104 protein-coding genes and 1 tRNA gene (1 of these 105 only partly in view) are annotated in these 112,872 nt (G+C 67.3%); 47 read left to right on the top strand and 58 right to left on the bottom strand.

The features are described 5' to 3' along the window. The 5 genes from C4N9_RS14020 to C4N9_RS14000 form a co-directional block, all read right to left on the bottom strand. Window positions 1-768, bottom strand: the 5' portion of a protein-coding gene (locus C4N9_RS14020; RefSeq protein ID WP_109533964.1) for a fumarylacetoacetate hydrolase family protein. 93 nt of this gene lie to the left of the window's left edge; only the first 768 of its 861 coding nucleotides appear in the window; the start codon lies at window positions 766-768; the stop codon falls past the left edge of the window. 105 nt (window positions 769-873) lie between these two features. Continuing rightward, window positions 874-1,854 (bottom strand): 3,4-dihydroxyphenylacetate 2,3-dioxygenase, encoded by a 981-nt coding sequence (gene hpaD / locus C4N9_RS14015; RefSeq protein ID WP_109533963.1) that lies wholly within the window; start codon window positions 1,852-1,854, stop codon window positions 874-876. Between the two features lie 10 nt (window positions 1,855-1,864). After that, window positions 1,865-2,716: a 3,4-dihydroxyphenylacetate 2,3-dioxygenase gene (gene hpaD, locus C4N9_RS14010; protein WP_109533962.1), complete on the bottom strand. Its 852-nt coding sequence runs from the start codon at window positions 2,714-2,716 to the stop codon at window positions 1,865-1,867. A gap of 16 nt (window positions 2,717-2,732) precedes the next feature. Next, window positions 2,733-4,241 (bottom strand): 5-carboxymethyl-2-hydroxymuconate semialdehyde dehydrogenase, encoded by a 1,509-nt coding sequence (hpaE, locus tag C4N9_RS14005; RefSeq protein ID WP_109533961.1) that lies wholly within the window; start codon window positions 4,239-4,241, stop codon window positions 2,733-2,735. Beyond that, window positions 4,238-4,633, bottom strand: a complete 396-nt coding sequence (locus tag C4N9_RS14000) for a 5-carboxymethyl-2-hydroxymuconate Delta-isomerase (protein WP_109533960.1) — start codon at window positions 4,631-4,633, stop codon at window positions 4,238-4,240. Before C4N9_RS14000 ends, hpaE begins: the two co-directional genes overlap by 4 nt. Before the next feature lie 146 nt (window positions 4,634-4,779). Here C4N9_RS14000 and hpaR point away from each other — a divergent pair, with 146 nt between their 5' ends. The 4 genes from hpaR to recR all read left to right on the top strand — a co-directional run bounded on the left by hpaR (window position 4,780) and on the right by recR (window position 8,100). Further along, entirely contained in the window at window positions 4,780-5,223 is a 444-nt protein-coding gene (gene hpaR, locus C4N9_RS13995) for a homoprotocatechuate degradation operon regulator HpaR (RefSeq protein ID WP_109533959.1), read from the top strand. Window positions 5,224-5,314: 91 nt separating this feature from the next. Then, complete coding sequence (locus C4N9_RS13990) at window positions 5,315-7,066, top strand: DNA polymerase III subunit gamma/tau (protein ID WP_109533958.1); 1,752 nt, start codon at window positions 5,315-5,317, stop codon at window positions 7,064-7,066. A gap of 76 nt (window positions 7,067-7,142) precedes the next feature. Further along, window positions 7,143-7,499 carry a YbaB/EbfC family nucleoid-associated protein gene (locus C4N9_RS13985; protein WP_109533957.1) on the top strand — a complete coding sequence of 119 codons (357 nt, stop codon included), beginning with the start codon at window positions 7,143-7,145 and terminating at the stop codon, window positions 7,497-7,499. 1 nt (window position 7,500) lies between these two features. Continuing rightward, window positions 7,501-8,100, top strand: coding sequence for a recombination mediator RecR (gene recR / locus C4N9_RS13980; RefSeq protein ID WP_109533956.1), 600 nt, complete (start codon window positions 7,501-7,503; stop codon window positions 8,098-8,100). A gap of 249 nt (window positions 8,101-8,349) precedes the next feature. Here recR and pgeF read toward each other — a convergent pair whose 3' ends face one another. Genes pgeF through lgt form a run of 3 tightly spaced genes read right to left on the bottom strand, consistent with a single transcriptional unit; the run spans window position 8,350 to window position 11,077 of the window. After that, on the bottom strand, window positions 8,350-9,102 hold the full coding sequence (gene pgeF / locus C4N9_RS13975) for a peptidoglycan editing factor PgeF (protein WP_109533955.1): 753 nt from the start codon (window positions 9,100-9,102) through the stop codon (window positions 8,350-8,352). Continuing rightward, window positions 9,099-10,184, bottom strand: a complete 1,086-nt coding sequence (locus C4N9_RS13970; protein WP_109534075.1) for a class I SAM-dependent methyltransferase — start codon at window positions 10,182-10,184, stop codon at window positions 9,099-9,101. The genes pgeF and C4N9_RS13970 overlap by 4 nt, the downstream gene beginning before the upstream one ends. After that, entirely contained in the window at window positions 10,181-11,077 is an 897-nt protein-coding gene (gene lgt / locus C4N9_RS13965; protein WP_109533954.1) for a prolipoprotein diacylglyceryl transferase, read from the bottom strand. The genes C4N9_RS13970 and lgt overlap by 4 nt, the downstream gene beginning before the upstream one ends. A gap of 158 nt (window positions 11,078-11,235) precedes the next feature. Between lgt and C4N9_RS13960 the strand changes: the two genes are divergently transcribed. Both C4N9_RS13960 and C4N9_RS13955 read left to right on the top strand, forming a co-directional pair. Continuing rightward, complete coding sequence (locus C4N9_RS13960) at window positions 11,236-11,484, top strand: accessory factor UbiK family protein (RefSeq protein WP_109533953.1); 249 nt, start codon at window positions 11,236-11,238, stop codon at window positions 11,482-11,484. A 98-nt stretch (window positions 11,485-11,582) separates the two neighbouring features. Then, on the top strand, window positions 11,583-11,957 hold the full coding sequence (locus tag C4N9_RS13955; RefSeq protein WP_109533952.1) for a diacylglycerol kinase: 375 nt from the start codon (window positions 11,583-11,585) through the stop codon (window positions 11,955-11,957). An 18-nt stretch (window positions 11,958-11,975) separates the two neighbouring features. Here the strand turns inward: C4N9_RS13955 and C4N9_RS13950 are convergent, their stop codons facing one another. Next, on the bottom strand, window positions 11,976-12,746 hold the full coding sequence (locus C4N9_RS13950) for a zinc-ribbon domain-containing protein (protein ID WP_168192236.1): 771 nt from the start codon (window positions 12,744-12,746) through the stop codon (window positions 11,976-11,978). A 134-nt stretch (window positions 12,747-12,880) separates the two neighbouring features. Between C4N9_RS13950 and C4N9_RS13945 the strand changes: the two genes are divergently transcribed. From C4N9_RS13945 to C4N9_RS13925, 5 genes are read left to right on the top strand one after another with little or no spacing between them, the layout of a single operon-like run. After that, window positions 12,881-13,552, top strand: coding sequence for a cell division ATP-binding protein FtsE (locus C4N9_RS13945; protein WP_109533950.1), 672 nt, complete (start codon window positions 12,881-12,883; stop codon window positions 13,550-13,552). Window positions 13,553-13,572: 20 nt separating this feature from the next. Further along, window positions 13,573-14,469 (top strand): cell division protein FtsX, encoded by an 897-nt coding sequence (locus C4N9_RS13940; protein WP_109534074.1) that lies wholly within the window; start codon window positions 13,573-13,575, stop codon window positions 14,467-14,469. Next, window positions 14,469-15,206, top strand: a complete 738-nt coding sequence (locus tag C4N9_RS13935; protein WP_109533949.1) for a lysophospholipid acyltransferase family protein — start codon at window positions 14,469-14,471, stop codon at window positions 15,204-15,206. The genes C4N9_RS13940 and C4N9_RS13935 overlap by 1 nt, the downstream gene beginning before the upstream one ends. Window position 15,207: 1 nt before the next feature. Beyond that, a complete protein-coding gene (locus C4N9_RS13930; protein WP_109533948.1) occupies window positions 15,208-15,540 on the top strand; it encodes a TfoX/Sxy family protein in 333 nt (110 codons plus the stop codon). Between the two features lie 44 nt (window positions 15,541-15,584). After that, window positions 15,585-16,187, top strand: coding sequence for a pyridoxamine 5'-phosphate oxidase family protein (locus C4N9_RS13925; protein ID WP_109533947.1), 603 nt, complete (start codon window positions 15,585-15,587; stop codon window positions 16,185-16,187). A gap of 15 nt (window positions 16,188-16,202) precedes the next feature. Here the strand turns inward: C4N9_RS13925 and C4N9_RS13920 are convergent, their stop codons facing one another. Together C4N9_RS13920 and C4N9_RS13915 are read right to left on the bottom strand one after the other, a co-directional pair. Then, window positions 16,203-16,688 carry a GNAT family N-acetyltransferase gene (locus C4N9_RS13920; protein ID WP_109533946.1) on the bottom strand — a complete coding sequence of 162 codons (486 nt, stop codon included), beginning with the start codon at window positions 16,686-16,688 and terminating at the stop codon, window positions 16,203-16,205. Then, window positions 16,685-17,644, bottom strand: a complete 960-nt coding sequence (locus C4N9_RS13915) for an acetyl-CoA carboxylase carboxyltransferase subunit alpha (protein WP_109533945.1) — start codon at window positions 17,642-17,644, stop codon at window positions 16,685-16,687. Before C4N9_RS13915 ends, C4N9_RS13920 begins: the two co-directional genes overlap by 4 nt. A gap of 174 nt (window positions 17,645-17,818) precedes the next feature. On the opposite strand from C4N9_RS13915, the gene C4N9_RS13910 reads away from it, so the two are divergent. From C4N9_RS13910 to ptsP, 4 genes are all read left to right on the top strand, one after another. Next, window positions 17,819-18,262: a DUF1178 family protein gene (locus tag C4N9_RS13910; protein ID WP_109533944.1), complete on the top strand. Its 444-nt coding sequence runs from the start codon at window positions 17,819-17,821 to the stop codon at window positions 18,260-18,262. A gap of 166 nt (window positions 18,263-18,428) precedes the next feature. Next, the gene (locus C4N9_RS13905; RefSeq protein WP_146195169.1) at window positions 18,429-18,875 is read left to right on the top strand and encodes a hypothetical protein; all 447 of its coding nucleotides are present in this window, start codon (window positions 18,429-18,431) and stop codon (window positions 18,873-18,875) included. Between the two features lie 141 nt (window positions 18,876-19,016). Further along, the gene (locus C4N9_RS13900) at window positions 19,017-20,279 is read left to right on the top strand and encodes an aspartate kinase (RefSeq protein WP_109534073.1); all 1,263 of its coding nucleotides are present in this window, start codon (window positions 19,017-19,019) and stop codon (window positions 20,277-20,279) included. Between the two features lie 159 nt (window positions 20,280-20,438). Continuing rightward, window positions 20,439-22,688, top strand: a complete 2,250-nt coding sequence (ptsP, locus tag C4N9_RS13895; RefSeq protein WP_109533942.1) for a phosphoenolpyruvate--protein phosphotransferase — start codon at window positions 20,439-20,441, stop codon at window positions 22,686-22,688. A gap of 94 nt (window positions 22,689-22,782) precedes the next feature. Here ptsP and C4N9_RS13890 read toward each other — a convergent pair whose 3' ends face one another. Then, window positions 22,783-23,274 carry a GNAT family N-acetyltransferase gene (locus tag C4N9_RS13890; RefSeq protein WP_109533941.1) on the bottom strand — a complete coding sequence of 164 codons (492 nt, stop codon included), beginning with the start codon at window positions 23,272-23,274 and terminating at the stop codon, window positions 22,783-22,785. Window positions 23,275-23,408: 134 nt separating this feature from the next. Here C4N9_RS13890 and C4N9_RS13885 point away from each other — a divergent pair, with 134 nt between their 5' ends. Beyond that, window positions 23,409-24,017, top strand: a complete 609-nt coding sequence (locus tag C4N9_RS13885) for a flavin reductase family protein (RefSeq protein ID WP_109533940.1) — start codon at window positions 23,409-23,411, stop codon at window positions 24,015-24,017. 225 nt (window positions 24,018-24,242) lie between these two features. Here C4N9_RS13885 and C4N9_RS13880 read toward each other — a convergent pair whose 3' ends face one another. The 11 genes from C4N9_RS13880 to coxB form a co-directional block, all read right to left on the bottom strand. After that, window positions 24,243-25,655, bottom strand: a complete 1,413-nt coding sequence (locus C4N9_RS13880; protein WP_109533939.1) for an FAD-binding oxidoreductase — start codon at window positions 25,653-25,655, stop codon at window positions 24,243-24,245. Between the two features lie 2 nt (window positions 25,656-25,657). Further along, window positions 25,658-26,182: a DUF1697 domain-containing protein gene (locus C4N9_RS13875; protein ID WP_168192235.1), complete on the bottom strand. Its 525-nt coding sequence runs from the start codon at window positions 26,180-26,182 to the stop codon at window positions 25,658-25,660. Then, window positions 26,172-26,756: a GNAT family N-acetyltransferase gene (locus C4N9_RS13870; protein ID WP_109534072.1), complete on the bottom strand. Its 585-nt coding sequence runs from the start codon at window positions 26,754-26,756 to the stop codon at window positions 26,172-26,174. Before C4N9_RS13870 ends, C4N9_RS13875 begins: the two co-directional genes overlap by 11 nt. 11 nt (window positions 26,757-26,767) lie before the next feature. After that, window positions 26,768-28,027: a M16 family metallopeptidase gene (locus C4N9_RS13865; RefSeq protein ID WP_109533937.1), complete on the bottom strand. Its 1,260-nt coding sequence runs from the start codon at window positions 28,025-28,027 to the stop codon at window positions 26,768-26,770. After that, on the bottom strand, window positions 28,027-29,415 hold the full coding sequence (gene thrC, locus C4N9_RS13860; RefSeq protein ID WP_109533936.1) for a threonine synthase: 1,389 nt from the start codon (window positions 29,413-29,415) through the stop codon (window positions 28,027-28,029). The genes C4N9_RS13865 and thrC overlap by 1 nt, the downstream gene beginning before the upstream one ends. Before the next feature lie 10 nt (window positions 29,416-29,425). Further along, the gene (locus tag C4N9_RS13855; protein ID WP_168192234.1) at window positions 29,426-30,106 is read right to left on the bottom strand and encodes an SURF1 family protein; all 681 of its coding nucleotides are present in this window, start codon (window positions 30,104-30,106) and stop codon (window positions 29,426-29,428) included. Window positions 30,107-30,179: 73 nt separating this feature from the next. Continuing rightward, the gene (locus C4N9_RS13850; protein WP_109533934.1) at window positions 30,180-30,989 is read right to left on the bottom strand and encodes a cytochrome c oxidase subunit 3; all 810 of its coding nucleotides are present in this window, start codon (window positions 30,987-30,989) and stop codon (window positions 30,180-30,182) included. 88 nt (window positions 30,990-31,077) lie between these two features. Further along, window positions 31,078-31,659 carry a cytochrome c oxidase assembly protein gene (locus C4N9_RS13845; protein ID WP_109533933.1) on the bottom strand — a complete coding sequence of 194 codons (582 nt, stop codon included), beginning with the start codon at window positions 31,657-31,659 and terminating at the stop codon, window positions 31,078-31,080. After that, window positions 31,656-31,859: a hypothetical protein gene (locus tag C4N9_RS13840; RefSeq protein ID WP_109533932.1), complete on the bottom strand. Its 204-nt coding sequence runs from the start codon at window positions 31,857-31,859 to the stop codon at window positions 31,656-31,658. Before C4N9_RS13840 ends, C4N9_RS13845 begins: the two co-directional genes overlap by 4 nt. Beyond that, window positions 31,850-32,821 (bottom strand): heme o synthase, encoded by a 972-nt coding sequence (cyoE, locus tag C4N9_RS13835; RefSeq protein WP_109533931.1) that lies wholly within the window; start codon window positions 32,819-32,821, stop codon window positions 31,850-31,852. Before cyoE ends, C4N9_RS13840 begins: the two co-directional genes overlap by 10 nt. An 84-nt stretch (window positions 32,822-32,905) precedes the next feature. Further along, on the bottom strand, window positions 32,906-33,742 hold the full coding sequence (gene coxB, locus C4N9_RS13830; RefSeq protein WP_109534071.1) for a cytochrome c oxidase subunit II: 837 nt from the start codon (window positions 33,740-33,742) through the stop codon (window positions 32,906-32,908). A 292-nt stretch (window positions 33,743-34,034) separates the two neighbouring features. Between coxB and tldD the strand changes: the two genes are divergently transcribed. The 3 genes from tldD to topA all read left to right on the top strand — a co-directional run bounded on the left by tldD (window position 34,035) and on the right by topA (window position 41,187). Continuing rightward, window positions 34,035-35,477: a metalloprotease TldD gene (gene tldD, locus C4N9_RS13825; protein ID WP_109533930.1), complete on the top strand. Its 1,443-nt coding sequence runs from the start codon at window positions 34,035-34,037 to the stop codon at window positions 35,475-35,477. Window positions 35,478-35,690: 213 nt separating this feature from the next. Further along, a complete protein-coding gene (dprA, locus tag C4N9_RS13820; protein WP_109533929.1) occupies window positions 35,691-36,902 on the top strand; it encodes a DNA-processing protein DprA in 1,212 nt (403 codons plus the stop codon). A 1,669-nt stretch (window positions 36,903-38,571) separates the two neighbouring features. Then, entirely contained in the window at window positions 38,572-41,187 is a 2,616-nt protein-coding gene (topA, locus tag C4N9_RS13815; RefSeq protein ID WP_109533928.1) for a type I DNA topoisomerase, read from the top strand. A 45-nt stretch (window positions 41,188-41,232) separates the two neighbouring features. On the opposite strand, the gene C4N9_RS13810 is transcribed toward topA, so the two are convergent. Together C4N9_RS13810 and C4N9_RS13805 are read right to left on the bottom strand one after the other, a co-directional pair. Next, a complete protein-coding gene (locus C4N9_RS13810; RefSeq protein ID WP_210404040.1) occupies window positions 41,233-42,123 on the bottom strand; it encodes an MBL fold metallo-hydrolase in 891 nt (296 codons plus the stop codon). Window positions 42,124-42,198: 75 nt separating this feature from the next. Then, window positions 42,199-44,064, bottom strand: a complete 1,866-nt coding sequence (locus C4N9_RS13805) for a phospholipase D-like domain-containing protein (protein WP_109533926.1) — start codon at window positions 44,062-44,064, stop codon at window positions 42,199-42,201. A gap of 131 nt (window positions 44,065-44,195) precedes the next feature. Between C4N9_RS13805 and C4N9_RS13800 the strand changes: the two genes are divergently transcribed. The 5 genes from C4N9_RS13800 to C4N9_RS13780 are packed head-to-tail and all read left to right on the top strand — an operon-like array spanning window position 44,196 to window position 47,702. Continuing rightward, the gene (locus C4N9_RS13800; RefSeq protein WP_109533925.1) at window positions 44,196-44,906 is read left to right on the top strand and encodes a CoA transferase subunit A; all 711 of its coding nucleotides are present in this window, start codon (window positions 44,196-44,198) and stop codon (window positions 44,904-44,906) included. Then, on the top strand, window positions 44,903-45,955 hold the full coding sequence (locus C4N9_RS13795; protein ID WP_109533924.1) for a GSCFA domain-containing protein: 1,053 nt from the start codon (window positions 44,903-44,905) through the stop codon (window positions 45,953-45,955). The genes C4N9_RS13800 and C4N9_RS13795 overlap by 4 nt, the downstream gene beginning before the upstream one ends. Beyond that, a complete protein-coding gene (locus C4N9_RS13790; RefSeq protein WP_109533923.1) occupies window positions 45,952-46,788 on the top strand; it encodes a hypothetical protein in 837 nt (278 codons plus the stop codon). The genes C4N9_RS13795 and C4N9_RS13790 overlap by 4 nt, the downstream gene beginning before the upstream one ends. A 4-nt stretch (window positions 46,789-46,792) precedes the next feature. Then, complete coding sequence (locus C4N9_RS13785) at window positions 46,793-47,419, top strand: CoA transferase subunit B (RefSeq protein WP_109533922.1); 627 nt, start codon at window positions 46,793-46,795, stop codon at window positions 47,417-47,419. A gap of 46 nt (window positions 47,420-47,465) precedes the next feature. Next, window positions 47,466-47,702: a GNAT family N-acetyltransferase gene (locus C4N9_RS13780; protein ID WP_109534070.1), complete on the top strand. Its 237-nt coding sequence runs from the start codon at window positions 47,466-47,468 to the stop codon at window positions 47,700-47,702. 222 nt (window positions 47,703-47,924) lie between these two features. Here C4N9_RS13780 and ilvD read toward each other — a convergent pair whose 3' ends face one another. Next, window positions 47,925-49,766, bottom strand: a complete 1,842-nt coding sequence (gene ilvD / locus C4N9_RS13775; protein ID WP_109533921.1) for a dihydroxy-acid dehydratase — start codon at window positions 49,764-49,766, stop codon at window positions 47,925-47,927. A gap of 244 nt (window positions 49,767-50,010) precedes the next feature. Here ilvD and tpiA point away from each other — a divergent pair, with 244 nt between their 5' ends. Then, window positions 50,011-50,736, top strand: coding sequence for a triose-phosphate isomerase (gene tpiA / locus C4N9_RS13770; protein ID WP_210404045.1), 726 nt, complete (start codon window positions 50,011-50,013; stop codon window positions 50,734-50,736). Between the two features lie 129 nt (window positions 50,737-50,865). On the opposite strand, the gene C4N9_RS13765 is transcribed toward tpiA, so the two are convergent. Continuing rightward, window positions 50,866-52,041, bottom strand: a complete 1,176-nt coding sequence (locus C4N9_RS13765) for a M20 aminoacylase family protein (protein ID WP_109533919.1) — start codon at window positions 52,039-52,041, stop codon at window positions 50,866-50,868. A gap of 66 nt (window positions 52,042-52,107) precedes the next feature. Between C4N9_RS13765 and mazG the strand changes: the two genes are divergently transcribed. Both mazG and mnmH read left to right on the top strand, forming a co-directional pair. Beyond that, window positions 52,108-52,920 (top strand): nucleoside triphosphate pyrophosphohydrolase, encoded by an 813-nt coding sequence (gene mazG / locus C4N9_RS13760; protein WP_109533918.1) that lies wholly within the window; start codon window positions 52,108-52,110, stop codon window positions 52,918-52,920. A 39-nt stretch (window positions 52,921-52,959) separates the two neighbouring features. Beyond that, on the top strand, window positions 52,960-54,030 hold the full coding sequence (mnmH, locus tag C4N9_RS13755) for a tRNA 2-selenouridine(34) synthase MnmH (protein WP_109533917.1): 1,071 nt from the start codon (window positions 52,960-52,962) through the stop codon (window positions 54,028-54,030). A 67-nt stretch (window positions 54,031-54,097) separates the two neighbouring features. On the opposite strand, the gene hemC is transcribed toward mnmH, so the two are convergent. Further along, complete coding sequence (hemC, locus tag C4N9_RS13750; protein ID WP_109533916.1) at window positions 54,098-55,057, bottom strand: hydroxymethylbilane synthase; 960 nt, start codon at window positions 55,055-55,057, stop codon at window positions 54,098-54,100. Window positions 55,058-55,183: 126 nt separating this feature from the next. Between hemC and C4N9_RS21935 the strand changes: the two genes are divergently transcribed. Beyond that, on the top strand, window positions 55,184-55,330 hold the full coding sequence (locus C4N9_RS21935) for a hypothetical protein (RefSeq protein WP_168192233.1): 147 nt from the start codon (window positions 55,184-55,186) through the stop codon (window positions 55,328-55,330). A 159-nt stretch (window positions 55,331-55,489) separates the two neighbouring features. Next, a complete protein-coding gene (locus C4N9_RS13745; RefSeq protein WP_168192232.1) occupies window positions 55,490-56,425 on the top strand; it encodes a class I SAM-dependent methyltransferase in 936 nt (311 codons plus the stop codon). 74 nt (window positions 56,426-56,499) lie between these two features. Here C4N9_RS13745 and C4N9_RS22135 read toward each other — a convergent pair whose 3' ends face one another. Together C4N9_RS22135 and C4N9_RS13735 are read right to left on the bottom strand one after the other, a co-directional pair. Beyond that, on the bottom strand, window positions 56,500-58,641 hold the full coding sequence (locus C4N9_RS22135; protein ID WP_245902562.1) for a D-alanyl-D-alanine carboxypeptidase family protein: 2,142 nt from the start codon (window positions 58,639-58,641) through the stop codon (window positions 56,500-56,502). A 178-nt stretch (window positions 58,642-58,819) separates the two neighbouring features. Further along, complete coding sequence (locus C4N9_RS13735) at window positions 58,820-59,515, bottom strand: HAD family hydrolase (RefSeq protein WP_109533914.1); 696 nt, start codon at window positions 59,513-59,515, stop codon at window positions 58,820-58,822. 90 nt (window positions 59,516-59,605) lie between these two features. Between C4N9_RS13735 and clpS the strand changes: the two genes are divergently transcribed. Genes clpS through C4N9_RS13720 form a run of 3 tightly spaced genes read left to right on the top strand, consistent with a single transcriptional unit; the run spans window position 59,606 to window position 61,846 of the window. Then, window positions 59,606-59,950: an ATP-dependent Clp protease adapter ClpS gene (gene clpS / locus C4N9_RS13730; RefSeq protein WP_109533913.1), complete on the top strand. Its 345-nt coding sequence runs from the start codon at window positions 59,606-59,608 to the stop codon at window positions 59,948-59,950. A 25-nt stretch (window positions 59,951-59,975) separates the two neighbouring features. Beyond that, a complete protein-coding gene (locus C4N9_RS13725) occupies window positions 59,976-61,043 on the top strand; it encodes a class I SAM-dependent methyltransferase (protein WP_109533912.1) in 1,068 nt (355 codons plus the stop codon). Continuing rightward, complete coding sequence (locus C4N9_RS13720; RefSeq protein ID WP_109533911.1) at window positions 61,040-61,846, top strand: SDR family NAD(P)-dependent oxidoreductase; 807 nt, start codon at window positions 61,040-61,042, stop codon at window positions 61,844-61,846. Before C4N9_RS13725 ends, C4N9_RS13720 begins: the two co-directional genes overlap by 4 nt. A 1-nt stretch (window position 61,847) precedes the next feature. Here the strand turns inward: C4N9_RS13720 and C4N9_RS13715 are convergent, their stop codons facing one another. Beyond that, window positions 61,848-62,555 carry an arylesterase gene (locus C4N9_RS13715; protein WP_109534068.1) on the bottom strand — a complete coding sequence of 236 codons (708 nt, stop codon included), beginning with the start codon at window positions 62,553-62,555 and terminating at the stop codon, window positions 61,848-61,850. Here C4N9_RS13715 and C4N9_RS13710 point away from each other — a divergent pair. Beyond that, window positions 62,554-63,285 (top strand): ABC transporter ATP-binding protein, encoded by a 732-nt coding sequence (locus C4N9_RS13710; RefSeq protein ID WP_425440801.1) that lies wholly within the window; start codon window positions 62,554-62,556, stop codon window positions 63,283-63,285. The two genes, C4N9_RS13715 and C4N9_RS13710, sit on opposite strands and share 2 nt — an antisense overlap. Continuing rightward, on the top strand, window positions 63,282-65,801 hold the full coding sequence (locus C4N9_RS13705) for an ABC transporter permease (RefSeq protein ID WP_109533910.1): 2,520 nt from the start codon (window positions 63,282-63,284) through the stop codon (window positions 65,799-65,801). Before C4N9_RS13710 ends, C4N9_RS13705 begins: the two co-directional genes overlap by 4 nt. 3 nt (window positions 65,802-65,804) lie before the next feature. Here C4N9_RS13705 and C4N9_RS13700 read toward each other — a convergent pair whose 3' ends face one another. Both C4N9_RS13700 and C4N9_RS13695 read right to left on the bottom strand, forming a co-directional pair. Beyond that, window positions 65,805-66,623, bottom strand: a complete 819-nt coding sequence (locus tag C4N9_RS13700; RefSeq protein ID WP_109534067.1) for a sulfite exporter TauE/SafE family protein — start codon at window positions 66,621-66,623, stop codon at window positions 65,805-65,807. Then, on the bottom strand, window positions 66,616-67,041 hold the full coding sequence (locus tag C4N9_RS13695) for a SufE family protein (protein WP_109533909.1): 426 nt from the start codon (window positions 67,039-67,041) through the stop codon (window positions 66,616-66,618). Before C4N9_RS13695 ends, C4N9_RS13700 begins: the two co-directional genes overlap by 8 nt. A gap of 185 nt (window positions 67,042-67,226) precedes the next feature. On the opposite strand from C4N9_RS13695, the gene C4N9_RS13690 reads away from it, so the two are divergent. Then, window positions 67,227-67,697: a hypothetical protein gene (locus C4N9_RS13690; RefSeq protein WP_109533908.1), complete on the top strand. Its 471-nt coding sequence runs from the start codon at window positions 67,227-67,229 to the stop codon at window positions 67,695-67,697. 131 nt (window positions 67,698-67,828) lie between these two features. Here the strand turns inward: C4N9_RS13690 and C4N9_RS13685 are convergent, their stop codons facing one another. Genes C4N9_RS13685 through C4N9_RS13665 form a run of 5 tightly spaced genes read right to left on the bottom strand, consistent with a single transcriptional unit; the run spans window position 67,829 to window position 73,576 of the window. Beyond that, window positions 67,829-69,064: a Tm-1-like ATP-binding domain-containing protein gene (locus tag C4N9_RS13685; RefSeq protein WP_245902561.1), complete on the bottom strand. Its 1,236-nt coding sequence runs from the start codon at window positions 69,062-69,064 to the stop codon at window positions 67,829-67,831. Continuing rightward, window positions 69,061-70,545, bottom strand: a complete 1,485-nt coding sequence (locus C4N9_RS13680) for an aldehyde dehydrogenase (RefSeq protein ID WP_109533906.1) — start codon at window positions 70,543-70,545, stop codon at window positions 69,061-69,063. Before C4N9_RS13680 ends, C4N9_RS13685 begins: the two co-directional genes overlap by 4 nt. Continuing rightward, window positions 70,526-72,022 carry a tripartite tricarboxylate transporter permease gene (locus tag C4N9_RS13675; RefSeq protein ID WP_109533905.1) on the bottom strand — a complete coding sequence of 499 codons (1,497 nt, stop codon included), beginning with the start codon at window positions 72,020-72,022 and terminating at the stop codon, window positions 70,526-70,528. The genes C4N9_RS13680 and C4N9_RS13675 overlap by 20 nt, the downstream gene beginning before the upstream one ends. Before the next feature lie 12 nt (window positions 72,023-72,034). Continuing rightward, window positions 72,035-72,583 (bottom strand): tripartite tricarboxylate transporter TctB family protein, encoded by a 549-nt coding sequence (locus tag C4N9_RS13670; RefSeq protein WP_109533904.1) that lies wholly within the window; start codon window positions 72,581-72,583, stop codon window positions 72,035-72,037. 54 nt (window positions 72,584-72,637) lie between these two features. Continuing rightward, window positions 72,638-73,576 carry a tripartite tricarboxylate transporter substrate-binding protein gene (locus tag C4N9_RS13665; protein WP_109533903.1) on the bottom strand — a complete coding sequence of 313 codons (939 nt, stop codon included), beginning with the start codon at window positions 73,574-73,576 and terminating at the stop codon, window positions 72,638-72,640. A 156-nt stretch (window positions 73,577-73,732) separates the two neighbouring features. On the opposite strand from C4N9_RS13665, the gene C4N9_RS13660 reads away from it, so the two are divergent. Next, on the top strand, window positions 73,733-74,503 hold the full coding sequence (locus tag C4N9_RS13660) for an IclR family transcriptional regulator (RefSeq protein ID WP_109533902.1): 771 nt from the start codon (window positions 73,733-73,735) through the stop codon (window positions 74,501-74,503). 11 nt (window positions 74,504-74,514) lie between these two features. Next, window positions 74,515-75,870 (top strand): aspartate aminotransferase family protein, encoded by a 1,356-nt coding sequence (locus tag C4N9_RS13655; RefSeq protein ID WP_109533901.1) that lies wholly within the window; start codon window positions 74,515-74,517, stop codon window positions 75,868-75,870. Between the two features lie 193 nt (window positions 75,871-76,063). Here C4N9_RS13655 and lpdA read toward each other — a convergent pair whose 3' ends face one another. From lpdA to sucC, 8 genes are all read right to left on the bottom strand, one after another. Beyond that, window positions 76,064-77,452, bottom strand: coding sequence for a dihydrolipoyl dehydrogenase (gene lpdA, locus C4N9_RS13650; RefSeq protein ID WP_109533900.1), 1,389 nt, complete (start codon window positions 77,450-77,452; stop codon window positions 76,064-76,066). Between the two features lie 49 nt (window positions 77,453-77,501). Further along, on the bottom strand, window positions 77,502-77,891 hold the full coding sequence (locus C4N9_RS13645; RefSeq protein ID WP_109534066.1) for an MAPEG family protein: 390 nt from the start codon (window positions 77,889-77,891) through the stop codon (window positions 77,502-77,504). Between the two features lie 8 nt (window positions 77,892-77,899). Next, complete coding sequence (locus tag C4N9_RS13640) at window positions 77,900-78,304, bottom strand: MAPEG family protein (protein ID WP_245902560.1); 405 nt, start codon at window positions 78,302-78,304, stop codon at window positions 77,900-77,902. After that, on the bottom strand, window positions 78,301-78,843 hold the full coding sequence (locus tag C4N9_RS13635) for a L,D-transpeptidase family protein (RefSeq protein ID WP_109533899.1): 543 nt from the start codon (window positions 78,841-78,843) through the stop codon (window positions 78,301-78,303). The genes C4N9_RS13640 and C4N9_RS13635 overlap by 4 nt, the downstream gene beginning before the upstream one ends. Window positions 78,844-78,920: 77 nt before the next feature. Beyond that, complete coding sequence (gene odhB, locus C4N9_RS13630; RefSeq protein ID WP_109533898.1) at window positions 78,921-80,183, bottom strand: 2-oxoglutarate dehydrogenase complex dihydrolipoyllysine-residue succinyltransferase; 1,263 nt, start codon at window positions 80,181-80,183, stop codon at window positions 78,921-78,923. A gap of 4 nt (window positions 80,184-80,187) precedes the next feature. Beyond that, window positions 80,188-83,151 (bottom strand): 2-oxoglutarate dehydrogenase E1 component, encoded by a 2,964-nt coding sequence (locus C4N9_RS13625; RefSeq protein WP_109533897.1) that lies wholly within the window; start codon window positions 83,149-83,151, stop codon window positions 80,188-80,190. A gap of 419 nt (window positions 83,152-83,570) precedes the next feature. Next, on the bottom strand, window positions 83,571-84,455 hold the full coding sequence (gene sucD / locus C4N9_RS13620; RefSeq protein ID WP_109533896.1) for a succinate--CoA ligase subunit alpha: 885 nt from the start codon (window positions 84,453-84,455) through the stop codon (window positions 83,571-83,573). 4 nt (window positions 84,456-84,459) lie between these two features. Then, a complete protein-coding gene (gene sucC, locus C4N9_RS13615; protein ID WP_109533895.1) occupies window positions 84,460-85,653 on the bottom strand; it encodes an ADP-forming succinate--CoA ligase subunit beta in 1,194 nt (397 codons plus the stop codon). A gap of 225 nt (window positions 85,654-85,878) precedes the next feature. On the opposite strand from sucC, the gene C4N9_RS13610 reads away from it, so the two are divergent. Then, window positions 85,879-87,126, top strand: coding sequence for an MFS transporter (locus C4N9_RS13610; RefSeq protein WP_109533894.1), 1,248 nt, complete (start codon window positions 85,879-85,881; stop codon window positions 87,124-87,126). On the opposite strand, the gene purN is transcribed toward C4N9_RS13610, so the two are convergent. The 3 genes from purN to C4N9_RS13595 all read right to left on the bottom strand — a co-directional run bounded on the left by purN (window position 87,116) and on the right by C4N9_RS13595 (window position 90,299). Beyond that, window positions 87,116-87,703: a phosphoribosylglycinamide formyltransferase gene (gene purN, locus C4N9_RS13605; RefSeq protein WP_109533893.1), complete on the bottom strand. Its 588-nt coding sequence runs from the start codon at window positions 87,701-87,703 to the stop codon at window positions 87,116-87,118. The genes C4N9_RS13610 and purN overlap by 11 nt on opposite strands. Beyond that, window positions 87,700-88,743, bottom strand: a complete 1,044-nt coding sequence (purM, locus tag C4N9_RS13600; protein WP_109533892.1) for a phosphoribosylformylglycinamidine cyclo-ligase — start codon at window positions 88,741-88,743, stop codon at window positions 87,700-87,702. Before purM ends, purN begins: the two co-directional genes overlap by 4 nt. Before the next feature lie 92 nt (window positions 88,744-88,835). Next, window positions 88,836-90,299, bottom strand: coding sequence for a peptidoglycan-binding domain-containing protein (locus C4N9_RS13595; RefSeq protein ID WP_109533891.1), 1,464 nt, complete (start codon window positions 90,297-90,299; stop codon window positions 88,836-88,838). Between the two features lie 196 nt (window positions 90,300-90,495). Between C4N9_RS13595 and C4N9_RS13590 the strand changes: the two genes are divergently transcribed. The 5 genes from C4N9_RS13590 to C4N9_RS13570 all read left to right on the top strand — a co-directional run bounded on the left by C4N9_RS13590 (window position 90,496) and on the right by C4N9_RS13570 (window position 98,418). After that, window positions 90,496-90,571, top strand: a tRNA-Ile gene (locus C4N9_RS13590). Between the two features lie 375 nt (window positions 90,572-90,946). Further along, entirely contained in the window at window positions 90,947-93,193 is a 2,247-nt protein-coding gene (locus C4N9_RS13585) for an acyl-CoA dehydrogenase (RefSeq protein WP_109533890.1), read from the top strand. Continuing rightward, window positions 93,190-94,473 (top strand): acetyl-CoA C-acetyltransferase, encoded by a 1,284-nt coding sequence (locus tag C4N9_RS13580; protein ID WP_109533889.1) that lies wholly within the window; start codon window positions 93,190-93,192, stop codon window positions 94,471-94,473. Before C4N9_RS13585 ends, C4N9_RS13580 begins: the two co-directional genes overlap by 4 nt. Further along, window positions 94,470-96,539 carry a 3-hydroxyacyl-CoA dehydrogenase NAD-binding domain-containing protein gene (locus tag C4N9_RS13575; RefSeq protein WP_109533888.1) on the top strand — a complete coding sequence of 690 codons (2,070 nt, stop codon included), beginning with the start codon at window positions 94,470-94,472 and terminating at the stop codon, window positions 96,537-96,539. Before C4N9_RS13580 ends, C4N9_RS13575 begins: the two co-directional genes overlap by 4 nt. Then, complete coding sequence (locus C4N9_RS13570) at window positions 96,532-98,418, top strand: acetyl-CoA hydrolase/transferase C-terminal domain-containing protein (RefSeq protein ID WP_245902559.1); 1,887 nt, start codon at window positions 96,532-96,534, stop codon at window positions 98,416-98,418. The genes C4N9_RS13575 and C4N9_RS13570 overlap by 8 nt, the downstream gene beginning before the upstream one ends. Before the next feature lie 4 nt (window positions 98,419-98,422). Here C4N9_RS13570 and C4N9_RS13565 read toward each other — a convergent pair whose 3' ends face one another. Genes C4N9_RS13565 through C4N9_RS13535 form a run of 7 tightly spaced genes read right to left on the bottom strand, consistent with a single transcriptional unit; the run spans window position 98,423 to window position 105,580 of the window. Then, on the bottom strand, window positions 98,423-99,469 hold the full coding sequence (locus C4N9_RS13565) for a phosphotriesterase family protein (RefSeq protein ID WP_109533886.1): 1,047 nt from the start codon (window positions 99,467-99,469) through the stop codon (window positions 98,423-98,425). Further along, window positions 99,466-100,377 (bottom strand): CobW family GTP-binding protein, encoded by a 912-nt coding sequence (locus C4N9_RS13560; protein WP_109533885.1) that lies wholly within the window; start codon window positions 100,375-100,377, stop codon window positions 99,466-99,468. Before C4N9_RS13560 ends, C4N9_RS13565 begins: the two co-directional genes overlap by 4 nt. Further along, window positions 100,374-101,885, bottom strand: a complete 1,512-nt coding sequence (locus C4N9_RS13555) for an amidohydrolase family protein (RefSeq protein WP_210404039.1) — start codon at window positions 101,883-101,885, stop codon at window positions 100,374-100,376. Before C4N9_RS13555 ends, C4N9_RS13560 begins: the two co-directional genes overlap by 4 nt. Continuing rightward, window positions 101,882-103,183, bottom strand: a complete 1,302-nt coding sequence (locus C4N9_RS13550; protein WP_109533884.1) for an aspartate aminotransferase family protein — start codon at window positions 103,181-103,183, stop codon at window positions 101,882-101,884. The genes C4N9_RS13555 and C4N9_RS13550 overlap by 4 nt, the downstream gene beginning before the upstream one ends. Continuing rightward, window positions 103,180-104,427 (bottom strand): NAD(P)/FAD-dependent oxidoreductase, encoded by a 1,248-nt coding sequence (locus tag C4N9_RS13545; RefSeq protein WP_109533883.1) that lies wholly within the window; start codon window positions 104,425-104,427, stop codon window positions 103,180-103,182. Before C4N9_RS13545 ends, C4N9_RS13550 begins: the two co-directional genes overlap by 4 nt. Window positions 104,428-104,472: 45 nt before the next feature. Further along, entirely contained in the window at window positions 104,473-104,817 is a 345-nt protein-coding gene (locus C4N9_RS13540) for a RidA family protein (RefSeq protein ID WP_109533882.1), read from the bottom strand. A gap of 16 nt (window positions 104,818-104,833) precedes the next feature. Further along, a complete protein-coding gene (locus C4N9_RS13535) occupies window positions 104,834-105,580 on the bottom strand; it encodes a TetR/AcrR family transcriptional regulator (protein ID WP_109534063.1) in 747 nt (248 codons plus the stop codon). Between the two features lie 168 nt (window positions 105,581-105,748). Here C4N9_RS13535 and C4N9_RS13530 point away from each other — a divergent pair, with 168 nt between their 5' ends. From C4N9_RS13530 to C4N9_RS13520, 3 genes are read left to right on the top strand one after another with little or no spacing between them, the layout of a single operon-like run. Continuing rightward, complete coding sequence (locus tag C4N9_RS13530) at window positions 105,749-107,035, top strand: TRAP transporter large permease (protein WP_109533881.1); 1,287 nt, start codon at window positions 105,749-105,751, stop codon at window positions 107,033-107,035. 10 nt (window positions 107,036-107,045) lie between these two features. After that, complete coding sequence (locus C4N9_RS13525; protein ID WP_109533880.1) at window positions 107,046-107,612, top strand: TRAP transporter small permease; 567 nt, start codon at window positions 107,046-107,048, stop codon at window positions 107,610-107,612. Between the two features lie 3 nt (window positions 107,613-107,615). Further along, window positions 107,616-108,617, top strand: coding sequence for a TRAP transporter substrate-binding protein (locus tag C4N9_RS13520; protein ID WP_109533879.1), 1,002 nt, complete (start codon window positions 107,616-107,618; stop codon window positions 108,615-108,617). A gap of 146 nt (window positions 108,618-108,763) precedes the next feature. Here the strand turns inward: C4N9_RS13520 and C4N9_RS13515 are convergent, their stop codons facing one another. Further along, the gene (locus C4N9_RS13515) at window positions 108,764-110,269 is read right to left on the bottom strand and encodes an amidase (RefSeq protein WP_109534062.1); all 1,506 of its coding nucleotides are present in this window, start codon (window positions 110,267-110,269) and stop codon (window positions 108,764-108,766) included. 42 nt (window positions 110,270-110,311) lie between these two features. Further along, a complete protein-coding gene (locus tag C4N9_RS13510; RefSeq protein ID WP_109533878.1) occupies window positions 110,312-111,829 on the bottom strand; it encodes a malonate--CoA ligase in 1,518 nt (505 codons plus the stop codon). A gap of 203 nt (window positions 111,830-112,032) precedes the next feature. Between C4N9_RS13510 and C4N9_RS13505 the strand changes: the two genes are divergently transcribed. After that, on the top strand, window positions 112,033-112,710 hold the full coding sequence (locus tag C4N9_RS13505) for a GntR family transcriptional regulator (RefSeq protein WP_109533877.1): 678 nt from the start codon (window positions 112,033-112,035) through the stop codon (window positions 112,708-112,710). Window positions 112,711-112,872 lie beyond the last annotated feature (162 nt).

Raw genomic sequence — 112,872 nt, 5'->3', positions numbered from 1 at the left:
CCGCGCGCCCGCGCCGGTGGGGGTGCCGGTGACGATCATGTCGCCGGGCTCGAGCGTGGTGAAGGTCGAGATATAGGCGATCTCCTCGCGAACGGGGAACATCATCCGGCTCAGCACATCGTCCTGCCGCACCTCGCCATTCACCCGTGTGACGATCCGCGCCTCGTCCAGCTGCGCGGAATCCTCGAACGGCACCAGCCACGGGCCGATCGCGCCTGATCTGTCCCAGTTCTTGCCCTGCGTGACGTTGAACTTCGCATGCCGCACCCAGTCGCGGATCGTACCCTCGTTGCACAGCGTCAGCGCGGCGATATGGTCATAGGCATCCTCCGCCGCGATCCGCCGTCCGCCCCTCCCGATCACCACCACGACTTCGCCCTCGTAATCCAGCGTATGGTTCTCGGGCGGGCGCACCAGCGGCTGGCCGTGCCCCGTGAAGCTCGAGGCGAAGCGGGGGAACAGCGACATGTATTTCGGCTGCGCCGAGCCGTCCTTGTACTCGGCGTTGCGGTCGGGAAAATTCACCCCCACGCACAGGATCTTCCCGGGATCGGGCACCGGGATCGCATAGGTGAAATCGCCCTCTCGATGCGTCACCGCCCGTCCCGTGCCCGCCGCAACCAGCTCGCCCAGCGCGCCCGCTTCGATCACGGCCTTCAGCGTCGGCCAGTGCGGAAAATCGTCCGACAGGGCCACGAAACCGCCCTCGACCACCAAACCGTAGTGCTGGCGACCCGCGGCCTCCACTGTCGCGATCCGTGCTGTCATCTTTGTTCTCCAAATATCCGGGGGGGGATTTTCAAGGGGGGCAGACAGCCCCCCTTGAAGCGGGGGTGCGGGGGCGGCAGCCCCCGCCGCTTCGCGCGAAGGCCCTCAGGGCGCCACGATCGGCTGCGCTTTCAGCACCGAGGCCGTCAATGCCGCGCCCTCGAAAACCGATCCTTCCTCGAACCACGAGCGCGGCGCCGGCGCGCCCCAGAGCGTCTGGCGCTGCGGGTCCTTCAGATCCCACTTGATCGGCTCCAGATCCGGGTCGACCGTCATGTAATCCGAACAATAGATCTCGATCCGGTGCCCGTCGGGGTCGCGGACATAGAGGAAGAACGCGTTCGAAATCCCGTGCCGGCCCGGTCCGCGTTCGATATTGCCGACATAGCCGGTGGTCGCCATCAGATCCAGAAGGTCGATGATGTTCAGGGGCGTCGGCACCCAGAAAGCCGTGTGGTGCAGCCGGGGGCCGGTGCCGTTGGTGAAAGCCACGTCATGCACGCCGCCCTTGCGGTGCATCCAGGCGGCCCAGCACTTTCCGGTTTCCGCATCCTCGGTATATTCGGTCACCCGGAAGCCGATCGAATTGTAGAACGCGACCGAAGCGTCGACATCCGACGAGAACATGTTGAAATGGTCGATCCGGAGCGGCTTCACCCCCCGGTAGAGTTTGTATTGCTGGTGGATCGGCGGCAGGCGGTCCATGCGGCAATAGAATTCCAGCGGAATGCCGAACGGGTCGCGGGTGCGGAAGGCGCGGCCGATGAAGGGACGCTCGACCCAGTCCACGCCCAGCCCCTGCGCGTCGAACCACGCCGCCGCCTTGTCGAGTTCCTGCTCGTCGAAGACCTTGAAGCCCAGACCGCCGACATAGGCGGTGTCGGATTGCACCAGCGCGATGCAATGGTGGCCGCGTTCTTCCATCGCGCGCAGGTAGATGGTCGTGTCGTCCTCGTCCGTGACCTGCAGGCCCAGCGTGTCGACATAGAAGGCGCGGGACGCCGCAAGATCGGTCACGCCGTATTCCACATGGCTCAGGCGGACGATGTTGAAGGGCGGGTAGAGATTGGGTTCGGGGATCGGCATCGGGAACTCCTCAGACCGGGAAAATCACGTTGACCTGTCCGGTGCCGGACGAGGGGAAATAGGGCGTCACGATCTCGCACCGGCCGGTATAATCGTCCCAGCCCAGCGCGCCGTACAGCATCGCCGTGTCATGCATCGCGCCCTCGCCCGAGCAATGATGCGCGTAATCGCCCAGCATTTTCAGGAAGGTCGCATGGTCGCCGCGCTGCCACATCTCCAGCACCATCAGATCCACCTGCCGGTTGAATTCCGAGCTGATGGTGAAAGTGCCGTTATTGGGCGCGTATTCCTTGTTCGACCAGATCTTGTGGCTGAGCGAGCCCGAGGCGACCAGCATCACGCGGCTGTCGCTGTCCTCGATCGCCTTGCGGATCGCCTGCCCCAGCACCCGGCTTTCGTCATGGCCATGCACCGTGCAGAAGGCGGCGACCGAGACGACCTTCATGTCGTGTTCGCGCGCCATGAAGCTCATCGGCACCAGCGTGCCGTATTCCAGATCCAGGCTGTCGAGGTGATGGGCCAGCGTGAAGACGCCCATATCCGTCGCGGCCTTGGCGATGGCGTCGCCCAGTTCCGGATTGCCCCGGTGGGAATAGGGCATGTCGCGGATGAATTGCGGAAATTCCGACGAGGTCAGCAGCCCTTCGAAGCGGTCATTGGCGTTGACGTGGAAGCCCGCATTGACCAGCCAATGCGTGTCGCAGATCACCACCGTATCGACCTCCAGCGCCTTGGCGCGGCGGGCGATTTCCAGATGACCGTCGATGGCCGCCTGTCGCTTGCCCTTGATGGGACCCTCCTGTTCCGACATCTGCAAGGTCGGCACATGGGTCATCTTGGCGGCGAGAACCAGCTCTCCCATTCTTCCCCCTCCCCGCTCAGGCGCCCAGGCGCTGGATCTTGTGGCTTCCCAGCGCGAAGGACGTGTTCTTCGTCTCCATGTAGAAATCGAACGACCAGTCGCCCCCGTCGCGCCCCACGCCCGAGGCCTTGACGCCACCGAACGGCGTCGGCAGGTGGCGGACATTTTCGGAGTTCACCCAGATCATGCCCGCTTCCAGCTTGTCGCTGAAATTGAGCGCACGGGTCAGGTCGTTGGTCCACAGATAGCCCGACAGGCCATATGCCACGTCATTGGCGATATCGAGCGCCTCGGCCTCGTCCTTGAAGGTGATCGAGGTCAGGAAGGGGCCGAACACCTCTTCCTGCGCGATGCGCATGTTGCGGGTGGCGTCCGTGAACAGCGTGGGTTTCACGAACCACCCCTCCTCGCCCGCGCGCGCGCCGCCGGCCCGGCAGGTGGCGCCTTCGGATTTGCCGATCTCGACATAGGACATGACCTTGTCGTAATGCACCTTGTGGATGAGCGGCCCCACCTCGGTCGCAGGATCCAGCGGATGGCCGACCCGGATGTTCCGGACCCGCGCTTCCAGCTTGTCGTGGAACTCGGCGGCGATGCTTTCCTGCACCAGAAGCCGCGAGGACGAGGTGCAGCGCTCGCCGTTGAGCGAATAGATCATGAAGATCACCGCATCCAGCGCGCGCTCCAGGTCGGCATCTTCGAACACGATCACCGGGTTCTTGCCGCCCAGCTCGAAATGCACGCGTTTCAGCGTGTCGGCGCCCTGTTTCATGATCATCGAGCCGGTTTTCGACTCGCCCACGAAGGCGATGGCCTTGATGTCGGGATGCTCGGTCAGCGCGCGGCCCGCATCCTCGCCGAACCCGTTCACAAGGTTCAAGACGCCGTCGGGCAGCCCCGCCTCGCGGCAGATTTCCGACAAGAGCCGCGCCGTCAGCGGGCTGAACTCGGCCGGTTTGTGCACCACCGTGCAGCCCGCGGCCAGCGCCGGCGCGATTTTCCACGTCGACAGCATGAAGGGCGTGTTCCAAGGCGTGATGACGCCCACGGGGCCGATCGGGTGGCGCGCGGTGACGTTCATCTGACCGGGCGCGAACAGCGTCTGGCCGTCGCGCGCGGTCGGGGCCTGATCGGCGAAGAAGCGGAAATTCTCGGCCGCGCGCAAAGCCGCCTTGGACATGAAGCGCCAGGCCTGCCCGGTATCCCAGCATTCGCACAGCGCGATTTCCTCGGCGCGGTCGACGATGGCATCCGCGACGCGGTGCAGGATCTTCTTGCGCTCCTTGCCATCCATCGCGGCCCAGGCCGGAAACGCCGCCTTCGCAGCCTTCGCGGCAGCGTCCACGTCTTCGGCAGTCGAGCGCGAGACGCTGCAGATCAGGCTGTCATCCACCGGCGAGCGGGTCTCGAACGCGCCGCCCGATCCGGGGATATCCTGACCGTTGATCAGGTTGACGATGCCGCTGTCGCGGAACCGGGCGAGATGGGTGTCGAGCTGGGCGAGACGGGTGGCGAGATCACTCATGCTTGCATGTCCTTCGGCAGGAAACGGCGGATGGAGCTGGATTTGGGGCTCAGCTCGGGGTCGATGTCGCGCATTTCCAGCGAGAGCATCAGCGAGTTCCGGGCAAGATCGTCGGCGCAATAGGCTTCGAGCGCCGCGAACAGATGGTTGGTCGCCCTGAGCTTGTCCTCGGGGCTGCGGCCGCCGCGCAGGCGGACTGAGATGTCGATGAAGGCGTGTTTCGGGTCGCCGTCGGCGATCAGGACATGATCGGCGGCAAAGGCGCGCACCCGGATGCCCGCAGGCGGAAAGACCCCGGTCTCGACCGCCGCATCGCGCAGCACGACCAGAAGACCCGGCATGTCGAGCCGCTCTTCCAGATTGCGCGAATACTGGATCTGCAGATGTGGCAAGGCTCCCCCCTCTCCGATTAATTGCTTTGTTAAGGGTTTTGCGCGGGAATGTCAATTGCCGATTCACCGGGCGTCCCCGGCGCCCCTGCCGGCGTGGCCCAAGCAAAGCGCTTGCCTAGCCCGCGATGTTCGGCCACTGCTTGTCCATGAGCAAGACTTCCCTCCGCACGACCTCCCGCTCGCTGCCGATCGCCTTGCTGCGGGCGCGCGAGACCGTCATGGGCCCCGTCCGCGAAATGCTCGCCGACAGCGGGATCAACGAGCAGAAATGGCGGGTCCTGCGGGTGCTGGACGAATCCGGCCCACTGGATCAGAGCCTGCTGGCCGAGAAAAGCTGCCTGCAACTGCCCTCGCTGACCCGGATCCTGCGCGCGATGGAGGAGCAGGGCCTTGTGACCCGCGCCATGGACCCGGCCGACCGCCGCCGCTCGATCGTGAGCATCTCGGAGGCCGGGCATACCGTGATCCAGGACCGCGCCGACGCCAATCGCAGACTGTTCGACCGGCTGGAAGCGGCCTATGGCAAAGAGCGGATGGAGACGCTGCTCGACATGCTCGAAGACCTCAACAACACCGATTTCCGCGGCTGACGGACGCGATGCGCCGATTGCCCGCAGAAGATGGGTGGAACTCGGGCGCCGGGATGCCTAGTGTCTGGGCGACACCAGCCCCCGGAATTCGATGAGTCAGACCTACCAGGTTCTCGCCCGCAAGTACCGCCCGGAAACCTTTGCCGACCTGATCGGGCAAGAGGCGATGGTGCGCACGCTGAAAAACGCCTTCGCGGCCGACCGCATCCACCATGCCTTCGTGATGACCGGCATTCGCGGCACCGGCAAGACGACGACCGCGCGGATCATCGCCAAGGGGCTGAACTGCGTGGGTCCGGACGGCAACGGCGGCCCCACGACCGAGCCCTGCGGCGTCTGCGAGCCCTGCCGCGCGATCACCGAGGGGCGGCATGTCGACGTGATGGAGATGGACGCCGCCAGCCGCACGGGCGTGGGCGACATCCGCGAGATCATCGATTCCGTGGCCTACCGGGCGGCCAGTGCGCGCTACAAGATCTACATCATCGACGAGGTGCACATGCTCTCGAACAGCGCGTTCAACGCGCTGCTCAAGACACTGGAAGAGCCGCCCGCGCATGTGAAATTCATCTTCGCCACGACCGAAATCCGCAAGGTGCCCGTCACCGTGCTGTCGCGCTGCCAGCGCTTCGACCTGCGGCGGATCGAACCCGAGGTGATGATCGCCCATCTGCAAAAGATCGCCGGCAAGGAAAACGCGCAGGTCGCGGACGAGGCGCTGGCGCTGATCGCGCGCGCCGCCGAAGGCTCGGTGCGCGACGCGATGAGCCTGCTCGATCAGGCGATCAGCCACGGCGCGGGCGAAACCGGCGCCGATCAGGTGCGCGCGATGCTGGGCCTGGCCGACCGGGGACGTGTGATGGACCTGTTCGAGGCGGTGATGCGCGGCGACGCGGCGGGCGCGCTGGAAGAGCTGGCGGCGCAATATGCCGACGGCGCCGATCCGGTCGCCGTGCTGCGCGACCTGGCCGAGATCACGCATTGGGTGAGCATCATCAAGGTCACGCCCGGCGCGGCCGAGGATCCGACCGTCAGTCCCGACGAGCGCCAGCGCGGCAGTGATCTGGCCGGGCGGCTGGATCTGCGGATCCTTGCGCGGATGTGGCAGATGCTGCTGAAATCGCTGGAAGAGGTGGCGATGGCGCCAAACGCGATGATGGCCGCCGAAATGGCGATCATCCGCATGACGCATGTCGCCGACCTGCCCACCCCCGACGAGCTGATCAAGCGCCTGCAGGACAGCCCGCCGCCGCCCTCTCCGGGCGGCGGGGGCAGCGGTGGCGCAGCCGCGCCGGGCATGGGCGGCGGCGCGCAGGCCATGGGACGCGGCGCCCCGATGCGCGGCGGCGGTGGTGGTGTTGGTGGCGGCGGAGGAGGTGCGCAGGCGGCGCTGGCCGGGCAGGTCAACGCGCTGGCGCAGTATGCGACCTTCGACAGCGTCGTGACCCTGATCCGCGAGCGGCGTGACATCCGGCTGCTGACCGAGGTCGAGACCTGCCTGCGGCTGGTGCGGTATTCGCCCGGGCGAATCGAGTTCGAACCCACCGACAACGCCGCCCCCGATTTCGCCGCGCGGCTGGCCGGACGTTTGCAGAACTGGACCGGCGCGCGCTGGGGCGTGTCGATCGCGCAGGGCGGCGGGCAGACCATCGCCGAGGTGCAGGCGGCCGAAGAAGCTGCCCGCAACGCGCAGGCGATGGAGGACCCGCTGGTCAAGGCGATTTTCGACGCCTTCCCGGGCGCCAGAATCACCGCCTTCCGGGCGCCGGCCGAGACCGTGCAGGACGTCGCCGAAAGCGCCCTGCAAGAGGTCGAGGACGAATGGGATCCGTTCGAGGACTGAGCGCCCTCGCCTTGCGGGTCGCGGGGCCGGTGCCTACATGGTCACCAACACGGAACACGGACCACGGGAGCAGATCATGCTGAAGGGATTGGGCGGCCTCGGTGGCTTGGGCGATATGTCCAAGATGATGAAGGCCGCACAGGAAATGCAGGACAAGATGGCGGAGCTGCAGACCCGTCTGGACGACACGATCGTCGACGGGGAATCCGGCGCCGGGCTGGTGCGCGCCACGGCGAATGCCAAGGGCGTGCTGAAAAGCCTGTCCATCGACCCGTCGATCTTTTCCGCCGACGACAAGGAAGTGGTCGAGGACCTGATCCTTGCCGCGATCAAGGATGTTCAGTCCCGCGCGCAAGAGCGCACCAAGTGGGAGATGGGCAATCTGGCCGAATCGATGGGCCTGCCGCGCGACATGAACCTGCCGGGGATGTGACGTGGCGAAAGCGCCGGGCGAGATCGAGGCGCTGATCGCGCTCATGTCGCGGCTGCCCGGGCTTGGCCCCCGCAGCGCCCGGCGCGCCGTGCTCGCCATGCTGAAAAAGCGCGGGCTGGTAATGGAACCGCTGGCGCAGGCGCTGACTCGCGTGGCGCAGAGTGCGCGCGATTGCCAGGTCTGCGGCAATATCTCGGATCACGACATATGCCCGATCTGCGCCGACGAGGCGCGCGCGACCGGCATTGTCTGCGTGGTCGAGGATGTGAGCGATCTATGGGCGATGGAGCGCGCGGGCGGCTTCAAGGGGCGCTACCACGTTCTGGGCGGGACACTGTCAGCCTTGGAATCGGTGGGGCCCGAAACCCTGCGCATTCCGGCGCTCGAGGAACGGATCGGCGCCGAGGGGATCAGCGAGGTGATCCTCGCGCTCAATGCCACGGTCGAGGGCCAGACCACCGCGCATTACATCGCCGAAACGCTCGCGCCCACCGGCGTCTCGGTCAGCGCGCTGGCGCGGGGCCTGCCGATGGGGGGCGAGCTGGATTATCTCGATGACGGGACGATTGCCGCGGCGCTCGCCGCGCGGCGGCAGCTCTGATCAGGCATAGTCCGCGTCGTATTGCCGGACCCTCAGCCGCCGCGTCGGAACCAGATGCCGGGGCTTCGCCCAGGGAAGCGGAAACCGCGCCGCAGCGCTTTCGGTGACGACCCATTGGGCCCAGCGCGACCTTGCCATCGAGAATGTCCTTGCCTGCCGGCGCGCTTTGGCGCCTTTCCCCGACAGACTGACCCCGAAATGAGGCTAAAACGCGGCAAAGAGCGGGATTCTTTCCGATCAGGAAACGGATCAGAGCCGGATGGCCGAAATCAGCCGCCCGTAATCGGCTTGCTTCTGATGCACCGACCGGCGGTAGGAATAGAATTGCTCGGGGCTGGAATAGGTGCAGTGGCGGCTCCAGCTGGCGGCACCGATGCCAGCATCGCGCAGCCGTTTCAGCCCGAAGCCCGGCAGGTCGAACAGGTAGCGGTCGCCGTCGCCATTGGCAAAGAACCATTCCGAGTCAGGGTCTTCGGCCAGGAAGGCGTCCAGAAATTCCGGCCCGACCTCATAGGCGCGCTGGCTGATGCACGGCCCGATCACCGCAGCGGTTTCGCTCCGGTCGCCGCCCAGATCCTCGATCGCATCGAGCGTCGCCTCAAGGATGCCGCCCAGCGCCCCCTTCCAGCCCGCATGGACCGCGCCGACGATCCCGGCCGAGGGATCGTGCAGCAGGACCGGCATGCAATCGGCGGTCAGGATCGACAGCGCGAGGCCCGGCACATCGGTGACCATCGCATCGCCCTCGCCCTGCTCGCCCAGTCCGGTGACCGTCACGACCTTGGCCGAATGCACCTGCCGCACGCCGACCAGCGCCTCGGGCGGAACGGCCATCGCGGCGGCAACGCGGGCGCGGTTGATCGCCACCACCTCGCGCTGATCGGTCGAACCGCCGCCGCAATTCAGCCCGGCAAACACCCCCGACGACGCCCCGCCCCGGCGCGTGAAAAAGCCGTGGCGGACGTCCGAGAGGTCGTCAGATGTCAGGATTTCCAATGTCATCCGTCATCCTTGGCTGCGGAACGGGCGGCGAAACCGGGTGGAAAAGGGGCACCATCAGGCACCAACGCAAGCGCTTTGAACAACGTTCCCATTTCCTCGGCATGGGTCAAGCGGCGAAACGCGGCGATATGCGCGTCGAGCGCCGCACCGTCGAGCGATTGCGCCAGCCGCGCCGCGCGCGCCTCGATCCCCAGAGCGGCCAGCAGCACCCCCTGCGGCATCAGCGCGCTGGCGCTCAGAGGAACGGCAAACCGCGCAAGGGCTTCGAAATCGACATGCGCGGTCAGGTCGGCCTGCCCCGGACGGGCGAAGGGATCGGCATAGGCGTGGTTCTCAAGCGCCTGGAACGTGTCCCCTTTCGAGCGCCAGTTGCCGTAATCCACGATCAGCGCCGCGCCGCCCTGGCGGGCGACGCGGCCCGCGACGGCCTCGATCGCCGGGCGGGCGGCGGGGCAGGTTTCTACGATATCGCCGTCCCGCGTGTCGATCAGGCGATGCTGCAACTCGGCCAGGGGCGCGCGCGGCGACAGGCCGGGGACAAGGGCGTCACCTTGCAGGCCCACGACGACCTCGCGCCAGCCGTCGCCGTCGCGGCGAAACTGGCGAATCGGCAGGGCGTCGAAGAACTCGTTGGCCACGAACCAGGTCGGCGCCTCGGGCAGCGCATCGAGGCTTTCCAGCCAGTCGACCGGCGCCCCCGTCAGCCGCTCGGCCTGGGCCTTGCGCAGGACGGGGGAGGCCTCGATCAGCCGGATCGTCACGCGGTCGTGGAAGCCCGGCACGCCCCGGGTGGCGCGCCAGATATCGGCCATCAGCGTGCCCCGGCCCGGACCGGCCTCGGCCAGAACGGCGCGCGGGGCGCCTTGGTCGAGCCAGCTTTGCGCCAGGCACAGGCCGATCAGCTCGCCGAACATCTGGCTGATTTCCGGCGCGGTGGTGAAATCCCCCGCCGCGCCCAGCGGATCGCGCGTGGCGTAATAGCCATGCGCGGGGTTGAGCAGGCATTCGGCCATATACTCGGCCAGCGAGAGCGGGCCCGCCGCGGCGATGCGGCGCGCAAGGATGCCGGCCAGTGCGGTCATGCGGGCGCCGGGCGCGCGCGCCGCGACCACAGGATCAACGCGATGCCGATCAGCACCATGGGCAGGCTCAGCGTCTGGCCCATGGTCAGCCCGAATTCGCCCAGCCGGATCACGTATCCTTCGGGGTCGCGGGCCAGGAACTGGTCGTCGGGCATACGCCAGAACTCGACGGCGATGCGCGACAGGCCATAGATCGTCAGGAAAACCCCGGTGATGAACCACGGCTGCTTCAGCCCGCCACGCCGCGTCACCAGATACCAGATCACCAGCCCCAGAAGCAGGCCTTCCAGCCCCGCCTCGTAAAGCTGAGTGGGGTGGCGCGCGCAGATGCCCGGCCATTCGGGAGGGCAGACGCTGCCCATGCCCGGGAACACGACGCCCCAGGGCAGGTTGGTGGGATGGCCCCAGAGTTCGGCATTGATGAAATTCGACAGCCGCCCCAGCCCCAGCCCGACCGGAATCACCATCGCCATGGAATCGCCGACCGCCGAGGCCGGGATACCGTTGCGGCGCGCGAACAGGAAACCCGCCAGCGTGGCGCCCGCCAGCCCGCCATGGAAGGACATGCCGCCCTCCCAGACCTGCAGGATCTGCAGCGGGTGGGACAGGTAATAGCTCGGCTGGTAGAACAGCACGAAGCCCAGCCGCCCGCCCAGGATCACGCCAAGGATGATCCAGGTCAGCAGGGATTCCACATGCACCGGCGTCATCGGCGCCGTGTCGCCGCGCCACAGATGCGGGCGTTTCACCGCCGCGACGATCAGCCGCCAGCCGATCACGAAGCCCGCGATATAAGCCAGCGCGTACCAGCGCAGGGCGAAGGTGAAAAAGCCCAGATCCAGCGAAAAGATCTCGGGGCGGAGATAGGAAGGAAAGTCGATGACCAGATGCATGGTGGTCCTGTTTGCTTTGCAACGGGTTTCCCGTGGCGGCCCCCGGAAGTCAACCGGGCGGCTCGGCTGCCTGTAAGCCAAAGGCAGCCCGGTTGCCCAACCTTGCGCTGCCCGCCGGCCCGTCCCATATAGGTGGCAAGCCAGTAAAGGAGCGCCCGATGCAGCCCGGCAACAAGATCTTCGACGACCTGTCGAAACTGATGACCAATGCGATGGGTGTCGCCCAAGGCGCCCGGACCGAGGCCGAAACCGCGATGAAATCGCTGATGGATCGCTGGTTGGCCGATCGCGACTTCGTCACGCGCGAGGAATTCGACGCGGTGCGCGCGATGGCCCAGAAGGCGCGCGAGGAAAACGAGTCGCTCAAGGCGCGCATCGACGCGCTGGAATCGCGCCTGAACGGCTGAGCGCCCGGCGGGGCAAGACCGCCCCCGCTTCACAGCATTGTCATCCCGGCTTAACCTGCGCCTGACCCCTTCGCGGGGTGTGCGTCGGGGAGGACGGGATGAAGGCGTGGCTTGCCGCCGAGGCGCGGCGGTTCTGGGGGACCTGCGTCTATTCGTGGCGGGGCTGGCGCGCCGCCTGGGCCTCGGAGAAAACGCTGCGGCAATGGACGTTGGCCAATGCGCTGTCTATCGCTGCCGCGCTGCTTCTGCCGCTCAGCCCCGGGGAACGCGCGCTGATCGTCGCGCTGGGGCTCTTGTTGCTGGCCGCCGAACTGATGAACACTGCGATCGAGACGGTGGTGAATCAGCTCTCTCCCCAACGGCATCCGCTGGCCGCCAAGGCCAAGGATTGCGGCAGCGCCGCCGTCGCCCTGACCGCTATCGCGGCGGGCGCAGCCTGGGTTTTCGTGCTGTGGGGGCTCTGGGTGGACTGAGGGTCAGCCGCCCGGCCGTCAACCGCCGAGCAGATTGCGCAGCGCCCCCGCCATCGAGGCGCGCAGGCTGTCCACCAGCCCGACATAGGACAGAAGCGGCCCGCGCAGGAACGGCACCGCGTTCGAGATCATCGGCGCCAGAAGATACAGCACGGTCAGGGCGATGACGATCAGCACGACCAATGACAGGCCCCGGCGGAACCCCTTGCCGTCCTCGTCGTCCTCGTCGTAGCCGTCCTCGTCGCGCTCGCTGCCGGGTTCCAGCGTCGAGGTCAGTTCCTCGATATCCGGCAGAAGCTTGCGGCGGCTGACCGGCGTTTCCTCGGCGCGGGTATCCTCGGTCGCGGTTTCTTCGGGCTCGTCGGGCGGCGCGGGATCGTCCTCGCCATACACGCGCGAGGGCGCGGCTTTCGAGCGTTGCGGCCGCGTCAGGCCCAGATCGCCCTGCGTCTCGATCCCGCCGCGCGCGCGCTTGCGCTCGCCCATCTCGCGCTCGGCCTCTTCGCGCAACACGTCGAGCACCGTCTTGTCGATGCGCGGCGCGGCCTGCGGCCGCCCGGGCACCGGGCCCTGCGCGTCGTCATCGTCGCCCAACGCGCCCCCGGTCTCGAAATCCTCGTCATCCTCGTCGTCGTCGAGATCGGCGGCGCGCATCTGCAGCGCGACATCCATCGGATATTGATACCATGTGTGACCGCAGGCCGAGCACTGCACGTCACGCCCGCCCTTGGGAATGACCTTTTCATCCACCTCGTACTGCGCATTGCAGTTGGGACAGGTCAGTCTCATCGGGACTCCTTGGGACGATTTTTGCCGTTTGCCTGCCACGGCCATTGGCTCTGCTCACCGGACGTTGTAGCAATCCCCATGTCAACTTCCAAGGGCGCAGCCCGCGTTTCGACTGCTCGCAAAGGGGTTAACTTGTGATCCGATTGGCGAACGTCTCGCACGATTATGGCGGGCGCGGCTTGTTGAAGAATATCGACCTGCATATCGCGCCGGGGGCCTTTCATTTCCTCACCGGGCCGTCCGGTGCTGGCAAATCCACGCTTCTCAAACTGTGTTACGGAGAATTGCGGCCCAATGACGGCGATGTCGAACTTTTCGGCCAGCCGCTTTCCGCGCTGAGCCGCGACGCGCTGGCCGATACACGCCGGCGCATCGGGGTCATCCACCAGGATTGCCAGTTTCTCGACCATCTGAGCCTCGCCGAGAACGTGGCGCTGCCCTTCGTCGCCACCGGCCGCCAGGTCCCCGAGGCCGATCTGCGCGAATTGCTGGCCTGGGTCGGGCTGGCGGGACAGGCCGACAGCCTGCCGCCCACCCTGTCGGGCGGCGAGCGTCAGCGCGCGGCACTGGCACGGGCGGTGATTATGTCGCCCGAAGTCGTGCTGGCCGACGAGCCCACGGGCAATGTCGACCCCGAGATGTCGCAGCGCCTGCTGTCGCTTCTGGTCGAGCTCAACCGCATGGGCACGGCGGTGATGATCGCCACCCACGACCTGCCCTTGATTCGCAGCGCCAAGACGATGGTTTCGGCGCGGGTGTTGCGAATCGTCGATCAGGGCCTTCAATCAGCCGGGAGCGATTTGTGAGCGACGCCAAGCCCCGCATCCTGCGCGCCAAGGGCGGCGCGCGCCGCACGCCCGGTTTCGCCGACCCCGCCGGGATCGTCCCCGCGACCGGCTCGGCCGCGTGGCTGACCGCGCTGATCTCGGCGGCGATGGCCTTCCTGGCCGTCTTCGCGCTGGCGATGTCGCTCAGCTCCAGCCAGCTGGCGCAGCGCTGGTCCGACACCCTGTCGCAAAGCGCGACGCTGCGGATCTCGGCCCCGCCCAGCGAGCTTGAGGCGCAGACACAGGCGGTGCTGGAAATCCTGCGCACCACGCCCGGCGTGCAATCGACCCGCGTGATGGACGAGGACGAGCAACGGCGCCTGCTGGAACCGTGGTTCGGCCCCGACCTGCCGGTCGAGTCGCTCGCCCTGCCCCGCCTGATCGAGATCGCCGAAGAGCCCGGCGGCTTCGATTCCGTCGGGCTGCGGATGCGGCTCGCGACCGAGGCGCCGGGTGCGGTGCTGGACGACCATACCCGCTGGCGCCGCCCGCTGGTTCAGGCCGCGGCGTCGCTGCGCGGGCTGGCCTGGTTCGCCGTGGCGCTGATCGCGGTGATGGTGGCGGCGATGATCACGCTGGCCGCCGGGTTCTCGCTGGCGGCGAATGCGCAGGTCATCCGCGTTTTGCGGCTGGTGGGCGCGCGCGACCTGTTCATCGCCCGCGCCTTTACCCGGCGCTTTACGCTGCGGGTCTTTCTGGGGGCGGCGGCGGGCACGTTTCTGGGCCTCGGGGCCTTCGCCATCCTGCCGGTGGCCGGCGATGCCGGGTTCTTCACCGGGCTGGGCTTTCAGGGCGCGGGCTGGCTGACGCCGCTGATCATTCCGCCCGTTGCCGCGCTGATCGGCTGGGCGGCGACGCGCGCCGCGGCGATGCGCGTTCTGAAAAGGGACACCTGATGGGCTACGCATTCCAGTGGCTGCGCTCGCTGATCTTTACCGCGCAGGCCTATGCGATGATGGTGCCAATGGCGGTGGTCTTCCTGCCCTGGGCGATGGTCAGCCGCAAGGGCGCCTGGGCGGCGGTCCATGCATGGACAAGCTGGGTGCGCTGGACAGCATCCTGGATGATCGGGCTGAAATCCGAGATCCGCGGCCCGATCCCCGAAGGCGAGGTGATGATCGCCGCGAAGCATCAGAGCTTTTTCGACATCATCCTGATCTGCAACGTGCTGCCCCGCCCCAAATTCATCATGAAAAAGCAGCTCGTCTGGGCGCCGATCCTGGGCTGGTACGCGCTGCGCATCGGCTGCGTGCCGGTGGATCGCGGGCGGCGCGGGGCGGCGATCAAGGCGATGGTCGAGCAGGTGAACTCCGGCAAGCTGGAACCCGGCCAGCTGATCATCTTCCCGCAGGGCACGCGCGTCGCGCCGGGCGTGAAGCAGGATTACAAGGTCGGCGTCGCGGTCCTGTACCAGGAACTGGGCGCCCCGGTGGTGCCCGCCGCCTGCAATGTCGGCGTGTTCTGGCCGCGGCACGCGGTCTATCGCAAGCCCGGCCTCGCGGTGGTCGAGTTCGGCCCGCCGATCGAGCCGGGGATGCCCTTGCGCGACTTCCTCGGGCGGGTCGAACAGGTCGTTGAAGAGCGGTCGGACGCGCTGATGGCCGAGGCGGGCTTCCCGCAGATCGGGCGCTGAGTTGGCCAGCAGCGCCGAAACCGTGGCGTTCATGCGCGAACAGCTTTCCGGAGCCGGCATGGTCGAGGCGAAGCGCATGTTCGGCGAATGGGGTCTCTACCTGGACGGCAAGTTCATCGGCGTGATCTGCGACGACACGCTCTATCTGAAGGATCTGCCGGGCGCGCGCGCGGCCTTCCCCGAGGCCGAGACCGCACCCCCCTATCCCGGCGCGAAGCCCGCGCTTGTCGCCTCGCCGCTTCTGGACGAACCCGAGCGCCTGTGCCGGGTCGCCCGCGCGGTCTGGGACGACTTGCCCGTGCCCCGGCCGAAGACGCCGCGCAAGAAGCCCTGAGGCGCAGGCGCCCGACGCGTTGACAGGAAGACAAGGAGCGCAGGATGAGCTGGATCACCGATATGGCCGCGCTGGAGGCGCTTTACGACACGCCCGCCGAGGCCACGCAGATCAAGGTCACCTCCCGGCTGACCCCGGCCTATACGCGCTGGATCGAAGCCTCGCGTTTCTGCTTTCTGGCCAGCGTCGGCCCCGAGGGCACCGATTGCACGCCGCGCGGCGATGACGGCCCGGTGGTGCAGATCGCCGATCCCGGGACGCTTCTGCTGCCCGACTGGCGCGGCAACAACCGCATCGACAGCTTGCGCAACATCCTGCGCGACGGTCGGGTGTCGCTGTCTTTCATGGTCCCCGGCTCGACCAATGTGGTGCGGGTGAACGGCACAGCGCGGCTATCGACCGATACCGCGCTCACCGGCCGTTTCGAGCGAAAGGGGCAGCGCCCGAAGCTGGTGATCGTCATCGCGGTGGCCGAGGTCTACGTGCAATGCGCGCGGGCGCTGATCCGCTCGGGCCTGTGGCGGCGCGACGACAGCGAGGGACTGCCCAGCGTGGGCGGCATCCTGTCCGAGATCACGGCAGGCGCCTTCGACGGCGCGGCGTATGACACGGCCTGGCCCAAGCGCGCTGCGGAAACGATGTGGTGAGGCTCGGGCGCGGCGTCAGACCGCGCGCTTGTGCTTGATGCGGTCGACGGGCGTGCCATCCGCCAACGGCACCGCGCGCATGACGTCGTATTCGACGAAGCCCATCTTGGTGTAATAAGCCAGCCCCGGCACGTTATCGGCGCGGATCGTGGCGTTCATCGCCACCAGACCCAGCGCCCGCGCCCGGGCCAGCGTGGCCGCGAACAGCGCGGTGCCCGCACCCGGCACGCGGGGCACCTGCCGCGTGAAGCTGCCGATATCGCCCCAGCCTTCGGGCAGGTCCGGGCTGCGGTAAAGCCCCTGAAAGCCCACCGGCTCTGCATCCAGCGTCACCACGTGGCAACACAGCACCCCGGGTCCGCCCAGGCTGTACTCCCACAGCCGCGCCGGCGTGAACGGGGTTTCGTTCGCCGTGGTGCCGCCCGCCGCGATGATCGCGTTGATCACCGCGCAGAGCGGTTCTGCATCGGTCTCGACCGGCGGCCGGACCTGCAGGCTCACGCAGCGAGGCCCTTCTTGCCCATATCGAGGTATTTCTGCCGCCGCGCCTTGATCAGCTCGTCGCCGCTCTTGCCGTCGAATTTCGACAGCACCTCGTCCAGCGCCTTGCCGACCGAGGCGATCGTGCCCTTGCGGTCGCGCTGCGCGCCGCCCCTTGGTTCGGCGATGATCTGGTCGATGACGCCGAGCTTCAGCAGGTCCTGCGCGGTCAGGCGCATGGCTTCCGCCGCCTCGCGCATCTTCTCGGAATCCTTCCACAGGATCGAGGCGCAGCCTTCGGGCGTAATGACCGAATAGACCGAGTGTTCCAGCATCAGGATCCGGTCGGCGGTGGCCAGCGCGACCGCACCGCCCGAGCCGCCCTCGCCGATGATGACCGAGATCACCGGGACGCCGACTTGCAGGCATTTCTCGGTCGAGCGCGCGATCGCCTCGGCCTGACCGCGTTCCTCGGCGCCCTTGCCGGGATAGGCGCCGGGCGTGTCGACCAGCGTGACCACCGGTAGGCCGAACCGCGCGGCCAGATCCATCAGACGGATCGCCTTGCGATAGCCCTCGGGGCGCGCCATGCCGAAATTGCGTTCGATCCGCGACTTGGTGTCAGAGCCTTTTTCCTGCCCGATCACCACGACGGGCCGGTCATTCAGTCGCGCAAGGCCACCCATGATGGCGTGATCGTCCGCGAAGTTCCGGTCGCCCGCGAGCGGCGTGTATTCGGTGAACAGCGCGTCGATGTAATCCTTGCAATGGGGCCGGTCCTGATGCCGCGCGACCTGACATTTGCGCCACGGCGACAGGTTCTTGTACAGATCGTTCAGAAGCTGCTCGGCCTTCTTGTCCAGCGCTTCGGCTTCCTTCTCGACATCCATCTCGGGCGTGGTCTGGGCCATGGCACGCAGCTCGGCGGCCTTGCCTTCGATCTCGGCGAGGGGTTTCTCGAATTCAAGGTAATTCATCGACGGCACCTGTTGTGACGGCTTCTATATGCAATGCCTCATGCGGTGTTGCAACCGATCCCGTCCCCTGAGCGTCGCGCAGACCCGTCCGTCAGGCCCGGTTCCGCCGGATCCCCGCTTGCACAAGCGCGCGGAAATTCTATTTTGTGCACGGTCTAAGGGGATGATGCCGCGATGATCCGCTACAGTCTGCAATGCGATCAGGGACATGTTTTCGAAAGCTGGTTCGCCTCGGCTTCGGCCTATGACGCGCTGGCAAAGGGCAAGCATCTGAGCTGCGCGCATTGCGGCAGCCCGAAGGTGGAAAAGGCGCTGATGGCGCCCTCGGTTTCCAGCACCGAAAACGACGGCGGCAAACCCGCACAACCCCGCCCCGCCGCGCCGCTGGGCCCGCGCAACGCCGTGGAAGAGCGGATCGCGGCCTTCCGCAAACATATCGAGACGACGTCGGATTACGTGGGCGACAATTTCGTGCGCGAGGCACGGGCGATTCATCTGGGCGAAAGCCCCGAGCGTCCGATCTGGGGCGAAGCGAAGATCGAGGAGGCGCGCGCGCTGGCCGAAGAAGGCGTGCCCGTGGCCCCCCTGCCCTTCATGAGCAAGGCCCGCACCAACTGAGGCGGGCAGCATGAGGGGCCGCGCTGACATTGTTCGGGTTTTGTTAACCATGATCGACAAAGCCCGCGATGGTTAACAAGACGTCAACAAAGAAACCCGAAACCGGCGCAATCTCGCCATAATGCCCGCGTCAATCTGGGACATCGCCCTTCACGCAGGTGTCGCCATGACCGTCTCGACCAAGTTCTCGCCCGCCCGCTTTCCGCAATCCCCTGTCGCCCGGCCACGCCGCTCGGGGCGCGTCGACTGGGTCGTACCGCTGGCCGCCGTGATCGGTCTGGGGCTGGCCGGTCTGGCCGCGATGCGCGCGGGCGGCAGCGAGATGAATGCCGCGCCGATGCTCAACCGCGCCTCTCTGGTGCCGATCTCGGCCCCTGCAGAGCCGGGGGCACCGCGCATCCACCAGGCGATCGGCACCGACAGCCGCGCCATCAGCCGCTGCGACGCGGTCAGCGGCGATTGTCGGATGCTGCCGGTCGAGGATACGCGCTACCGCATGAGCGATGGCAGCGAATGGCTGGCGCGCACCGCGTTCGACGATGCCGGGCAGATCGAATACACGCTGTGGTACGACGGGTCCGGCGCCATGGTCGGCGCGCCTCTGGGCCTGTAAGCAGGCCCGCGCCGACACGGCACGAAACGCCTTTCGGGGCCTGATTTTCCTGTCGCTGCGGCCCTTGCGCCATCCCCCACCCGCGCGTAAGACGAGCGCGCGCTGCACAAGGTGTGCGGCATGCGTCTTGCGGGGGTATTCATGCCGATCCTTGTGATGAAATTCGGCGGCACGTCGGTCGCCGATCTGGACCGGATCGCCAATGCGGCCGAGAAGGTCAAACGCGAGGTCGAGCGGGGCTATGACGTGATCGTCATCGTCTCGGCCATGTCCGGCAAGACCAACGAACTGGTGCGCTGGGTCAACGAGACCTCGCCCTTCTACGATGCGCGCGAATACGACGCCGTCGTGTCCTCGGGCGAGAACGTGACCGCCGGGCTGATGGCGCTGCGCCTGCAGGAAATGGGCGTCTCGGCGCGCAGCTGGCAGGGCTGGCAGGTGCCGATCAACACCACCTCGGCGCATGGCGCGGCCCGCTTCGAATCCATCCCGCGCGAGAATATCGACGCCAAATTCGCCGAAGGCTTCAAGGTCGCCGTCGTGGCAGGCTTCCAGGGTCTCAGCCCCGAGGGCCGGATCACCACGCTGGGCCGGGGCGGCAGCGACACCACCGCCGTGGCCTTCGCCGCCGCGTTCGAGGCCGAGCGCTGCGACATCTATACCGATGTCGACGGCATCTACACGACCGATCCGCGCATCACCTCGAAAGCGCGCAAGCTCGACAGGATCAGCTTCGAGGAGATGCTCGAACTGGCCTCGCTGGGCGCGAAGGTGCTGCAGACCCGCTCGGTCGAGCTGGCGATGCGCTACAAGGTGCGCCTGCGGGTGCTGTCCTCGTTTGATGAAACCGATGAAACGTCCGGCACGATTGTCTGCGACGAGGAGGAAATCATGGAATCGAAAGTCGTCTCCGGCGTCGCCCATTCGCGCGACGAAGCCAAGATCACCCTCTTCACCATCGAGGACCGCCCCGGCATCGCCGCCGCGATCTTCGGACCGCTGGCGGATGCGGGCGTGAATGTCGACATGATCGTGCAGAACATCTCGGAAAAGGATTACGACGACGATCACCCGGGCGCGGTTACCGACATGACCTTCTCGTGCCCCGTCGATCAAGTCGCCCGCGCCAAGAAGGCGATGGAAGAGGCCAAGGCAGGCGGCAAGATCAACTATGAAGAGCTGATCATCGACACCGACGTGTCGAAAGTGTCGGTCGTGGGGATCGGCATGCGCAGCCATGCCGGCGTCGCCGCGAAGATGTTCCAGGCGCTGTCGGCGGACAATATCAACATCAAGGTGATCGCCACCTCCGAGATCAAGATCTCGGTTCTGATCGACCGACGCTACATGGAACTTGCCGTGCAGACGCTGCACGACGCGTTCGGACTCGACCGCGCTTCGTGACCGCGCTTTGAGCAATGGCACCGAAAGACGAATGCGCCGTCAGCATTCGCCTTTCGGGCCACCAGCGGGCATGGGGCCGTCGCAAAGCCGTTTCCATTCCGCCATAAGTTGATCTAAGGTCCAGTCGCCCCAACGCTTGTGAACAGGACAGCCGCACAGATGCAGGACCGGAGCGAAAGCGAAAGCCGCCGACTGCTGCGCCGACTGCGCGATACGCTGGCCGAGCCCGCGCGCGGACAGGAAAGGCTGGACCGGATCGTCGGCATGATCGCCGAATCCATGCGCACGGATGTGTGCTCGATTTATCTGTTCCGCGACCGCGAAACGCTTGAACTCTGCGCCACGCGCGGTCTGAAGGCGGAATCGGTGCATCGCACGCGGATGCGTCTGGGCGAGGGTCTGGTGGGCCGCGTCGCGCGCACGGCGACCGCCGTGAACACCGCCGATGCCCCCGCCGAACGCGGTTTCCGCTACATGCCCGAGACCGGCGAAGAGATCTATCCCAGCTTTCTCGGCGTGCCGATCCAGCGGCTGGGCGAAAAGCTGGGCGTGCTGGTCGTACAGTCGCGCGACGCCCGGCTGTTTTCGGATGACGAGATCTATGCGCTCGACGTGACGGCCATGGTGCTGGCCGAAATGACCGAACTGGGCGCTTTCACCAGCGACGACACGCCGATGGCCTCGGCCCACAAGCATCCGGTGATGCTGCGCGGCGGCTCGGGACAGGAAGGCACCGCCGAAGGGCAGGTCTGGCTGCACGAACCGCGCGTCGTGGTGACGAACCTCGTCAACGACGACCCGGCCGCGGAAAGCGAGCGCCTGCGCGCCGCTGTCGACCGTCTGCGGGTGTCGGTCGACGATCTGATGAATGCGGCCGGCACCGCCGACAAAGAGCATCGCGACGTTCTCGAAGCCTACCGCATGTTCGCCAATTCGCGCGGCTGGCTGCGGCGGATGGAGCAGTCGATCGAAAGCGGCCTGTCCGCCGAGGCGGCGGTCGAGAAGGAACAATCCGAGGCCCGCGCGCGGCTGCAGGTGGTCCCCGATCCCTATCTGCGCGACCGGCTGCACGATCTGGACGATCTGTCCAACAAGCTTTTGCGCATCCTGACCGGACAGGGCAGCGATACCGGCGCGCAGATGCCCGAGCGCCCGATCCTGGTCGCGCGCAATATCGGCCCCGGCGAGCTCTTGGAATACGGCAAGCGGCTGAAGGGCGTGGTGCTGGAAGAGGGCTCGGTCGGCTCTCACGCCGCCGTGGTCGCCCGCGCGCTGGCCATTCCGCTGGTGGTCCATGCCGAGGGCATCACCACCGAGGCGCTGACCGGCGACAGCATCATCGTCGATGGCGACGAGGGCGTCGTGCATCTGCGCCCCGATGACAGCGTCGCCGCCGCCTATCGCGACAAGATCGTCATGCAGACGCAGGCGGCCGCGCGGTTCGCCGAGCTGCGCGACAAGCCTGCCTCGGACCGCAAGGGCACCCGCGTTTCGCTTGCCATGAATGCGGGGATCATGGCCGACCTGCCCTCGCTGGCGGGATCGGGCGCCGAAGGCGTGGGCCTGTTTCGCACCGAGCTGCAATTCCTGTTGCGCAATTCGATGCCCCGCCGCGCCGATCTGGCTGCGCTCTATGCGCGGGTGCTGAAGGCGGCGGACGGGCGGCGGGTGATCTTCCGCACGCTCGATATCGGTTCGGACAAGGTCATGCCCTACATGAACCGTCCCGAGGAACCGAACCCCGCCATGGGCTGGCGCGCGGTGCGCGTGGGGCTGGACAAGAAAGGCGTGATGCGGATGCAGCTTCAGGCGCTGATCCGCGCCTCGAACGGACGCCCGCTCTGCGTGATGTTCCCGCTGGTCGCCAATTTCGAAGAATTCCGCACCGCGCGCGAACTCTTGCTGCGCGAGATCGAGCGCGAGGCGCATCTGGGCCATCCCCTGCCCGAAAAGCTGGAAATCGGCGCGATGCTGGAAACCCCCAGCCTCGCCTTCGCGCCCGATGCCTTCTTCAAGCTTGCCGATTTCGTGTCGATCGGCGGCAACGACCTGAAACAGTTCTTCTATGCCGCCGACCGCGAAAACGAACTCGTCCGCCGGCGCTATGACACGCTGTCGCTGAGCTTCATCACCTTCATCCAGAAGATCGTCAAACGCTGCGCCGATAACGGCACCGCGCTCAGCTTCTGTGGCGAGGATGCGGGCCGCCCGGTCGAAGCGCTGACCCTCGCGGGCGCGGGCCTGCGCAGCCTGTCGATGCGCCCGGCCTCGATCGGCCCGGTCAAGGACCTGATCCTGCGTTCGGACCTGGACGAGGTCGCGGCGATCATCGAACACGCCAAGGAACAAGGCGAGGATACGCTGCGCCGCTCGATGATCGACTATATCCGCAGCCTGCCCATCGGCTGAGCCGGGGGCCTGAAGCGCGGGGCTGAAGCTGAGGGCAGGCCCGGAACACTTAATCGGGGCTGCGCGCCCGTGCCCCCGCGCGCGCAATGGCACCTCAGTGGATGTCGATCCAGCGCGTGACGGCGCCCCGCACCCCCTGCCAGGCACCGGGCGTCAGCTCCAGCCCCAGAACCCGCTCGGGGTTGGTGGGCGGCGGCATGACCACGCCCTCGAGCTTCTGAAACCCGAACCGGCCGTAATAGGGCGCGTCGCCCACCAGCATGACGCGGTCCCAGTTGTAGCGCGTGGCACGGCGCAGGCTTTCACGGATCAACAGTCCCGCCAGCCCCTCGCCCTGTCGCGTCGGGTGCACGGCGACGGGCCCCAGAAGCAACGCGGGCGTTCCCCCCACGCGTACCGGCCAGTAACGGATGACCCCTGCCAGCGCCTCGGTCTCGTCCCACAGGCACAGGCAGAGCTGCGCGACGGGCGGCACGTCGTCGCGCAGACGATACGAGGACAGGGCCGTGCGGCCCGGCGCGAAACACAGATCGTAGAGCGCCTCGACCTCCCACCAATCGGCGGGTTCTTCCTGTTCCAGATCCATGCCAGCTCCAGATCTAGGGGCGCCTCGGGATCGCGCAGAACAAGCCCGGCCAAACTGTCTGGACTCGGCCCTAGCACGCGTTAAATCCAAGATCAAATCCCCGCAGCGCCCCGCTGCGCCCGCGAAGGAAACCCATGTTCTACCGCCCCGCCGACGGCCACGGCCTGCCGCATAACCCGTTCAACGCCATCGTCTCGCCCCGGCCCATCGGCTGGATCTCGACCCGCGATGCCGAGGGCCACGACAATCTCGCGCCCTATTCCTTCTTCAACGCCGTCGCCTATGTGCCGCCGCAGGTGATGTTCGCCTCGACCGGCGCCAAGCCCGACCGGCCGGCCAACAAGGACAGCGTCGCGAATATCCGCGAGACCGGGGTATTCTGCGTCAATGTCGTGTCGAAAGCGCTGCTGATGGCGATGAATACCAGCTCGGGGGCATGGGACCGTGAAGTGGACGAATTCTCGCTCGCGGCCCTTGAGCGGGGCGAATGCGACACGATTGCCTGTTCCTATGTCAGGGACGCCCCCGCCACGCTGGAATGCCGCATGACGCAGATCGTCGAGCTGGGCGGCAAGGACAACACGATGGTGATCGGCGAGGTTACGGGCATCCGGCTGCACGACGATTGCCTGGTCGACGGACGCTTCGCCTACGAGACCTTCACCCCGGTGGGCCGGCTGGGCTATCGCGACTACGCCTATGTCGACGACCCGTTCCAGCTGGCGCGTCCCGGGGAACGCTGACGGAGAACGCACCGGGAAGCGAGGGGGCGGCCGCCCCCTCGCGCTCCCCTGCCCAGGAGGGGGAGCACGCTCCCCCTCCTGGACCTCCCCCGTGAGTATTTGAGACAAAGTGAAGCCCCTTCATTCTGCCTTAAATACTCGGATCCTCGCGTCTGCGCGGCTTGCGGCCGGGACATTGCCCGCGCGCGCGAGCGGGGTGGGTGGGCGGGAGCGACGCGCGCGCGCCTATCCGCCGAGGACCGCGCCGGGATTGAGGATACCCGCCGGGTCGAGCGCGGATTTGATCGCGCGCATGGTCGCGACTGCGACCGGATCGACATAACGCTGCAGATCCGCCGTCTTCAGGCGCCCGACCCCGTGCTCGGCGCTGACCGAACCGCCGAAGGAATGCACCAGGTCGTGCACCGTCCCGATCACCTGCGGGCGCAGCGCCTCGTAGGCGTCGCGCGATTTCCCGGGGGCAGGGAAGACGTTGTAATGCAGATTGCCGTCGCCCACATGGCCGAAGCAATTGATCCGCATATCCCCCAGCGCACCCAGCGCCGGCCCCGCGCGGTCGATGAAATCCGGCAGCGCGGCCAGGGGCAGCGAGACATCGTGGCTGGCCACCGCGCCGATCTTGCGATTGGCCTCGGGGATCGCTTCGCGCAGACGCCAGAACTGGGCGCGCTGTGCCTCGGAACTGGCGATGACCCCGTCGAGCGCGAGCCCGGCTTCGGCGGCGTCCCCGAACAGCGCCTCGAGTTCCGCGGCCGGGTCTAGCGACGCCACCAGCCCCAGATCCACCAGAACCATCCAGTCGGGGATCTGCGCGAAGGGTTGCCGGATCTCGGGCATGACCTCGGACAGGAAGCGCGGCCCCTGTCCGCCGATCAGTTCGAACCCCGACACGCCCTCGCCCAGCCGCGCCTGCGCCAGCGCGAGCAGGCTCAGCGCCGCCTGCGGAGAGGGCACCACGATCATCGCCGCCCCGGTGCGTGCGGGGCGCGGGAACAGCCGCAGCGAGGCCGCGGTGATCACGCCCAGCGTGCCCTCGGAACCGATCAGCAGGTGGCGCAGATCGTAGCCCATGTTGTTCTTGCGCAGCCGTTTGAGCCCGTGCATCACGCGGCCGTCGGCCATCACCGCCTCGATCCCCAGGCAGAGGTCGCGCATATTGCCCCAGCGCAGCACGCCCGTGCCGCCCGCATTGGTGCCCAGCAGCCCGCCGATCCGCGCCGTGCCCTCGGATCCCAGCGACAGCGGGAACAGCCGGTCCGCCGCTTCGGCCGCCGCCTGCACCTCGGCCAGGATGCAGCCCGCTTCGGCCACCAGGACCCCGCCTTCGGGCTCGATCAGGCGAAGGGCGTTCATCCGTTCCAGCGACAGAAGCAACGGCGCCGGCCCGCCGGTCATCACCTGGCCACCGACCAGTCCCGTGCCGCCGCCATAGGGCACGATGCCGACCCGGGCGGCCTGTGCGGCGCTCACGATCGCCGAGACCTCGTCCACTGAGGCCGGGCAGGCCACCGCGCCCGCCTGCCCCCGGTAGCGCCCGCGCGGTTCGCTCAGGTAGCGGTCGTCGGCCGGCCGGAGAGTGCCTTCGGGCAGGGTCGCCTCGAGCGCCTGCAGAAAGGCGCCGTCGCAGGGGGAGAGCATGGTCAAAGCTCCTCGGCCAGTGTGAGGATTGCCCGGCAGACGCGGGGATTGCGCATCGTCAGCGGCGCGCCCACGGCTTTCTCGGCGCCGGCGGCGAGTTTCGAGCGACCGACGCCATGCGGCAGATGCAGGTAAATCGCCACCTCGCTCGCCTGCCAGGCCTCGTCGCCCTGGGTCAGCCCGTCGAGCCGACGGTCATCGATGGCAGCGGGGCGGGCAAGGAAGCCGATCTGCGCGGTGTCATCGCCAAAGGGATTGGCGGCAAGGATCGCGGCGAAGGCGGGCGGATCGAAGATCAGCGCTTCGGGCGCGACGGGGAAATCGGCGGCGAGGGCCTGCGCGATATCGGCGCCAAGACCGGCGCGGCGGGCGGGGTCGCGGAACACCGCGTTGCCGCTCTGGATATGCGTCGTTACCTTTTCAAGCCCCAACCCGGTCAGAGCCGCGCGCAGATCGGCCATCGGCAGCTTGCGGTTCGATCCGACATTCACGCCCCTCAGCAGCAGGATCCGCCGGTCATCCGACATCCGTTCTCCCCCTCCGGTCGCCCCGGAGGTTGGCATAGAGCACGTGGTTGCGCCAGCGTCCGTTGATCTGCAGATAGCTCTGCGCGACGCCCTCGTATTTGAAGCCGCATTTTTCCAGGACCGCGCGCGAGGCCGCGTTTTCGGGCAGGCAGGCGGCTTCGATCCGGCTGATATCGAGCTCGGTAAAGGCGTGGTGCACGACCGCGTTCAGTGCCTCGCGCATGTAGCCGTGGCGCGCGAAGGGTTCACCGATCCAGTAGCCGACCGTTCCGACCTGCGCGGGGCCCCGGCGGATATTGTCGAGCGTGATCGCGCCCAAAAGCTGGTCGTCGGCGCGCCGCACAAGGAACAGCGGCAGGCCCGTACCCTGCTGGCGCACCCGCGCGGCCCATTGCACGCGCCCGGTAAAGGCGCGGCGGTGCAGGTGGTCTTCGGACCATGTGGGCTCCCAAGGTACCAGGAACGCCGCCGAGGACGCGCGCAGGGCCGTCCACATGCGGAAATCCGAATGCTCGGGCAGACGCAGCACCATCCGTTCGGTGTCCAACCGGAATCGTCGTCTCGACGCCAGCAGGAACCCCGCCATCAGGCAACGAGCCTTTCGCGCAGCTCCTGCAGCGTGGGCGCGGTGGCGACGGGGCCGTACAGAGCCATCGACATGCGCGCTTCGGAAGCGAGCTTTTCGGCATAGGCCTTGATCGACGGCAGATCGACCGCATCGATCCGCTCGACCGTTTCCGACAGGTCCGGAATCCGGCCCCAGATCGCCAGCAGCCGCGCCAGACGCTCGGCCCGGCTGGACGGGCTTTCCAGCCCCATCAGCAGCCCGGCTTTCATCTGCGTGCGGGCGCGCGCGATCTCGGCTTCCTTCATGTCCTGCGTGGCACGGCGGAATTCGTCGATGGTCAAATTCGCCAGATCGCGAATATCCTCGCCGCCCGTTCCCGCATAGACGGTGATCGAGCCGGTATCGTCATGCGCGCCGGCCTGGGCAAAGGTGGTGTAGCACAGGCCCCGCTCTTCGCGCAGCTTCTGGAACAGCCTGGACGACATGCCGCCGCCCATCGCGCCCGCGAAGATCTGCGCGGTGAACAGGTCGGGATCGCGGAAAGCCGGGCCTTCGATCGCCAGCGCGAAATGCGCCTGTTCCAGCGTCTTGATCTCGCGCCGTTCGTTGCAGTGGAACGCGGCGGGTTCGGCGACGCTCATGTCGAAAGCGGGCAGTTGGCCGAAAAGCTCTTCGGCCAGTTTCACCAGCGTGTCGTGATGGACCGCGCCCGCGGCGGCCAGGATCATCTGGCCCGGGCCGTAATGGCCTTTGACGAAGCTGCGCAGGTCGCTGGCGCCGTAATGCGCGATGCGCTCGGCCGGGCCCAGGATCGGGCGGCCGATGGGCTGGTCGGGATAGGTCGCTTCCTGCAGCCAGTCGAAGATCACGTCGTCGGGCGTGTCCGCCGCCTGGCCGATCTCCTGCAAGATGACATGGCGTTCGGTTTCGATCTCGCGCGGGTCGAAGGCGCCGTTCAGCACGATGTCCGCGACCACGTCCAGCGCCAGCGGCACGTCGGCTTCGAGCACGCGGGCGTAATAGGCGGTCATCTCGCGCGAGGTATAGGCGTTGATATAGCCGCCCACATCCTCGATCTCTTCGGCGATCTGCAGGGCCGAGCGCGTGGCCGTGCCCTTGAATGCCATGTGTTCGAGGAAATGCGCGATGCCGTTCTGCTCGGCCCGCTCGTGCCGGGCACCCGCCATCACCCAGATGCCGACCGCCGCCGAGGCAAGGCCGGGCATGGGTTCCGTGACGATGCGGAAGCCGTTGGGGAGTGTCGTGATGCGGTGCATCAGGCCCCCGTCCGTTCGAGGATCAGCGCTTCGAGCGCCTTCAGGTCGCCCGGCATCCGCGTCACGCGCTCAGGCCGGTCGAACAGGTCGCCCATGCGCGGCGGCAGGGCGGGGTGGATGCCCGTCGCCTCTTCGACCGCGGCCGGGAACTTGGCGGGGTGGGCGGTGGCCAGCGTCACCATCGGGTTCGCGCCCAGATGGTTCTCGGCCACGGCCACGCCGACCGCCGAATGCGGGCAGAGCAGCTCGGCCGAATGCGCCAGCGTGCGCTTGATCGAGGCCGAGGTGCCCTCTTCGCTGACACGGCCCGATTCGAACGTGTCCTGCAGGGATTGCAGCGCGCCCTGGCTCACGGTGAATTTGCCCGTGCCTTTCAGCTCGTCCATCAACTGCGCCACAGCGCGCCCGTCGCGCCCATAGGCGTCGAACAGAACCCGTTCGAAATTCGAGCTGACCTGAATATCCATACTCGGAGAGATGGAGGGCAAAACGCTTTCGGTCTGGTAAACGCCGGTCGTCAGGCAGCGGTGCAGAATGTCGTTCTGGTTCGTCGCGACCACCAGCTTGCCGATCGGCAGGCCCATCGTCTTGGCGATGTAACCCGCGAAGATATCGCCGAAATTGCCGGTGGGGACGGTGAAATCGACCGCCCGGTGCGGGGCGCCAAGGCTGGTCGCCGCGCTGAAATAATAAACCACCTGCGCCAGAACGCGCGCCCAGTTGATCGAGTTGACCCCCGCAAGCCGCACCCGGTCGCGGAAGTCGAAATCGTTGAACATGTCCTTGAGCAGACCCTGGCAGGTGTCGAAATCGCCATCGACCGCCAGCGCATGGACATTGGCGTCGGCGGGCGTCGTCATCTGACGGCGCTGGACCTCGGACACCCGGCCATGCGGGAACAGGATGAACACGTCGACATTCTTCAGCCCGCGAAATGCCTCGATCGCGGCCGAGCCGGTATCGCCCGAGGTGGCGCCGACAATCGTCACCCGGTCACCCGACCGGCTGAGCGAGGCCTGGAACAGCTGACCGATCAGCTGCATGGCGAAGTCTTTGAAGGCGAGCGTCGGGCCGTGGAACAGTTCCAGCAGGAAATGGTTCGGGCCAAGCTGCTTGAGCGGCGCGCGCGCATCGTGGCCGAAGCCCGCATAGGCCTTGGCGATCAGCGCCTTGAATTCGTCGTCGGTGAAGGTCTCGCCGATGAAGGGGCGCATCACGCGAAAGGCGATTTCCTCGTAGGGCAGACCGGCCAGCGCGGCGATCTCGCCTTCGTTCATCGTGGGCACGGTTTCGGGGACATAAAGGCCGCCATCGCGCGCGAGCCCGGTCAGCATCGCCTGTTCGAAGGTCAGGGCCGGTGCCGCACCCCGAGTCGAGATATACTGCATAAGTCTTTCCTCAGACACTTGTCCGCCTGATACGCCACAGAAGGGCGATTGTCATCACTGCCCAGACGGTTGCCAGCATGAACCAGGTGAGCGCGTATTCCAGGTGGTCGTTCTTCAGCGCGGCGCCGCTGATCGGCTCGGTCGAGAGCGGCGGCGCGGCGGCGCTGTCCTCGCGCGCGACGATCAGTACGGGCTCTGTGTCCAGCGCCTCGGCAATCGGCAGCGGGTCGCGGGCGAAATACAGGTTGCGGCCCTGGTCGGGATCGGGCGTGAAACTGTCGCGGTCCCCCGGCCAGTCGAGATTGCCGATCACCGTCACGCCGTCGGCCTGCGCGACATAGGCGTCGCGCTGCGATTCCCGCACGAAGCCGCGATCCACCAGCAACCGGCGACCGTCATCGGTTTCCAGCACGGCGATGATCCGCACACCCTGCCCCGCTTCGCGCTGGCTGGAGAGGACATTGGCGAATTCGCCGGTGAACCGTCCCTGCGCGATCACCGGCAGGTAGCGGTCGTCTCCGGGCGTGGCGTCGGTCGGCACCGGCACCGGGTCGTTGTGGATGCGGGTTTCGATCCGCTCGATCAGGTCGAGCTTCCATTGCAGCCGGTCGAGTTGCCAGAAGCCCAGCCACAACAGCACCGCCACACCGGCAATGCCGAAGATCGCCGCCCCGATGAATCGTCCGTTCACGTCGCTATCCCGTCCCAGAAAAGAAGAACGGGGGGCACATAGCCCCCCGAACCCATCGCATCAAGTGTGAGGCTCAGACGCCTGCGCTGCCCCAGATATAGATCGAGGCGAAGAGGAACAGCCAGACCACGTCGACGAAGTGCCAGTACCAAGCGGCGGCTTCGAAACCGACATGGCGTTCCTTCGTGAAGTGGCCGGCGCGGACGCGCAGGTAGCACACGAACAGGAAGATCGTGCCGATGATCACGTGCGCACCGTGGAAGCCGGTCGCCATGAAGAAGTTGGCGCCGTAGATGTTGCCGGCGAAGCCAAAGCCCGCATGGCTGTATTCGTAGCCTTGCAGCACGGTGAAGATCACGCCCAGGATCACCGCCAGAAGCAGGCCGGTGGCGACGTCCTTGCGGTTGTCCTCATGCACCAGCGCGTGGTGCGCCCAGGTCGCGGCGCAGCCCGACAGCAGCAGGATCAGCGTGTTGATCAGCGGCAGGTGCCAGGGGTCGAACAGCTCGACACCGGCGGGCGGCCAGACGCCGTCGACGGCCGGGCTTTCGGGGCCCATGGGATACATGGCGTGCTTGAAGAAGCTCCAGAACCAAGCCGCGAAGAACATCACTTCGGACATGATGAACAGGATGAAGCCATAGCGCAGGCCGATCACGACGACCGGCGTGTGATCGCCCGAATGGCTTTCGGTGACGACGTCCGACCACCACGCGTACATCACGTAGAGCACGCCGACCAGGCCGATGGCAAACACCCACGGGCCCATGTCGTGCATCCACATGATGGCGCCCGTCAGCATGACGAAGGCCGAAACGGCACCGACGAAGGGCCAGATCGACGGCGGAAGGACGTGGTAATCGTGGTTTTTTGCGTGGGCCATTTCCGTTCCCTCAGATTTTCCGTTTCGTGCCGCTTGCGCGGTCCCTGTCTTTGGCGCCCCGGGCCCGGCAGAGCCGGGGCGCGTTAACTCAGTTCGTTTCCACCGGAGCCGCCGCCTGTTCTGGCAGGTCGGCCGGGTGGAACGTGTAGCTCAAGGTGATCGTGTTCAGGCCCTGCGCCCGCACATCCGGATCGTCGACGATCTCGGGATCGACATAGAAGGTCACTGGCATCAGGACGCTTTCGCCCGGCTGCAGAACCTGCATGTCGAAGCAGAAACAGGCGATCTTGATGAAATAGCCGCCTGCCGCATACGGCGTGACATTGTAGCTGGCCGTGCCCGCGATCGGGTGGTCGGTGGGGTTCGTGGCCTCGTAAAAGGCCAGCCCGGTTTCCCCGATCCGCAGCTCCATCGTGCGCTCGACCGGGCGGAATTCCCATGGGAAGCCCCGTTCGACCGAGGCGTCGAACCGCACCTGCACGGTCTGATCCAGCACCGTGTCGGATTCGGTTTCGGCCCGCTGGGTCGTGCCGCCGAAGCCGGTGACGCGGCAGAACAGGTTATAGGCCGGCACCGCCGCCCAGGCCAGCGCGCCCATCACCACGACGACCCCCACCAGCGAGGCCAGTGTGCGTTGCGATTGCTCCAGACTGCGCCACCAACGTTTCATTGGCCCGCCTCCCCGGTCCGCGCGCCGGGATCCATCTCGATCCGATAGGTATGATCGAAGCCCTGCAACTGGTCGCCCGTGGTCATCTTGGCGATGGTCAGCCCGAAGACGAGCGCGACGAAGGCCAGCAGCACCACGAGCACGCCGATATTGCGGCCCTGGCGGCGTTTGTGCAGGTCGTGTTCGCGGGTCAGAGCCATGTCACGGCCTCCCATCCGGCGTAAGCCGACAGCGCATCGGCCCAAGGCGTGGCCTCGACCGCGAAAGCGGCGAAATGCAGGAACAGATAGGCCAGCGACAGCGCGAAGAAGCGTTTCTCGGCGGCGTACTTATCCGCCTCGGCCCGTTCCTCGCGGCGCATCCACAGGCGGAAGGCGCCGATCACGAAGAGCAGGTTCAAGACCAGCGACACGGCGAAATAGATCGGCCCGCCGATCGAGGTGAAGGCGGCGACCAGCGCCACCGGCGCCAGCAGCAGCGTGTAGACAAGGATATGGTTCCGGGTCGAGCGGCGACCGTGGGTCACGGTCAGCATCGGCACCTTCGCCTTTTCGTAATCCGAGTTCATGAACAGCGCCAGCGCCCAGAAATGCGGCGGCGTCCACATGAAGATCAGCAGGAACATCAGCACCGCTTCGACGCTGACCGAGCCGGTCGCGGCCACCCAGCCGACCATCGGCGGGAACGCCCCGGCCGCGCCGCCGATGACGATGTTCTGCGGCGTCGAGCGCTTCAGCCACATCGTGTAGATGACGGCATAGAAGAAGATGGTGAAAGCCAGCAGCGCGGCGGCCAGCGCATTCGTGGCCAGCCACAGCATGACCACCGACAGCACCGATAGAGTCGCGCCCAGGCCCAGCGCCTCGCCGGGTTCGACGGCGCCCGACGGGACCGGACGCTTGGCGGTGCGACGCATGACGCGGTCGATATCGGCGTCCCACCACATGTTCAGCGCGCCCGAGGCTCCGGCCCCCAGCGCGATGAAGATGATCGCGGCCAAGGCCTCGACCGGATGCAGGCGGACGGGCGCGACGACCAGCCCCACCAGCGCGGTGAAAACCACCAGCGACATGACACGCGGCTTCAGAAGCTGGACGTAGTCGCCGAAGCCGGCGTCTCCCGGCCCGCTCTGGTCTGCAATGTCTGCACGGATGTCGGTCATTCAACCCTCGGCATTCAGCCCTCGGAATGGTCCGGCGCCGCGTCGCGGGGGGCATTCCCGCGCGCGACGCCGGTTACTCTTGGATCAGTTCGACGCCAGCTCGACGGCGGCGGCGTCATAGCCCGGCGCGGCGGCGAGGTTCTCGGCGCCCTGCTCCTGCAGCCAGGCGACGTAGTCTTCGGGCGAGACGGCGCGGACGGTGATCGGCATGTAGGCATGGCCCTGGCCGCACAGTTCAGAGCACTGGCCGAAATAGATGCCGGGTTCGTCGACATTGAACCACAGCTGCGCCAGACGGCCCGGAACCGCGTCCTGCTTCACGCCGAAAGCCGGGATGGTCCAGGAATGGATCACGTCGCCGCCGGTGACCTGCATCACGACGTTCTGGCCCACCGGCACCACGACCTGGCTGTCGGTCGCCAGCAGGTAGTGACGGTCCTCGTAGCCGTTCTCGGCCAGTTCGTCGCGCTGCAGCGGGTAGGCCGACAGCTCGACCCCGTGGTCGACATATTCATAGCCCCAGTACCACTGGTAGCCCGTCACCTTGATGGTCACGTCGGCGTCGGGCATCGTCTGGTCGCGGAACAGTGCGGGAACGGTGAACGAGCCGATGAAGATCAGGATGAAGATCGGCAGGATCGTCCAGGCGATTTCCAGCGGCGAATTGTGCGTGAAGCGCGACGGCACCGGGTTCGAACGCTGGTTGTAGCGCACGATGACCCACAACAGCAGGACACAGACAAAGACCGTGATCGCGCCGATGATGTACAGCAGCATATGGTCAATCCAGTGGCTGCTTTCGGCGACGGGGCTGTGGGCGCGTTGCAGCGCGATCCCCGCATCGTGCGGTTCGCCCAGGAAGGGCAGATCCTGCGCCATCGCCTGGCCGGCGACGGCCATCGACAAGGCGGCAGCCCCCATGCGACCACCCAATCCGGCGGCGAAGCGGGTGAGGTCCTTGAAAAGATGCATCTTGTGTTCCCGTTTTGCGCGGCCTTCCGACCGTCTGTCTCCGCCGCCCCCGCGCGATGCGCCATCAGTCATGGACGGACCGGCCGCGAACAGACGGGAGGCGGTTTCCCTCTCTCCTAAAATCATATTAGCATTCCCATAACAAGCCAAACCGATGCGTCATGGTGCCGCCTTTTGACTTAAGTCAAAGACATGCTGCACTGCCGCAACGGTCGCGCAACGCTCACGTGAAAGGAGCTTCATGTCCGCCCCCGCCCATCCCCTCCCCGAGGCCGACCGCTTCCGCCCCTTCGAGACCGCGCTCGACCGGGACGCGGCCCTCGCCACCCTGCGCGAGGCCACGCAGGGCGCGGATGACGGCGAGTTGTTCCTCGAACGCCGCCGCTCCGAATCACTGGTCCTCGATGACGGCCGCATCCGCAACGCCGCCTATGACGCCGCCGAGGGTTTCGGCCTGCGCGCGGTCAGGGGCGATGTCGCAGGCTATGCGCATTCCTCGGAAATGACCGAAAGCGCGCTCAAACGCGCCGCCGCCACCGCGCGGCTGGCGGTGGGCGCGGGCGGCGGCACGATGGCCCCGCCGCCCAAGGGCACGAATACGCGCCTGTACGGCGATTTCGACCCGATCACCGATGCCAGCTTCGCCGCCAAGATCGAGACCCTGCGCGCGATCGACGATTTCCTGCGCGGGCTCGATGCGCGGGTGGTGCAGGTGACGGCCTCGCTCGCGGCCTCGATCCAGGAGGTGGCGATCCTGCGGCCCGAGGGCGGGCTGGTCAGCGATATCCGCCCGATGGCCCGAATCTCGATCGCGGTGATCGTTGAGCGGGACGGCCGCCGCGAATCAGGCCATTACGGCGGCGGCGGGCGCATCAACCTGTCGGGCCTGATGGAACCCGCGCATTGGCAGCCGGTCGCGCGCGAGGCTTTGCGCGTGGCGTTGGTCAACCTGGATGCCGTGCCGGCGCCGGCCGGGGCGCTCGACGTGGTGCTGGGGCCGGGCTGGCCCGGGATCCTGCTGCACGAGGCGGTGGGCCACGGGCTGGAAGGCGATTTCAACCGCAAGAAAACCTCGGCCTTCGCCGGTCTGATGGGCAGGCAGGTCGCGGCCAAGGGCGTGACGGTGCTCGATGACGGCACGATCCCGGACCGGCGCGGCTCGATCACGGTCGACGATGAGGGCACGCCCTCGGGCCGGAACGTGCTGATCGAGGACGGGGTGTTGGTGGGCTACATGCAGGACCGCCAGAACGCGCGGCTGATGGGGGTCGACGTCACCGGCAACGGGCGGCGTGAAAGCTATGCCCACACGCCCATGCCGCGCATGACCAACACCTACATGCTGGGCGGCGACACCGATCCCGCATCGCTGGTGGCCGACATGAAGGACGGGATCTGGGCCGTGGGCTTTGGCGGCGGGCAGGTCGACATCACCTCGGGCAAGTTCGTGTTTTCCTGCACCGAGGCCTACCGGGTGCGCGACGGCAAGATCGGCGAGCCGGTGAAAGGCGCGACCCTGATCGGCGACGGCCCCACCGCGCTGAACAACGTGCACGGGATCGGCAACGACATGGCGCTGGACCCGGGCATCGGCAATTGCGGCAAGGCCGGGCAATGGGTGCCGGTGGGCGTGGGCCAGCCATCCCTGAAGATCGGCGGGCTGACGGTCGGCGGGGTGGCCTGAGGCGGCTCCCGCCCGTCGCTCGCGGATCTGACGATCCGGTCGCTCCCGTTGGGCCGGGCGGGGGGCTGCCGCCCCCCGCACCCCCCGCGAGTATTTGTCGCAAAGTGAAGGCCTGAGCGGTTTCATGAGCGGTTTCGTGCGGTCTTCGTTCTGACGTTCACGGCCTGTTAACCTTCCTGTTGCACTCTCCGAATCGAATGAGGCGAGGTTGCGATGGACGGGAACACACTTTCTTCTCCCACACCCTTCACCCCACCCACCACGGAAGAAGACCGTCTGGCGTGGCTTCGTCTCATTCGCTCGCGCCGCGTCGGGCCCAGCACGTTCCTGCGCCTGATGAGCGAGCATGACAGCGTCCATGACGCGCTGGATGCCCTGCCCGCGATCGCCCGCGCGGCGGGGGTCGCGGATTACGCGCCCTGCCCGGCCGACATGGCCCGGCGCGAGATCGAGGCCGGGCTGAAGGCCGGGGCGCGGCTGGTGATGCTGGGCATGCCGGACTATCCCCTGCCCCTTGCCGCCATCCCGGACCCGCCGCCGGTTCTGTGGCTGCGCGGAAGGGCGCAGGTGATGGCGCGTCCGGGTGTAGCCCTTGTGGGCGCGCGCAATGCGTCGTCGCTGGGCGCGCGGATGACCCGCCGGCTGGCCGAGGGGCTGGGCTATCACGGCTATTGCGTCGTCTCGGGGCTGGCGCGCGGGATCGACACGGTCGCGCATGGCGGCGCGCTGAAAACGGGCACCATCGCGGTGATGGCCGGCGGCGTCGACGTCATCTACCCGGCAGAGAACGCCGTTCTGGGCGCGGCCATCGCGGATCAGGGGCTTCTGGTTTCCGAGCAGCCGGTCGGCCTGCAGCCACAGGCGCGCCATTTCCCCCGGCGCAACCGGCTGATCGCCGGGCTCTCGCGGGCCGTGATCGTGGTCGAGGCCGCGGAAGGGTCGGGCAGCCTGATCACCGCGCGCGACGCGCTGGACCAGGGGCGTGAGGTCATGGCGGTGCCGGGTCATCCGATGGATGCCCGCGCCGCGGGCTGCAATGCTCTTCTGCGCGAGGGCGCGCGGCTGGTGCGCGGGGTCGAGGACATCATCGATGCCCTGAACGAAGGGAGCGAGCCGCCCGTCGCACGGCCCGAACGGATGGCCACCGAGGGATCCGGCGCGAAAGCCCCACCGGCGAAAGCCCCACCGGCGAAAGCGGGGCCCGGTGCCGCGGTCCGGAGCGGCGCGCCCGGGACCGGGTCGCCGCCCGACATGCTGACGCTGCACCGGATGATCCTGGACCGGCTCGGCGCGGCGCCGGTGGCCGAGGACCAGCTTCTGCGCGATCTGGATCTGCCGCATCCGGTGGTCGCCCCGGCCCTTCTGTTCCTGGAACTGGACGGCCGGGTGCAGCGACAGCCGGGGGGCATGCTGGCGCGGATATAGGCGCCGGGGGCCATGTGCGGTCGTGAGCATGGCTTTGCGCAGACCAGAAGGAAGGCTGCGCGTTTCATCCCTGCGCCGGGAAGTAAGGGGCTGAGTGGGGGCAGAGGATGACGGCGCGGACGACAAGGCGCAGCATCTTGGCGTGGGCGGGCACGAATGCGCGCATGCTGCACAGCGGCGGCCAAGCGCGCTGTCGGCAATGGGGGCCTCGTGAGACCAGGGAGGGCGTCGCGGAAGGAACGTGCATCGGAAAGGCGCGCGTTTGACCCGGTGATCCGCGTGCGAGTCATAGCGGGCAGCCCGAGGAAAGCCAGACGAGGCACGGCTGCCAGCGCGCGGCGACCCTCCTGGCGGGTTTCGAGCGGGGACAACCGGGGCAGGATGCCCGGTCAGACCTTGGACCGTTGCAGCGCCGGGATGCCGGCGTGGCGATGTTACTGTCTGTGGGCCGAGAGGAGCCGGTGGTGACATGACGGGCAAGCCACAGCCGGCCTTTGCCCGTGCGGTGCTGAAGCGCGCTCGTCGCGGCACGGAAAAGCGTGTTGCGCCCCGGCGAAAGGCGAAAGGGGCCTGCCGATGCTGCTGCCGCAAACGGCGCTTTTGGCCGATCGGGAGCCGCCCGTGGCTGGCCAGAGGGCCCGGAAGTCTCGACAACGCGGCCTGGTCTGGACCCGGGCGGCGTCTCCCAAGGGGCGCTCTGGCAGGGTGTCGGTTCTCTCCTTGAAAAAAAGCCGGTTCACCTTGTGGCGCCGGGCGCCTGGTTCTTGGTGCCGCTGTGTCCTGTATCGGCGCGCACGCGGATGCGGGGCTGGCCGCGTAAAGTGAAGAGCCGGGGGGGTGTCGGCCCGGGCGCAAAGGGCGAGGTCGTCCGGAATGCTGCGGGAGCGTTCCGCCGGGATGCGGGCCGGGCGGCCGGGGCTGCGCGATGAGGGTCTTGCGGCGTGTCCTGTGCGGTGGCCAGGCTATTGCAGCAGACGGCGGCGGCGCAATTCCCAGGTGAAAGCGCGCGGACCTGCCGCGCGGGATCGTCAGGGGAAAGTGCGGGAGGGCCGCGTGCGAGAGCCCCTGCACCAGCGCCCCCACCGACCGGGCGACTGGCCGAGCGGCGCGGTTCGCTCAAAACCGGCTCGGGCGCAGCGCCTTTCCGTGCGACGCGGTGACGACCGCCCCCGCGACAACGCGCGGAGAAGGCGGCCCGAAACATAAGCGCCCCCCGGGGCAGCTCCGGGAACGCGGCGTCGCCGGGGACCGGGGCCGGCACGGACGCGCGGGGCAGATGGGCGCGGCAGCATCATCGCGCCCCGTCGCCAGCCCCGTCGCCAGCCCCGTCGCCACCGGCGCGGAGGGGAACCCGGTCACGACCGCTACGGGGCCAACGGGCTCTCGCGCAACCGGACGGATCCCTCGCCATCGCCCCAAGCCAGCCCCACGAGAACCCGCCCCGCGCGGCGGCACCGGATCCTCGGGGCGCGGTTGTGCGACGACGTGCCCGCGGCGCCGGGCGCCCGGGCCGGCGGCCTGCTGCCCGCCTCTTCCGCGGTGGCCGGCGTACCGGGTCAGATTGACAACCCCCCCCATTCGCCCCCATCTAGGCATCGCGGCCCGAACGGCGCATTGCCGCAGCATCCAGCCGATCTGGTGCGAAAAGCGTTTTCTATCTGAGGTTTGCATGGCAGTTGTCGTCGTCGAGTCCCCGGCCAAGGCCAAAACGATCAACAAGTATCTGGGCTCGGATTACACCGTCCTCGCCTCGTTCGGCCATGTCCGCGACCTGCCGCCCAAGGACGGCTCGGTCGATCCCGAACACGATTTCGACATGAAATGGGAGGTGGCCGCAGACAGCAAGAAGCATGTCCGCGCCATCGCCGAGGCGCTGAAGAACGACAACGACCTGATCCTCGCCACCGACCCTGACCGCGAAGGCGAGGCGATCAGCTGGCACCTGACCGAGGCGCTGTCGAAATCGAAGGCGATCAAGAAGGACACGCCGGTCAAGCGCGTGGTGTTCAACGCGATCACCAAATCCGCCGTGACCGAGGCGATGAAGAACCCGCGCGATGTCGACATGCCGCTGGTGCGGGCCTATCTGGCGCGCCGGGCGCTCGACTATCTGGTGGGCTTCAACCTGTCGCCGGTGCTGTGGCGCAAGCTGCCCGGCGCGAAGTCGGCCGGCCGGGTGCAATCGGTCTGCCTGCGGCTCATCGTCGAGCGCGAAATGGAGATCGAGGCGTTCCGCGCCCGCGAATACTGGTCGGTGACGGCGAACCTGGCCAATACGCGGGGCGCCGAATTCACCGCCCGGCTGGTGACGCTGGGCGGCAAGAAGCTGGAGCGCTACGACCTCGCCACACAGGCCTCGGCCGAGCTGGCCGTCGAGGCGGTGAAGAAACGCGACCTGTCGGTGCAGTCTGTCGAGGCAAAGCCCGCCAACCGCAACCCGACCGCGCCCTTCATGACCTCGACCCTGCAGCAGGAAGCGAGCCGCAAGTTCGGTATGGGCGCGCGCCAGACGATGAACGCGGCACAGCGTCTCTACGAGGCCGGGCTCATCACCTATATGCGGACCGACGGGATCGACATGGCGCCCGAGGCCGTGACCGCCTGCCGCGCCGAGATCGAGAAACGCTTCGGCAAGGATTACGTGCCGGCCGCGCCGCGCATCTACAAGAACAAGGCGAAGAACGCGCAGGAAGCGCACGAATGTATCCGTCCGACCGACATGTCGGCCGATCCCGACAGCCTGAAGCTGACCGACAGCGACCAGCGAAAGCTCTATGACCTGATCTGGAAGCGCACCATCGCCTGCCAGATGGAAGCCGCACGACTGGAACGTACCACGGTCGAGATCGACTCGAAGGACGGTCAGGTCGGGCTGCGCGCGACCGGACAGGTCATGCTGTTCGACGGCTTCCTCAAGGTCTACGAGGAAGGCCGCGACGATGACGAGGGCGAAGACGGTCGCCTGCCGCAGCTGGGTCAGGGCGAGGGCGTGAGCAAGAAAGCCGTCACGCCCGAGCAGCATTTCACCCAGCCCCCGCCCCGCTATACCGAGGCCACGCTGGTCAAGCGGATGGAAGAGCTGGGCATCGGCCGCCCGTCGACCTATGCCTCGATCGTCACGACGATCCAGGAGCGCGGCTATGTCCTGAAGGACAAGAACCGCCTGAAGCCCGAGGACAAGGGCCGCTTGGTGACGATCTTCCTGACCTCTTATTTCCCGCGCTATCTGGGCTACGATTTCACCGCCGGGATGGAAGAGCAGCTTGACGATATCTCGGCGGGCTCGCGCGACTATAAAGACGTGCTGCAGAATTTCTGGGCGGATTTCTCGGCGGCTCTGGCCGAAACCTCGGATCTGCGCATCACCGAAGTGCTGGAGAAGATCGACGAGGTGCTGGCACCGCATCTCTACCCCCCGCGCGAAGACGGCAGCGACCCGCGTGTCTGCCCGACCTGTGGCGAGGGCCGGCTGAACCTGAAGACCGCGCGCTCGGGCGGGGCGTTCATCGGCTGCTCGAACTATCCCAATTGCCGCTATACCCGTCCCCTGTCGGGCGATGAGGGCGATGCGGAACTGGCGGGCGACGGCAAGCTTCTGGGCTATGACGGCGAGGATGCAATCCGCCTGAAAACCGGGCGTTTCGGCCCCTATGTCCAGCGCGGCGAGGCCACCGAAGAGGTGCCGAAACCGCCCCGGTCCAGCCTGCCCAAGGGCTGGTCGGTCGAGGATATGGATCTGGACAAGGCGCTGATGCTGCTCAGTCTGCCGCGTCTGGTCGGCCAGCATCCCGAGGATGGCGAGCCCGTCGAAGCCGCGATCGGGCGTTTCGGGCCCTATGTGAAGCATAACAAGACCTATGCGAACCTGCCCGAGGTGGACGAGGTCTTCACCATCGGCATGAACCGCGCGGTCGAGCTGATCGCCGCCAAGGCCGCACGCGGTCCGGGCCGCGGGGCTGCCGCGCAGCCGCTGAAGGTGCTGGGCGATCACCCCGAGGGCGGCGCGATCCAGGTGATGCCGGGGCGCTACGGGCCGTATGTGAAATGGGAAAAGATCAACGCCACGCTGCCCAAGGAAATCGAGCCCGAGGCGGTGACGATGGAACAGGCGCTGGAGCTGATCCAGGCCAAGGCCGCGACCAAGGGCAAGAAGAAGGCGGCGCCGAAAAAAGCGCCCGCCAAGAAAGCGGCCCCCAAGAAGACCGCCGCGAAGACGACTGCAAAGAAAACCACCGCCAAAAAGGCCCCGGCCAAGAAAAAGGCCGAGCCTGAGGGCGACGACTAACCCCGCCGCGCGCCCGCAGACCCCGCAGACATTGTCGGGCGCGCGTCAGCCTTTCGGCGTGAAACGATTGAGCGGCACGCGCAGCACCGCGCGGCCCTGCGCGTCAGCTTCGGGCAGGCGCCCGCCCCTCAGGTTCACCTGAAGCGCGTGCAGCATCCGGTCCGGCAGGCCCAGCGTCGCGTCGCGGGCCTCGCGGGTCTCGATGAATTCCGACTTCGTGATGCCGTCCTTCACATGCTTGTTTGTCGCGCGGTGTTCGGCCACCGCCGCCATGCAGGCGGGGGCCTCGCCGTAATCGTGGCCGATGAAAACCCGTGTTTCGACGGACAGGTCGAGGATCGTACGGATCGTGTGCCAGAGTTCCTCGGTCGAGCCGCCCGGGAAATCGGCGCGCGCCGAGCCGCTTTCGGGCATCATCAGCGTGTCATGGGCAAAGACCGCGTCCCCCACCAGATAGCTGACCGAAGCCAGCGTATGCCCGGTCGACAGGATCACCCGCACCTGAAGCTCGCCAAGGGCGATGCTGTCGCCATCGTCGAACAGGCGGTCCCAGTAATCGGGGCGGTTCTGAAGGTCGTCCTGCGCGTAAAGGTCGGCCCAGATGCGCTGCACCTCCAGCACGCGCTGCCCGATCCCCTGCCGGGCGCCCAGCTTTTGCGCCAGATAATGCGCGGCGGAAAAGTGATCGGCATGGGGATGGGTATCAAGCACCCAGGCCACCTCGAGCCCCTTCTCGGCGACATAAGACAGGATCTCGTCAGCGCAGGCGGTCCATGTCGCCCCGGCGGCGGGGTCGAAATTCAGGACCGGGTCGATGATCGCCGCTTGCCCGGTCGCCGGGTCCGACGCCACGTATTGCCACGAGCCGGTCGCCTTGTCGTAGAAGGCTCCGACATCGGGGCTGTTCTGGCTGCGGGTTGCGGGAAAGTGCTGCATGACGACTCCTGAGATTTGTGGCACGTCTTGCATTCTGAAACGCGAATGTTTGGCGATGGTTCCGGGCCGACCAGATCAGAATCCGCGCTCGACGAAGCCGAACGTCGCGAAGAATCGCATCCAGCGGGACAGGTCCTGACCGCTCGTGACGCGCTCGCCGCCGTCGAGATAGCTCTGGATCAGGGCATCGGCCTGCGCCGCGATCCCGCGATCAAGGATCACCACCCCGTTTTCCAGATCGTGCAGGAAACTGCGCTGGTTCAGGTTGACCGACCCCGCGACGACCAGACGGTCGTCGATGACGATCAGCTTCGAATGCAAGAGCCGGGGCATCGGGTCGTAATCCACGAACCGGACCCAGTCCGCGTAGCGATTGGCGAAGCGGCGGTTCAGTCCCGAGACCATGAAATCCGTGACCTCGCGCACCCGGACGGTGGCCACGACATCGACCGTGACCCCGCGCTCGCGGGCGCGCGTCAGCGCTGCGGCGATCAGCGGCGGCAGGTTGAGATAGGGCGAGGAAATCCGGATCCGCCGTTCTGCCGCGTCCAGAAGGCCCGCGTAATACCGCTCAAGCGCGGCGCCGTCGGTATAGGGCACCGAGATGAAGTGCCGCATCGTCCCCTCGGGCACCGCGCCCGCGCCGCCCGAGGCGATCCCCGGCCGCAGGGTCTGGCGTTCGTGATCGCGAAGCCACAGCGCCCCCATATGCTGCACGATGGCCCTGACCTGGGCATCGCCGAAAAAGGCCAGTTCGACATCCTGATAGGCGGTGAACCCGCCGGTCAGGCGCATCTGCGACGGGTCGTATTGATGCAGGAACGGAAAGCGCGACAAGTCGCGCGGCGCTTCGAAGAAATAGCCTTCGTGCATGTTGCGCCCGCCGACGATGGCGACCGAGCGCCCGGGCTCGCGCGCAAGGGTCGCGAACAGCTTCACATGCGTCACCCGGTGCAGGCGGGCGAACTGGCCCTCGAAGCCGCGGGCATCCTCGGGGGGCGTGCGGTAAAGCTGCAGCTGCACATTGGGATAACGCGCTGAAAGCCCTTCGAACAGCGCGCGGTCGGCATCGGCCAGCATCACGTCGGACACGAGGATCCGCACGATCGTGCCCCGCGCCGCGTGCCAGGCCAGCATCCGCGCGGTCAGGTAGCCCACGAAATCCGCGTTCATGTTCAGATAGTTGACATAGATCAGGTCCAGCTCCGGCGCGCGGGAATAATCCAGCGGCAGATCCGGATCGCCGGTTTCCAGCGCAGCGCGCGACACCCGGCTGCCGGTCAGCGCCTCGATCCGCGCGTTGAGCGCCTCGGTCCCGTCCGCCAGAAACGCGGTCCGTCCGGCCGGCATCGGACAGGTCGTGCTCAGCGCCCCGGACGCCATCATCGCTTGCGCCAACCGGTCGCCGTCGCGCTCGCCTTCGCAGCTGGAAAAGCCCGCATCCAGCGCGGCGACGGCCGGAACGGCCCGCGCGGCCGCGTCAAGCTGCAAGGACCACGGCCGGCCTCCGCCCGGCGTAACGACCAGCGCGCAGCCCCCGGTCCCGGGCCGGATATCCAGGAAGCTGCCACGCCGCTCGCCCGGCGCGATCCGCAGGGCCAAGGGCACGCCCGCCGGCACCCAGGCCGGATTGTCGACCCCGGTATCGGGCTGACGCACCCGGGCCGGGCCGGTACAGGTGGCGCGGATCCCGTAGGCACCGCGCCCACGGGCAAGGAAGGTGAAGGAAACCTGCCGCACGCCCTGCATGTCGAACGTGGTGTGCCCCTGCCCCGCCGCCGGCCCCTCTTCGGTGAGAACCAGGTAGCGCAGCGTCTGCGCACCCTCTGCGGGCGGCGGGACCAGCGGCACCTGCGCAGGCGCCGGGCCGCGCTGCACCGCCGCGCATCCGGCCAGCATCGCCAGACAACACAGCAACACTCGGCGCAGCCCCTTTACCATACCGTCACAATACTGCGCGCAATCCGTGCCGCAAGCCCGTCTCACGAAGCCATGACCGTTCGGCGCGCGCTGCAATTGACTTCGCCGCACTGCCGCGTCACAAACGAGACGCGCCTAGCGAGGGGGAAAGTATGCAGAAGATTTACGGTTCGGCAGCCGAGGCCCTGGACGGGCTCGTTTTCGACGGAATGACCATCGCGGCCGGCGGTTTCGGCCTGTGCGGCATTCCGGAACTGCTGATCGACGCGCTGGTCGAAAGCGGCGTCAAGGACCTGACGATTGCCTCGAACAATTGCGGCGTCGACGGCTTCGGTCTGGGCAAGCTTCTGGACACCAAGCAGATCAAGAAGATGATCTCGTCCTATGTCGGCGAGAACGCGGAATTCATGCGCCAGTACCTGTCCGGCGAGCTTGAGCTTGAATTCAACCCGCAGGGCACGCTGGCCGAGCGGATGCGCGCCGCCGGCGCCGGCATCCCGGGGTTCTACACCAAGACCGGCGTCGGCACGCAGATCGCCGAGGGCAAGGAACACAAGGATTTCAACGGGGAAACCTATATCCTTGAAACCGGCCTGTTCATGGACTTGTCGATCGTCAAGGCGTGGAAAGCCGACGAAACCGGGAACCTCGTGTTCCGCAAGACCGCACGCAACTTCAACCCGCCGGCGGCGACCTGCGGCAAGGTCTGCATCGTCGAGGTCGAGGAAATCGTGCCCAATGGTTCGCTCGATCCCGATCATATCCACCTGCCCGGGATCTACGTGAACCGCATCATCCAGGGCGAGCACGAGAAGCGCATCGAGAAGGTGACGACCCGCCCGCGCGAGACCGCCGCGGAATGAACTCGCCCTATTCCGGCCTTCCCAAACGCGCCTATTGGCGCAGCGGCGTCGCCGAACGCGCGCCGCTTGATCCCGGCGATCTGTATCAGCCGCGGTTCGAGGTCGGGATGTCGACGCGCGTGGCCACGGCCGGCAGCTGTTTCGCGCAGCATGTCGGTCGCGCACTGCGCGGCGCCGGGCTGGATGTGATCGATGCCGAACCCCTGCCCGACGCGGTCCCCGACAGCGTGGCCACGGGTTTCGGCTACCGACTGTATTCGGCGCGCTACGGCAATATCTACACGGCCCGCCAGCTCTTGCAGCTCGTCCGCGAGGCTGAAGGCCAAGTCACCCCCGCCGATCCCGTCTGGACAAGAGACGGACGCTATTACGACGCGCAGCGCCCTTCGGTTGAACCCGGCGGGCTGGACAGTGCCGAGTCGGTCCAGGCGCATCGTGCCGGCCATCTGGCGGCGATCCGCAGCATCCTGCGGCAGGCGGACCTGTTCGTTTTCACCTTCGGGCTGACCGAATGCTGGATGCATCGCGACAGCGGCACCGTGTTCCCGACCGCGCCGGGCACCCTCGCCGGCACCTACGATCCCGAGCATTACGTCTTCAAGAATTTCGACGCGATCGAGGTGCTCGAGGATTTCGAAGCGTTCCGCAGTCTCGCCAAGACCATCAATCCCGGTCTGCGGTTCCTTGTCACCGTCTCTCCCGTGCCGCTGACTGCCACGGCAAGCGGCCAGCATGTCGAGGTCGCGACCAGCTATTCCAAATCCGTTCTGCGCGCGGTGACCGGGATGCTGTACGCCCGGCACGAGGATATCGACTACTTCCCCTCCTACGAGGTGATTACCGCGCTCAATACGCGCGGCGCCTATTACGACGCGAACCAGCGCAACGTGAACGCCCGGGGCGTCGCCACCGCGATGCAGATGTTTCTGGGCGCGCATCGGCTCGACACCACCGGGCGCGGTGGTGCCGTGCAGGCCCGCAACGGCAACTTCGGCAAGGCCGCCGACATCGTCTGCGAGGACGCCTTGCTAGAGGCTTTCGCGCAATGACGCGGCTCGTGATCCTGGGCAACTCCCATCTCGGCGCCCTGCGCGCCGCGCTGCGCGACGAGCCCGCCCTGGCGCAGGGAACCGAGATCGCGTTCTTCGGCGGCATTGCCCCGGTCTTCAAGGCGATGACGCTCGGCCCCGATCTGCGTTTCGGTCTGTTCGGCCCTCACGGCGTGGCAGAGGCCAATGTCGAACAGACGAAGAAACTGTTCGGCGGCACATCCATCGATCTGAACAAGGCCGATACGGTGGCGATTGCCGGAATAGCCTGGCATGTCTGGCCGCTGATCGACCTGCTCGACCGCTACGCGGTCGATGGGCTGACCGCCACGGAAGAGGCGGGCGACAATGCTCTGCGGCTCTCGCGCCCGGCCTTCGACGCGGTGCTTGCCGCGCTGGCCGAGGCGAGCCTCGCGCCCTTCGGATGGACCCGGTCGCTGGGAAAGCCCGTGCGGCTTCTTCTGCGCCCGGTGCCGCCCGAAACCCTGATTACCGAGGGCAAGCCCGGCACGCGGCCCGAGCGCGCGACGCGACGAGGCTTCGCGCAGGCGCTGTCTCTGCTTGAGCACAGCCTGACCGAGACCGGGGCGCGGCTCGGCCTCGGCGTGGTGGTCCAACCCGCGCAGACGCGCGCAGCCAGCGGCTGGACGCTGGCCGAGTATCAGCGCGGGGCGGTCCGCCTGGCGCCGGGGGCCCGGGCGGCACCGGCGCAAAAGGACAACGAGCACATGAACACCGCCTATGGCGCGGCGTGCCTGACCGATTTACTGACCCGGATCACCGCCGAGACACACCCGTCCGGCCCCGATCTTGCACCTATTCAAGGAGGATGACGACATGGCCTGGGATCGCAACCAGATGGCCGCCCGCGCGGCGCTCGAACTCGAAGACGGCATGTATGTGAACCTCGGGATCGGCATCCCGACGCTCGTCGCCAATTATGTCGGCGACAAGGACATCACGCTGCAATCGGAAAACGGCATGCTGGGCATGGGCCCCTTCCCCTACGAGGGCGAGGAAGACCCCGACCTGATCAATGCCGGCAAGCAGACCATCACCGAACTGCCCCGCACCGCCTATTTCGACAGCGCGACGTCCTTCGCGATGATCCGCGGCGGCAAGATTGCGGCGGCTATCCTGGGCGCGATGGAAGTGGCCGAGAACGGCGACCTGGCGAACTGGATGATCCCCGGCAAGCTGGTCAAAGGCATGGGCGGCGCGATGGACCTGGTGGCGGGCGTGAAGCGCGTGATCGTGGTCATGGATCACACCAACAAGCACGGTGAATCGAAGGTGCTGAAGGCCTGCACGCTGCCGCTGACCGGCACCGGCGTCGTCGACCGCATCATCACCAATCTGGGCGTGCTCGACGTGGTCGAGGGCGGGCTGAAGATCGTCGAATGCGCCGAGGGCGTGACCGAGGACGAACTCCGCGCAGCGACCGAGGCGACGATTGTCAACTGATCAGCCCATCGAGCGCGAGATCAGCGGCTCGAAGGGTCGCTACGTGATGCGGCGGGACGGCGACGAGGCGGAACTCACCTTCTCGATCGTCTCGCTCACGCTGATCATCGCCGATCACACCGGCGTGCCCGACAGCTTCCGCGGCACCGGCGCCGGCAAGGCGCTGGTCGAGCGGCTGGTGGCGGATGCCCGGGCCGAGGGGGTGAAGATCGTCCCGCTCTGTCCCTTCGTGAACGCCCTGCGCGCGCGGCACCCCGAATGGGCGGACGTGTTCCAGGTCTGACACCGCGCCATGCCGGCCCGGCCCGCGCCAGCCCTGCGGCGGCGCGCGGCGGAAGCGTTGATTGAGTATTTTCAGCAGAATGAAAGGGCGCGCGCGCAGCACGGCGCCGCATCTTTATTCGGGCATCTCTGTTCCGGAAATATCCTCGGGGGTGAATCTGCCGTCAGGCAAAGAGGGGGCAGACAGCCCCCTCCCCCATCCGACAGGCGTGGCGCCCTTGGCTTATTCCTCGCCCGGCAGGATCCGCACGCCGCCCTTGTCCGCCGACGAAGCGAACATCGCATAGGCCTTGAGCGCGGTCGAAACGGCGCGCTTGCGGGGCGCTGCGGGTTTCCACGGCAGCGGGCCCTTTTCCTCGCGCCGGGCGGCCAGCGTGGCATCGTCCACCATCAGGTTGATCGAGCGGTTGGGGATGTCGATCTCGATCCGGTCGCCGGTCTCGACCAGCCCGATCAGCCCGCCTTCCGCCGCTTCGGGCGAGGCATGGCCGATCGACAGCCCCGACGTGCCGCCCGAGAAACGGCCATCCGTCAGCAGCGCGCAGGCCTTGCCCAAGCCTTTCGATTTCAGGTAGCTGGTCGGGTAGAGCATTTCCTGCATCCCCGGCCCGCCCTGCGGTCCCTCGAAGCGGATGACCACGACCTCGCCTTCCTTGACCTTGCCGGTCAGGATGCCGCTGACGGCGTCGTCCTGGCTTTCATAAACGCGCGCGGTGCCGGTGAATTTCAGGATCGATTCATCGACGCCCGCGGTTTTCACGATGCAGCCGTTGAGCGCGATGTTTCCGAACAGGACCGCCAGACCGCCATCCTTGGAAAAGGCATGCTCGACATTGCGGATGACGCCCGCGTCGCGGTCGTCGTCCAGCGCCTTGTAGCGGTTCTCGGTCGAGAAGGCCTGCGTGGTGCGCACGCCCCCGGGGGCCGCGCGGTAGAATTCGTCGACCTTCGGGTCATTCGCGGTCTTGATGTCCCAGGTCGACAGCGCCTCGGCCATCGATCCCGAATGCACCGTGCGCACCGTGTCATGCAGCAGCCCGCCGCGATTCATCTCGCCCAGGATGCCCATGATCCCGCCCGCGCGGTGGACGTCTTCCATATGCACGTTCTGAGTGTTGGGCGCGACCTTGCACAGGCAGGGGACCTTGCGGCTCAGCCGGTCGATATCCTGCATGGTGAAATCGACGCCGCCCTCATGGGCGATGGCCAGAAGGTGCAGCACGGTGTTGGTCGAGCCGCCCATGGCGATATCGAGCGACATGGCGTTCTCGAAGGCCTCGAAGGTTGCCACCTCGCGCGGCAGGTAGCCGGGTTCGTCGCGTTCGTAATGCGCCTTGGTGATCTCGACGATGCGGCGCCCGGCGCGCAGGAAGATCTCCTTGCGGTCGGCATGGGTGGCCAGCATCGAGCCGTTGCCCGGCAGCGCGAGGCCCAGCGCCTCGGCCAGGCAGTTCATCGAGTTCGCGGTGAACATGCCCGAGCACGAGCCGCAGGTCGGGCAGGCATTCTGTTCGAATTCCTCGACCTGTTCGTCGGAATAATGGTCGTCGGCGGCGACGATCATCGCGTCGATGAGGTCGACCTTGCGCACGAGGTCGCCCACCTGCACCTTGCCCGCTTCCATCGGCCCGCCCGAGACGAAGATCGTCGGGATGTTGAGCCGCATCGAGGCCATCATCATGCCCGGCGTGATCTTGTCGCAGTTCGAGATGCAGACCATCGCGTCGGCGCAATGGGCGTTGACCATGTATTCGACCGAATCCGCGATCAGTTCGCGCGAGGGCAGCGAGTAGAGCATCCCGTCATGGCCCATCGCGATCCCGTCATCGACGGCGATGGTGTTGAATTCCTTGGCGACGCCGCCCGCCGCTTCGATTTCACGCGCGACCATCTGGCCCAGATCCTTGAGATGGACATGGCCGGGCACGAACTGGGTGAAGCTGTTGACGACGGCGATGATCGGCTTGCCGAAATCGCTGTCGGTCATCCCCGTGGCACGCCAGAGACCCCGGGCCCCGGCCATGTTGCGGCCATGGGTGGAACGGCGGGAGCGGTAATGCGGCATGGTTGCGTCCTCGTGGCTGTCTGGGCGCTCAATAGCGCAGATCGGGCGGGCGGGACAAGAAACTTGACCCCGTTGGCCCAGAAATCGTGCCTCTGCGGGCAAGGATCAAGGGAGGGCCCGTCGATTGCAGACAGGCGTATGGGACGAGGCGCGTGCGACGTGACGAACACGGGGGCGGGATGCGGGCTTGGCCCCGGCGGCGGCATCGGGTTTACTTGCGCCAAACAGGGAGACCTATATGAGCATCCGCAAACTCGCCGCCGGGAACTGGAAGATGAACGGGCTGACCGCCCAGCTGACCGAGGCCATGGCACTGGCCGCGGCCCATCCGCAGCCCGATCTGGATATCCTGATCTGCCCGCCCGCGACGCTGCTGGCGCCGATGGCGACGGCCATGACCGGCACCTCGGTCGCGGTCGGCGGGCAGGATTGCCACGCCGCCGAGAAGGGCGCGCATACCGGCGACATTTCCGCCGCGATGCTCAGCGATGCAGGCGCGTCCCACGTGATCCTGGGGCATTCCGAACGCCGCGCCGATCACGGTGAAAGCTCGGCCGACGTGGCCGCGAAGACGCAGGCCGCCTGGGCCGCCGGGTTGATTGCCGTGGTCTGCCTGGGTGAAACCGAGACGCAGCGCGATGCGGGCGAGACGCTTTCGGTGATCGGCGCGCAACTGGCAGAATCGCTGCCCGAGGGCGCGACGGCCGAGAATACCGTGATCGCCTATGAACCGGTCTGGGCCATCGGCACCGGCCGCACCCCGACCGAGGAGCAGATCGCCGAGGTCCACGCCTTCCTGCGCAAGAACGCACCCGATGCGGGGATCCGGCTGCTTTACGGCGGGTCGGTCAATCCCAAGAACGCGGCAACGATCTTCGCCATCGCCGATGTCGACGGCGCGCTGGTGGGCGGCGCGTCGCTGAAGGCCGAGGATTTCGGCGCCATCGTCACCGCGCTGCAGAACGCCTGAGCGGCGCGCCGGGTTGCAGCGGGGCGAGGGGGCTGTCTGCCCCCTCTTTGCCTGCGGCAAATTCACCCCCGAGGATATTTCCGGAACAAAGACGGGCACATCGCGTCGGATTGTCCGGCGTTTTCGCCGCTAGGCAGCCTTGTCGCTCTCTGCGACACGGGGCTGCGCGCGTTCCACCAGGCGGGCGAAATAGCTGGCGCCGATCGGCGCGATCGCATCGTTGAAATCGTAGCGCGGGTGATGAAGCCCGGCGCCGTCGCCCTGTCCGAGGAACAGATAGGCGCCGGGTCGGGCTTCGAGCATGTAGGCGAAGTCCTCGGCGCCCATCGTCGGCTCGCATTCCCCCGCGCCGCTGCCGATCTCGGCCGCCACGCCCAGCGCGAAGTCGAAATCCCCGGCATGGTTGACGGTGGCCGGATAGCCGCGCTCGAACGTGATCTCGGCCCGCACCCCCATTGCCGCGGCGATGCCCGAGAGCATCTCGTGGCAGCGCGTCTCGACCATGGTCTGAACCGCCTTGTCATAGGTGCGAATGGTGGCGCAGAACCAGCCGGTCTCGGGGATGATGTTGTCGGCGGTGCCGGTATGGATCTGCGTGACCGAGATCACCAGCGCATCGGTGCCCTTGCGGTTGCGCGAGACGATGGTCTGCAGACCGTTCACCATCTGCACGATGGCCGCGACCGGGTCGGCGCATTCCTCGGGATGGGCGCCGTGGCCACCCTGGCCCGTCACCGTTACCCAGAGCGTATCGACCGCCGCCATGATCGGGCCGGGCGCGCCTTCGAACCGGCCTTCGGGCACGCCCGGCGCGTTGTGCAGGGCGAAGACGCGGGTGATGCCGAAGCGCTCCATGATCCCCTCTTTGACCATCACCTCGGCGCCGCCGCCCCATTCCTCGGCCGGCTGGAAGATGAGCGCGACGCGGCCCGAGAAGTTGCGCGTCTCGGCCAGGTAGCGCGCGGCGCCCAGAAGCATGGTCGTGTGCCCGTCATGGCCGCAGGCATGCATCTTGCCCGCGACTTCCGAGGCATGCGGCAGCCCGGTTTCCTCGGTGATCGGCAGCGCGTCGATATCGGCGCGCAGGCCGATGGTCGGGCCCGCGCCCTGCCCCTCGATGATCGCCACGATCCCCGATTGCGCGATGCCTTCGTGGATCTCGGTGATGCCGAAGTCGCGCAGTCGCGCGGCGATGAAGGCCGCCGTCCGGTGGCATTCGAAGCGGGTTTCGGGATGCTGGTGCAGGTGGCGGCGCCAGGCCGTCATCTCGGGGGCGTAATCGGCGATGCGGTTTAGGGCGGGCATGGTGGACTCCGGCGCGGGGCTTTGGGATAGAGGGCGCAAGCTTCCTCCAGACAGCGGGTGCGTGCAATGGCCGACGATCCCCTTATCAACGATCCCGAGGGCGGCCTGCCCCGGCTGGCACGGATCATGGCGCGGCTGCGCGACCGCGAGACCGGCTGCCCGTGGGATATCGAGCAGGATTTCGACTCCATCGCGCCCTACACGATCGAAGAAGCCTACGAGGTCGCCGATGCCATTGCACGCCGGGACTGGGACGGGCTGAAGGGCGAGTTGGGCGACCTGATGTTCCAGTCGGTGTATCATGCGCAGATGGCCGAAGAGGCCGGGCTGTTCACGCTGGACGACGTCTTGCGCGGTATCGCCGACAAGATGGTCGCGCGCCATCCGCATGTCTTCGGCGACGCCGTGATCGACAGCGCCGAGGCGCAGACCGATGCCTGGGAAACCCTGAAGGCCCGGGAACGCGCGGCGCGGGCGCAGGGCGGGGTTCTGGACGATGTTCCGGTGGGTCATGCCGGGCTGACGCGCGCGGTGAAGCTGCAAAAGCGGGCCGCGCGGGTGGGGTTCGATTGGCCGGAGATTGGCCAGGTCGTCGCCAAGATCGCCGAGGAAGCGCAGGAACTGACCGAGGCCGCGCCCGAGGACCGGTTCGAGGAATATGGCGACCTGCTCTTCGTGATGGCCAATCTGGCGCGGCATCTCGATATCGACCCCGAGGCGGCGCTCAGGGCCGCGAATGACAAGTTCACCCGCCGTTTCCGGTCCATCGAGGCCGCGCTGGCGGCGCAGGGACGCAGCCCTGCCGACAGCGATCTGGCCGAGATGGACGCCCTGTGGGACGCGGCCAAGGCAGCGGAGAAGGCGGCGCGCCAAGGTTAGGGACTTCCGGCGCGGGCGGGCGCGCAGTAAGCCTGTGGGATGCAACGTCTCACGCTCCGTTCCGTCGCCGATATCCTGTCGCTTCCCTATGACGAGGTGATCGACACCCGCTCGCCCGGCGAATACGCCGAGGATCATGTGCCGGGCGCGGTCAACCTGCCCTCGCTGGACAATGACGAGCGCGCGCGGGTCGGCACCGTCTATGTGCAGGACAGCCGTTTCAAGGCGCGGCGCATGGGGGCCGCGCTGGTGGCGAAAAACGCGGCGCGGCATCTGGAGACCTATCTGGCCGACAAACCCGCCGGATATCGCCCGCTGGTCTATTGCTGGCGCGGCGGGATGCGCTCGAACGCGATTGCGCTGATCTACGGGCAGATCGGCTGGCGGGTGGGCGTGCTCGAGGGCGGCTGGCGGAGCTGGCGGCGGCTGGTGCAGCAGGCGCTTTACGACGCTCCGTTTCCCGCGCCGGTGGTGGTGCTCGACGGCAATACCGGGACCGCCAAGACGGCGCTGCTGCAGCGTATCCGGGCGATGGGCGGGCAGGTTCTGGACCTCGAGGGCCTGGCGCGGCACCGGGGCAGCCTGTTCGGGCTGACCGTCGGGGAAAGCCAGCCCGCGCAGAAAGGGTTCGAGAGCGCGCTCGCGGTCGAGATGGCAAAACTCGACCCCGCCCGCCCGGTGCTGGTGGAAGCGGAATCGAACCGGATCGGCGAGATCCGCGTGCCCCCGGCCTTGTGGTCCTCGATGCAGGCGGCCCCCCGGATCGAGATCGCCGCACCGCTTGAGGCGCGCGCGGAATGGCTCACGCACGCCTATGCCGATGTGACGGCGGATCCCGCGGAACTGGCCGCGCGCATCGCCGCGCTGCAACCCTACCAGTCGCGCGAGACGATCGAGGCCTGGCAGAAACTGGCCGGAGAACGGGATTTCCTGCGCCTCGCCGCGGCGCTGATGCAGGGGCATTACGATCCGCGCTATGCCCGGACCCGGCTGCGCCAGGGCAAGCCGGCCTTGCGCGTCTATGCTTCGGACAGCCTGGACGACGCGGCGCAGGACACGCTCGCGCAACGGATCGCAGCGGATCTGGAAGGGTATTTTTCCAACCGGTGATGCGCGATCAGCCGCGTCGAGAGGCCGACAAAGGGGACAAATCCGATATCGGGTAAATGTCTGACCGTCAGTCGCGCCAGTCGAAGAAACCGCGCGGCGTGCGCTCGAGCAGGCGGCGCGCGATCTCGGTGCCCAGATCGGCAGCGTCAAAAATCGACGCCCGGCCCTCGTCGCTCAGCGATTCCGAGCCGTCCGGGCGCAGTACCTCGCCGCGCAGCCAGATCTCGTCACCTTCCAGCACGGCAAGCCCGGCAATCGGCGTCTCGCACGAGCCGTCCAACGTGGCAAGAAAGGCGCGCTCGGCGGCCAGACGGTGGCCGGTATCGGCGTCGTGGATCGCGCGCAGCATCGCCTCGGCGCGGGGATCGTCCAGGCGCCGCTCGATGCCGATGGCGCCCTGCGCGATGGCGGGCAGCATCTCGTCCACGCCGATGGGGGAACGCGCGACCCTGGCCATGCCCAGCCGGTTGAGCCCCGCCATGGCCAGAAAGGTGCAATCCGCCACGCCCTCGGACAGCTTGCGCAGCCGGGTCTGCACATTGCCGCGGAACTCGACGACGGTCAGGTCCGGGCGCCGGTGCAGAAGCTGCGCCCGACGGCGCAGCGACGACGTGCCCACCACCTGCCCCGGTTCAAGATCGGCAAGGCGCGCGACGCCCGGCGAGACGAACGCATCACGCACATCCTCGCGCGGCAGGTAGCAGTCCAGGACCAGCCCCTCGGGCTGTTCGACCGGCATGTCCTTCATCGAGTGGACCGCCAGGTCGATACGTCCGTCGCCCAGTTGTTCCTCGATCTCGCGGGTGAACAGGCCCTTGTTGCCGATCTCCTTGAGCGGGCGGTCGGCCTCGATCATCGAGCGGTCGTCGCCGGTGGTCTTGATCACCACGATCTCGAACGCGGCTTCGGGCAGGTCGAAGGCCGCCATCAGCCGGTCGCGCGTCTCATGCGCCTGCGCAAGCGCCAGCGGCGAGCCGCGTGTGCCGATCTTGAGGGTCTGGTCGGGGGTCGGAAGGGTCACGCTCATGGCCCCTGCTTAGCCGCGCGGCGGCGCGCGCGCAATCACCCAGACCGGCGCCCGGGCCGCGACCTTTTGTTTGAACCCTGCATCCGGCCCGCGCGACTCACCACCATTGACCGAGGGAGATTTTCCATGCCGACCCGTTTCAAAGCCACGCGATTCTGGGCCGTCGTCACGGCTTTCGCCCTGACTGCCGCCACGATCAGCGCGGGAAGCGCCGCGATTGGTGACGATGGCCTAACAATCGCGCCGATCCCCGTGCATTCCAGCGCGATCTGAGCCTACTATACGCCCACGCCGCTTTCTTGCCGTATTCCGCGTTCATTGCGCACTGAACTTGTAGAAGGAAACGGTGCTATGAAAGATGTCTCAGGCCTGCTTGAACGAACGGCCCAGTCGCAGGGAGCGCAACCGCGTTGTCCCCTGACCGGAACCCTCATGACGCGCGGCCTGACCGTCCCGATGGACTGGCGCCGCCCGGTCACGTCGCGTGAGCGGCAGATCTGGTGGAATGCCGATCACAGCTTCGGCCAGATCCATCCGCGCCCCGCGCTGGACGAGATCCCCGAATTCTACGATTTCCCCACCTATTACACGCATGACGACCCCAATTCGCTGGACAGCGCCGAGGAAGAGCGCCGCATCGGCGCGCTGGGGCGTTTGCTGGGCTCGATCGCCTACCGGTTCGAACGCGGCGCGGAGCCGACCGTGGAATGGTGGGGCTCGGTCATTCCCCGGGGCGCCCGTAACGGGCTTGAAATCGGTTGCGGCAACGGCGACCGGATGAAGACCTTCGGCGCCCATGTCGAAGCCACCGTCGGCATCGAGCCCGATCAGCGCGCGGCGGCCGTCGCGCGTGAAAAAGGGCTCGAGGTCCATGCTGGCACGGCCGAGGATCTTCCCCCCGCCATCCGCGCGCGCAAATACGACGCCATCGTGTTCTCGCATGTGCTGGAACACACGATGGATCCGATCCTTGCGCTGCAGAACGCCCGCGACCTGCTCACCGATACCGGCATCCTGTCGGTGGAAGTGCCCAACAACGCCTCGACCGGCAGTCGCTGGATGGGCGAGCGCTGGCGCTGGCTGGACACGCCGCGGCATCTGAATTTCTTCACGCCCGACAGCCTGCGCGCCTGTGCGCAATCGGCGGGACTGACGGTACGCGCGGTCCTGTTCCGGGGCTATGTCCGCCAGTTCATGCCCGACTGGATCCTGGACGAGGCGCGCATCACCGCCGCCCAGCAGCGCCGCGCGGTGACGCAGGCCGATATCGACCGGCAGGTCCGCCACTCGGCGCGGCTTCTGGCCGCCACGGCGATGGCTGCGCCCGAGAAGAAATACGATTCCGTGCGGCTGATCTGCACCCGCTGACGATCCGTTGTCCCCATGGAATGAAAAAACCCGGCCTTGCGCCGGGTTTTCTCGTATCGCGCTCGTCGCGACGCTCAGCCATCGGCCCCGGCCTGCGGGCCATAGGCATTGCAGGTCTGGTTGCGCGCGGCCAGCCTGAGGCAGGCAAGCTCGGCCTCCTGCTCGGTCAACGAATTGACCTCGGCAACGTGACGCCCGCCGCGCGGCACGACCCTCAACACGCCGTTCCCCAGCGTCGCCGCTTCCGAAAGCGCCACGCTCAACAGCACGCGGTCGGCCTCGAAGGCGCTGCCGAACCGGCCCAGCTCGACCCGCCAGAGCCGCCCGCCCGATGTCGAGACGCGGGTGATCACCTCGGTCGCGCGCTCTTCCTCGGGCTCGTCCGGCGTGTCTTCGAGCGACGAGGTCAGCACGATGGTGGGCTGCAGAACCGGGTCTTCGGGATTCTCGCCATCGAGAGCGACCAGCAATTCCTCGTCGCGCCACAGGATCCGGCCTTCGTCATCGACGCTCAGATCCTGCGCGACCGGCTCGATCTGCGGCAGGGCCGGCATGGCCGGCGCCGGGCTGGCCGCGGCAAGCGCGGTTTCCGCCGCGCGCGCGGACTCGGGAGTTCCGGCGGCCTCGGTGCCGCGCGCGCCTTCCTCGGGGACCGAGATGGGCGGCAGGCCGGGGATGACCAGCCCGTCGGACGTGACCTCGGCCACCGAGACGCTGTCGGGATCGTGGTCGAACTGGCGGGGCTCCGAGCTGTCGTCGCCGCCGGCCGTTTCCGTCGCGGCGCCCACGGGGCCGATATCGGGCGTGGCGGAGCCGGCTTCGGCCAGAGCGGCAAAGATGCTGGCATCCACCGCGCTGGTCCCCGCGCGCGCGACTTCGACCCCATGGTCGGTGCCGTTATCGGCGGTTTCGGGTTCGTCCTGAACAAGCTGAACCACATCGACCGCGGGACGGGCGGGTGGAACGGGTGAGGCCTGGGGCGCAATCGCGGCGATCATCGTCTCTGCCGTGGTCTCGGCATCGACGGCGTCTTCGCCGTCGGCCAGCGCAGGATCACCGCTTTCGCCGCCCTCTTCGATCTCGCGGGCGATGGCCAGCGCTTCGTCCACGGCCGCGGCCACCTCGACGGGTTGCTGCCCGGTCTCGGGCTCCAGCACGTCGTCCAGAACCTCGTCGATCCCGTCGCGCAGGGCGGCGATCATTTCGGCGGGCATCTCGGCGGGGGGTGCCTCTTCGGGGCCCGGACGGGGACGCGGAAAGATCGAGCGGGCGGGCGCGGTCTGCAGCCGGATCGTGCGCCCGGCGGCGACACCGCCGCCCCGGTCATCGGCGCCGCGCACATAGTCCGGGCGCGCCGGCCTGCGCGTCGCCACGCTGCGGGGCGCGTCGCGGAAACCGCGATCCAGAAGCGCCGAAACGCGCCGCAGCCGGTCAGGAGAGGACCGCGCGCCGAACACCACCGCCAGCATCCGCACGCCGTTGCGCTCGGCCATGGCGGCAAGGTTGTAGCCCGCCGCGTTGGTAAAGCCCGTCTTGATGCCATCGGCGCCGCGATAGCTGCTCAGGAACAGCCGGTTGGTGTTGCGCACGGTGGCGATGCCCGCATTGTCCGACATGCGCGAGAAGATGTTGTAGTAAGCCGGATGGTCGAAATAGAGCTGCCGCGCCAGCAACGCCATGTCATGCGCCGAGGACAAATGCCCCGATGCCGTCAGCCCGTGCGGATTGACGAAATGGGTCCGCGTCATGCCGATGGCCCGCGCGGTGCGGTTCATCCGGTCGGCAAAGGCCGAGACCGAGCCTTCGAGCGCTTCGGCGATGGCCACGGCCGCATCGTTGCCCGACCGCAGGGCGGCGGCGCGAATCAGGTAGCGGAACGCGATCTCCTGCCCCGAGCGCAGGCCCAGCCGCGACGGCGGCTGCGCGGCGGCATGGGACGAGATGCGCACCCGCGCATCGGCGTCGATCTCGCCGTTTTCCAGCGCCTCGAAGGCGATGTAGAGGGTCATCATCTTGGTCAACGACGCAGGATGAAGCCGCGCGTTGGCATTGTCGGTCTGATAAAGGATCTCGCCGGTCCGGACATCCATGAGAAGCCCTGCATAGGGCTGGGCGTGGGCGCGATTCGGCACGCCAAGCGCCATCAGCACGACCAGAACGGTCGCGAATCCCAAGATACCAAAGCCGCGGAACCAACGCCCGGTGTGCGTTGTCACGTGCCTGTCCTCTGCCTCTGCGCCCCGTCTTGTGCGGGGACGTCATTTCTGCTCTGGGATCAGAGTATCATCTATCCACAGACCTGAAAACCCCCCGCCTTTTCAAGGTCTTTTCGCGCGTTGTTCACGTGAATCCCAGATATTGCAGCGCCACCGGGCACGGCCACTAGATCGGGGATCAGCGCAGATCGGCCAACAGATCGGGCAGTTCCGACAAGGTGGAAATCCGCCGAAAGCGCGGATGGTCTTCGGGGGCTTCGGCCCGTTCCAGCGCCCATTCCAGCCCGTGCGGCACGAAGACGCCGAACGCGCCCGCCTCGATGGGCGGGACGACGTCGGATTTCATCGAATTGCCGGCCATCAGCGCCCTCTCGGGCCCGTCACCGTGCCGTTCGAAGATCTGCGCATAGATCTCGGGCGTCTTGTGGCTGACGATCTCGACCGCGTCGAACAGATCGCCCAGCCCCGACTGCGCCAGTTTGCGCTCCTGGTCCAGCAAATCGCCCTTGGTGATCAGCACCAGCCGGTGCCCGTCGGCAAGCCGTTCGACCGTCTCCTGCGCGCCCGGCAACAATTCGATCGGATGGGCCAGCATCTCTTGCCCGGCGGCGATGATCTGGCCGATCACCGTGCCCGGCACGCGCCCCTCGGTCACGTCGATGGCGGTTTCGATCATCGACAGCGTGAAGCCTTTCACCCCGAACCCGTATTGCCCCAGATTGCGCCGTTCGGCATCGAGCAGCCTTTCGGCCAGATGCCCGGGTTCGGCATGGTCGGACAGCAATTCGGCGAAACGCTGATGCGTCAGGGTAAAGAAGCGCTCGTTATGCCAGAGCGTATCGTCGGCATCGAGCCCGATCGTGGTCAGTTGCATGGCTGCTCGCGGCTGGTAGGGTTTTCTTGAAGATAATCGGCGCTATATAGTCGGTTTAACGCGAATCTGTCACTCAGGCTCAAACACCGCATGGTTCTGTCCCCCACGATGACCGAGCGCAAGGACGGCGATGGCGATCCCGGCGATCCGGGTATTGCGCTGAAGACGCGCACGCGGACGGCAAAGCCGCCGATGTACAAGGTCCTGCTGCTCAACGACGATTATACGCCGATGGAGTTCGTGGTCCATGTTCTGGAACGCTTCTTCGGGCTGAACCACAGCCAGGCGTTCGAGATCATGCTCACGGTCCACAAGAAGGGCCTCGCCGTGGTCGGCGTCTTCAGCTACGAGATCGCCGAAACCAAGGTCGCGCAGGTGATGGACTTCGCCCGGCGCCACCAACATCCGCTGCAATGCACCCTGGAAAAGGAGTAGGGCGTCCCCGCGCCCTGTGACGCGCATGTCCCTCAATGATCCGGCGCCGCGCGCGCTGCGGCTTGAGCTTGCCCTCGAGGCAGGCTTGGTGCTGCCCGACAGCGGCACGATAGCCGTCTTCCACCCCCATGCCGGCGAAATGCTGACCCCTCTCCCGCGCGAGCGCGTGGTGATCGTGTCGCCCCATGCCGCCGACGTCTCGGCATTCCAGGCGCAGGGCTATGCCTGCATCCCGGCGGCCGAGGGTCCCTACGCCGCCGCGATGGTCTGCCTGCCGCGCGGACGGGCGGAAGGGCGCGACCTGCTGTCACAGGCGGTGGCGCTGACCCGCGGGCCGGTGATCGTCGACGGGCAGAAGACCGACGGCGCCGATACCACGCTCAAGGATCTGCGCGCCCGCGTCGACCTGAGCGAGGCCATCGCCAAGGGCCATGGCAAGATCGCGTGGTTCGACGCCACGGACGGCACCGACACGCTGGCCGACTGGCGCGCCCTGCCCGGTCAGGCGCAGGACGAGACGCGCAGCTACCGCACGCTGCCCGGCCTGTTCTCGGCGGACGGGATCGACCCGGCCTCGGCGCTGCTGGCCAGCACCTTTCCCGCCGGGCTGAAAGGCGTCGCGGCCGATCTGGGTGCGGGCTGGGGCTATCTGTCGGCGCAATTGCTGGCGATGGCGCCCGGACTGGCCGAGCTTCACCTGATCGAATCCGATATCCGCGCGCTCGATTGTGCGAAAGAGAACGTCACCGATCCCCGCGCGCGCTTTCACTGGGCCGACGCGACCAGCCTGTTGAAATTGCAGCTTGATGCGGTGATCATGAACCCGCCCTTCCATCAGGGCCGCGACGCCAACCCAAGGCTGGGTGCGCAGTTCATCCGCACCGCGGCGGCGATGCTGAAGCCCTCGGGCCAGCTGTTCATGGTCGCCAACCGGCATCTGCCCTACGAGGCGACGCTGGCCGAGTGTTTCCGCAAGCACAGCGAGCTGCCGGGCACCAACAGCTTCAAGATCTTCCATGCCGAGGGGCCGCAGCGCGCGCCCGCTCAGGCGCCGCGCGGTCGCGTGGCGCAGACCCGGGGACGCCGCGCATGAGTTTCTCGATCCAGGGCAAGACCGCCATCATCACCGGCGCCGCGACCGGCATCGGCCATGCCATCGCCCGGCACTTCCTGGATGAGGGCGCGAATGTCGTGTTCTCGGACCAGAACGAGAAGCGGCTGAAGAGCAATTGCGACGATCTGGCCAGTTCCGAGAATTGCCGCCTTTTCGTCGGCGATCTGCGCGAGAAACTGGCGGTGGCGAACCTGTTGTCGACCACGCTCGATGCCTTCGACCGCGTCGACGTGCTGATCAATGCCACCCGGTCCTTCATGCTGACCGATCCGCTGGATGCCGCCGACGACTCGGTCGAAACACTTCTCGACCAGAATCTCAATGTCGCGCTGCGGACCTCGCAGGCGGTGGCGCGCCGGATGATCCTGCAGGCCGAGCAGGAAGACGAGAAGCCGCAGGAAGCGGGGACGATCATCAACATCTCGTCGATCGCCGCGCATCGCACCCAGCCGCAACTGATGGGGTTCTCGATCTCAAATGCCGCGTTGGAACAGATGACGCGCTCGATGGGCGTGGCGCTGGCCCCCCATGCGATCCGGGTGAATGCCATCGCGGTCGGTTCGCTGATGTCGGGGACGCTGCGCGACACGATTGCCGAACATCCCGAATACCGCGATTCGATCATTCAGGGGACGCCCCTGCACCGGATCGGCACCGCCTCGGAAGTGGCGGAACTGGCGCAGTTCCTCGCCTCGGGCGCGTCGGCCTTCATGACCGGGCAGGTGATGACGCTGGATGGCGGGCGCTCGGTTCTGGATACCGTGCAGCGCCCGGCGCATTGACTCAGGAATTGCCGCCGGCGCGCGTCAGAAGCTCTTCGACCACCGGACCCAGTTGCTCGACCACCAGCCCGACCCCCGTCGCGTTGGGGTGGACCATGTCGCCCTGCATGACGGTTTCCGGCGCGGCGCCGGATTCCACCCGCGCCATCAGCGGCGCCAGCATGTCGGGCACCAGAAGCGCGTCGTGCTCGGCGGCAAGCTCGGGATACATGGCGGCGAAATCCTGCTGATACTCGGGCCCGTAATTGGCGGGCGCGGGCAGACCCACCAGCAAGGCGGGGATCTGCTCGGTCTCCAGCCGCGACAGGATCCGGTCGAGATTGTCGCGGCTCAGCGCCGGGTCGATCCCCCGAAGCAGGTCGTTCCCGCCCAGCGCCACGATCATCGCGTCCGGTTCGTCCGCCAGCGTCCAGTCAAGCCGCGCCAGTCCGCCGCTGGTCGTGTCACCGCTGACGCCGGCGTTCAGGATTTCGACATCGTGGCCCCGCGCATCGAGCCAGGCCTGCAATTGCGGCACCAGCCCCTCGCCCTGTTCCAGCCCGTAGCCCTGTGTCAGCGAGTCCCCCAGTGCCGTGATCCTGAGCGTTTCGGCCTGTGCGACAGAAATTCCGGCCCCCAGCGTGAAAAGCCCAACCGTCACCGCCCTGCGAAGCTTGCCTGCCCAGTCCGAGACCCCATATCGGCTGAAGGTACAAAGGACTTTTTTCATGCCGGATTCCATCGTCTCGCCTGTTCTGTCGCTGCGTGATGCCTCTCTGACCTTGCAAGGCAATGCCGGGCCTGTCGAGATCCTCAAGGGGATCTCTCTGGAAATTGAGCAGGGCCAGTCGGTCGGGCTGATCGGGCCGTCGGGGTCGGGGAAATCCTCGCTTCTGATGCTGATGGGAGGACTCGAGCGTGCCACGGGCGGCAGCGTCATGGCGCTGGGGCACGACCTGACAACGATGAACGAAGACGCGCTCGCCCGCTTCCGGCGCGGGAATATGGGGGTGGTCTTCCAGTCCTTTCACCTGATCCCGACGATGACCGCGCTGGAAAACGTGGCGACGCCACTGGAACTTGCGGGCCGCAAGGATGCGTTCGAGCGGGCCGAGGCCGAGCTCACCGCCGTGGGCCTCGCCAAGCGGATGCACCATTATCCCGCGCAGATGTCGGGCGGCGAGCAGCAGCGCGTGGCGCTGGCCCGCGCCGCCGCGCCGCGCCCGGCGATCCTGCTGGCGGACGAGCCGACGGGCAATCTGGACGGCCCCAATGGCGAAGCGATCATGGAGCTGCTGTTCGGCCTGCGCGACCGGCACGGCGCGACGCTGGTGCTGGTGACCCACGCGCCCGAACTGGCAGACCGCTGCGACCGGGTGATCGGGCTACGCGACGGCAGCATCGACGGCGAGACCCGCAAGACCCGGCCCGATAATACCCGGCCCGAGGCCGCGCAATGAGCCTGGCCGTTGCCGCCCGCCTGGCCCGCCGCGAACTGCGCGGGGGCCTTGGCGGCTTCCGCATCTTCCTGTTGTGCCTGACGCTGGGCGTGGGCGCCATCGCCGCCGTAGGATCGGTCGGATCAGCGATCGAGGCCGGGCTGGCCCGCGAGGGGCGCGCGCTTCTGGGCGGCGATGCCGAGCTTGAGCTGACCTATCGCTTCGCGGGGGACGCCGAACGCGCTTGGCTGGACGAGAACGCCGCCGCCTGGGGCGAGGTGGTCGATTTCCGCTCGATGGCCGTGGGGCCCGATGGCGACCGCGCGCTGACGCAGGTGAAGGGCATCGACGCCAACTGGCCGCTTGTCGGCGAGGCCCGGTTCGAGCCCGCGATGTCCGTGGCGCAGATGCTGGCCGGTCGCGACGGCCTGCCCGGCGCCGCGCTCGAGCGGGTGCTGATCGACCGGCTGGGGCTGGAAGTGGGCGATACGGTCCGGCTGGGCACGCAGGATTTCGCCCTGATGGCCGCGCTGGAACGCGAACCCGACAGCGTGAGCACCGGCTTTGCGCTGGGGCCGCGTACGCTGGTAGGGCTGGCACCCCTGCGCGAGGCGGGACTTCTGGGCGCGGGCTCGATGTTCGAGACCTCGTACCGGCTTGTCCTGAACGAGGGCGACACGCTGGACCGCGTGCGCCGTTCGCTCATTGACACGTTCCACGACGCAGGCATCCGCTGGCGCGATTCCACCCGCGCGGTGCCCGGCGTCGCGCGGTTCGTCGACCGGATCGGCGCGTTCCTGGTGCTGGTCGGGCTGGCCGGTCTGGCCGTGGGCGGGATCGGCGTATCGGCTGCGGTGCGCGCCTATCTCGACGCCAAGACCGGCGTCATCGCCACGCTGAAGACGCTGGGCGCCGAGGGACGGACCATTTTCGCCGTGTATTTCCTGCAGATCGGCGCGCTGACGCTTCTGGGCGTCGGGCTGGGCGTCGCGCTGGGCGCGGGCGCGCTACTGGTGGCGGCGCCCTTCGCGCAGGAAAGCCTGCCCGTCCCGCTTCAGGCCGGGATCTACTGGCAACCGCTGGGCGAGGCCGCGCTGTACGGCGTGCTGACCGCGCTGGTCTTCACGCTCTGGCCACTGTCGCGCGTCGAGCAGGTCCGCGCGGCGGCGCTGTTTCGCGGCATCGGCGGCGGCACCCGCGCGCGCCCGCGCCCCGGCCCGCTGCTGGCACTGATCCTCAGCGTCGCGGCGCTGATCGCGGCCGCCGTGCTGTTCTCGGGCACGTGGCAGCTGGCGCTCGGCGCCGCCCTTGGCATCGCCGGCGCCTTGGCCATCCTGTCGGTCGTGGCGCTCGGCCTGCGGGCGCTGGCGCGCCGCGCTGCGCGGACCCGCGCCCTGCGCGGCAAGACGGCGCTCAGGCTGGCGCTGGGGGCCGTGGGCAACCCGCGCGAGGGCGCGGTGGCCGTCGTGCTGTCGCTGGGGCTGGGCCTGACCGTGCTGGCCTCGGTGGGGCAGATTGACACCAACCTGCGCAACGCCATCTCGACCGAGATGCCCGACCGTGCGCCCAGCTTCTTCTTCCTCGACATCCAGCCCGATCAGGTCGACCGTTTCCGCGGGATCGTCTCGGGTTTCGAGGGCGTCCACGACATCCAGCTCGCCCCGCAGCTGCGCGGCGTGATCAGCCAGATCAACGACCGCCCGGCCCGCGAATACGGCAGCCACTGGGTGCTGCGCGGCGACCGGGGCGTGACCTATGCCGCCGAACAGGGCGACTTGCGGCTGACCCAGGGCGAATGGTGGCCCGACGGCTATGACGGCCCGCCGCTGATTTCCTTCGGCGCCGAGGAAGGCGCCGAGCTGGGCCTGTCGCTGGGCGACACGATCACGGTCAACGTCATGGGCCGCGACATCACCGGCACCATCGCCAATTTCCGCGAACTGGATTTCTCGACCGGCGGCATCGGCTTCGTCATGACCTTCAACCCCGCGGCCTTTGCCGGGGCGCCGCACACGGTCATCGCGACGCTGCGCGCGCCCGAAGGCAGCGAGGGCGCGATCCTGCGCGCGGTCGGCGACGCCCTGCCCAACGTCACCGCCATCCCGATCCGCGAGACGACCCAGCGCGTCGCCGAGGCGCTGGACGCGCTGGCCGCCGCCACCTCGATTGCCGCGCTGGCGACGCTGGCCACCGGCTTCGTGGTGCTGATCGGCGCGGCAGCGGCGGGCGAGCGCGCGCGGGTCTTCGAGGCTGCCGTCCTGAAGACAGTGGGCGCCACGCGGGGCCGCATCCTGCTGAGCTTCGCGTTGCGCTCGGTGCTGATGGGCGGCGCGGCGGGTCTCGTGGCCATCGGCGCGGGCGGGCTGGCCGCCTGGGCGGTGATCACGCAGGTGATGGAGCTGACCTATCGCTTCGCGCCCGGCTCGGCGCTGTCCGTGGTTGTCGGGGGTATCCTCGCCGTGCTTCTGGCGGGCCTCGTCTTCGCGCTCAGACCGCTCGCTGCACGCCCTGCCGGCATTCTGCGCGCGCAGGAATAGCGCTCAGTATCCCAGCGCCTTGCGCAGCATGTTGAGCGCCATCAGCATGATGAAGACCGCGAACACGCGCCGGAGCGGCTTCGGGTCCATCGCATGCGCCAGCTTCACGCCCAAGGGCGCTGTCAGGTTGGTCATCGCGATGACCAGCAGGAAGGCGGGGATGTTGACCGCACCCAGCGTATAGGGCGGCGGCGCGTCGATCGGCATCAGCAGGAAACCCAGAACCGAGGGCACGGCGATGGTGATCCCGAAACCCGCCGCCGTCGCCACCGCGCGATGGATCGGCACGCCGAACAGCGTCATCAGCGGCACCCCGAACGAGCCGCCGCCGATCCCCATCAGGACCGACAGGAACCCGATCCCGGCGCCCGTCGCCCCGCGCGCGCCGCCTTTCGGCATCGCCTCGCCCAGCCGCCAATGCTCGCGTCCCAGCGCCAGGTAGAGCCCCACCACCACGCCGACCCCGCCAAAGATCGCCTGCAGCGCCACCGAGCGCAGGCCCGACGCGGCCAGCACGCCGACCACCGCGCCGATTGCGATCCAGGCTGCCCAGCCTTTCAGGATCTCCCAATCCACGGCGCCGCGCTTGTTATGCGTGCGCACCGATTTCAGCGAGGTCACGATGATCGTCGCCAGCGAGGTCGCCAGACAGACCTGCATCAGCTGCGGCCCGGCATAGCCCAGAAGCGTGAAGGCGTAGAAAAACGCCGGCACCAGCACGATGCCGCCGCCCACGCCCAGAAGCCCGGCGATGATCCCGGCGAACCCGCCGATCACCGCCAGCAGCGCCGCCATCAGCGCCAGCAGCGTGGGATCAGGCATCGCCGCCATCCAGCGCCTGCGCCGCGACCAGCCGGATCCGCTCGACCATCGCGCGCAGCCCGTTCGAGCGCTGCGAGGACAGATGCTCGTCCAGCCCCAGCCGTTTCAGCGCCCCGCTTGCATCGACGCCCGGCACCTCGGCCAGCGGCCGCCCGGCATAAAGCGCGTGCAGCACCGCGATCAGCCCGCGCACGATCATCGCGTCGCTGTCGCCCATGAAATCGAACCGCCCGTCCTCGATCCGGGGGAAAAGCCAGACCTGGCTGGCGCAGCCATTGACCTTGTTGGCGGGCACTTTCAGCGCCTCGTCCATCTCGGGCAACTCGCGGCCCAGCTCGATGACATGCCGGTAGCGCTCTTCCCAATCGTCCAGGAAATCGAAGGTTTCCGCGATCTCGTCGAACTCGTCCTGCGCCATCTGCCGCCCTGCCTGCTGCCCCTGATCCGCGCGCCCGCCTGCCTGCGCCTGCGCGCGCGCCCTGCGATGCCAGACCTAGGGCGGCACGCGCCAAAGGTCCAGCCCGCCCTTTTCAACGGCCCCGCTTTGCGCTAGGCGGAAGACGCATCCGCTGCGTCTTTCGTCTGCCTCCCGGAGGGACTTCCATGAAAACCCCGCTCGCGCTGCTGCTGATCGCCTCGCTGAGTGTCACCGCCTGCGGCGGCCTGCGCGAGTCGCGGATGAATCCGCGCAACTGGTTCGGGTCCTCGTCGGAGGAAGCCGCGCGCCCCGATCTGGGCGAAACGAGCAACGTCGCCGATTTCCGCCCGCTGGTGCCGCAGGTCGATACGCTGACGATCGAGCGGACCTCGTCGGGCGCGATCATCCGCGCCGATGCGGTGATGCCCTCGGCCGGGTGGTGGGACCCGCAACTGGTGGCCGAGAATTTCGGCCGCCCGCAGGGCGGCGTGCTGACCTTCCGCTTCGTTGCCGCCGCGCCGCGAACCCCGGTCGCCGCGCCCGGCGCCGCCGCACGCACGATCTCGGCGGTCTATGCGATGACGCAGGCCCAGCTCGACACCACGGTCGAAGTGGTCGTCGTGGGCGCCAACAACAGCCGCCGCGCCCGCCGCTGACCAGGGCGCACGGGGGCGCGCCCCGCGCCCCTCTCGCGGCCCTTCCGCGGCCCTGTCATCTTTGTTCCGAAAATATCCTCGGGGGGTGAGGCGCGTCCGCGCCGAGGGGGGCAGACAGCCCCCCTGCCCCGTCAGCCGCGTGGCAGGACGCCTGCCGCGATCCAGTCATCGACCACCGCCAGCGCCGCCTCGGCAAAGGCCGGGTCGTTGATATGTGCGTCCAGCTCGACCAGCCGCACATTGTCCGGGCAGCTTGCGCGGATCTCATCGACAAAGGCCGCCAGCGCCTCGGGATCCGAGAGCGGGCCGCCGGGCCGGTCCCATTCGTTGCCACCCAGGACGGGCAGCAGGAACACCACCGGCCCTTCGGCCTGCGCCAGCCGCTCGCACAGGGTGCGCGCCATCGCGCGGCGCTCCTCGGCCGTCATGATGACCGAGGTCAGCAGCCGGTTATGCGCATGGGCCGGGCGGTCCTGCAAAGGCTCGGGCATGGGCTGCCAGCCCACAAGGTCGACAAGGTCGTAGCAGCCGATCGACACGATCTGCGGCACGCCAGCCTTTCCCGCCGCCGTCATCCGGTCGGGCCCCGCGCTGATGGCCGAGCCGTGCAGGTGATTGCCCACTTCCTGCGGCGCGAAGTCCATGACGGCGGCAAAGGCGCCCTCGGCGGCCAAAGCCTCGAAAGCCCGCCCGCCCATGCCGGTGGCGTGGAACACCGCCACCTCGAAGCCGCGCTCTTCCAGCGCCGGTTTCAGCGCAACCATGTATCTCAGGACGGTCTTCCCGAACGAAGTCATGCCGATCAGGGGCCGGTCGCGCGCCGGTTTCTCGACCGCGCGCGCGGCACCCAGAACGGCGCCCGCCGCCTGTGACAGCGACGCCTTGCAGACCGAGTTCAGGCCGTAAAGCCCGCCCGCCCACAGGATCATCTGCACATCCGCCGCCAGCCGCTCGGGCGGGATCATCGGCGAGAAACTGACGGTCGAGACGATGTATTTCGGCACGCCCAAGGGCAGCGCCGCGCAAAGGTCGAGCGCCAGATCCGTGCCCATCGACCCGCCCAACACCACGACGCCGTCGAAGACGCCCTGCGCGTGAAGCCGGGCTGCCAGCGCGGCGGCGCCGCGCGCCATGATCTGCATGGCAAGGTTCTCGTCCTCGCCCGCGATCGCCTCGGCGATGGACGACCCGCCCGCTTCGGCCACATCGTGCTTGGAATAATCGGTGGGCTGCGCGGGATCGCCCAGCACGCTGACATCCATGGTCTTCACGCCGCCGCCTTGCTGGCGGATGACCTGCGCCAGGTAGCCCAGCTCGTCCTGCTTGGTGTCGTAGGTGCCGACGATAAGAATGGTCCGATCCGTCACAGCGCAATCCATGCCGTTTTCAGGTTCACGTATTTGTCCAGCGCGTGCAGCGACTTGTCATGCCCGTTGCCGGATTGGCGGTGCCCACCCAGCGGCACGGTATTGTCCGCGCCACCATAGGTGTTGACGTGGACGACGCCCGCGTCGATCGCCCGCACCATGCGGTGCGCTCGGCTGAGATTGCCGGTCCAGACCGCCGAGGCCAGCCCGAAATCGGTCCCGTTGGCCATGCGAACGGCGTCTTCCTCGGTGTCGAAGGGCGTGATCGCGGCGACCGGGCCGAAGACCTCTTCGCGCGCCAGCGTCATCTCGGGCGCGACCTTGTCGAAGATCGTCGGCGCGTAATAGCTACCGCCGGTCTCGGTCAGGATCCGCTCGCCCCCGGCCAGCAGCGCGCCGCCCTCGTCCTGCGCCTTCTCGACGAAATGCTGCACGCGGGCCAGTTGCGCCTCGGACGATATCGCGCCCGCTTGCGTGTCCAGCTTCAGCGGGTTGCCGATCTTCATCGCGCGCGCTTCCTCGGCCAGCATGCCGGCGAATTCCTCGTGCACCGAGCGTTCGACCAGCAGCCGCGAGCCCGCGACGCAGACCTGACCGGAATTGCGGAAGATCCCCGCCGCGCTGACCTTGGCCGCCTGCCGCAGATCGGGCGCGTCGGCGAAGACGATGTTGGGGGATTTGCCGCCCAGTTCCAGATAGACGCGCTTGAGGTTCGAGCGCGCGGAATATTCCAGCAACCGGCGCCCGACCCCGCCCGAGCCGGTGAAGACCAGCACGTCGACATCCATATGCAGGCCCAGAGCCTCGCCCGAGGTCGCGCCCGCGCCGGTCACGACGTTCAGCACGCCGTCGGGCAGGCCGCATTCGGCGCAGATCTCGGCCAGCCGCAAGAGCGAGAGCGAGGCCACTTCCGAGGGTTTCAGCACCACCGAATTGCCCATCGCCAGCGCCGGGGCGATCTTCCACGCGCCGATCATCATCGGGAAGTTCCACGGCACGATGGCGCCGACCACGCCCACCGGCTCGCGGTGGATCAGGCCCAGCACGTTGCCGGGGGTGGGTGCGATCTCGCCGCCCACCTTGTCGAGCGCCTCGGCATAATAGCGGAAGGTGCCCGCGGCACTCATCGGTTCGGCCTTGAGCGCCATCGAGATCTCGGTCCCGTTGTCGCGCACGCCCAGCACGGCCAGCGCCAGCGCCTCGCGCTCGATCGCCTCAGCGATGCGGAACAGGACTTTCTTGCGCTCGGCCGGTGCCGCGCGCGACCAGACGCCCGATTGAAAGGCCGCGCGCGCCGTCTTCACGGCCAGATCCACATCCCCGGCCGAGGCATCGGCGATCTGCGCGAATTCGCGTCCGTCGATGGGCGAGGTCACGGGCAGCGAGGCGCCGCCCATGGCCGACACCCACTTGCCGCCGATGAACAGGCCCTGCGGGCCGACCGGCGCCTGCGCCAGCGCATCAATGCTGGACTGATCCATTCCGTTTTCCTTTCCAGTCGCGCCACAGTCCCCAGACATGCAGCGCCAGAACAATGCAGATGAGACAGAAGATCGCCATCGCCACGGGCCGGTCGATCCATGAATACAGGGACTGAATGCGCGGCAGCGAGGTGCGGAACTTGTTTTCCATGATGCCGCCCAGAACCATGCCCAGGATGATCGGCACGATCGGCAGGTTCAGCCGCTTCAGCATCACGCCCAGCAGCCCGAACGCCGCCGCCATCATGCAATCCACCGCCGAATTGCGCAGCGAATAGATCCCCACGAAGCTGAGCGCGAGGATGATCATCCCGAGGTAGCGGTTGGGGATCACCAGCACCTTCAGCAGCGGTTTTGTCGCCACCAGAAGGAAAGCCAGCGCGAGGATATTCAGCAGCGCCAGGCAGATATAGAGCGCCATCACGAAATCCATCTGGTTCCGGAACAGGCCCGGACCGGGGATCACGTTATGGACGTAGAACACGCTGAGCATCATCGCCGTCAGCGCCTCGCCCGGGATGCCCAGCGCCAGAAGCGGCACCATGGCGGCGGGCGGGACCGAGTTGTTGGCGGTTTCCGAGGCGATCAGCCCTTCGGGACTGCCCTTGCCGAACAGCTCGGGCTTTTTCGAGGTCGCCCGCGCGAAGCTGTAGCTGAGGAATTGCGACGTGAACTCGCCCACGCCCGGGATGATCCCCATGATCGTGCCCGACAGCGACCCGGCAGTGGCGACGCGGGGGTGACGGAACACCTCGCGCACGCCCTTGCCCACGCTGCCGCTGATCGTCGGCGCCTCGCCTTTCTCGTCGGCGCCGATCAGCAGCACGAAGGCCTGCGAGACGGCGAACAGGCCCAGCACGACGACGATCAGGTCGACCCCCTGCGTCAGGAACGGCAGGTCGAAGGTGAAACGCTGGGAATAGGTGTTGGCCTCCATCCCCACGGTATTCAGGAACAGCCCGAACATCAGCAGCGCTCCCGCCGCCAGCGACTGCCCGCGATGCGCGACGACGACCAGGATGCAGCCCAGCAAAGCGGCGAGGAAGATCTCACGCGAGCCGAACATGGGCGCGATCCGGGCCAGAACCGGCGACAGCAGCATCAGCGCGATGACCGCGAAGATGCCGCCGAAGAACGACGCGCCAAAGCTCAGGCCCAGCGCGCGCGGCGCCTCGCCCGCCTTGGTCATCGGGTAGCCGTCATAGGTGGTCAGCGCGTTGACCGGCGTGCCGGGCGTGTTGATCAGGATCGACGGGATCGAGCCGCCGAACAGGGCCGAACCGTAGATGCCCAGAAGCAGCGTCAGCCCGACGATCGGCTCCATGCCGAAGGTCGCGGGCAGCAGGATGGCGATGGCGACCGCCGGGCCCACGCCGGGGATCGCGCCGATGATCACGCCGCCGACCGACCCCGCGATCAGCGCGGCGATGACATCCCAGCGCGAGACGATGCCCAGCGCGTCAATGAACGTGTCCAAATCCGGACCCTCTTACAGATAGACGACAAGGAAATTGCGCAGCCCCTGCGGCAGCAGGTCATAGACCGCGCCCCCCGGGATGCGGACCGACAGCCCGGCCTTGAAGACGACGACGATGCCCAGCGCGATCAGCGGTGCCAGCAGCAGCGGCAGCCCGCGATACCCCAGCCGGAACGCGAGCAGCGTGGCGAACAGAACCGACGCAGGCAGATAGCCGATATAGGGCACCGCCATCACGTAGATCAGGAACCAGACGACATATTCGCCCGCCTTGGCCCAGATGCCCAGCTCGGCCAGCACGTTCCCGCCACCGGCCCGCGCGTTGCGCACCAGGCAGGCGATCAGCTCGCCCGCCCCGAAAACCAGCATCCCGACGATGGCGATCAGGGGCCACAGGCCCGGCTGTCGGCTCCAGGGTTGCCCGCTCGCCCAGCTCGTTTCCGACGACCACAGCGCGGCCAGGATCACGGCGATCAGGAACGAGGTGACGGCGAAGACGATCTCGGCGCGGTGATGGGGCGGGTGGGTCAGCTCTGACAGGTCGTGACGCTCGTCGCTCATGCGGATCCCGTATGGAAAGAGGCCCCGGCGATCCTTGCGCCGGGGCCGGGTTGCTTACTCGGCGGTCAGCTCGTCGATCCGCGCCATCGTCGCGATGTCGCTTTCGATCTGGGCGGTCGCGGCGGCGGTGTCCTGCCAGTAGATCTGCGCGCCGGTCTCGGCGGCGAAGGTCTGCGCGCGCTCGGACGCGATGGTCTCCTGCGCGACGGCCGCGATGGCGTCGATGGCTTCTTGCGGCGTGTCCTTGTGCACGAAGAGCCCGTTCCAGAGCGAAATCGACAGGTCCGGCGCAAGCTCGCCCACGGTCGGCGCGTCGGGCGCAAGTTCGAGCCGCTCGCCGGTCACCGAGGCCAGGATCGTCACATCGTCGAGGCACGGCATGATCAGCTGGATCGTGGTGTTGATCACGTCCACATCGCCCGAGGCCAGGGTATTGCAATCGAGCGCGTCATAGGCCGCGTCCGCGCCCCAGCTGAAGCCCATGGTCTCGGCCAGCGCGAAGCTGACGGCGGTCGGCGTCAGCGCGGCGCCGAAATGGCCCAGCAGAACCTCGTTGTCCTGCGCATAGGCGGCCAGCTCTTCCATCGTCTGGAACTCGGACGAGCCCGAGGTCGCCAGCACGAAAGGATAGGTCAGGAAGATACCGACCGGCACGAAAGGATCGGGGCTGAGCTCTTCGATCCCCAGCGTCGGGCCGACGACCGGCACACCGATCACGAAGGACCCGACCATCGACCCATCGGCCGGGGCGTTGGCTACCTCAATGGCGCCCGGGAACGGGCCGCCCCCGCCGCCCGGACGGTTCACCACCGCGGCAGGCTGGCCGTACGCCTCCTGGAAATCCTCGGCGATCATGCGGGTCAGCACGTCTTCCAGATCCCCCGGCGGCCAGGGCACGACGAATTGCACGGGACCTTCGGGATACTCGGCCAGCGCGGTACCCGCGGGCAGCGCCATCGCTGCGGCCAGGGCCAGTGAGACGGGGAATTTCATCGGGCTTCTCCTTGTCGGTTGGGTCTGTCTTTGATTGCTCGCCGGTTCATTATATACACCGACGTTTCAAATTTAGCTTGCGCGACGACCCGGATTCGGTCAAGGCTTTTCTTGCGCTTGCAATGAGTGTTTTTCGCCCCTGATCCCGGACCCCCGATGCGAACCGTCGAGAAAGCCCTGAGATTACTGGATTTCTTCACCGACAAACGGGTCGAGATCGGTCTCTCCGATCTGGCGCGGCTCTCGGGAATCGACAAGGCGACGGTGCTGCGGATGCTGGCCGACATGGCCGAATGCGGCTTTGTCGAGCAGAATCCGGAAACCCGCCGCTGGCGGCTGGGGGCGGGCGTGCTGCGGCTTGCGCGGCTGCGCGAACATGCCCAGCCGGTGACGCGCGTGCTGACCCCGATCCTGGAAAAACTGGCGCAGGAGACCGGCGAGACGGCGCATGCCTCGCTCCTGTCGGGGCGCGACCTGGCCAATATCGGCGTGATCGAGCCCGCCCGCGCCAACCGCGTCTATATCGAGCCGGGCCTGGTTCTGCCGCTGCATGCCACCGCCTCGGGCATCGCCGTCACCGCCTTCCTGCGCCCCGAACAGCAAGAGCGCGTGCTGGCGCGGACGCTGACCGCCGTGACCGGCATGACTCCCACCTCGCGCGCGGCGCTTGAACAGGTGGTGCGCCGCACCCGCGAGCGGGGCTACGCGGTCGCCGACCAGACCTTCGAGGCGGAAGTCTACGGCATCGCCGTGCCGATCTTCGGCCCCGACGGCTATGCCGCGGGCGCGCTGGCGGTGGCGATCCCCGCCTCTCGCGCCAGCGACGAGCACGAACGCAAGATCATCGCCGCACTCGAACCCGCCGCGCAAAGCGCGACGACCGGGCTCGGCGGGCGGCCCAGCCCCGAACACCGCATCTCATCATAAGGGAGAGCCCGATGCCGAAGGACGAGAATTTCCTCAAGGCCAACAATGCCCGCCACCTGTGGCACCCGATGACCCATCCGGCCGATCACCACAGAAACCCGCCGACCATCGTCACCGGCGGTCAGGGCGTACGGATCACCGATATCGACGGTCATTCCGTGATCGACGGCGTGGGCGGGCTGTGGAACGTCAATCTGGGCTATTCGTGCCAGCCGGTGAAGGACGCGATCGCGGGCCAGCTGGACGAGCTGCCCTATTACTCGATCTTCCGCGGCACCTCGAACGACAAGGTGATCGAGCTGGCCGAGGCGCTGAAGGATTTCTTCGCCCCCGACGGGCTGAGCCGCGCTTTCTTCACCTCGGGCGGCGGCGACAGCGTGGAAACCGCGCTGCGGCTTGCCCGCCAATACCACAAGATCCGCGGCGAGGCCGGGCGGATCAAGTTCCTGTCCCTGAAGAAGGGCTATCACGGCACCCATTTCGGCGGCGCCTCGGTCAATGGCAACGCCAATTTCCGCACGATGTACGAGCCGCTCCTGCCCGGCTGCTACCATATCCCCGCCCCCTATCCCTATCGCAACCCGTTCAACGAAAGCGATCCCGCGCGTCTGGCACAGCTCTGCCTGCAGGCGCTCGAGGACGAAATCGCCTTCCAGGGCGCGGGAACCATCGCGGCGATGATCATGGAGCCGATCCTTGGCGCGGGCGGTGTCATCGTGCCGCATGAAAGCTTCATGCCCGGCGTGGCCGAGATCTGCCGCAAGAACGGCATCCTGCTGATCGCCGACGAGGTCATCACCGCGTTCGGCCGCACCGGCGCCTGGAGCGGCTCGCGGCTCTGGGGTGTGCAGCCCGACATGATGTCGACCGCCAAGGCCATCACCAACGGCTATTTCCCCTTCGGCGCGACGATGATCTCGGACGGCGTGGCCGAGGTGTTCGAAAAGGACGAAACCGGCAAGGCCGCGATCGGCCATGGCTACACCTATTCCGGCCATCCGGTGGGTGCGGCAGCGGCGCTGGCCTGCCTTGCGGAAACGCAGCGGCTCGACGTCGCCGCGAATGCCAAGGCGCGCGGCGCCGAGCTGTTCGCGGGCGTGCAGGCACTCAAGGACAAGTACGACGTGATCGGCGACGTGCGCGGCGGCTACGGGCTGATGGTGGCGCTGGAACTGGTTTCGGACCGCGCGACCAAGGCCGCGCCCGACAAGGCCACCGCCGCGAAGGTGCAGCAGGTCGCTTATGAAAACGGCGCCATGGTGCGGGTTTCGGGGCCGAACATCATCCTGTCGCCGTCGCTGGTTCTGACGGCGGACGATGTGCAGGGGATCCTCGGCGCGCTCGACGCGGGCTTCCGCGCACTGTGAGGCTGACGAGAGGGGGGCTGTCTGCCCCCCTCGGCCTGCGGCCTCACCCCCCGAGGATATTTGCGGAACAAAGATGCGCGGTTAAGGAAATTTAGGGCGCGGCGCCTCAACGCGCCTCACCTTCATTTTGCTAAAAATACTCCACGGGTGTCCGGGGGTGTGAAACCCCCGGGGGCCGCCGCCGGCGCGTTTCTCAGGCGTGGATCGCGCCGTCGCCGCAAGCGAGGGCGGCTTCGCGCACCGCTTCCGAATAGGTCGGGTGCGCGTGGCAGGTCAGGGCCACGTCCTGCGCCGAGGCGCCGAATTCCATCGCCACGCAGATTTCGTGGATCAGGTCGCCCGCGCCCGGACCGATGATGTGGCAGCCCAGCACGCGGTCGGTCTTCTTGTCGGCGAGGATCTTCACGAAGCCCTCGGCCTGGAAGACCGCCTTGGCGCGCGCGTTGCCCATGAAGGGGAACTTGCCGACCTTGTATTCGACGCCCGCTTCTTTCAGCTGCTCTTCCGTCTTGCCGACATTGGCCACTTCGGGCGCGGTGTAGATCACGCCCGGGATCACGCCGTAATTCACGTGGCCATGCTTGCCGGCGATCACCTCGGCCACGGCCATGCCCTCGTCCTCGGCCTTGTGGGCCAGCATCGGGCCGACCACGGCATCGCCGATGGCGTAGATGCCCTTGACGCTGGTCGCCCAGTGGTCGTCGATCTTGACCTGACCGCGCTTCTCCATCTCGACGCCCAGATCGGCCAGACCCAGCCCGTCGGTGAAGGGCTTGCGGCCGGTCGCGACCAGCACGATATCGGCGTCGATCGAATGCTCGCTGTCGTCTTTCTTCAGCCTGTAGGTGACGCTGGCGCCGCCGTCTTTCTTTTCGGCCTTCTGCACCGCCGCGCCGAGGACGAACTTGAAGCCCTGCTTGGTGAGGATCTTCTGGAAGTTCTTGGCGATTTCGGCATCCATGCCCGGCGTGATCGCGTCGAGATACTCGACCACCGTCACCTCGGCGCCCAGGCGCTGATAGACCGAGCCCATTTCCAGACCGATCACACCCGCGCCGATCACCACGACCGATTTCGGGATCTTGCCCAGCGACAGGGCGCCGGTCGAGGTGACGATCACCTCTTCATCGACCTCGACGCCGGGCAGCGAAGCCGCTTCCGAGCCGGTGGCGATGACGATGTTCTTGGCCGAATGCACCTCGTCGCCGACCTTGACCTTGCCGGCCTCGGGGATCGAGCCCCAGCCCTTGAGCCAGGTGACCTTGTTCTTCTTGAACAGGAATTCGATGCCCTTGGTGTTGCCGTTCACCACATCCTGCTTGTAGGCCTGCATCTTTTCCCAATCGACCGTCGGCGCGTCGCCCATCAGGCCCATCTTGGCGAAGTTCTCATGCGCCTCGTGCAGGTGGTGGGTCGCGTTCAGAAGCGCCTTCGACGGGATGCAGCCGACATTGAGGCAGGTGCCGCCCAGGGTCTCGCGTCCTTCGACGCAGGCAACCTTGAGGCCCAGCTGCGCCGCGTGGATGGCGCAGACATAGCCGCCCGGGCCCGCGCCGATGACGATGAGGTCGAAGTCAGCCATAATCGTTTCCTTCCGTATGCCCCGCGCGGGGGCCAGTCGTGGGCGGTGCTCAGATCAGCGCCGCGATCAGCATGAGGATCGTGGCGAGAAATCCCACGAACCAGATGGCCGAGCGCCAGGGCACCCAGCCGAAGAGATAGGCGGGCACGTAGAGCACCCGCGCGCCGAGATAGGTCCAGGCCGCGGCCTGCGTCACGCCGGTCGACTGGCCGCCCTGCGTGACGACCAGAACCGCGATGGTGAAAAGGATGAGCCCTTCGAAATGGTTGTTCATCGCCCGGTGCGCGCGCCCGGCAAGGCCGGTCAACTGGCGCGGCTCATCGCGCGGCGACGCCGCGTATTTCGGGCCGACCTGCTGCTGCGCGGTGACCGAGAACAGCGCGAATTGCACCGCCTGCAACAGCGCCGCGAGGGTCAGGACAAGAAGTTCGGGTGTCATCATCCCCCTCAGATAAGGCCGAGAACCAGAAGCGCCAGCGTCGACAGCATGCCCACGCCGAAAATCAAAGTGCGCCACGGCACCCAGGCCAACGCGTAGGCGGGCACGTAGAGCACCCGCGCGCCGACATAGATCCAGGCCAGAACGGCGGTCGCGGTCGAGCTCTTGCCCGCCAGGACCACGACCAGAACGGCGATGATGAAGGGGCCGACATTCTCGGTGAAATTGTCGGTGGCGCGGCGCAGGCGCTTGGTCAGCGGCGACAGGCGTTCGTCGAGGTTTTCGCGCGTGCCGGTATTGCCCTCGGTGCCGATATCGCGCGTGAGAAACCGCTGGGCTATGAAGATCGTCGCGAAATGCACGAAGGCGAGGGCCGAGAGGGCGGCGAGTTCGGGGGTCAGGCCGGGCATCATGGGCGGATCTCGATCACGGTGCCATCGGGGACGAGCGACCAGATCTCGCGCATCTCGCCATTGGTGACGGCGATGCAGCCCGCCGTCCAGTCGCGGGTGCGCTGCAGGGCGCCCAGGAAACCCCAGCCATTGTTGATGCCGTGGATCATGATGTCGCCCCCGGCGCTGCGGCCATGCGAGGCGGCATAGGCCACGTCCTGCTCGTTGGGATACGAGATGTGCAGGCTGAGATAGGCCAGCGAATTGGGGTTGCGCCAGTCGATGACATAGGTGCCCTCGGGCGTGCGGCCGTCGCCTTCGAAGCGCTTCGGCCCGTCATTGGCGCCGTCGCCCATCGAGATGCGGTATTCGCGGATCGGCTGCCCCTGCCGGTACAGGATCAGCCGCCGCGCGTCTTTCAGCACGAGGATGAAATCCGCCTGTTCATGCGCGGGCGCCATCTCGGGCAGGCCGCGGCGGAAAAGCTGGGCGCTGGCCGGGCTGGCGGTGCTCAGCGCGAGGGCTGACGCGACGGACAGAAGGGCGGTGCGGCGGTTCATGGCGGATTGCTCCGGCGAAAGGGGCGGTGCGTGCAAGCACGCACCCTACAGCGTGGGTGCGTGCCCGCCTGTCGGTCTTACAGGTCCAAAAGCAGGCGCTGCGGATCTTCCAGCGCCTCCTTGACCCGCACAAGGAAGGTCACGGCGCCCTTGCCGTCGACGATCCGGTGATCGTAGGACAGGGCGAGGTACATCATCGGCCGGATGACGATCTGACCGTCCACCACGACCGGGCGGTCCTGGATCTTGTGCATGCCCAGGATCCCCGATTGCGGGGGGTTCAGGATGGGCGAGGACATCAGCGAGCCATAGACGCCGCCGTTCGAGATGGTGAACGAACCGCCCTGCATTTCCGCCATCGACAGCTTGCCGTCGCGGGCGCGCAGGCCCAGTTCGCCGATCTTCTTCTCGATGCCGGCAAAGCTCATCTGGTCGGCATCGCGCACGACCGGCACGACCAGGCCCGACGGCGTGCCCACGGCCACGCCCATATGAACGTAGTTCTTGTAGACAATTTCCTGGCCGTCGATCTCGGCGTTGACTTCGGGCACTTCCTTCAGCGCATGGCAGCAGGCTTTGACGAAGAAGGACATGAAGCCCATCTTCACGCCGTGCTTCTTCTCGAACTGCGCCTTGTACTCGTTGCGCAGCGCCATCACCGCCGACATGTCCACCTCGTTATAGGTGGTCAGCATCGCGGCGGTGTTCTGCGCGTCCTTCAGGCGGCGCGCGATGGTGGCGCGCAGGCGGGTCATCTTCACCCGCTCTTCGCGCACCGCGTCATCGGCGGGAACCGGGCCGCGCGGCACCGAGACCGGCGCGGGGGCCGAGGTCTGGGCGGGGGAGGCCTTGGTACCGTCGGACACTGCGCGCTGCACGTCTTCCTTCATCACCCGGCCGTCGCGGCCGGTGCCCTGAACCTGATCCGACGACAGGCCCGCTTCGGCCATCGCCTTCTTGGCCGAGGGAGCATCCTCGCCCTTTTTCTCGCCGTCTTTCTTGGGCTCTTCCTTGGGCGCGTCGGCCTTCGGCTCTTCGGCGGGCTTGTCGTCTGCCTTGGCGTCGGACTTGGCGTCCGATTTCGGCGCGGGGGCGGCGCCCTCGCCTTCCGAGATCATCGCCAGAAGGGCGTTCACGCCGACCGTTTCACCCTCGGCGGCGATGATTTCGGACAGGGTGCCCGAGGCGGGCGCCGGAACCTCGACCGTGACCTTGTCGGTTTCCAGCTCGCACAGCATCTCATCGGCAGAGACGGCATCGCCCGGCTTCTTGAACCAGGTGGCGATGGTCGCTTCCGAGACGCTCTCCCCAAGCGTGGGCACGCGGACTTCGATGCTCATGACGTTACTTTCCTTCCGACGACAGCGCTTCGTTGACGAGCGCTTCTTGCTGAGACTTGTGCCGCGACGCCAGACCCGTGGCGGGCGAGGCCGAGGCGGCGCGACCGGCATAGCGGGCGCGCGTTTGCTTGGCGCCGATTTCGATCAGCGACTCTTCCAGCAGGGGCGCGATGAACGACCACGACCCCTGGTTTTTCGGTTCTTCCTGGCACCAGACCATCTCGGCATTCTTGAAGCGCGCGAGCTCCTGGCAGATCGACTGCGCCGGGAACGGATACAGCTGTTCGACACGCAGAAGATAAGTGTCGTCGAGCCCCCGCGCGTCGCGCTCGGCCAGCAGGTCGAAATAGACCTTGCCCGAGCACATCACCACGCGCTTGATCTCGGCGTCGGGCTTCAGCGTGATCGTCGAGTTGTTGCCCTTTTCGGCATCGTCCCACAGGATCCGGTGGAAGGTGGACCCTTCCGTGAAATCGGCGCTGGTCGAGGTGCACATCGGGTGGCGCAGCAGCGACTTCGGCGTCATCAGCACCAGCGGCTTGCGATAGTCGCGGTGCATCTGGCGACGCAGGATGTGGAAATAGTTCGCCGGGGTCGAACAGTTGGCGACGATCCAGTTATCTTCGGCCGACATCTGCAGGAAGCGCTCCAGACGCGCCGAGCTGTGCTCGGGGCCCTGCCCCTCGAAGCCGTGCGGCAGCAGCAGGACCAGGCCCGACATCCGCAGCCATTTCGACTCGCCCGAGTTGATGAACTGGTCGAACATGATCTGCGCGCCGTTGGCGAAGTCGCCAAACTGCGCTTCCCACGCGACCAGCGCGTTGGGTTCCGACAGCGAATAGCCGTATTCGAAACCCAGCACCGCGTATTCAGAGAGCATCGAGTCGATGACCTCGTAGCGGGCCTGACCGGCGCGGATGTGGTTGAGCGGGTAATACCGCTCTTCGGTGCTTTGATCGACGAAGGCCGAGTGCCGCTGCGAGAAGGTCCCGCGCGAGCAATCCTGACCGGCCAGACGGACCGGATAACCCTCGACCATGAGCGAACCGAAGGCCATCGCCTCGGCCGTGGCCCAGTCGAAACCCTCCCCGGTCTCGAACATCTTCTTCTTCGCGTCGAGCTGGCGGGACACCGTGCGGTGCAGATCGAAATCCGCCGGATGGCTGGTCAGCGCCGCGCCGATTTCCTGCAGCGTCTCTTCCTTGATCGCCGTCTGGCCGCGCTGATAGTTCTGATCCTTCGGCTTCATGGTCTTCCAGCGCCCGTCCAGCCAGTCGGCCTTGTTGGGGCGGAATTCCTTGGCGATCTCGAACTCGCTGTTGAGATGCGACTGGAACGCGGCCTTCATGTCCTCGATCTCGCCCTCGGGGATGAGACCGTCATTGACCAGACGCTCGGTGTAAAGCTGCAGCGTCGTCTTGTGGCGCTTGATGTTCTTGTACATCGCCGGGTTGGTGAACATGGGCTCGTCGCCCTCGTTGTGACCGAAGCGGCGGTAGCAGAAGATGTCGATGACCACGTCCTTGCCGAAGCGCTGGCGGAACTCGGTCGCGACCTTGGCGGCGTGGACCACGGCTTCGGGATCGTCGCCGTTGACGTGGAAGATCGGCGCTTCGACCATCAGCGCGATATCCGTCGGATAGGGCGAGGTGCGCGAGAAATGCGGCGCGGTGGTAAAGCCGATCTGGTTGTTGACGATGATGTGGATGCAGCCGCCGGTGCGGTGCCCCTTGATCCCCGACAGCTGCAGGCATTCGGCGACGACGCCCTGCCCGGCAAAGGCCGCGTCCCCGTGCAACAGGATCGGCAGCACGGCGGTGCGCTCGGCATCGTTGAGCTGGTCCTGCTTGGCGCGGACCTTGCCCAGGACGACCGGGTTCACGGCCTCCAGGTGCGACGGGTTCGCGGTCAGCGAGAGGTGCACGACATTGCCGTCGAATTCCCGGTCCGACGAGGCGCCGAGGTGGTATTTCACGTCGCCCGAACCGTCGACATCGTCGGGCTTGAAGCTGCCGCCCTGGAACTCGTTGAAGATCGCGCGATAGGGTTTGGACATCACGTTGGCCAGCACCGACAGGCGCCCGCGATGCGGCATGCCGATGACGATATCCTTCACGCCCAGCGCGCCACCGCGCTTGACGATCTGCTCCATCGCAGGGATCAGCGCTTCGCCGCCGTCAAGCCCGAAGCGCTTGGTGCCCATGAACTTGACGTGGCAGAACTTCTCGAAGCCCTCGGCCTCGACCAGTTTGTTCAGGATCGCGCGGCGACCCATCTTGGTGAAGGTGATTTCCTTGCCGTAGCCCTCGATCCGCTCTTTCAGCCACGCGGCTTCCTGCGGGTTCGAGATATGCATGAATTGCAGCGCGAAGGTGCCGCAATAGGTCCGCTTGAGGATCTCGATGATCTGCCGCATCGAGGCGACCTGCAGGCCCAGCACGTTGTCGATGAAGATCGGGCGATCCATGTCGGCATCGGTGAAGCCGTAGGCTTTCGGATCCAGCTCGGGATGCATCGACTCGTCGCGCATGCTCAGCGGGTCGAGATTGGCGATCAGGTGGCCGCGGATCCGGTAGGCGCGAATGATCATCAGCGCGCGCAGGCTGTCCAGAACGGCGCGCTGCACTTCGCTGTCGGTGATCTCGACGCCCTTCTCGGCGGCCTTGGCGCGGATCTTGTCGCCCGCGGCCTTGCCCTCGGTCGCGGCGGGCCACATGCCGGTCAGCGCGCCCATCACCTCGTCATCGGGGGTCGGCGGCCAGTCCTTGCGGGCCCAGCTCGGGCCTTCGGCCTGCTTGGTGGCGGTGGCGTAATCGTCGCCATTCGCCTCGAAGAACGCAGCCCAGGCGGCGTCCACGCTCGCCGGATCCTGCGCGTAGCGCGCCTGCATCTGGTCGATGTAATCGGCATTCGCCCCGTCCAGGAAGGACGTGGCATGCATGGCGTCGTTGGGGCTTTGATCGTTCATCTGTTTGTCCTCGGCATGAGGGAAGGAAGCTTAGGGGTTCGAACGGATCGACGTCGGTGTCTTGTCACCCGCGACGCCGCCGATACGCGTCATGGTGATAGTCTGGGGCACGATCGTGACCGGAATGTTGATGCCTGCACCCTGAAGCGCAGGGGTGGCGGGAAAGGGGTCTCTCCCAACCATAGGGCGCGACCGGCGCGCCGCCAGAAGTTTGTCGCCCGGACCGGATCTGTCATCCGCCCGGAGCGTCCCTGCGCACCCGCCGGCTGCACGCGGAAGGCGGGCCGTCTCCGGCCCGCCATCGGTGAGGCGCCGTGCGCCCGCCGGCTGCGCGCCCCCGCGACCAGCCACCAGTGCCCCGCCCGCTGGAGCGGGGGCACTGACTGGGATCGCAGGGGCAGCCGGAGGGTGCATGACGCTTAGCCCTTGATCGCCTTCATGACGGCTTCGCCCAGCGTGGCGGGGCTGTCGGCAACGACGATCCCGGCCGATTTCATGGCCTCGATCTTCGATTCCGCGTCGCCCTTGCCGCCCGAGACGATGGCACCGGCATGGCCCATGCGACGGCCCGGAGGGGCGGTGCGCCCGGCGATGAAACCGGCGGTCGGCTTGTAGCGGCCTTTTTTCTTCTGTTCCTTCAGGAACTCGGCCGCTTCTTCCTCGGCCGAGCCGCCGATCTCGCCGATCATGATGATCGACTGCGTCTCGTCGTCGTCGAGGAACATGTTCAGCACGTCGATATGCTCGGTGCCCTTGATCGGGTCGCCGCCGATGCCGACTGCGGTCGACTGGCCCAGGCCCATGTCCGAGGTCTGCTTGACGGCTTCGTAGGTCAGCGTGCCCGACCGCGACACGACACCGACCGAGCCGCGCTTGTGGATATGACCGGGCATGATGCCGATCTTGCAGGCGTCGGGGGTGATGACACCGGGGCAGTTCGGGCCGATCAGGCGCGACTTGCTGTCGATCAGCGCCCGCTTCACGCGCATCATGTCGAGCACCGGAATGCCCTCGGTGATGCAGATGATCAGCTCCATCTCGGCGTCGATCGCTTCGAGGATCGAGTCGGCCGCGAAGGGCGGCGGCACATAGATGACCGAGGCATTCGCTTCGGTCACGTGCTTGGCCTCGTGCACCGAGTTGAAGACCGGCAGCTCCAGATGCGTGGTGCCGCCTTTGCCGGGCGTCACGCCGCCGACCATCTTGGTGCCGTAGGCGATGGCCTGTTCGCTGTGGAAGGTCCCCTGCGAGCCGGTCAGGCCCTGGCAGATCACCTTGGTGTTTTCGTTGACAAGAATGGCCATTCTATTACCCCTTCACCGCTTTCACGATTTTCTCGGCGGCGTCGGACAGGTTGTCCGCGGCGATCACGTTGAGACCGCTGTCGTTGATGATCTGCTTGCCCTGTTCGACATTGGTGCCCTCTAGCCGCACGACCAGCGGAACCTGCAGGCCGACTTCCTTCACCGCGGCGATGGTGCCCTCGGCGATGATGTCGCAGCGCATGATGCCGCCGAAGATGTTCACCAGGATGCCCTTCACGTTCGGGTCCGAGGTGATGATCTTGAAGGCTTCGGTCACTTTCTCTTTCGTGGCGCCACCGCCGACATCGAGGAAGTTCGCAGGCTCGGCGCCGTAGAGCTTGATGATGTCCATCGTGGCCATCGCCAGGCCTGCGCCGTTGACCATGCAGCCGATCTCGCCGTCGAGCGCGATGTAGTTCAGGTCGTATTTCGACGCGGCGAGTTCCTTCGGATCCTCTTCCGTCTCGTCGCGCAGCGCGGCGATATCGGCGTGGCGGTAGATCGCGTTGCCGTCGAAGCCGATTTTCGCGTCCAGAGCCTTCAGGTTGCCGTCGGTCATCACGATCAGCGGGTTGATCTCGAGCATCTCCATGTCCTTCTCGATGAAGGCGCGATAGAGATTCTTGACCAGGGCCACGCATTGCTTGACCTGCGGGCCTTTCAGACCCAGCGCGAAAGCGACGCGGCGACCGTGGAAATCCGACAGGCCCGATGCGGGATCAACGCTGAAGGACAGGATCTTCTCGGGCGTCTTTGCGGCGACTTCCTCGATGTCCATGCCGCCCTCGGTCGAGCAGACGAAGGACACGCGCGAGGTGCCGCGGTCGACCAGCAGCGCGAGGTAGAGTTCGGTCTCGATATCCGAGCCGTCCTCGATATAGATGCGGTTGACCTGCTTGCCGGCCGGGCCGGTCTGGTGGGTGACGAGCGTGCGACCCAGCATCTGCTTGGTCATCGCCTCGGCCTCTTCCACCGACTTGGCCAGACGCACACCGCCCTTTTCGCCCGCTTCGGCTTCCTTGAACGAGCCCTTGCCACGGCCCCCGGCATGGATCTGCGCCTTGACGACCCAGAGCGGACCGTCGAGCTCGCCCGCCGCCGTCTTGGCTTCTTCGGCTCTCAGGACGACGCGGCCGTCCGACACCGGCACGCCATAGCTGCGCAGAAGCGCCTTGGCCTGGTATTCATGGATGTTCACGGAACTGCCCCCGTTGCTGCGAATTTTGCCGTGTAATGACACAGGACCATCGTGGCACAAACGAAATATTCGTGCAAAACTGCGCGATGAAGGGTTTTTCTTTGTTTTGTGATCACGCCCTGAAAACGTGTGATCACAAGTCTCGGAACCGTGATCGCGCGATGATGGCCCGGCCCGCATCGCGTCAAACGGGTATCGAAGAGAGCAGGGTCACGAGTCGTCTCCATGGCAGCGCAAACACGACCCTCTGCGTCCGACCCGGGACCGCGCGCACCCCGGGAGCGTCCGTTCGGCGGCTGGCGCGCGGCGATCCAGCCCGTTCTGACGCTGGGACTCACGCAGATCGTGGGCTTCGGGTCGATCTATTACGCGTTCGGCGTGCTGGTCGCGCCCCTCAGCGCCGAGCTGGGCATTTCCCCGACCACCGCCTTCGCCTGTTTGTCCGTGGCCCTGCTGTCGGGCGCCCTGACCGCGCCGCTGGCCGGGCGGCTGATCGACCGGCGGGGCGCGCGGACGATGATGGCCGCAGGCTCGGTCGGCTGCGCGCTGGCCTTCGCGCTTCTGTCGCAGGCCGGCGCGGTCTGGAGCCTTGTGCTGGCGCTGATCGCGGTCGAGATGCTGGCGCCCCTGGTGCTGTATGACGCGGCCTTCGCCGCCGTCGCGCAGGCCGTCGGCGAAGCCCGGGCGCGCGCGGCGATCACCATGACGACGATGATCGGCGGCTTTGCATCGACCGTGTTCTGGCCGCTGACGCTGTATCTGTCGCAGGGCTGGGGCTGGCGCGAGACCTACCTGGCCTTTGCCGCGCTCCACCTGATCCTGTGCCTGCCGCTGCACCTGTCCTTGCCGCGCGGCCCGGGATCGGACGCGCCCCGCGATCCGGCCGCGCCCCGCTTCGCCCCCCTGCCCGCGCGCCTGCACGGCCGGGCGATGGTGCTTCTGGCGCTGGGGCTGAGCCTGAGCTGGGCGGTGATGTCGGCGTTCAGCGCGCAATGGGTGCCGGTGCTGGGCGCGGTCGGCCTGCCCGAGGCCACGGCGGTCGCCGCGGGGGCGCTGATGGGGCCGTCGCAGGTGGGCGCGCGGGTGCTCGACATGCTGTTCGCCAGCCACCGCCACCCGATGGGAACCGCGCTGGTCGCGATGGCCTGCCTGGCGCTGGCGCTGGTGGTTCTGGTGCTGGCACCGGTCGGAGTGGTGACGGTCTCGGTCTTCGCGGTGCTGTTCGGCATCGGCCAGGGCCTGGCCACAACCGTGCGCGGCACTGTGCCGCTGGCGCTGTTCGGGCTGCTGGGCTACGCGGCGCGGCTGGGCAAGCTGGCCGGTCTGCGGATGCTGGTCGCGGCTGTGTCACCCTTTGCCATGGCCGCCTCGCTGGCCACGCTGGGGCCGTGGATCACGCTTTGGCTGTTCGCCGCCCTGGCCGCGTTGTCGCTGGCGCTGCTGGCCTGCGTGCCGTGGCGCGTCACAGAATGAGCGGCGCGCGCTCGCCCTCGACGAAACGCCGCAGCACGGCGGGATAAAGCCGGTGCTCCTGCACCAGCACCCGCGCGGCGAGCGTCTCGGCATCGTCGCCCGGCAGAACGGGGACCCGCGCCTGCCCCAGAAGCGGCCCGGCATCCAGTTCGGCGGTGACTTCGTGCACGGTGCAGCCGGCCTCGGTATCGCCGGCGTCCAGCGCGCGCTGATGGGTATGCAGGCCGGGATAATTCGGCAGAAGCGAAGGATGGATATTCAGCATCCGCCCTTCGAAGCGCCGGATGAATTCCGGCGTGAGGATGCGCATGAACCCGGCAAGGCACACGACATCCGGCTCGGCCCTCTGCAGCGGCTCAAGCAGCGCGGCCTCGAAAGCGGCGCGGTCGCCCTTGAAATCGCGATGATCGACTGCCGCTGTGGCGATGCCCATGGCGGCGGCGCGCTCCAGCCCCTTGGCCGCGGGGTCGTTCGACAGGACCAGAACCGGACGGGCCGGGTGATCGCCGGTCATCGACTGTGCCAGCGCCACCATGTTCGAGCCACCGCCCGAAATCAGGATGGCGACGCGCGTCACAGAAGCGACCCGGAATAGGCCACGCCCTCTCCCTCGATCACATGACCCAGCCGCGACACGACCTCGCCCGCGCCGATCAGAAGCGCTTCCAGATCGTCGGCGCGTCCGGGCTCGACCACCAGGATCATGCCGATGCCCGAGTTGAAGGTCTTCAGCAGCTCGGCCTGTTCCAGCTCGGCATTCTGGGCGAGCCAGCGGAAGACCGGCGGCAGGCTCCACGACGTCAGGTCGATCCTGGCGCCCAGCCCCTCGGGCAGCACGCGCGGCAGGTTCTCGGTCAAGCCGCCGCCGGTAATATGCGCCAGCGCATGAACGCCGCCCGCCTTGATGGCGCCCAGGACCGGGCGGACATACAGCCGCGTCGGCGCCAGAAGCGCAGCACCCAGCGTGCCGGGGCCGAAGGGGCAGGAATCGTCCCATGACAGGCCCGTCTTCTCGACGATCTTGCGCACCAGCGAATAGCCGTTCGAATGCACCCCGTCCGAGGCAAGCCCCAGCAACACGTCGCCCGCCTTCACGCCCTTGGGCAGGTCCTGCCCGCGCTCCATCGCGCCGACCGCGAACCCGGCAAGGTCGAAATCGCCCGTGTGGTACATGCCCGGCATCTCGGCCGTCTCGCCGCCGATCAGCGCGCAGCCGGAATGCGCGCACCCCTCGGCGATGCCCTCGATGATGCGCGCGGCCTCGTCGACCTCGAGCTTGCCGGTGGCGAAGTAATCAAGGAAGAAGAGCGGCTCGGCGCCCTGACAGACCAGATCGTTGACGCACATCGCCACGAGGTCGATACCGATCGTGTCCACGTTGCCGGTATCGATGGCGATGCGCAGCTTGGTCCCCACCCCGTCGGTCGCGGCGACAAGGATCGGGTCCTCGTAGCCCGCGCCCTTCAGGTCGAACAGCGCGCCGAACCCGCCAAGGCCCGACATCGTGCCCGCGCGCGTCGTGCGTTTTGCCGCCGGCTTGATCCGCTCGACAAGCGCGTTGCCGGCATCGATATCGACGCCCGCCTGAGCATAGGTCAGTCCCTTGGTCCCGGTCATCGTGTCCCCCGAGGAAGTTTGGCGCCGGTTACCCCATCCCGGCCCGGTGATCAATGCGCTTGACGGTCCCGGTCCCGCGGGATTGCGCGGCGTCAGCTTCCGCGGCGCGGGGTCCGCGGATTGAGGATCGGCGCGGGGCATGACGCGGCCTCGGCTTCGGTCAGGGGCCGCGTGCCGCTGGCGCGCCAGCGATCGGGCGGTCCCACGCGCAGGTCCGGTGCCGGGCGCGCATCGCTCAGCCCCACCGCCGAGGCGCGCCGCGCGCCCACGCGCTCCCAGTTCAGACGCTCGGCCCGGGTCAGGCTGTCGTCCAGCGCGTCGATATAATAGGTGACGTCGCGCCCCATCCGGGGCCCGCGTTGCGACCGGTTCGACACCAGCGCCTGCCGGGCAAAGGCGCGTCGGATCTGCGCGGGCGTCATCTCGGCCCCGCCCCGCGCCATGATCCGCCGCAGGATGCGCCGGATTTCCACGTTGCGCACGGCGGTATGCGCGGCGCGGTCGCTGAAAAAGGCGAAGTCCACCTCGGTAGGCTCCAGCCCGGCATGCCGCCACGCCTCGAGAAAGGTGCGGATCTTGCCGCCGTCGAAACTGGCCGAGTCATAGAGCCGGCGATAGATCGACCGCACCTCGGGGCTTCTCCCCAGATCGGCAAAGCCCTGCGCCCAGTATTCGCGCCGTTCCGGATCGGCATAGACGCCGCACAGGTAACGCCGCAATTCGCTATCGTCACCCAAGGGCAGAGACAGGTCGAACATCCGCCGCACCGCATCCGCCTCTGTCGCGAAGGCGCGGTCGATCAGGTCAGTGTCGAAGCGCTCGACGCGGGCGAGGATGGCCAGGATTTCGCGCCCGTGCCCGGCCGTGGCCCCGTTCGGCCCCCAGGTGAGATAGGACCAGCGGTCATTCGTCAGGCAGGTCGGATCTGCGGCGCCGGGATCGTAGGTCTCGCGGTTGTTCTGGCAGAAATTCCAGCGCGCCGGTTCGGTGATATCGGTGCCCTCGAAGGACAGAAGCAGCGCGCGGGCGCGGGCACGCGGCCCCGGCGGCGGCTGCATCGGCACCAGAAGCGACCACAGCGCCTGCGTGATCGCCCCGTCGCGCGCCGCGCTGTTTTCGGGCAGGCGCGCGGCGATCCCCTCGCATTCCGCCAGACGACGGATCGCCTGCCGTGTGCGCGGGCCGAACATGCCGTCGGGGTCGATGCCCATCCCGGCGCCGCATCCCAGAAGCGCCACGTTCAGCGCGTGCTGGAAAGTGGCGATATGGCCGCGCGCCCCGTCGATGAGGATGCCTTCGACCTCGCCCTGTTCTGGTCCGGAATAGGCGTAGAGCACCGGATCGGGCGGCGGCGGGGGATCTCCGGCCTGTTCTGGCCCGGCCTGTTGCGTCTCGCTTTGTTGCGGCGCCGCTTCCTGCGTGACGGCCTCGCCCGTCGACGGCTGCGCCGGTCCGGGCGGCGTCACATTCGCCGGTGGTGCCTGCGCCACGGCGCCCGTATCGGCCGATCCCGCAGGTGCCTGCGCCATCGCCGAACAGGCGAGACACAGCCACACGACCGCCCCTAAACCAACGCCCTGCATCTATCCCCGGAATGAATGAACAAAGAAATATCGGCGCAGGATACGGAAACCGGCGCCACCGGGTCAAGCTGAGCCGTTCAGGCCCCCGGGGCGCCCTGCCGTCACACCCGGAAAGGCGCGCTCCCAGATGCTTGACCCCCGCGTACAACCTGCTACGCAAGACGCGGCTGGGCCTGTAGCTCAATGGTCAGAGCAGGGCGCTCATAACGCCTTGGTTGGGGGTTCGAGTCCCTCCGGGCCTACCACCCTGCATGAACCGATGATGAACGTCTGCTGATTTCAAAACGAAAAATCCGGCGTGGTACATTGCGCGACTTTCGCGTGGTACGCTTTCATCTTTCGGGCATCCAGACGCGGCGAGCCTCGCCACCACGCCATTCCTGACGCCGCCCTTCACCTATTGTTGCCGGCCGATCCGGCACAGATCCCGGCGCCTCATCGTCTTGAAGGCCGCGAGCATCAGCGCGCGCCTCTCACCCCGGCGCCGGATCGGGCGTTACGTCTCTGCCGTTCCCTTCGGGCCCGCGAACACCCTTCTTTGCGCGGTCATGGCGTTGTCGCGGCGGAAAGCGTGGAACCTCCCGGCGAGGATACGGTTTCCTTTGCAGGAGGATCCTGTGATGAGCTTTCGCCGCGACCAGATAACCCGCCGCATCTTCAACTGGGCGCAGACCGCGCTGCCCAGCCTGTCCAAGACGGAATCCGAAGCCATCGCGGCGGGCGATGTGCATTTCGAAGCCGAACTGTTCGCGGGCAACCCGGATTGGTCCATGCTGCGCGACATCCCCGCGCCGACCCTGACCGGAGACGAGCGCGCCTTCATCGACGGCCCCTGCCGCGATTTCTGCAACATGCTGGATACGTGGCAGATCGACCGTCACGCCGCCGACCTGCCGCCCGAAGCGTGGGATTTCCTGCGCGAGAAGGGCTTTTTCGGGATGATCATCCCCAAGGAGCATGGCGGGCTGGGATTCTCGGCCTTCGCGCATTCCGAAGTCGTGCGCTACATCTCCAGCCATTCGGTCGTGGGCGCGGTCACGGTGATGGTGCCCAATTCGCTTGGCCCCGGTGAGCTGATCCTTCAATTCGGCACCGAGGCGCAGAAAAGCCACTGGCTGCCACGCCTTGCCCGGGGCGAGGAATTGCCGGCCTTCGGGCTGACCAGCGAACAGGCGGGCTCGGACGCATCGGCGATGGTCGATGACGGCGTGATCTGCAAGGGCGAGTGGCAGGGCGAAGAGGTTCTCGGCATCCGCCTGAACTGGGCCAAGCGCTATATCACACTGGCGCCAGTCTCGACCGTTCTGGGGCTGGCCTTCAAGCTGCGCGATCCCGATGGACTTCTGGGCGACGATCCCGAGCCGGGGATCACCTGCGCGCTGGTGCCGACCGACCTGCCCGGCGTCGTGACCGGACGGCGGCACATGCCCTCAGGGACGATGTTCATGAACGGCCCGACCGAGGGGCATGACGTCTTCATCCCGCTGGAAAACATCATCGGCGGTCCCGATTACGCGGGCAAGGGCTGGATGATGCTGATGAGCGCGCTGGCCGCCGGGCGCGGGATCTCGCTGCCGTCGCTTTCCGCCGCCGCGACCGCGTTGTCAGCGCATTCCACCGGCGCCTATGCCCGGATCCGTACCCAGTTCAACCTGCCCATCGGCCTGTTCGGGGGCGTGCAGGAGCCGCTGGCGCGCATCGCCGCCAATGCCTATGCCATCGATTCCGGGCGTCGCCTGACGACGGCGATCCTGGATCAGGGCAAGAAGCTGGCCGTAATCTCGGCGATCATGAAATACCACGCGACCGAGCGGATGCGCGCCAGCGTCAACGACGCGATGGATGTGCATTCGGGCAAGGCGGTGATCGACGGGCCGCTGAACTACCTGCAACCCGCCTATCGCGCGATCCCCATCGGCATCACCGTCGAGGGCGCCAACATCGTCACGCGCAACCTGATCATCTTCGGTCAGGGCGCGATCCGCGCGCATCCCTACCTGCTGGATGAAATGACCGCCCTGCAGAACGAGGACCGCGACAAGGCGCTCGACGATTTCGACCGTCTGTTCTGGGGGCATGTCGGGCATTCCACCAAGAACGCGTTCCGCGCCTTTGGCTCGTCGCTGACCGGCAAGGGCCGGGCGCCCGAGAATGCGGGCAAGGTGCGCGATCTCTACGGGCGGCTGGCCCGCTGGTCGTCGGCCTTCGCGATGACCGCCGACCTGGCTTTCCTGACGCTGGGCGGTGCGCTGAAGCGCAAGGAGATGATCTCGGCCCGGCTGGGCGATGCGCTGTCGGAAATGTTCCTTGTCGCCGCGGTGCTGAAACGGTGGGAAGATGACGGCCGCAATGAGGCCGACCTGCCGCTTGTGCGATACGCTGCCGAAACCTCGTTCCAGTCGATCGGGCGGGCGCTGGAAGCCACGATCGACAATTTTCCCGCCACCTGGGCCCGCTGGCTGTTGCGCCTGATGACGCGCCCGGGCGCGCATTCGCGCGGCCCCTCGGACGACCTGACCGAAAAAGTGGCGATGCTGGCCTATCAGCCGTCCGAGACGCGCAACCGGCTGGTCAGCGGCCTGCATCCGCCCGCGCCCGAAAGCGGGCTGGGCCTGCTGGAAACCGCCTATCGGCTGGTCCTGGATACCGAACCCTTGCGCAAGCGCCTGCGCGACCTGAAGAAAAGCCCGGCGGATGCGAAAGCGGCGGGTGTGTTGTCGGATGCTGAAATGGCCCGCCTGCAAGAAGCCGATGCCGCCGTGCAACGCGTCGTGGCGGTAGACGATTTCACGCCCGAGGCTTTGTCGGATCTTTTCCCCGGCACGACCACCGATCCCCGCCCCGACCACCGCGAGGCCGCAGAATGAGCAGACCCGTCTATATCGTCGATGGCGCGCGCACCCCGTTTCTGAAAGCGCGCGGCAAGCCCGGCCCTTTCACCCCCGTGGATCTGGCCGTGCAATGTGGCCGCCCCCTGTTGATGCGCCAGCCCTTCGCGCCCGAGGCCATCGACCTTGTGGTGCTGGGCTGCGTCAACGTCATTCAGGATGAAATGAACCCCGCCCGCGTCGCTGCCCTGCGGCTGGGGCTGGGCGACGAAACGGTGGCCTTCACCGTCCAGATCAATTGCGGCTCTGGGATGCAGAGCATCGACACCGCTTACCGCTACATCCGCGATGGCAGCCACCAGATGATCCTTGCCGGCGGGGCCGAGGCGCTGAGCCATGCGCCGCTGGTCTATCGTCACGAGGCGACGGAATGGTTCGGCGACATGGCCCGCGCCAGGTCTCCGGTCGACAAGCTGCAGACGCTGGCCGATCTGCGGCCCAACTTCTTCTCGCCGGTGATCGGGCTTGAACGGGGCCTGACCGATCCGATCACCAAGCTGAACATGGGGCAGACCGCCGAGGTGCTGGCGCATCGCTTCAATATCGACCGTGCCACCGCCGATGCCTATGCCGTGGAAAGCCACAAGCGGCTTGCCCGCGCGCAGGAAAGCGGCGCGTTGAAGACCGAGGTATTGCCCGCCTTCGCCCGGTCGGGCGAGGCCTACGAGCGCGACGATGGCGTGCGCCCCGACAGCTCGCTCGAGAAACTGGGCAAGCTCAAACCCGTCTTCGAGCCGCCCTATGGCAAGGTCACGGCCGGCAATTCCAGCCAGATCACCGACGGCGCCTCGTGGGTGCTGCTGGCCTCGGAAACCGCGGTCGAGGCGCATGGCCTGACGCCCATCGCCCGGATCGTGGACAGCGAATGGGCCGCGCTCGATCCGTCGATCATGGGCTTGGGGCCGGTTCTGGCGTCGACCCCGCTTGCGCAGCGCCACGATCTCGGGGTGACCGATATCGACCTGTGGGAACTCAACGAAGCCTTCGCGGCGCAGGTGCTGTCGTGCCTCGCCGCGTGGCAGGACGACGATTTCTGCCGCGAGGTGCTGGGCTACGACGCGGCCTTCGGGCGGATCGACCGCGACCGGCTGAATGTCGATGGCGGCGCGATCAGCCTCGGTCACCCGGTCGGCACCAGCGGCAACCGCATCGTGCTGCATCTGGCCAATGCGCTGAAGGCCCGCAATGGGCGCCGCGGCATCGCCACCGAATGCATCGGTGGCGGCCTTGGCGGCGCGATGCTTCTGGAGGCGGCATGAGCGATTTCCTCAACACCCTGACCCCCGACGCCGGGCCTGACGGGGCCTCGGACGTGCCCCGTGCCGACGGCGCCTCCGCGTGGCGACGCAGCGACGCGAAAGGCGTTGTGACGCTGTGGCTCGATTGCCCCGATACCGGCACCAACGTCATTTCCGAGACCGTCCTGCGCGAGCTGGACGGCCTTCTGGATACCTTGGGCGGTGCGAAAGCGCTGGTCATCCGTTCGGCCAAGCGGTCCGGCTTTGCTGCGGGCGCGGATATCGACGGGTTCGCCGATATCGGTCGCGACGCCGCGCTGGATCTGATCCGGCAGGGCCACGCCGTGCTTGACCGTCTGGCCGGGCTCGAGGTTCCCACCATAGCGGTGATCCACGGCAACACGCTGGGCGGGGGGCTGGAACTGGCGCTGGCCTGCGACCGGCGGATCGGGATCGACGGCGTCAAGGCGGGCTTTCCCGAGGTTCAGCTGGGCTTGCATCCGGGGCTGGGCGGCACCTTTCGCCTGACCCGGCTGATCGACCCCATCGAGGCGATGCAGGCCATGCTGACCGGCAAGTCGATCCATGACCGCAAGGTCAAGAAACTGGGTCTGGTCGACGCGCTGGTCCCCGAACGCCATGTGGACGCCGCCATCGAGGCCGCGATCCGGGGCGACTTGCCCGCGCGCGAGACGGGGCTCAAGGCCGGCGCGATGCGCCTGTCGCCCGCGCGCAGCCTTGCCGCGACCCGAATGCGGCAGGAGGCCGAGAAATCCGCGCCGCGCCGCCACTATCCCGCGCCCTATGCGCTGATCGACCTGTGGCACGACCATGGCGGCGACGCGGACGCCATGCAGAAGGCCGAGATCGAGTCGTTCGCGACGCTTCTCGAAAGCGCCACCGCGCAGGCGCTGATCCGCGTCTTCTTTCTGCGCCGGACGCTGAAATCGGGCGCCAGCGGGGCCTCGGGGATCGGGCATGTGCACGTGATCGGCGCGGGCGCCATGGGCGCGGAAATCGCCGCCTGGTCCGCGCTTCGGGGCAAGCGGGTTACGCTGGAAGACGTCAAGCTTGCCCCCCTGGGCAAGGCGGTAAAGCGCGCCGCCAAGATTTACGAAAAGCGCCACCTGTCTGGCATCGACGCGCGCGATGCGCTCGACCGGATGATGCCCGATCCCGACGGCCTGGGCCGCGCCCGCGCCGATCTGGTGATCGAAGCGGCGCCGGAACGCGCCGAGCTGAAGGAAAAGATCTATTCCGGGCTGGTCAACACGATGAAACCGGACGCGATCCTGGCGACCAACACCTCCAGCCTGCGGCTTGAGACATTGTTCGACGCAGCCCCCGATCCCGCCCGCTTCGCCGGGCTGCACTTCTTCAACCCCGTCTCGCGGATGCCCCTGGTCGAGCTGGTCTCGCACGAGGGTGTCGCCGCCGAGACGCTGGACCGGCTCGCGGCCTTCGTGGGCGAGCTGGATCGCCTGCCGGTGCGGGTCCGCGATTACCCCGGCTTCCTGGTGAACCGCGTGCTGGCGCCCTACATGCTGGAAGCCATGCTGATGCTGGACGAGGGCATGGACAAAGAGCGCCTCGACCGCGCCGCGCTGGCTTTCGGGATGCCGATGGGGCCGGTGACGCTGGCCGATCAGGTGGGGCTGGATATCTGTCTGGAAGTCGCGCGCTCGCTCGGCCGTGGGCTGGACCGCCCGGTGGCCGACGTGCCCGACTGGCTGGCCCGCAAGGTCGAGGACGGCGAAACCGGACGCAAGGCGGGCAAGGGTCTTTACGATTACGACAAGGAAGCGCCGCCCGAGACCGCTTCGGGCGACGACGAGGATGCGCGCATCATCGACCGGCTGATCCTGCCGATGTGCAATGCCGCCGTCGAATGCCTGCGCGAGGGCGTCGTGGACGATGCCGACCGGCTGGATGCCGCGATGATCTTCGGCACCGGCTGGGCGCCGTTCCGCGGCGGGCCGATGCATTACGCGCGGGTCCGGGGCGACGTGCCGGACACGCTGCGCCGGCTCGAAGAACAACACGGGCCCCGTTTCGCCCCCGATCCGGGCTGGGACCGTTTTGCCTGACGTTCCGCCAAGCGACGCGCCGATCAGCGGCGGGGCCATGCGCGTGGGGCCGGTTCTGGCCGATGCCGACGCCATCGCCGAAGCCCTGATCGCGCGCTGTGGCCCCGAGATCCGGCTGGCGCTGCCCCTGGGGCTGGGCAAGCCCGTGACGCTGGTCGATGCGCTGACCCGCTCCGTTGCCCGTCAGCCCGACATCCGCCTGTCCATCGTCACCGCGCTGACGCTCGAGCCGCCCGAGGCAGAGGCGGGGATGGCGAAGCGCTTCCTCGGGCCCGCGCGAACCCGGCTGTTCGGCGATTACCCGGTGCCGGAATACGCGCGCCTTCTGCGCGCGGGGCAACTGCCCGCGAATATCGAGGTGGCCGAGTTCTTCATGCTGGCCGGGCGCTGGCTGGGCGTGGAACAGGCGCAGCGCCACTATATCGCGTCGAACTATACCCACGCGCTGGAGGTGGTGCGCCGCTGGCAGCCCAACTTGGTGCTGCAGCTTCTGGCCGAAGAGCCTGACGGCGCGCTGAACCTGTCGTGCAATACCGACATCACCGCCGACCTGCTCCGCGACCGCGAGGCGGGACGGCTGGACTTCATCCTGGCGGGGGAGACGAACGCGCATCTTCCCGCCCTGCCCGGTCCTTCGGCGACGATCTCGGGCGCCGAGCTGGATTACCTTCTGCGCGACCCGCCGGATTTCGACCTTTTCTCGGTCGTGAAGCGCCCGGTGGGGCTGGCCGAGCACGCGATCGGGTTGCAGGTGGCGGGCATGATCCGCGACGGCGGCACGCTGCAGATCGGCATCGGCGCCATCGGTGACGCGGTCGCCCATGCGCTGATCGCCCGGCACGAGGGCCGGCTCGACGCGATGACCTCGGGCCGCCCCTTTGCCGCCCGCCTTCCCGCCGATCTGGCCGAACGCGGCGCCTTCGACACCGGGCTGTATTGCGTGACCGAAATGCTGGTGGACGGGCTTTTGCACCTGTTCGAAGCGGGCGTTATCCGCCGCGAGGTGGAGGGTGCGGCGATCCATGCGGGCTTTTTCGTGGATTGCCGGGATTTCTATCAGCGGCTGGCGTCCCTGCCGCCCGAGGCCCGCGCGCGCCTGCAGATGGTGCCCGTCTCGTTCACCAACCAGCTTTACGGCGACGAAAGCGCGAAACGGGCCGCAAGGCGGGATGCGCGTTTCGTCAATTCCGCGATGAAGGCGACGCTTCTGGGCGGGATCGTCAGCGATGCCACCTCGGACGGGCGCGAAGTCTCCGGTATCGGCGGGCAGTTCAACTTCATCGAACAGGCCTTCGCTCTTGATGGCGCGCGGGCGATCATCACCCTGCCCGCGACCCGCGAAAGCGGAGGGGAGGTGCGCTCGAACATCGTCTGGGAGCATCCGCATGAAAGCGTGCCGCGCGCCTATCGCGACGTGGTGGTGACGGAATACGGCGTGGCCGACCTTCGCGGCAGGCGCGACGAAGAGGTCGTCCGGGCGATGCTGCGCGTGGCCGACAGCCGCTTTCAGCCCGATCTGGTGGCGCAGGCGAAAAAGGCGGGGAAACTGCCGGACGACTTCACCCTTCCCGAAGACTGGACGCGCAACACGCCCGAGGCGCTGGCCGCATGGCTGGGCCCCAAGGCGCTGCCCGATTTCCCGTTCGGCACCGATTTCACCCCGGTGGAACAACGCCTTCTGCCCGCGCTGGACCGGCTGTCACAGGCGCAGGCCTCGCGCCGGGCCTTGGCCGGGCTGATCTGGGAAGGGCTGCGCGCGGATCCGAAGCGTCACGCCGGGGCGCTGGACCGGATGGCACTCGACCGCCCCGCCGGGCTGAAAGACCGGCTGGAACGCTGGGCCCTGCTTGGCGCGCTGGAACGCACCGACCGGGCCTGACGCCTCAGCGCAGCGTCAGCAGCCGCGCCGGATTCGTGACCAGAATATGGTCCACCTGAGCCTGATCGAACCCGCGCCGCAGCATCAGCGGCACCACATTGGCGAAGATATGCTGGAACCCGTGCCCGCCGAAACGTTCGAGCCGCCCCTTGGTGCAGACATCGTGGCTGATGAGGATCTGGTCGATATGCCCGCGCTCGACCAGCTTGCGCAGCCACTGGATGCGGGTCGCGTCATTGGGCAGGTCGATATCGGGATTGGGCCAGTAATAGCTCGTCTCCCAGCCGAACAGGTCATATTCGATCACCGCGCCGGTATCGGCCAGCCGGAACAGCGTGTCCTCGTCAAAGATCGTCCGGTCGATATGGCTCAGGATCAGCCGGTCCATCGGCCCGCCGCGCGCGGCCACGAAATCCGCCACTTCCTGCGGCTGGTCGGCCTCGCGCCCCGGATGCACATTCAGCGCGGCCCCGGTCGCCGCCTGCGCCTCGATGGCGGCTTCCATCACCTTCTTCTCGCGCTCGGTCCAAGGCGACTGGCAGCCGATCTCGCCGATGATCCCGGCCTTCACATCCGTGCCCCAGGCGCCGACCAGAACCTGATCGGTGATCTGGGCCACCAGCTGCTCCACGCTCATCCCGGCGGTTTCGGCCAGCTGGTATTCCTCGACATAATGCCCCGCGCCCATGACGATGGGCACGCCCGTTTCCTCGGCCATCCGGCGCAGCAGCAGCGGGCGCGGCCCCAGCCCGCCGACGGTCAGATCGACGATCGCCCCGCCGCCGGCGCGGGCCATTTCCTGCACCTCGTCGCGGACCACGGCGAAATCGTCGATGCGGTAATTGTCGGTGAAATGCCCCTGCCCGTAGCGCGCGCGAAAGCAGTTGCACATGTCCAGCGGGTCGTCGGTGACGCCCTCGGGCAGGGTGTCGCCGCGAAAGGCGGGCGGATTGAGATCGATGAACAGATGCTCATGCATCAGCGTGGCGCCCAGCGTTCCGGGCTCGACCAGTCCCGTAACGGTCTGAACCTTGCCGTGTCTGTCGCTCATGGCGCGTCTCCTTCTGCCAGTGCCGTCAGCCGTCCGCGGGCCATCTCGACATCGAATGTCTCCCGCGCGCCGATCAGCACCAGACGACAGCCCGCGACGGGCTTCGCCGCGGGCTCGAACGTGGCGCGTCGTCCGACCATCTGGAACAAGAGCGGCGCACCGGGCCGTTCGATCAGCGACACGAAGCCCTTCGCGCGGTAAAGCGCCGGGGCCAGATCCTCCATCAGCCGCTGGAACCCGTTGAACGGCAACGGCGCCGCGCTTTCCCAGTTCAGCGAGGCAAAGCGGGACGCGTCCTGCACGATCCCGGCGGGGTCATGGGCGGCCGTCCCCCCGGCCCCCGAGAACAGCACGTCCATCGGCAGCGCGTCGCGCGTGTCGAAGACCCGGACGCGGAAACCGGCCCCGATCCGCACACGCAGCGCCGACGCATCCCCGTCGCCCGCCTTCGACAGAAAGGCGAAATCCGAACCCTGCACCTGCGCGCGCCAGACCGGGTCGTCCATGCGTTCCGGGGTCTCGGCGATGTCCTCGGCGTCGATGAGGCACAGCGTGCAATCCAGCCGCAGATCGGCCCAGAGCACCGGATCCGCCAGCGTCTGCACGATGCCGCGCGGGTCGGACACGCCCGAGGCCTCGATCACGATGGCTTCGGGATCATGCGCCAGCACCTGCTTGAGCGCGCGCAGCAGGTCGCCCTGCAGGCTGCAGCAGATGCAGCCGTTATCCAGCCCGATCACCGCGTCGACCTGCCCCTCGATCAGCTCGACATCGACATTGATCGCGCCGAAATCGTTGACGATGGCGGCGATGCGGCGCTGTCCGCTGTCGAGCAGTCGGTTGATGAACGTCGTCTTGCCCGCGCCCAGAAAGCCCGTGACCACGATGACCGGAACGGGCGCGCTCATGGCGACAGGCCCCGGCCCCGGATCGCCCGGCCGGGCGCCGCGTCCGTATCCAGCGCGCCGTCGCGGATGACCGGGACGCCGTTGACGATCACGTGCCGCATCCCCTGCGCCGGACGGTTCATGTCCCGGAACGTGGCGCAGTCGCGCAGGCCGGCGGGGTCGAAGACGACCAGATCGGCATCGCAGCCCACCTGCACCCGCCCCTTGCGCCGCATGGCCGGGGCCGATGCCTCGATCACCCGCGTGGGAATGATCGTGCATTTGGCCAGCGCCTCCATCAGGCCGATCTTGCCCCGCTCGCGCACATAGTCGCCCAGAAATCGCGTGAAGGTCCCGGACGAGCGCGGATGCGACACCGCCGTTTCCGGCAGCGGCCAGGCTTCGCCTTCGTACAGGCTGCCATCGGGCATCACCCAGGGCAGCGCGTCCGAGGCGATGGCCCCGCCGGGATAGAGCACCGACACGTCCAGCAGGCGCTGATGCTCGGGATCGTTCTGGGTATCGAGGAAATGCCACAGGATGATATCGCCCGAATCCCGCGCCGCGGCGTCGCGTACGGCGCCCGCATCGGTGAACCGCTCGCCCGTGCGCAACAGCTCGACCCGGTCATAGGTCGATCCGGTGCGGCCGGTGAAATCGGGCTGTTGCAGGAAGCCCGCGCTGACCACCGTCGAGCCGGTGCCATAGGGATAGGCCTCGACCGTGATCGGCAGGCCCTGCGCCTGTGCCCGGCCCAGCACCTGCGCGGCCCGCTCGACATCCAGAAGCGAGGTCGAGTTCAGGTGGCAGACATGCATATGCGCGCCGGTGGCCCCGGCCAGTCCGATGATCTGCACATAGCTGTCGACCGAGCTTTCCAGGTCGATATTCGAGGCATTGGCGATATGGGTGAAGGTCACGCTTCCGGCCTCGGCGGCCAGATCGCAGACGAGCGCAAGCTCCTTGATCCCGGCGCCGGGCGCGTAGCCATTGGGGATGCCGATGCCGATGGCGCCGTCTTCCAGCGCCGCGCGCAGATGGTCGGCGATGCGTTCCGCCTCGGTGTCGCTTGCGGCCTCGACCGACCAGCGGCGGTCGTCCGCCCCCTGCCCCATGCCGATCATCGACGACACGCTGGCATCCGGCGCCAGGCCGATCTTCACCTGTTGGCGGGCGAAGAGCCAGGCCGCCGAGGTGCCGTAATTGCACACCCGCCGGCGCCCGGATTGCGCGGCGTACCAGTCCCGGACCGGCAGCGCGCCCACTTCCAGTTCCAGCGCGGTAGTCACGCCGTCGAAAGCCTGCATCCGGTCGGCGGCCAGCGACTGGCCATGCGCGTGGATGTCGACAAAGCCCGGCGCCACGACCAGCCCCTCAGCCTGCAATTCGACGCGCCCCGCGCCCAGGTCGCCGCCGATGGCAACGATCCGGCCGTCGCACAGCCCGATATCCGCGACACGGTCGAACCCGGTCGCAGGATCCATCACCCGGCCCCCGCGCAGAACGCAGTCGAAGCCCCTTTCGATCACAGCCCGATCCCTTCGCCCAGAGCGGCCAGAAAGCCGGCGATCTCGTCATCGCCGATGGCAAAGGACAGCGCCATGAGACCCCGCGCGGCGAAGTAATAGCCCCGTTCCTGCATCGTCAGGTGCAACAGCGCGAGCAGCTTGCGATCCATTTCGGCCGAGACGCCGCTGTCGGGATGGATGTTCATGATCGCGCCCATGCCGCTGACCCGGAAGGGCAGCCCGCGCTCGGCGAAAAGGGCAGTGAGGCTCGCCCGCAGCGTCTCGCCGCGCGCATAGAGCGCGTCAAGCGATACGGCGGTCAGGTAGGTGTCGATCGCCGTCACGCCCGCCGCCATGGTCAGGCTGTTGTTGTTGAACGTGCCCGCATGCGGCAGCGACCCGGCGCGCGAGGGGTCGAAATGGTCCATGATGTCGGCCCGCCCGCCGAAGGCGCCAAAGGCCAGACCGCCGCCGAAGAACTTGCCCACCGTGGTCATGTCGGGTGTGATGCCCAGCCGCGCCTGCGCGCCGCCTTCGCTCATCCGCGCGGTCTGCACCTCGTCGAAAATCAGGAAGGCACCGTGTTCGCTGGCAAGCTTGCGCAAGGCCTGCAGAAAGTCCGGCGCGCCCGGAATGCAGCCCCCCGCGCCCAGCATCGGCTCGACCAGCACGCAGGCGATCTTGTCCCCATGCGCCGCGAACTCGGCCGTGGCCGCGTCGATGTCGTTATAGGGCAGGCAGGCATAGTCGAAGGGCACGTTGACCGGCGATCCGCCGCCGCCGAAGGTCAGGAACCCGCCGTGATAGCCGCCCTTGAACACCACGACCGTGCCGCGCCCGGTGACCAGCCGCGCGGCGGTCACGGCCATCAGGTTGGCCTCGGTCCCGGAATTGGCGAAGCGCACGCGATCCATCGAGGGGAACCGGGCGCAAAGCCGCTCGGCCAGCTCGACCTCGTAGGGCGTGTGCGAGGACAGGTTGATCCCGCGCGCATGGGCATCGGCCAGCGCCTTGGCCAGGACCGGCGAGGAATGGCCGAAGATGCCCGCGGTGAACTCGCCCAGCAGGTCGACATAGACATGCCCGTCCACGTCGCGGATGCGGCAGCCCTCGCCGCCCTCGATGCAGAGCGGGAAGGGTTCGGACCAGAGCGAGGTGCGGGTATTGCCGCCGGGCAGGACCCGGCGCGCGCGGTCGAGCGCGGCGGCACTGCCCGGGTTGCGCGCGACATAGGCGTTCAGTGCGGCGGCATGGGCGGCATCGAGACGCGCGGCATCGACCGGGATCTTCGGGTTCGGAGTGGCGAGCGGTTGCGTCATCGAATTGTCCTTTTGAGCTGCGTGGCGGGCGCCAGCGCATCGTGAAGCGGGGAAGTCTCGCCCGCCATGGCTTGGGCCAGCAGGCCGGCGGTGGTCGGGCCCAGCGTGAGGCCCTGGTGGCCGTGACCGAAATTGACCCACAGGCCGGTCTGGCCCGGCACCGCGCCGACCATCGGCAGCATTCCGGGCAGGCAGGGGCGCGTGCCGAACCATTGCGGCGCCTCGACGCGCGGTCCCAGCTCGATCAGGTCCGCGACCTGGCGCTCGGCCCGGCGCAACTGGCGCGGATCGGCGGGCGCGCCCTGCGGCACCAGCGCGGCGCCGGTGGCCATCCGCAAACCGTCGCGCATGGGCGTCAGGACAACGCCGTTATCGGCATCCAGATAGGGGCGGCGCGGACGCTGCGGCGCATCGTAATGCGCGTGATAGCCACGCTTCAGAACCATCGGCACGCGCAGGCCGAACCGGCGCAGCAGCGCGCCGGTCCAGGGCCCCAGGCACAGCACGGCCCGCGCGGCCGAGATCGGGCCTTCGGGTCCCCTGACGCGCCAGCCGGACGGCGTGGCGCTCAGGCTGTCGGCGTCCACCTGCACGAACCGCCCGCCGCGCCGCACGAACAGGTCGGCATAGGCCGCCGTCAGGGCGCCGGGATCGGCGACGCTCCAGCTTTTGGTGTAATGCACCGCGCCCGCCGGTGCCGCTTTCAGCGCCGGCTCCTCGCGCAGCCATTCGGCGCCGTCCAGAACGCGCGATTCGATGCCATAGGTTTCGGCCAGCCGCGCGGCATTCGCCGCTTCGGCCTCGAACCCGGCGGCATGTCGGAACACCAGCGCCAGCCCGTCGCGCGCGATCAGGTTCTCGGATCCCGAGGCCGCGATCAGCGGCGCGTGATCGGCGGTCGAGCGCGCGGTCATCTGCGCATAGACCGCGCCCAGCGCCGCCCGGCGCGACGGCGCCGAGGCCAGCCAGTAGCGCCACAGGGCGGGCGCCATGCCGGCGACGCCCGAGGGCGACCAGACAAGATCGTTCGACCGCCCCAGCGCATAGCGCAAGAGCTCGCCCATGGCGCGCGGCATCGCGTAGGGTTCGGCGGCTTCGACCTGAATGATGCCCGCATTGCCGAAGCTGGTCTCGCGCCCCGGTTCGCGGCGGTCGGCCAGCGTGACCGCATGGCCCTTTTCCTGCAGCGCCAGCGCGGTGGAGACCCCCACCATCCCGGCCCCGAGAACAAGAATTTCCGACATGTCGTTTCTTTCAGGTTGCGCGCCGCTCTCCCCCGGCGCGGCGGATCAGGCCTTGGCGATGACGGTGATCTCGACCTTGGCGTCGATCATCAGGTCCGCGCGAACGGTCGTGCGCACGGGAAGCGGATCGGCGAAGAACTGGCCGTAGACCGCGTTGAACGCCGCAAAATCGGCGGTATCGGTCAGATAGCAGGTGCACGACACCACATTGGCCAGCCCCAGCCCTTCGGTTTCCAGCGTCGCCTGAATGCGGTTCAGGCAGTTGCGGGTCTGCGCTTCGATCCCGGCGGGGATCTTGCCCTCGGCGTCAAAGCCAAGCTCGCCCGACAGGTAGACGGTGCTGTCGATGCGGCGGGTTTTCGAGAACGGGAGCTTGGGAAGATCGGTCATGGTCGTGTCCTTTGTTTCACGATGTGGGGGTTTGGTTGGGGGCATGGGCCGAAAGGCCTTCGATCAGCAGATCGAGCAGGAAGTCGAAACTGCTGGCATAAGAGACGTCCTTGCCGTTTTCCCAGCGCAGGACGAAGATCCGGTTCGAAAATTCCGGCAACACCGAATGGGTGTAGGGAAAGAGCGCAGGATCGATGCCGGCCACGCGTTCGGCGAACAGCGCCTCCCATTCCTGCGCCTTGTCGTCGGGCGCGGGCGCGAATTCCATCGTCACGAAACCGCACAGCCCGCCGATCAGCGCGTTGAACGCGTCCCGCATCCCCGGCCCGCGATAGCCCGCGTCGTGCAGCGCGGTCAGCACCGCCTCGACCAGCGCGAGGTTGGCGACGCCGTTGGATTTCAGCTGCGCACCCAGAAGCGGCGCGACATTGGCGTGATCGCTGACGGCTTCGCGGTAGGACAGGAACACCGTGCGCAACCGGTCCTGCCACGGCTTGTCGCGCGGCAGGCTCTGGCTCACCTCCGCGGTGAAGCGCGCGGCGATCTCGCCGAACAGGTCTTCCTTGGTGCCGCCGACATGCCAGTAGATGTTGTTGGGAGACACGCCCAGCGCGCGGGCCAGTTCGCGCATCGAGAAGGCGTGAAAGCCCTTCTCGTCGATCTGCGCGATGGCGACATCGACAATCCGGTCCTTGGTCAGCCCGACCGCCGCCGCGCGTCCGCGCGGCTTGCCGTTGGTTTTCTGTTCTTTTTTCTCGCTCATCTCCACCACGCTGCAAAATATTTAGGCTAAATCTAATTATTTCTTGCAATGGGGCGCTTGCTCCATTCATTTATAGAACACTGTGCAATTGAAAGATCAACAGACCTCGACATCGCACGGCGCAGTTTTTTCCCCGACGCCGTCACAACACCACGACCAGGAGCGCCCATGGCCGCACTTCCGATCCTCCTTTTGTCCATCGCCTTGCTGTTCGGCGGGGCGGTGCTGGCGCATCTGATCGGGGCCGCCTCGGTGCTGTCGTTCTTCGCGGCTGACCGCGCGCGGTTCCTGGCCGCCGCGCCGCAACGGATCATCGCCCATATCGACCTGTTCTCGATCATGTCGATGCCGCTGTTCATCCTGGCGGGCGAGATCATGAACCGCTCGGGCGTGACCAAGGCGCTCATCGATCTGGCCATGGCGCTGATGGCACGGCTCAAGGGCGGGCTGGGGCATGTGAACATCCTCACCTCGGTCTTCTTCGCGGGCATCTCGGGCTCGGCCATGGCTGATGCGGCCTCGGTATCGAATACGCTGGTTCCGGCGATGCGCAAGGCGGGCTATACCTCCAGCTACGCGGGCGCGATCACGGCGGCCTCGTCGGTGATCGGACCGATCATTCCGCCGTCCATCATCATGATCTTCTACGGCGCGCTGATGAACACCTCGGTCGCGGCCATGTTCATCGCCGGGATCCTGCCGGGTCTGGTGATGGCCGGCGCGCTGTTCGCCGCCAATGCGTGGATCGCCCACCGCCACAACCACCCCACGGGCGAACGCATGCCCCCGCGCGAGATCCTGCGCCGCTTTGTCTATGCCCTGCCCGCGACGGTCATTCCGGTGATCATCCTGTCGGGGATCGTGTTCGGGATCATGACCCCGACCGAGGCCGCGGGCGTCGCCGTCTGCTGCGCGATCATCGCGGGCCTGATCTATCGGCAGATGACGATCCGCAAGCTGATCGAAAGCCTCGAGCGCACCGCGATCCTGTCAGGGTCGATCTTCATCCTGCTCTCGGCGGTGGCGATCTTCGGCTATCTGGCGGGCCTGGAACAGATCCCCGCGCGACTGGCCGAGCAACTGATCGGGCTGGGCTTCGAGGGCTGGAAATACCTGCTGCTGCTCAACGTCGTCTTCCTGGTCGCGGGCATGTTTCTGGAGGTTCCCGTGGCGCTGGCGCTGCTGGTGCCGCTGCTCGTCCCCACCGGGATCGAGATGGGCGCCGATCCCGTGCATCTGGGCATCGTGATCATCGTCAACCTGACGCTGGGCATCGTCACCCCCCCGTTCGGCGCGGCGCTTCTGGTCGTGTCGGCGGTGTCGGGGACGCCCTACTGGTCGATCGCGCGCAAGGCCGCGCCCTTCCTGCTGGTGCAACTGGGCGTGCTTCTGCTGCTGACCTTCGTGCCGGAAATCAGCCTGTTCCTGCCGCGCCTGACCGGCTTCGTGAATTGAGGATCCGACGATGACCAACGTGTTTTCCTCCGACTCCGTCCTCGTCCGTATCGCCGACCGCGTCTATGCGCTCTCGGAAGCGATCAACTGGATCGCGCGCCGCGCGGCCGGGCTGTTCTTTCTGGGCATGCTGGCCACGATGATGCTGCAGGTCATCGCCCGCTACGCCTTTGACTCACCCCCCTTCTGGACCGAGGAGCTGGCCCGCTGGCTGATGGTCTGGGGCGGGCTTCTGGGCGCGTCCTGCGCGTTCCATACCCATGCCGACCCGGCAATGGTGAACCCGCCTGCGAACGTGGTCTGGCGGCTGAAGGCGCAGGCCTTTTCGCGCTTCGTGGGCTCGTGGCTCTTCTTCCTGCCGGTGCTGTGGTTCACCTACCCGTTCTTCATCCGCCAGATCGGCCGCACCTCGGAAGGGCTGGAAGTGTCGACCGCGTGGATGGCGGCGGCACTGCCGGTCGCGCTGATCCTCATCCTCTTCCACGGCCTTGCGGGACTTGGCGCCCTCGTTTCGCCGCGCGTGCTGGCACGCGAAACCGTCTATGCCACTCAATTCTCATCCCATGCCACGGAGTGATCAATGACCCTTTCCTTCCGCCCCCTTACCGCCGCAGCCGCGCTGGCCTTTGCCTTTGCCGCGCCCGCCGCGCATGCCCAGTCGATCGCCATCGCGCTCGATTCCACCCCCGACCGTGAAACGCAGGGCAGCTATCGCTATGTCGACACGATGCTGTCGACCCTGCGCGACATGGGCTGGGAGACCGAGAGCTTCCCGCGCGATTCCATCGGCGGCGAAGACGAGCGTCTGGACCAGATCCGCGCCGGGATCCTCGACATGTCGATGTCGAACTATGCCGTGACCTATCAGTTCGTGCCCGAAATGCGGGTGATGCAGCTGCCCTATACCTTCGCCAATTCGCAGCATGTCTTCGACTTCTTCACCGAGAGCGACTATCTCGACACGATCAACGAAGAGCTGGCGGCCGAAGGGATGCACGTTCTGGCCATCGTGCCCACGGGCGGTATGCTGGGCATCTTCAACAACCAGAAGGAAGTGCGCAGCGTGTCGGACATGCAGGGCCTGCGGATGCGCGCGCTCGATGCCAACCAGCTGGAAATGTTCCGCATGATGGGCGCCGACGGCGTCGTCATCCCGTTCTCGGAAGTCCCGAACGCGCTGCAGACCGGCATCGCCAACGGCTATGTCAACGCCTCGGTCGTGCCGCTTGCCTTCGGCCAGGCCGACCTGTTCACCAACTTCACCGATGCCCGCGTGATCATGTCGGCCCGCGTCGCGCTGGCCTCGACCGCGTGGTGGGACGGGCTGTCGGACGAACAGCGCGCCCAGCTCGAAGAAGCCTCGCTCGCCGGTCTGCGTGATGTCTTCGCCTGGGTCGAGACCTCGCAGGAGGAATCGATGGAGGCACTCGAAGCCGCCGGGATCGCGGTCTACCGCCCGAACGACGATGAAATCGCCACGTTCCGCGACGCGACCGCCAGCATGGCCGAGCTGCTTGAAGACGTCGACCCGGCCCGGATCGAGGAACTGCGCGCGATGGTCGCCGACTACGCGCCCGAATAATCCCGCCTTCATCAAGAACGTGAAGGGCGCCGTTCCGCGGCGCCCTTTTTCATGCGCGGGACGGCTGACGCCCCATCAGGACGCAAAATGCCGCCCCGGCAGGACCGGAGCGGCACAGGACAGCATGGGGAAGCCCGGGGCTGCGCTCAGAAGCTGAGGAAACCGGGCGCGTCCGAGAGCGGCGGGGCCGAGCGCAGCGCGGCAAGGTCGGGCGCGCGCGGCGCCAGGTCGGGGATCGACGCGATGATCGCCTCGATCTCGGCGGCGACGGCCAGCACAGCGCGGTCGGCATGGCGCCGCCCGACGATCTGCAGACCGAAGGGCATTCCGTTCGCATCGAACCCGCAGGGCACGGTGATCGACGGGTGGCCCGCCAGGGTCGAGGCATAGGCCATCGCCAGCCAGTGGTAATAGCTCTGCGTGGGCTTGCCGTCGATCTCGGCGGGATAAAGCTCGTGCCAGTCGCGCGGGCTGACCGTCACCGCGGGCGACAGGATCACGTCGTGATCCCGGAACCAGTCCTGCCAGCGAAGGTAATAGGCCGTCTGATCGGTGAAGGCAGCGGCGAAATCGTCGGCGCCGTAACCGCGGCCTTCGATCACGTTGTCGCGGACATTCGGCCCCACCTTGTCGGGATGCTGATCGAAGCGCGTGCCATGCGTGGACACGAACAACAGCCCGCGCAGCACCGCGAAGATGCGGTCGGCGCCGGTGCAGTCGGGCGTGGTATCCTCGACCCGCCCCATGAAGGGCGCAAGCGCCGCGACAGCCTTGCGGAAATGGTCGCGGACGATCGATTCCGTCGGCGCGAAGCCGTAATCCTCGGTCACGGCGATACGCAGCGCCGACAGATCGACCGGCGGCAGCGTGGCGAAATCGGACGGCTCCCACGCGGTGCGCCCGTCCACGACCGTGGTGAAGGGATCGCGGCCGTCGGGGCGGGCCAGCACCGACAGCATCAGCCCCGCATCGGCGACATTGCGCGCCATCGGTCCCGAGGTCGAGAGCGGCACAAGGCCGATCCCGCGCTTGTCGCCGGGCACGACGCCCGGGCTGGGCCGGAACCCCACCACGCCGCAATAAGCCGCCGGGTTGCGCAGTGAACCGCCGGTATCCGAGCCGGTGGCGAGCGGCGCATACCCGCAGGCCAGCGCCGCCGCCGACCCGCCCGAGGATCCCGCGCAGGTCCGCGTCAGGTCATAGGGATTGGCCGTCGCCCCATAGACCCGGTTGCGGGTGTTGCCGCCCGCGCTCCATTCCGGGTTGTTGGTCTTGCCGAGCGGGATCGCGCCCGCGCCGCGCATGGCGGTGACCATCGCATCGTCCCCGGTCGCGATATTGCCCGCGAACAGCTCGGACCCGAAGGTGGTGGGCAGCCCCGTGACGTCGATCATGTCCTTCACGCCAAACGGCAGCCCGTGCAGCAAGCCCAGCGCGTCGCCCCGCGCCTGCGCCTCGTCTGCCGCGCGCGCGGCCTTGCGCACCGCGTCGAAATCCCGCGCGACCAGCGCGTTCACCGCGTGATCCACGGCCTCGACCCGGGCGATGCAGGCCTCGGCCAACTCGCCGGCGCTGAGCGCCTTGCGCGAGATCGCCCGGCGCGCCTCGGTGGCCGACAGATCCGCGGGATCGGTGGCGTCTGGTTTCGTCATCTGTCGCTCCATCTCTGCCCCTTTGGCAGGGGCCGTCTTCCGTCACTGACCGCGCGCGATGTCGCGATAGGTCTCGCGCAAGGCCGCCTTTTGCACCTTGCCCATCGTGTTGCGCGGCAGCGCGTCGATCACGATGTAATGGCGCGGCTGCTTGAAACGGGCGAGCGTCGCGTCCAGCGCGGCGCGGATCGCGTCGGTATCGGGGGTCGCGCCGGGCTCGGGCACCAGAACCGCCAGCACCGTTTCGCCGAAATCGGGATGCGGGACGCCCACCACCGCGCTTTCCAGCACGCCGGGCTGCGCGTCGAGTTCCAGCTCCACCTCCTTGGGGTAGATGTTGTAGCCGCCCGAGATGATCAGGTCCTTGCCGCGCCCCACGATCGAGACATAGCCGTCCTCGCTGATCGTCCCCAGGTCGCCGGTGATGAAGAACCCGTCCGCGCGCAATTCCTCGGCGGTCTTCTCGGGCATGTTCCAGTAGCCCTTGAAGACATTGGGACCGCGCACCTCGATCATGCCGACTTCGCCGCGGGGCAGCTCCGCGCCCGTGGCCGGGTCGGTGACCTTCACCTCGATCCCCGGCATCGCCGGCCCGACGGTGCCCGGCCTGCGGTCGCCCTCGTAGGGGTTCGAGGTGTTCATGTTGGTTTCCGTCATGCCGTAGCGTTCGAGGATCCGGTGCCCCGTCCGCGCCTCGAACTGGCGATGCGTTTCCTCCAGAAGCGGCGCGCTGCCCGAGATGAACAGCCGCATCCCCGCCGTGACCTCGCGGTCAAGCCGGGGATCGGCCAGCAGCCGGGTATAGAAGGTGGGCACCCCCATCAGCGTGGTCGCGCGCGGCATGTGGTCCAACAGCGCCGGCACGTCGAGCCTGGGGAAGAACACCATGCTCGCGCCCGCCGACAGGATCACGTTGGTCGCCACGAACAGCCCGTGGGTATGGAAGACCGGCAGCGCATGCAGCAGCACATCGTCTGCCGTGAAGCGCCACAGATCGACCAGCGTCTGCGCGTTCGACATCAGGTTCGACTGCAACAGCATCGCGCCCTTGGACCGGCCCGTCGTGCCCGAGGTGTAGAGAAGCGCCGCCAGGTCGTCCGCCGCGCGGGTCTCGACCGGGCGGATCGCGGTCACGTCGCGCGCCCGATCGACAAGGCTTCCGCCGCCCGAAGCATCGAGCGTCAGCACCTGCCCGCCGATCTTGCCCGCGATCGGCGCCAGCGTTTCGGCATCCTTCGGATCGCACACCGTCAGCGCCGCGCCGCTATCGGTAACGAAATAGTCCAGCTCGGCGCCGGTATAGGCGGTGTTGAGCGGCAGGAAGACGAAACCGCCCCGCACGCAGGCGGCGTAGAGCATCAGCGCCTCGGGCGATTTCTCGACCTGCACCGCGACACGGTCGCCCGGCTTCAGCCCCAGATCCGCCAGCGCGCTGGCCATCGCCGCGGCGCGGGCCAGGAAATCGCGATACGCGATCTCGGCGCCGTCGGGCAGATAGAGAAACACCCGGTCGCTGCCCTCGTGCGGGGCGAACAGGCGGTCGTAAAGCGGGTTGGTCATGGCGTTCTCCTTTCCGGCTGGGGCGTCGGGTCCGCAAACGGCGACACTGCCCGCGGCTGCGTACCGATGCCCGGACGATCCGGGCGGATCGACAGCCGGACGCGTGCGATTGTCGTCTGTGTAGCAAGAATTGCACTTTATGCAAACGAAATTGTATGCAATCTTTCTGTTGCGCCGCATGTCGCGGCTGGCTAGGCAAGGCTATGGCCCGGGATCACGTCGAACGCATAGAAAGCGCGCTGCAGGACGCGATTTTCGAAGGACGCTATGCCGATGGCGAGCGCCTGGACGAAACACGGCTGGCCACGCAATTCGGCGTCTCCCGCACGCCGGTGCGCGAAGCACTGCGCCGGCTCTCGGCTACCGGTCTGGTCGAGCAGCACGCCAATCGCGGCGTCTTCGTACGTCAGCCGGGGCCGGTGGACCTGTACGAAATGTTCCAGGTCATGGCCGAGCTCGAAGCCTTCTGCGCGCGGCTTGCCTGCAGCCGGATCGCGCCCGACACCGTCACCGCCCTGCGCCATGCCAACGATGCCTGCGCCGCTGCCGCGGACAACAACGATATCGACACCTATTACGAAGCGAACGAGACCTTTCACCGCCTGATCTACGATGAAAGCGGCAACGCGTTCCTGGCGGCACGGTGCCGCGACCTGCAGAAACGGCTGCGTCCCTATCGGCGCACGCAGCTGCGCGCGCCGGGACGGCTGACACAATCGCTCGCCGAACACGCGCAGGTCGTCGACGCCATCGCGGCGGGCCAGCCCGACCGGGCGGCGGCTGCCCTGCGCGATCATGTGTCGGTGCAGGGCGAGAAATTCCACCGCCTGATGAGCGCCTGGCGCGCGGTGGCCAGAACGGACTCGCCCCGAACCGGCTGATACACCCGGTTTCCCGGTTGATATACACAACAGATCGCCGTTAGTGTCCCCGAGCCATGGATGGGAGAGACCGATGCAGACCTCGAAACACACGCGCGTGCTGATCATCGGCTCGGGGCCTGCGGGCTATACGGCGGCGGTTTACGCGTCGCGGGCGATGCT

It is taken from the genome of Pararhodobacter marinus (genome assembly GCF_003122215.1).
Classification (GTDB): domain Bacteria; phylum Pseudomonadota; class Alphaproteobacteria; order Rhodobacterales; family Rhodobacteraceae; genus Pararhodobacter; species Pararhodobacter marinus.
The sequence above is the reverse complement of the archived record's forward strand: the minus strand, read 5'-3'. Positions and strand labels throughout refer to the sequence as shown.

Coding starts and splice junctions, on each gene's coding strand:
- C4N9_RS13565 (WP_109533886.1), bottom strand. CDS start 99,469: ATGAGCGACAGACACGGCAAGGTTCAGACCGTTACGGGACTGGTCGAG.
- C4N9_RS13530 (WP_109533881.1), top strand. CDS start 105,749: ATGGCCGCACTTCCGATCCTCCTTTTGTCCATCGCCTTGCTGTTCGGC.
- C4N9_RS13735 (WP_109533914.1), bottom strand. CDS start 59,515: ATGCAACTGACCACGATCGGGCTCGATGCCGACGATACGCTCTGGCAT.
- purM (WP_109533892.1), bottom strand. CDS start 88,743: ATGACCGGGACCAAGGGACTGACCTATGCTCAGGCGGGCGTCGATATC.
- C4N9_RS13625 (WP_109533897.1), bottom strand. CDS start 83,151: ATGAACGATCAAAGCCCCAACGACGCCATGCATGCCACGTCCTTCCTG.
- cyoE (WP_109533931.1), bottom strand. CDS start 32,821: ATGACCGACATCCGTGCAGACATTGCAGACCAGAGCGGGCCGGGAGAC.
- C4N9_RS13915 (WP_109533945.1), bottom strand. CDS start 17,644: ATGAATTACCTTGAATTCGAGAAACCCCTCGCCGAGATCGAAGGCAAG.
- C4N9_RS13745 (WP_168192232.1), top strand. CDS start 55,490: ATGACGCGCGGCCTGACCGTCCCGATGGACTGGCGCCGCCCGGTCACG.
- C4N9_RS13810 (WP_210404040.1), bottom strand. CDS start 42,123: ATGCAGCACTTTCCCGCAACCCGCAGCCAGAACAGCCCCGATGTCGGA.
- C4N9_RS13795 (WP_109533924.1), top strand. CDS start 44,903: ATGAACTCGCCCTATTCCGGCCTTCCCAAACGCGCCTATTGGCGCAGC.
- C4N9_RS13970 (WP_109534075.1), bottom strand. CDS start 10,184: ATGACCGCACTGGCCGGCATCCTTGCGCGCCGCATCGCCGCGGCGGGC.
- odhB (WP_109533898.1), bottom strand. CDS start 80,183: ATGAGCATCGAAGTCCGCGTGCCCACGCTTGGGGAGAGCGTCTCGGAA.
- pgeF (WP_109533955.1), bottom strand. CDS start 9,102: ATGACATTGGAAATCCTGACATCTGACGACCTCTCGGACGTCCGCCAC.
- thrC (WP_109533936.1), bottom strand. CDS start 29,415: ATGCAGTATATCTCGACTCGGGGTGCGGCACCGGCCCTGACCTTCGAA.
- C4N9_RS13635 (WP_109533899.1), bottom strand. CDS start 78,843: ATGAACCGCCGCACCGCCCTTCTGTCCGTCGCGTCAGCCCTCGCGCTG.
- lpdA (WP_109533900.1), bottom strand. CDS start 77,452: ATGGCTGACTTCGACCTCATCGTCATCGGCGCGGGCCCGGGCGGCTAT.
- C4N9_RS13575 (WP_109533888.1), top strand. CDS start 94,470: ATGAGCGATTTCCTCAACACCCTGACCCCCGACGCCGGGCCTGACGGG.
- ilvD (WP_109533921.1), bottom strand. CDS start 49,766: ATGCCGCATTACCGCTCCCGCCGTTCCACCCATGGCCGCAACATGGCC.
- C4N9_RS13640 (WP_245902560.1), bottom strand. CDS start 78,304: ATGATGCCCGGCCTGACCCCCGAACTCGCCGCCCTCTCGGCCCTCGCC.
- C4N9_RS13525 (WP_109533880.1), top strand. CDS start 107,046: ATGACCAACGTGTTTTCCTCCGACTCCGTCCTCGTCCGTATCGCCGAC.
- C4N9_RS13955 (WP_109533952.1), top strand. CDS start 11,583: ATGAAGGCGTGGCTTGCCGCCGAGGCGCGGCGGTTCTGGGGGACCTGC.
- C4N9_RS13665 (WP_109533903.1), bottom strand. CDS start 73,576: ATGAAATTCCCCGTCTCACTGGCCCTGGCCGCAGCGATGGCGCTGCCC.
- hemC (WP_109533916.1), bottom strand. CDS start 55,057: ATGAGCGTGACCCTTCCGACCCCCGACCAGACCCTCAAGATCGGCACA.
- C4N9_RS13790 (WP_109533923.1), top strand. CDS start 45,952: ATGACGCGGCTCGTGATCCTGGGCAACTCCCATCTCGGCGCCCTGCGC.
- C4N9_RS13585 (WP_109533890.1), top strand. CDS start 90,947: ATGAGCTTTCGCCGCGACCAGATAACCCGCCGCATCTTCAACTGGGCG.
- C4N9_RS13505 (WP_109533877.1), top strand. CDS start 112,033: ATGGCCCGGGATCACGTCGAACGCATAGAAAGCGCGCTGCAGGACGCG.
- C4N9_RS13905 (WP_146195169.1), top strand. CDS start 18,429: ATGACCGTCTCGACCAAGTTCTCGCCCGCCCGCTTTCCGCAATCCCCT.
- C4N9_RS13785 (WP_109533922.1), top strand. CDS start 46,793: ATGGCCTGGGATCGCAACCAGATGGCCGCCCGCGCGGCGCTCGAACTC.
- C4N9_RS13880 (WP_109533939.1), bottom strand. CDS start 25,655: ATGCTCTCCCCCTGCGACGGCGCCTTTCTGCAGGCGCTCGAGGCGACC.
- clpS (WP_109533913.1), top strand. CDS start 59,606: ATGGTTCTGTCCCCCACGATGACCGAGCGCAAGGACGGCGATGGCGAT.
- tldD (WP_109533930.1), top strand. CDS start 34,035: ATGTCCGCCCCCGCCCATCCCCTCCCCGAGGCCGACCGCTTCCGCCCC.
- C4N9_RS13850 (WP_109533934.1), bottom strand. CDS start 30,989: ATGGCCCACGCAAAAAACCACGATTACCACGTCCTTCCGCCGTCGATC.
- C4N9_RS13670 (WP_109533904.1), bottom strand. CDS start 72,583: ATGAGCGACGAGCGTCACGACCTGTCAGAGCTGACCCACCCGCCCCAT.
- C4N9_RS13925 (WP_109533947.1), top strand. CDS start 15,585: ATGAGCTGGATCACCGATATGGCCGCGCTGGAGGCGCTTTACGACACG.
- C4N9_RS13840 (WP_109533932.1), bottom strand. CDS start 31,859: ATGGCTCTGACCCGCGAACACGACCTGCACAAACGCCGCCAGGGCCGC.
- C4N9_RS13705 (WP_109533910.1), top strand. CDS start 63,282: ATGAGCCTGGCCGTTGCCGCCCGCCTGGCCCGCCGCGAACTGCGCGGG.
- C4N9_RS13935 (WP_109533949.1), top strand. CDS start 14,469: ATGGGCTACGCATTCCAGTGGCTGCGCTCGCTGATCTTTACCGCGCAG.
- C4N9_RS13845 (WP_109533933.1), bottom strand. CDS start 31,659: ATGAAACGTTGGTGGCGCAGTCTGGAGCAATCGCAACGCACACTGGCC.
- C4N9_RS13805 (WP_109533926.1), bottom strand. CDS start 44,064: ATGGTAAAGGGGCTGCGCCGAGTGTTGCTGTGTTGTCTGGCGATGCTG.
- dprA (WP_109533929.1), top strand. CDS start 35,691: ATGGACGGGAACACACTTTCTTCTCCCACACCCTTCACCCCACCCACC.
- C4N9_RS13765 (WP_109533919.1), bottom strand. CDS start 52,041: ATGCCCGCCCTAAACCGCATCGCCGATTACGCCCCCGAGATGACGGCC.
- C4N9_RS13695 (WP_109533909.1), bottom strand. CDS start 67,041: ATGGCGCAGGACGAGTTCGACGAGATCGCGGAAACCTTCGATTTCCTG.
- C4N9_RS13950 (WP_168192236.1), bottom strand. CDS start 12,746: ATGAGACTGACCTGTCCCAACTGCAATGCGCAGTACGAGGTGGATGAA.
- C4N9_RS13540 (WP_109533882.1), bottom strand. CDS start 104,817: ATGACCGATCTTCCCAAGCTCCCGTTCTCGAAAACCCGCCGCATCGAC.
- mazG (WP_109533918.1), top strand. CDS start 52,108: ATGGCCGACGATCCCCTTATCAACGATCCCGAGGGCGGCCTGCCCCGG.
- mnmH (WP_109533917.1), top strand. CDS start 52,960: ATGCAACGTCTCACGCTCCGTTCCGTCGCCGATATCCTGTCGCTTCCC.
- C4N9_RS13655 (WP_109533901.1), top strand. CDS start 74,515: ATGCCGAAGGACGAGAATTTCCTCAAGGCCAACAATGCCCGCCACCTG.
- C4N9_RS13550 (WP_109533884.1), bottom strand. CDS start 103,183: ATGACGCAACCGCTCGCCACTCCGAACCCGAAGATCCCGGTCGATGCC.
- C4N9_RS13700 (WP_109534067.1), bottom strand. CDS start 66,623: ATGCCTGATCCCACGCTGCTGGCGCTGATGGCGGCGCTGCTGGCGGTG.
- C4N9_RS13580 (WP_109533889.1), top strand. CDS start 93,190: ATGAGCAGACCCGTCTATATCGTCGATGGCGCGCGCACCCCGTTTCTG.
- C4N9_RS13890 (WP_109533941.1), bottom strand. CDS start 23,274: ATGGATCTGGAACAGGAAGAACCCGCCGATTGGTGGGAGGTCGAGGCG.
- topA (WP_109533928.1), top strand. CDS start 38,572: ATGGCAGTTGTCGTCGTCGAGTCCCCGGCCAAGGCCAAAACGATCAAC.
- C4N9_RS13990 (WP_109533958.1), top strand. CDS start 5,315: ATGAGTCAGACCTACCAGGTTCTCGCCCGCAAGTACCGCCCGGAAACC.
- C4N9_RS13710 (WP_425440801.1), top strand. CDS start 62,554: ATGCCGGATTCCATCGTCTCGCCTGTTCTGTCGCTGCGTGATGCCTCT.
- C4N9_RS13645 (WP_109534066.1), bottom strand. CDS start 77,891: ATGACACCCGAACTTCTTGTCCTGACCCTCGCGGCGCTGTTGCAGGCG.
- C4N9_RS21935 (WP_168192233.1), top strand. CDS start 55,184: ATGCCGACCCGTTTCAAAGCCACGCGATTCTGGGCCGTCGTCACGGCT.
- lgt (WP_109533954.1), bottom strand. CDS start 11,077: ATGCATCTGGTCATCGACTTTCCTTCCTATCTCCGCCCCGAGATCTTT.
- C4N9_RS13875 (WP_168192235.1), bottom strand. CDS start 26,182: ATGTCGGATGACCGGCGGATCCTGCTGCTGAGGGGCGTGAATGTCGGA.
- C4N9_RS13725 (WP_109533912.1), top strand. CDS start 59,976: ATGTCCCTCAATGATCCGGCGCCGCGCGCGCTGCGGCTTGAGCTTGCC.
- C4N9_RS13800 (WP_109533925.1), top strand. CDS start 44,196: ATGCAGAAGATTTACGGTTCGGCAGCCGAGGCCCTGGACGGGCTCGTT.
- C4N9_RS13780 (WP_109534070.1), top strand. CDS start 47,466: ATGCGGCGGGACGGCGACGAGGCGGAACTCACCTTCTCGATCGTCTCG.
- hpaE (WP_109533961.1), bottom strand. CDS start 4,241: ATGAGTGATCTCGCCACCCGTCTCGCCCAGCTCGACACCCATCTCGCC.
- C4N9_RS13545 (WP_109533883.1), bottom strand. CDS start 104,427: ATGTCGGAAATTCTTGTTCTCGGGGCCGGGATGGTGGGGGTCTCCACC.
- C4N9_RS13900 (WP_109534073.1), top strand. CDS start 19,017: ATGCCGATCCTTGTGATGAAATTCGGCGGCACGTCGGTCGCCGATCTG.
- C4N9_RS13910 (WP_109533944.1), top strand. CDS start 17,819: ATGATCCGCTACAGTCTGCAATGCGATCAGGGACATGTTTTCGAAAGC.
- C4N9_RS13720 (WP_109533911.1), top strand. CDS start 61,040: ATGAGTTTCTCGATCCAGGGCAAGACCGCCATCATCACCGGCGCCGCG.
- C4N9_RS13515 (WP_109534062.1), bottom strand. CDS start 110,269: ATGACGAAACCAGACGCCACCGATCCCGCGGATCTGTCGGCCACCGAG.
- hpaD (WP_109533963.1), bottom strand. CDS start 1,854: ATGCCGATCCCCGAACCCAATCTCTACCCGCCCTTCAACATCGTCCGC.
- ptsP (WP_109533942.1), top strand. CDS start 20,439: ATGCAGGACCGGAGCGAAAGCGAAAGCCGCCGACTGCTGCGCCGACTG.
- C4N9_RS13610 (WP_109533894.1), top strand. CDS start 85,879: ATGGCAGCGCAAACACGACCCTCTGCGTCCGACCCGGGACCGCGCGCA.
- sucD (WP_109533896.1), bottom strand. CDS start 84,455: ATGGCCATTCTTGTCAACGAAAACACCAAGGTGATCTGCCAGGGCCTG.
- C4N9_RS13960 (WP_109533953.1), top strand. CDS start 11,236: ATGCAGCCCGGCAACAAGATCTTCGACGACCTGTCGAAACTGATGACC.
- C4N9_RS13510 (WP_109533878.1), bottom strand. CDS start 111,829: ATGACCAACCCGCTTTACGACCGCCTGTTCGCCCCGCACGAGGGCAGC.
- C4N9_RS13560 (WP_109533885.1), bottom strand. CDS start 100,377: ATGAGCGCGCCCGTTCCGGTCATCGTGGTCACGGGCTTTCTGGGCGCG.
- C4N9_RS13985 (WP_109533957.1), top strand. CDS start 7,143: ATGCTGAAGGGATTGGGCGGCCTCGGTGGCTTGGGCGATATGTCCAAG.
- hpaR (WP_109533959.1), top strand. CDS start 4,780: ATGAGCAAGACTTCCCTCCGCACGACCTCCCGCTCGCTGCCGATCGCC.
- C4N9_RS13885 (WP_109533940.1), top strand. CDS start 23,409: ATGTTCTACCGCCCCGCCGACGGCCACGGCCTGCCGCATAACCCGTTC.
- C4N9_RS13715 (WP_109534068.1), bottom strand. CDS start 62,555: ATGAAAAAAGTCCTTTGTACCTTCAGCCGATATGGGGTCTCGGACTGG.
- C4N9_RS13535 (WP_109534063.1), bottom strand. CDS start 105,580: ATGAGCGAGAAAAAAGAACAGAAAACCAACGGCAAGCCGCGCGGACGC.
- C4N9_RS13520 (WP_109533879.1), top strand. CDS start 107,616: ATGACCCTTTCCTTCCGCCCCCTTACCGCCGCAGCCGCGCTGGCCTTT.
- C4N9_RS13690 (WP_109533908.1), top strand. CDS start 67,227: ATGAAAACCCCGCTCGCGCTGCTGCTGATCGCCTCGCTGAGTGTCACC.
- C4N9_RS13865 (WP_109533937.1), bottom strand. CDS start 28,027: ATGCACCGCATCACGACACTCCCCAACGGCTTCCGCATCGTCACGGAA.
- hpaD (WP_109533962.1), bottom strand. CDS start 2,716: ATGGGAGAGCTGGTTCTCGCCGCCAAGATGACCCATGTGCCGACCTTG.
- C4N9_RS13680 (WP_109533906.1), bottom strand. CDS start 70,545: ATGGATCAGTCCAGCATTGATGCGCTGGCGCAGGCGCCGGTCGGCCCG.
- coxB (WP_109534071.1), bottom strand. CDS start 33,742: ATGGGGGCTGCCGCCTTGTCGATGGCCGTCGCCGGCCAGGCGATGGCG.
- C4N9_RS13660 (WP_109533902.1), top strand. CDS start 73,733: ATGCGAACCGTCGAGAAAGCCCTGAGATTACTGGATTTCTTCACCGAC.